This is a genomic window from Flavobacterium sp. M31R6 (assembly GCF_013284035.1).
Classification (GTDB): domain Bacteria; phylum Bacteroidota; class Bacteroidia; order Flavobacteriales; family Flavobacteriaceae; genus Flavobacterium.
The window spans coordinates 1,845,487-1,960,829 of sequence record NZ_CP054141.1; the positions used below are offsets into that span (position 1 = coordinate 1,845,487).

102 protein-coding genes and 2 pseudogenes (2 of these 104 only partly in view) are annotated in these 115,343 nt (G+C 34.0%); 43 read left to right on the forward strand and 61 right to left on the reverse strand.

The genetic code is table 11. The features are described 5' to 3' along the window. Positions 1-106 carry the final stretch of a membrane protein insertase YidC gene (gene yidC / locus HQN62_RS07520; RefSeq protein ID WP_173503889.1) on the forward strand. The gene continues 1,793 nt to the left of window position 1, outside the view, so only the last 106 of its 1,899 coding nucleotides appear in the window; the start codon falls outside the window, past its left edge; it ends in the stop codon at positions 104-106. 90 nt (positions 107-196) lie between these two features. On the opposite strand, the gene HQN62_RS07525 is transcribed toward yidC, so the two are convergent. Continuing rightward, a complete protein-coding gene (locus HQN62_RS07525) occupies positions 197-1,165 on the reverse strand; it encodes a fasciclin domain-containing protein (RefSeq protein WP_173503890.1) in 969 nt (322 codons plus the stop codon). A 695-nt stretch (positions 1,166-1,860) separates the two neighbouring features. Further along, the gene (locus tag HQN62_RS07530; RefSeq protein ID WP_173503891.1) at positions 1,861-2,841 is read right to left on the reverse strand and encodes a fasciclin domain-containing protein; all 981 of its coding nucleotides are present in this window, start codon (positions 2,839-2,841) and stop codon (positions 1,861-1,863) included. 415 nt (positions 2,842-3,256) lie between these two features. Between HQN62_RS07530 and HQN62_RS07535 the strand changes: the two genes are divergently transcribed. From HQN62_RS07535 to HQN62_RS07555, 5 genes and pseudogenes are all read left to right on the forward strand, one after another. Continuing rightward, positions 3,257-3,973 (forward strand): toxin-antitoxin system YwqK family antitoxin, encoded by a 717-nt coding sequence (locus HQN62_RS07535; protein WP_173503892.1) that lies wholly within the window; start codon positions 3,257-3,259, stop codon positions 3,971-3,973. A gap of 144 nt (positions 3,974-4,117) precedes the next feature. Further along, on the forward strand, positions 4,118-5,305 hold the full coding sequence (gene mnmA, locus HQN62_RS07540; RefSeq protein WP_254454497.1) for a tRNA 2-thiouridine(34) synthase MnmA: 1,188 nt from the start codon (positions 4,118-4,120) through the stop codon (positions 5,303-5,305). A gap of 315 nt (positions 5,306-5,620) precedes the next feature. Next, positions 5,621-7,234 (forward strand): S8 family serine peptidase, encoded by a 1,614-nt coding sequence (locus HQN62_RS07545; RefSeq protein ID WP_173503894.1) that lies wholly within the window; start codon positions 5,621-5,623, stop codon positions 7,232-7,234. A gap of 13 nt (positions 7,235-7,247) precedes the next feature. Then, positions 7,248-8,191 (forward strand): annotated as a pseudogene (locus HQN62_RS07550) (NAD(P)H-dependent flavin oxidoreductase). A 36-nt stretch (positions 8,192-8,227) separates the two neighbouring features. After that, positions 8,228-8,641, forward strand: coding sequence for a hypothetical protein (locus HQN62_RS07555; RefSeq protein ID WP_173503895.1), 414 nt, complete (start codon positions 8,228-8,230; stop codon positions 8,639-8,641). 13 nt (positions 8,642-8,654) lie between these two features. Here HQN62_RS07555 and HQN62_RS07560 read toward each other — a convergent pair whose 3' ends face one another. Continuing rightward, entirely contained in the window at positions 8,655-9,434 is a 780-nt protein-coding gene (locus HQN62_RS07560) for a class I SAM-dependent methyltransferase (protein ID WP_173503896.1), read from the reverse strand. 379 nt (positions 9,435-9,813) lie between these two features. Between HQN62_RS07560 and pafA the strand changes: the two genes are divergently transcribed. Together pafA and HQN62_RS07570 are read left to right on the forward strand one after the other, a co-directional pair. Beyond that, positions 9,814-11,430, forward strand: coding sequence for an alkaline phosphatase PafA (gene pafA, locus HQN62_RS07565; RefSeq protein WP_173503897.1), 1,617 nt, complete (start codon positions 9,814-9,816; stop codon positions 11,428-11,430). Between the two features lie 142 nt (positions 11,431-11,572). Then, a complete protein-coding gene (locus HQN62_RS07570) occupies positions 11,573-12,541 on the forward strand; it encodes a c-type cytochrome (RefSeq protein ID WP_173503898.1) in 969 nt (322 codons plus the stop codon). Positions 12,542-12,602: 61 nt separating this feature from the next. Here HQN62_RS07570 and lysA read toward each other — a convergent pair whose 3' ends face one another. From lysA to gltB, 3 genes are all read right to left on the reverse strand, one after another. After that, the gene (gene lysA, locus HQN62_RS07575; protein WP_116795746.1) at positions 12,603-13,826 is read right to left on the reverse strand and encodes a diaminopimelate decarboxylase; all 1,224 of its coding nucleotides are present in this window, start codon (positions 13,824-13,826) and stop codon (positions 12,603-12,605) included. A gap of 325 nt (positions 13,827-14,151) precedes the next feature. Beyond that, positions 14,152-15,606, reverse strand: coding sequence for a glutamate synthase subunit beta (locus HQN62_RS07580; protein WP_173503899.1), 1,455 nt, complete (start codon positions 15,604-15,606; stop codon positions 14,152-14,154). 2 nt (positions 15,607-15,608) lie between these two features. Next, positions 15,609-20,126: a glutamate synthase large subunit gene (gltB, locus tag HQN62_RS07585; protein WP_173503900.1), complete on the reverse strand. Its 4,518-nt coding sequence runs from the start codon at positions 20,124-20,126 to the stop codon at positions 15,609-15,611. A 406-nt stretch (positions 20,127-20,532) separates the two neighbouring features. Here gltB and sucC point away from each other — a divergent pair, with 406 nt between their 5' ends. Both sucC and HQN62_RS07595 read left to right on the forward strand, forming a co-directional pair. Then, positions 20,533-21,726, forward strand: a complete 1,194-nt coding sequence (sucC, locus tag HQN62_RS07590) for an ADP-forming succinate--CoA ligase subunit beta (RefSeq protein WP_111409314.1) — start codon at positions 20,533-20,535, stop codon at positions 21,724-21,726. A 209-nt stretch (positions 21,727-21,935) separates the two neighbouring features. Then, positions 21,936-23,501 (forward strand): protein adenylyltransferase SelO, encoded by a 1,566-nt coding sequence (locus HQN62_RS07595; protein WP_173503901.1) that lies wholly within the window; start codon positions 21,936-21,938, stop codon positions 23,499-23,501. 13 nt (positions 23,502-23,514) lie between these two features. Here HQN62_RS07595 and HQN62_RS07600 read toward each other — a convergent pair whose 3' ends face one another. The 3 genes from HQN62_RS07600 to HQN62_RS07610 form a co-directional block, all read right to left on the reverse strand. Beyond that, positions 23,515-25,905 (reverse strand): mechanosensitive ion channel family protein, encoded by a 2,391-nt coding sequence (locus tag HQN62_RS07600; protein ID WP_173503902.1) that lies wholly within the window; start codon positions 25,903-25,905, stop codon positions 23,515-23,517. 444 nt (positions 25,906-26,349) lie between these two features. Then, positions 26,350-27,006: an NAD(P)H-binding protein gene (locus tag HQN62_RS07605; protein WP_173503903.1), complete on the reverse strand. Its 657-nt coding sequence runs from the start codon at positions 27,004-27,006 to the stop codon at positions 26,350-26,352. Between the two features lie 6 nt (positions 27,007-27,012). Next, positions 27,013-27,477 carry a DUF1456 family protein gene (locus HQN62_RS07610; protein WP_116795740.1) on the reverse strand — a complete coding sequence of 155 codons (465 nt, stop codon included), beginning with the start codon at positions 27,475-27,477 and terminating at the stop codon, positions 27,013-27,015. Positions 27,478-27,675: 198 nt separating this feature from the next. Between HQN62_RS07610 and HQN62_RS07615 the strand changes: the two genes are divergently transcribed. Then, a complete protein-coding gene (locus tag HQN62_RS07615; RefSeq protein WP_173503904.1) occupies positions 27,676-29,187 on the forward strand; it encodes a redoxin domain-containing protein in 1,512 nt (503 codons plus the stop codon). Positions 29,188-29,277: 90 nt separating this feature from the next. On the opposite strand, the gene HQN62_RS07620 is transcribed toward HQN62_RS07615, so the two are convergent. Next, entirely contained in the window at positions 29,278-30,084 is an 807-nt protein-coding gene (locus HQN62_RS07620; protein WP_371811640.1) for an alpha/beta hydrolase, read from the reverse strand. A 58-nt stretch (positions 30,085-30,142) separates the two neighbouring features. On the opposite strand from HQN62_RS07620, the gene HQN62_RS07625 reads away from it, so the two are divergent. Further along, complete coding sequence (locus HQN62_RS07625) at positions 30,143-30,544, forward strand: TerB family tellurite resistance protein (RefSeq protein ID WP_173503905.1); 402 nt, start codon at positions 30,143-30,145, stop codon at positions 30,542-30,544. Here HQN62_RS07625 and uvrB read toward each other — a convergent pair. The 14 genes from uvrB to HQN62_RS07695 all read right to left on the reverse strand — a co-directional run bounded on the left by uvrB (position 30,541) and on the right by HQN62_RS07695 (position 45,602). Then, the gene (uvrB, locus tag HQN62_RS07630; protein WP_116795736.1) at positions 30,541-32,532 is read right to left on the reverse strand and encodes an excinuclease ABC subunit UvrB; all 1,992 of its coding nucleotides are present in this window, start codon (positions 32,530-32,532) and stop codon (positions 30,541-30,543) included. The two genes, HQN62_RS07625 and uvrB, sit on opposite strands and share 4 nt — an antisense overlap. Continuing rightward, a complete protein-coding gene (locus HQN62_RS19100; RefSeq protein ID WP_173503906.1) occupies positions 32,529-32,834 on the reverse strand; it encodes a type II toxin-antitoxin system RelE/ParE family toxin in 306 nt (101 codons plus the stop codon). Before HQN62_RS19100 ends, uvrB begins: the two co-directional genes overlap by 4 nt. Continuing rightward, entirely contained in the window at positions 32,816-33,079 is a 264-nt protein-coding gene (locus HQN62_RS07640; RefSeq protein WP_173503907.1) for a hypothetical protein, read from the reverse strand. The genes HQN62_RS19100 and HQN62_RS07640 overlap by 19 nt, the downstream gene beginning before the upstream one ends. 155 nt (positions 33,080-33,234) lie before the next feature. Continuing rightward, positions 33,235-34,173, reverse strand: coding sequence for an alpha/beta fold hydrolase (locus HQN62_RS07645; RefSeq protein ID WP_173503908.1), 939 nt, complete (start codon positions 34,171-34,173; stop codon positions 33,235-33,237). Between the two features lie 112 nt (positions 34,174-34,285). Beyond that, positions 34,286-35,233: a 23S rRNA (adenine(1618)-N(6))-methyltransferase RlmF gene (gene rlmF / locus HQN62_RS07650; protein ID WP_116795732.1), complete on the reverse strand. Its 948-nt coding sequence runs from the start codon at positions 35,231-35,233 to the stop codon at positions 34,286-34,288. A 224-nt stretch (positions 35,234-35,457) separates the two neighbouring features. After that, complete coding sequence (locus HQN62_RS07655; protein WP_116795730.1) at positions 35,458-36,120, reverse strand: thiamine diphosphokinase; 663 nt, start codon at positions 36,118-36,120, stop codon at positions 35,458-35,460. Positions 36,121-36,311: 191 nt separating this feature from the next. Then, positions 36,312-37,133, reverse strand: coding sequence for a DUF4249 domain-containing protein (locus HQN62_RS07660; protein ID WP_173503909.1), 822 nt, complete (start codon positions 37,131-37,133; stop codon positions 36,312-36,314). Positions 37,134-37,171: 38 nt separating this feature from the next. After that, complete coding sequence (locus HQN62_RS07665) at positions 37,172-39,580, reverse strand: TonB-dependent receptor (RefSeq protein ID WP_173503910.1); 2,409 nt, start codon at positions 39,578-39,580, stop codon at positions 37,172-37,174. 523 nt (positions 39,581-40,103) lie between these two features. After that, positions 40,104-42,326 carry an NADP-dependent isocitrate dehydrogenase gene (locus tag HQN62_RS07670; protein ID WP_173503911.1) on the reverse strand — a complete coding sequence of 741 codons (2,223 nt, stop codon included), beginning with the start codon at positions 42,324-42,326 and terminating at the stop codon, positions 40,104-40,106. A gap of 288 nt (positions 42,327-42,614) precedes the next feature. Further along, positions 42,615-42,965, reverse strand: coding sequence for a 50S ribosomal protein L19 (gene rplS, locus HQN62_RS07675; RefSeq protein WP_077370497.1), 351 nt, complete (start codon positions 42,963-42,965; stop codon positions 42,615-42,617). A gap of 194 nt (positions 42,966-43,159) precedes the next feature. Beyond that, complete coding sequence (locus HQN62_RS07680) at positions 43,160-43,531, reverse strand: hypothetical protein (RefSeq protein ID WP_173503912.1); 372 nt, start codon at positions 43,529-43,531, stop codon at positions 43,160-43,162. Between the two features lie 89 nt (positions 43,532-43,620). Then, entirely contained in the window at positions 43,621-44,298 is a 678-nt protein-coding gene (trmD, locus tag HQN62_RS07685; protein ID WP_115809876.1) for a tRNA (guanosine(37)-N1)-methyltransferase TrmD, read from the reverse strand. A gap of 183 nt (positions 44,299-44,481) precedes the next feature. Beyond that, positions 44,482-45,129 carry a DNA/RNA non-specific endonuclease gene (locus tag HQN62_RS07690; RefSeq protein WP_116795725.1) on the reverse strand — a complete coding sequence of 216 codons (648 nt, stop codon included), beginning with the start codon at positions 45,127-45,129 and terminating at the stop codon, positions 44,482-44,484. Positions 45,130-45,158: 29 nt separating this feature from the next. Next, positions 45,159-45,602 carry a DUF1569 domain-containing protein gene (locus tag HQN62_RS07695; protein ID WP_173503913.1) on the reverse strand — a complete coding sequence of 148 codons (444 nt, stop codon included), beginning with the start codon at positions 45,600-45,602 and terminating at the stop codon, positions 45,159-45,161. Positions 45,603-45,927: 325 nt separating this feature from the next. Here HQN62_RS07695 and HQN62_RS07700 point away from each other — a divergent pair, with 325 nt between their 5' ends. From HQN62_RS07700 to HQN62_RS07720, 5 genes are all read left to right on the forward strand, one after another. After that, positions 45,928-46,491, forward strand: coding sequence for a DUF4256 domain-containing protein (locus HQN62_RS07700; RefSeq protein ID WP_217362509.1), 564 nt, complete (start codon positions 45,928-45,930; stop codon positions 46,489-46,491). 72 nt (positions 46,492-46,563) lie between these two features. Further along, positions 46,564-47,100: a GNAT family N-acetyltransferase gene (locus tag HQN62_RS07705; RefSeq protein ID WP_173503915.1), complete on the forward strand. Its 537-nt coding sequence runs from the start codon at positions 46,564-46,566 to the stop codon at positions 47,098-47,100. Beyond that, positions 47,100-47,648, forward strand: coding sequence for a hypothetical protein (locus HQN62_RS07710; protein WP_173503916.1), 549 nt, complete (start codon positions 47,100-47,102; stop codon positions 47,646-47,648). The genes HQN62_RS07705 and HQN62_RS07710 overlap by 1 nt, the downstream gene beginning before the upstream one ends. 140 nt (positions 47,649-47,788) lie before the next feature. Then, positions 47,789-48,721 (forward strand): peptidylprolyl isomerase, encoded by a 933-nt coding sequence (locus HQN62_RS07715; RefSeq protein WP_173503917.1) that lies wholly within the window; start codon positions 47,789-47,791, stop codon positions 48,719-48,721. Positions 48,722-48,850: 129 nt separating this feature from the next. Beyond that, on the forward strand, positions 48,851-49,186 hold the full coding sequence (locus tag HQN62_RS07720; protein WP_173503918.1) for a tRNA-binding protein: 336 nt from the start codon (positions 48,851-48,853) through the stop codon (positions 49,184-49,186). A 35-nt stretch (positions 49,187-49,221) separates the two neighbouring features. Here HQN62_RS07720 and HQN62_RS07725 read toward each other — a convergent pair whose 3' ends face one another. From HQN62_RS07725 to HQN62_RS19025, 8 genes are all read right to left on the reverse strand, one after another. Then, on the reverse strand, positions 49,222-49,800 hold the full coding sequence (locus HQN62_RS07725) for a YceI family protein (protein WP_243412035.1): 579 nt from the start codon (positions 49,798-49,800) through the stop codon (positions 49,222-49,224). Positions 49,801-49,841: 41 nt separating this feature from the next. Further along, positions 49,842-50,366: a dihydrofolate reductase family protein gene (locus HQN62_RS07730; RefSeq protein WP_173503919.1), complete on the reverse strand. Its 525-nt coding sequence runs from the start codon at positions 50,364-50,366 to the stop codon at positions 49,842-49,844. Positions 50,367-50,501: 135 nt separating this feature from the next. Beyond that, positions 50,502-50,915 carry a cupin domain-containing protein gene (locus HQN62_RS07735; RefSeq protein ID WP_173503920.1) on the reverse strand — a complete coding sequence of 138 codons (414 nt, stop codon included), beginning with the start codon at positions 50,913-50,915 and terminating at the stop codon, positions 50,502-50,504. Positions 50,916-51,215: 300 nt separating this feature from the next. Continuing rightward, the gene (locus tag HQN62_RS07740) at positions 51,216-52,034 is read right to left on the reverse strand and encodes a sulfurtransferase (protein ID WP_173503921.1); all 819 of its coding nucleotides are present in this window, start codon (positions 52,032-52,034) and stop codon (positions 51,216-51,218) included. A 3-nt stretch (positions 52,035-52,037) separates the two neighbouring features. After that, complete coding sequence (locus HQN62_RS07745; RefSeq protein WP_173503922.1) at positions 52,038-52,586, reverse strand: RBBP9/YdeN family alpha/beta hydrolase; 549 nt, start codon at positions 52,584-52,586, stop codon at positions 52,038-52,040. Between the two features lies 1 nt (position 52,587). After that, on the reverse strand, positions 52,588-53,412 hold the full coding sequence (locus tag HQN62_RS07750) for an alpha/beta hydrolase (RefSeq protein WP_173503923.1): 825 nt from the start codon (positions 53,410-53,412) through the stop codon (positions 52,588-52,590). A 250-nt stretch (positions 53,413-53,662) separates the two neighbouring features. Continuing rightward, entirely contained in the window at positions 53,663-54,925 is a 1,263-nt protein-coding gene (gene capB / locus HQN62_RS07755; RefSeq protein ID WP_111409279.1) for a cysteate-C-fatty acyltransferase, read from the reverse strand. A gap of 149 nt (positions 54,926-55,074) precedes the next feature. After that, positions 55,075-55,200: a hypothetical protein gene (locus tag HQN62_RS19025; RefSeq protein ID WP_256413213.1), complete on the reverse strand. Its 126-nt coding sequence runs from the start codon at positions 55,198-55,200 to the stop codon at positions 55,075-55,077. Positions 55,201-55,365: 165 nt separating this feature from the next. On the opposite strand from HQN62_RS19025, the gene HQN62_RS07760 reads away from it, so the two are divergent. The 7 genes from HQN62_RS07760 (at position 55,366) to HQN62_RS07790 (ending at position 62,293) form a co-directional block, all read left to right on the forward strand. Further along, entirely contained in the window at positions 55,366-56,172 is an 807-nt protein-coding gene (locus HQN62_RS07760) for an NYN domain-containing protein (protein WP_173503924.1), read from the forward strand. Between the two features lie 363 nt (positions 56,173-56,535). Further along, the gene (locus tag HQN62_RS07765) at positions 56,536-57,117 is read left to right on the forward strand and encodes a non-canonical purine NTP diphosphatase (RefSeq protein WP_173503925.1); all 582 of its coding nucleotides are present in this window, start codon (positions 56,536-56,538) and stop codon (positions 57,115-57,117) included. Between the two features lie 291 nt (positions 57,118-57,408). Then, complete coding sequence (locus HQN62_RS07770) at positions 57,409-58,359, forward strand: transporter (protein WP_173503926.1); 951 nt, start codon at positions 57,409-57,411, stop codon at positions 58,357-58,359. A gap of 196 nt (positions 58,360-58,555) precedes the next feature. Continuing rightward, positions 58,556-59,023, forward strand: coding sequence for a hypothetical protein (locus HQN62_RS07775; RefSeq protein WP_173503927.1), 468 nt, complete (start codon positions 58,556-58,558; stop codon positions 59,021-59,023). A gap of 304 nt (positions 59,024-59,327) precedes the next feature. Beyond that, positions 59,328-60,533 carry a C10 family peptidase gene (locus tag HQN62_RS07780; protein WP_173503928.1) on the forward strand — a complete coding sequence of 402 codons (1,206 nt, stop codon included), beginning with the start codon at positions 59,328-59,330 and terminating at the stop codon, positions 60,531-60,533. 12 nt (positions 60,534-60,545) lie between these two features. After that, positions 60,546-61,025 carry a hypothetical protein gene (locus HQN62_RS07785; protein ID WP_173503929.1) on the forward strand — a complete coding sequence of 160 codons (480 nt, stop codon included), beginning with the start codon at positions 60,546-60,548 and terminating at the stop codon, positions 61,023-61,025. Between the two features lie 149 nt (positions 61,026-61,174). Next, positions 61,175-62,293 carry a GTP cyclohydrolase gene (locus HQN62_RS07790; protein ID WP_173503930.1) on the forward strand — a complete coding sequence of 373 codons (1,119 nt, stop codon included), beginning with the start codon at positions 61,175-61,177 and terminating at the stop codon, positions 62,291-62,293. Between the two features lie 350 nt (positions 62,294-62,643). On the opposite strand, the gene HQN62_RS07795 is transcribed toward HQN62_RS07790, so the two are convergent. Further along, positions 62,644-63,024 carry a PUR family DNA/RNA-binding protein gene (locus HQN62_RS07795; protein WP_116795709.1) on the reverse strand — a complete coding sequence of 127 codons (381 nt, stop codon included), beginning with the start codon at positions 63,022-63,024 and terminating at the stop codon, positions 62,644-62,646. Positions 63,025-63,091: 67 nt separating this feature from the next. Next, on the reverse strand, positions 63,092-64,852 hold the full coding sequence (locus HQN62_RS07800; protein ID WP_116795708.1) for an ABC transporter ATP-binding protein: 1,761 nt from the start codon (positions 64,850-64,852) through the stop codon (positions 63,092-63,094). Positions 64,853-65,053: 201 nt separating this feature from the next. Between HQN62_RS07800 and HQN62_RS07805 the strand changes: the two genes are divergently transcribed. The 3 genes from HQN62_RS07805 (at position 65,054) to yajC (ending at position 67,630) form a co-directional block, all read left to right on the forward strand. Continuing rightward, positions 65,054-66,160: a Glu/Leu/Phe/Val family dehydrogenase gene (locus HQN62_RS07805; protein WP_173503931.1), complete on the forward strand. Its 1,107-nt coding sequence runs from the start codon at positions 65,054-65,056 to the stop codon at positions 66,158-66,160. Positions 66,161-66,381: 221 nt separating this feature from the next. Beyond that, entirely contained in the window at positions 66,382-67,293 is a 912-nt protein-coding gene (gene nusB, locus HQN62_RS07810) for a transcription antitermination factor NusB (RefSeq protein ID WP_173503932.1), read from the forward strand. 61 nt (positions 67,294-67,354) lie between these two features. Beyond that, positions 67,355-67,630: a preprotein translocase subunit YajC gene (yajC, locus tag HQN62_RS07815; RefSeq protein ID WP_116795706.1), complete on the forward strand. Its 276-nt coding sequence runs from the start codon at positions 67,355-67,357 to the stop codon at positions 67,628-67,630. A 79-nt stretch (positions 67,631-67,709) separates the two neighbouring features. On the opposite strand, the gene HQN62_RS07820 is transcribed toward yajC, so the two are convergent. Further along, positions 67,710-67,886, reverse strand: coding sequence for a hypothetical protein (locus HQN62_RS07820; RefSeq protein ID WP_165818086.1), 177 nt, complete (start codon positions 67,884-67,886; stop codon positions 67,710-67,712). A 91-nt stretch (positions 67,887-67,977) separates the two neighbouring features. Here HQN62_RS07820 and HQN62_RS07825 point away from each other — a divergent pair, with 91 nt between their 5' ends. Then, positions 67,978-68,298, forward strand: a complete 321-nt coding sequence (locus HQN62_RS07825) for a hypothetical protein (protein ID WP_173503933.1) — start codon at positions 67,978-67,980, stop codon at positions 68,296-68,298. Positions 68,299-68,529: 231 nt separating this feature from the next. Here the strand turns inward: HQN62_RS07825 and HQN62_RS07830 are convergent, their stop codons facing one another. The 4 genes from HQN62_RS07830 to HQN62_RS07845 all read right to left on the reverse strand — a co-directional run bounded on the left by HQN62_RS07830 (position 68,530) and on the right by HQN62_RS07845 (position 73,450). Beyond that, positions 68,530-69,093 (reverse strand): YdeI/OmpD-associated family protein, encoded by a 564-nt coding sequence (locus tag HQN62_RS07830; RefSeq protein WP_173503934.1) that lies wholly within the window; start codon positions 69,091-69,093, stop codon positions 68,530-68,532. 15 nt (positions 69,094-69,108) lie between these two features. Further along, entirely contained in the window at positions 69,109-70,383 is a 1,275-nt protein-coding gene (pepT, locus tag HQN62_RS07835) for a peptidase T (protein ID WP_173503935.1), read from the reverse strand. 160 nt (positions 70,384-70,543) lie between these two features. Further along, positions 70,544-71,149: a hypothetical protein gene (locus tag HQN62_RS07840; protein ID WP_173503936.1), complete on the reverse strand. Its 606-nt coding sequence runs from the start codon at positions 71,147-71,149 to the stop codon at positions 70,544-70,546. A gap of 387 nt (positions 71,150-71,536) precedes the next feature. After that, the gene (locus HQN62_RS07845; RefSeq protein WP_173503937.1) at positions 71,537-73,450 is read right to left on the reverse strand and encodes an SPFH domain-containing protein; all 1,914 of its coding nucleotides are present in this window, start codon (positions 73,448-73,450) and stop codon (positions 71,537-71,539) included. Between the two features lie 192 nt (positions 73,451-73,642). Here HQN62_RS07845 and HQN62_RS07850 point away from each other — a divergent pair, with 192 nt between their 5' ends. Then, a complete protein-coding gene (locus HQN62_RS07850; protein ID WP_173503938.1) occupies positions 73,643-74,605 on the forward strand; it encodes an ion channel in 963 nt (320 codons plus the stop codon). Here the strand turns inward: HQN62_RS07850 and HQN62_RS07855 are convergent. Next, positions 74,595-75,287 carry an SIR2 family NAD-dependent protein deacylase gene (locus tag HQN62_RS07855; RefSeq protein WP_173503939.1) on the reverse strand — a complete coding sequence of 231 codons (693 nt, stop codon included), beginning with the start codon at positions 75,285-75,287 and terminating at the stop codon, positions 74,595-74,597. The genes HQN62_RS07850 and HQN62_RS07855 overlap by 11 nt on opposite strands. Before the next feature lie 62 nt (positions 75,288-75,349). Between HQN62_RS07855 and HQN62_RS07860 the strand changes: the two genes are divergently transcribed. Beyond that, positions 75,350-76,015: a TrmH family RNA methyltransferase gene (locus HQN62_RS07860; protein WP_173503940.1), complete on the forward strand. Its 666-nt coding sequence runs from the start codon at positions 75,350-75,352 to the stop codon at positions 76,013-76,015. A gap of 271 nt (positions 76,016-76,286) precedes the next feature. Here HQN62_RS07860 and HQN62_RS07865 read toward each other — a convergent pair whose 3' ends face one another. Both HQN62_RS07865 and HQN62_RS07870 read right to left on the reverse strand, forming a co-directional pair. Then, a complete protein-coding gene (locus HQN62_RS07865) occupies positions 76,287-77,054 on the reverse strand; it encodes a carboxypeptidase-like regulatory domain-containing protein (RefSeq protein ID WP_116795695.1) in 768 nt (255 codons plus the stop codon). 203 nt (positions 77,055-77,257) lie between these two features. After that, positions 77,258-79,189: a DEAD/DEAH box helicase gene (locus HQN62_RS07870; protein ID WP_173503941.1), complete on the reverse strand. Its 1,932-nt coding sequence runs from the start codon at positions 79,187-79,189 to the stop codon at positions 77,258-77,260. A gap of 374 nt (positions 79,190-79,563) precedes the next feature. Between HQN62_RS07870 and HQN62_RS07875 the strand changes: the two genes are divergently transcribed. The 6 genes from HQN62_RS07875 to HQN62_RS07900 all read left to right on the forward strand — a co-directional run bounded on the left by HQN62_RS07875 (position 79,564) and on the right by HQN62_RS07900 (position 87,724). Further along, positions 79,564-79,845 (forward strand): DUF4834 family protein, encoded by a 282-nt coding sequence (locus tag HQN62_RS07875; protein ID WP_116795693.1) that lies wholly within the window; start codon positions 79,564-79,566, stop codon positions 79,843-79,845. A gap of 201 nt (positions 79,846-80,046) precedes the next feature. Further along, a complete protein-coding gene (locus tag HQN62_RS07880; protein WP_173503942.1) occupies positions 80,047-82,461 on the forward strand; it encodes a YfhO family protein in 2,415 nt (804 codons plus the stop codon). A 58-nt stretch (positions 82,462-82,519) separates the two neighbouring features. Further along, a complete protein-coding gene (locus tag HQN62_RS07885) occupies positions 82,520-83,818 on the forward strand; it encodes a glycosyltransferase family 4 protein (RefSeq protein WP_254454498.1) in 1,299 nt (432 codons plus the stop codon). Between the two features lie 48 nt (positions 83,819-83,866). After that, positions 83,867-85,336: an oligosaccharide flippase family protein gene (locus tag HQN62_RS07890; RefSeq protein ID WP_116795690.1), complete on the forward strand. Its 1,470-nt coding sequence runs from the start codon at positions 83,867-83,869 to the stop codon at positions 85,334-85,336. Positions 85,337-85,472: 136 nt separating this feature from the next. Further along, positions 85,473-87,158, forward strand: coding sequence for a mechanosensitive ion channel family protein (locus HQN62_RS07895; RefSeq protein ID WP_254454499.1), 1,686 nt, complete (start codon positions 85,473-85,475; stop codon positions 87,156-87,158). A gap of 269 nt (positions 87,159-87,427) precedes the next feature. After that, entirely contained in the window at positions 87,428-87,724 is a 297-nt protein-coding gene (locus tag HQN62_RS07900) for a hypothetical protein (RefSeq protein WP_116795689.1), read from the forward strand. 262 nt (positions 87,725-87,986) lie between these two features. On the opposite strand, the gene uvrA is transcribed toward HQN62_RS07900, so the two are convergent. Beyond that, entirely contained in the window at positions 87,987-90,782 is a 2,796-nt protein-coding gene (gene uvrA, locus HQN62_RS07905; protein WP_173503944.1) for an excinuclease ABC subunit UvrA, read from the reverse strand. Between the two features lie 554 nt (positions 90,783-91,336). Here uvrA and HQN62_RS07910 point away from each other — a divergent pair. After that, entirely contained in the window at positions 91,337-91,921 is a 585-nt protein-coding gene (locus HQN62_RS07910; RefSeq protein WP_116795687.1) for an RNA polymerase sigma factor, read from the forward strand. 52 nt (positions 91,922-91,973) lie between these two features. Continuing rightward, positions 91,974-92,117, forward strand: a complete 144-nt coding sequence (locus tag HQN62_RS07915) for a hypothetical protein (RefSeq protein WP_165818085.1) — start codon at positions 91,974-91,976, stop codon at positions 92,115-92,117. Positions 92,118-92,225: 108 nt separating this feature from the next. Here the strand turns inward: HQN62_RS07915 and HQN62_RS07920 are convergent, their stop codons facing one another. Next, positions 92,226-92,876 (reverse strand): endonuclease III domain-containing protein, encoded by a 651-nt coding sequence (locus HQN62_RS07920; protein WP_116798348.1) that lies wholly within the window; start codon positions 92,874-92,876, stop codon positions 92,226-92,228. A gap of 151 nt (positions 92,877-93,027) precedes the next feature. Between HQN62_RS07920 and bcp the strand changes: the two genes are divergently transcribed. Beyond that, entirely contained in the window at positions 93,028-93,480 is a 453-nt protein-coding gene (bcp, locus tag HQN62_RS07925; protein ID WP_173503945.1) for a thioredoxin-dependent thiol peroxidase, read from the forward strand. Between the two features lie 282 nt (positions 93,481-93,762). Here the strand turns inward: bcp and HQN62_RS07930 are convergent, their stop codons facing one another. Further along, positions 93,763-95,223 (reverse strand): TonB-dependent receptor, encoded by a 1,461-nt coding sequence (locus HQN62_RS07930; protein WP_173503946.1) that lies wholly within the window; start codon positions 95,221-95,223, stop codon positions 93,763-93,765. 99 nt (positions 95,224-95,322) lie between these two features. Between HQN62_RS07930 and HQN62_RS07935 the strand changes: the two genes are divergently transcribed. Both HQN62_RS07935 and HQN62_RS07940 read left to right on the forward strand, forming a co-directional pair. Further along, positions 95,323-96,087: an MBL fold metallo-hydrolase gene (locus HQN62_RS07935; protein WP_173503947.1), complete on the forward strand. Its 765-nt coding sequence runs from the start codon at positions 95,323-95,325 to the stop codon at positions 96,085-96,087. 12 nt (positions 96,088-96,099) lie between these two features. Next, positions 96,100-96,600, forward strand: coding sequence for a hypothetical protein (locus HQN62_RS07940; RefSeq protein WP_173503948.1), 501 nt, complete (start codon positions 96,100-96,102; stop codon positions 96,598-96,600). A gap of 72 nt (positions 96,601-96,672) precedes the next feature. Here the strand turns inward: HQN62_RS07940 and HQN62_RS07945 are convergent, their stop codons facing one another. The 4 genes from HQN62_RS07945 to HQN62_RS07960 form a co-directional block, all read right to left on the reverse strand. Beyond that, entirely contained in the window at positions 96,673-97,320 is a 648-nt protein-coding gene (locus HQN62_RS07945; protein ID WP_173503949.1) for an alpha/beta hydrolase, read from the reverse strand. 62 nt (positions 97,321-97,382) lie between these two features. Then, positions 97,383-97,712, reverse strand: a complete 330-nt coding sequence (locus tag HQN62_RS07950; RefSeq protein ID WP_116795682.1) for a hypothetical protein — start codon at positions 97,710-97,712, stop codon at positions 97,383-97,385. A gap of 9 nt (positions 97,713-97,721) precedes the next feature. Next, the gene (locus tag HQN62_RS07955; protein WP_173503950.1) at positions 97,722-98,975 is read right to left on the reverse strand and encodes a dihydroorotase; all 1,254 of its coding nucleotides are present in this window, start codon (positions 98,973-98,975) and stop codon (positions 97,722-97,724) included. 31 nt (positions 98,976-99,006) lie between these two features. Next, entirely contained in the window at positions 99,007-100,935 is a 1,929-nt protein-coding gene (locus tag HQN62_RS07960) for a vWA domain-containing protein (RefSeq protein WP_173503951.1), read from the reverse strand. 180 nt (positions 100,936-101,115) lie between these two features. On the opposite strand from HQN62_RS07960, the gene HQN62_RS07965 reads away from it, so the two are divergent. Further along, positions 101,116-102,225 carry a lactonase family protein gene (locus HQN62_RS07965; RefSeq protein ID WP_173503952.1) on the forward strand — a complete coding sequence of 370 codons (1,110 nt, stop codon included), beginning with the start codon at positions 101,116-101,118 and terminating at the stop codon, positions 102,223-102,225. 120 nt (positions 102,226-102,345) lie between these two features. On the opposite strand, the gene HQN62_RS07970 is transcribed toward HQN62_RS07965, so the two are convergent. From HQN62_RS07970 to HQN62_RS08010, 10 genes and pseudogenes are all read right to left on the reverse strand, one after another. Further along, on the reverse strand, positions 102,346-103,695 hold the full coding sequence (locus HQN62_RS07970) for a DEAD/DEAH box helicase (RefSeq protein ID WP_116795678.1): 1,350 nt from the start codon (positions 103,693-103,695) through the stop codon (positions 102,346-102,348). 192 nt (positions 103,696-103,887) lie between these two features. Beyond that, entirely contained in the window at positions 103,888-104,310 is a 423-nt protein-coding gene (locus HQN62_RS07975; RefSeq protein WP_116795677.1) for a response regulator transcription factor, read from the reverse strand. A gap of 477 nt (positions 104,311-104,787) precedes the next feature. Next, complete coding sequence (locus HQN62_RS07980; protein WP_254454500.1) at positions 104,788-106,950, reverse strand: DUF4838 domain-containing protein; 2,163 nt, start codon at positions 106,948-106,950, stop codon at positions 104,788-104,790. A 70-nt stretch (positions 106,951-107,020) separates the two neighbouring features. Beyond that, on the reverse strand, positions 107,021-108,292 hold the full coding sequence (locus HQN62_RS07985; RefSeq protein WP_173503953.1) for a YaiO family outer membrane beta-barrel protein: 1,272 nt from the start codon (positions 108,290-108,292) through the stop codon (positions 107,021-107,023). Positions 108,293-108,319: 27 nt separating this feature from the next. Beyond that, a complete protein-coding gene (locus tag HQN62_RS07990) occupies positions 108,320-109,747 on the reverse strand; it encodes a glycosyltransferase family 2 protein (protein WP_116795675.1) in 1,428 nt (475 codons plus the stop codon). Then, a complete protein-coding gene (locus HQN62_RS07995; protein WP_173503954.1) occupies positions 109,747-110,808 on the reverse strand; it encodes a HEAT repeat domain-containing protein in 1,062 nt (353 codons plus the stop codon). Before HQN62_RS07995 ends, HQN62_RS07990 begins: the two co-directional genes overlap by 1 nt. 260 nt (positions 110,809-111,068) lie before the next feature. Next, positions 111,069-111,833 carry a TIGR02757 family protein gene (locus HQN62_RS08000; protein WP_173503955.1) on the reverse strand — a complete coding sequence of 255 codons (765 nt, stop codon included), beginning with the start codon at positions 111,831-111,833 and terminating at the stop codon, positions 111,069-111,071. 4 nt (positions 111,834-111,837) lie between these two features. After that, on the reverse strand, positions 111,838-112,263 hold the full coding sequence (locus HQN62_RS08005; protein WP_173503956.1) for a hypothetical protein: 426 nt from the start codon (positions 112,261-112,263) through the stop codon (positions 111,838-111,840). A gap of 45 nt (positions 112,264-112,308) precedes the next feature. Continuing rightward, positions 112,309-113,535 (reverse strand): annotated as a pseudogene (locus HQN62_RS19170) (DUF8201 family protein); the annotation flags it as partial. Between the two features lies 1 nt (position 113,536). After that, positions 113,537-114,229, reverse strand: coding sequence for an ABC transporter ATP-binding protein (locus tag HQN62_RS08010; protein WP_173503957.1), 693 nt, complete (start codon positions 114,227-114,229; stop codon positions 113,537-113,539). Positions 114,230-114,359: 130 nt separating this feature from the next. On the opposite strand from HQN62_RS08010, the gene HQN62_RS08015 reads away from it, so the two are divergent. Continuing rightward, a complete protein-coding gene (locus HQN62_RS08015) occupies positions 114,360-114,671 on the forward strand; it encodes a hypothetical protein (RefSeq protein ID WP_173503958.1) in 312 nt (103 codons plus the stop codon). A 12-nt stretch (positions 114,672-114,683) separates the two neighbouring features. On the opposite strand, the gene HQN62_RS08020 is transcribed toward HQN62_RS08015, so the two are convergent. After that, the gene (locus HQN62_RS08020) at positions 114,684-115,211 is read right to left on the reverse strand and encodes an NADPH-dependent FMN reductase (protein ID WP_173503959.1); all 528 of its coding nucleotides are present in this window, start codon (positions 115,209-115,211) and stop codon (positions 114,684-114,686) included. Positions 115,212-115,225: 14 nt separating this feature from the next. Beyond that, positions 115,226-115,343, reverse strand: the end of a protein-coding gene (locus HQN62_RS08025; RefSeq protein WP_173503960.1) for a YihY/virulence factor BrkB family protein. 800 nt of this gene lie beyond the right edge of the window; the window shows 118 of its 918 coding nt (coding positions 801-918); the start codon falls outside the window, past its right edge; its stop codon occupies positions 115,226-115,228.

Genomic DNA, 115,343 nt, shown 5'->3' on the forward strand with positions numbered 1-115,343 from the left:
AATTCAAGAGAACAAATTGAAAGAGCCTAAGAAACCAGGTAAATTTCAACAAAAACTGCAAGAAGCGATGGAACAAGCCGAAGCTCAAAAAGCAAAAAAGAAATAAATATAAATTGAATATAAGTAAAAAAGCTCCTGTTTACCAGGAGCTTTTTTGTTTTAACAAAGTAGATTAACAACCAATTAATTATATTTATTAAAACGTGGGTAGTAGAACTTTGTCTAATACGTGTATGATTCCATTGGAACATTGAACATCGACTGCAATGATATTGCAATTTCTTCCGCTAACATCCAATAATCGGGTAGGAGTAAATTTTACGGTAACATTTTGACCGGAAAAAGTAGTTACGACTTGATCATTTGTCAATTGTTTTGATTCTACATTGGCACCAGCAACTACATGATATTTTAATGTTTTTTCTAGTACATTGGCTGGAATAGCAGATAATCCAGAATAACCGGTTTCTGTTAAGAAAGCTCCAAATGCATCATTTGTTGGAGCGAAAACCGTGAAAGGTGAACTTGCTGTTCCAGATAATATTCCTGCAAATCCTGAGGCTGGATTATAGGTTAATGCAGCTACTAATGTGGTAAAGTTTGGATTGGCAATCGCATGATCTACAATCGTAGGAAGACCTATTACAGCGTCTACAACATGTATTACTCCATTTGTCGCCATAATATCTGCTGTGACGACTTTGGCAACTCCATTCAATTTTACTCCAGATGAAGTGTTGACAAACATACTTAATGTGTTAGTTGTTGATGCTCCACCTTTGGCGAGAGTTTTTATGTAACCCGTTGTTAAATCAGTAGATTTTACTTTGCCACTTACTACGTGATTTAGTAGTATTTGAGTTAACGCAGCTGTTGGTACATCTTTGATGGTAGCGTAAGGTGTGGTTTTGAGAAAAGCGGTAAACGCGGCATTTGTAGGTGCAAATACGGTATAAGGTCCAGCTCCTTTTAAGGTTGTTGCTAAATCGGCTTTTGTTAATGCTTCAACTAAAATTGAGAAATCTGGATTACTTGAAGCAATTCCTGTAATCGTATTATCTGCAACTGGTGTTGGAGTGGTGTTGTCATCATTGTTGCATGAGATACCAATGATTAATAAGAGAACCAAAGCTATTTCCTTTTTGAATTTTAATAAATTTTTCATCTTGTTGTGGTTTTATGTTTAATAATTAGTTTAAATTCTTAAACAAAACTAGTGATTTAAATAATTAGTTGTTTGATAAAAATTAAAAAAAATTAAACAAAACCAAAAATTTATGATTTTTTTTAAAAGTGTTTAATCGCTTATAAGTACTTGTAAATCAATTATATGTAATGTTTTAGAGGGTTGGTTTATTTGTTTGCTATTGATTTAGGCGTGATATAGTTAAACATTATAAAAAAAAATTTTTTAATGTATTGGAATTTTGGGTTGGCTGCTTTTTAGGATCAAATTTTTAGACAATAAAATCCAATTGATGATTTTGTTGTAAGTTTCGATTTCATTGAATTGGCTAAATCAGAGACTTAAAGTACTAGATAATTGTTTTTAGGTAAAAGATTCTTAGCTTTTTTATTGTTCATAAATGAGATTATGTATTTGTAAATTATTTATCGAAATCACTTTAAATTTCTAATTTATGCATCCATTAGTATTTGGTTTTAGTTCAGTAATGATTATGTCTAAAATTTGATTGTAAAGGCCAAATGATGTTATGTTAGTATTTTTAAACCCTATTCGTGTATCAATGAAGGCTAATAAAGTAACCTGTGAATAGTTAGACAAAAAAATAACGGAAAATCTTATTTTGATATAAGTTTTCCGTTATAAAAAGTAATTATGGAAAATAATTTGATTTTTTAAAAAGTAGGTAAGAGTACTTTGTCTAGTACATGGATAACTCCATTAGTGCATTGCACGTCTACTGCTATAATATTACAATTTCTGCTATTTACATCAACAAGTCTTGTTGGAGTGAATTTTACAGTTACATTCTGTCCCGAAAACATACCTATAACTTGGTTGTCACTTAATTGGGAAGATAAAACATTGGCTCCCGTAAATACGTGATATTTTAATGTTTTTTCTAAAACGTTTGCAGGTATTGCTGAAAGGCCTGAAAACCCTGTCTCACCTAAGAATGCTACAAAAGCATCATTTGTTGGCGCAAACACTGTAAATGGAGAACTAGCGGTACCGGATAAAATTCCTGCGAAACCAGATGATGGATTATAGGTTAATGCGGCAACCAGAATCGAGAAGTTGGGATTTGCAAGTGCGTGATCTACAATAGTTGGTAAAGGAATTACTGCGTCAACAATATGCATAACACCATTTGCCGCCAATATATCTGCTTTTATAACTTTTGAAACTCCATTCAATTGTACCCCGTTTGAAGTATTAACAAACATACTTAGAGTATTATTGGACGATGCGCCTCCTTTTGCTAGTGTTTTAACATAACCTGTTGTTAAGTCGGTTGATTTTAGTTTGCCTTTAACAATGTGATTCGATAATATTTGTATTAATACATCTCTAGGTACTTCAAATATGCTTTTATAGGGTGTCGTTTTCAAAAATGCTGTGAAAGCTGCGTTGGTTGGTGCAAAAACAGTATAGTAGGTACCTTTGGCTGTCAATGTTGATGTTAAGTCAGCTTTTGATAATGCCTCTGAAAAAATAGAGTAGTCTGGATTCGAAACTGCAATTTCTGCAATAGAAGTGTTTGTTTGTGCGATTGGTGTGCTTTCCATTTCATTGTCATCTTTTGTACAAGAAATAAAACTTACTAGTACTAGAGCTAGTAATCCCAATGGTCTGAGTTTTAATAAATTTTTCATAATAGTTGTTTTTGATTCTTTAACCAAAATTAAATATTATTTTCAATGGTTGTTTATTTAAATTAATGAAATATTAAACAAAAAAATAAACTTTATTATTTTGTTTTATTTTGTTTATACTTGAAAATCAGTAAGTTGTGTTTTTATTATCTATTGTTAGTGCTTGTTTTTAGTGTTATGTAGCTTGATCTTTTGTTTTTAATAATTCAACTCTTTTTGCTAGTTTACTTAAACAAAAAACCGAGATAGTTAGTCTTTTTTTTCCTATTTTTTCTATTTTGTAAGTTATAATTACGGTAATTTTTAGTGACTTTTGAATTGAAATATTTATGTACTTTTATATCATATTAAACCTATGTATTATTAGTTTACTATTTTAAATACATTTGTTTTGTTCTAACCAAATTGTAATGCTATGTTCTATATTTTTAGGTTTTTAATTTTTTTCTTGTGTTTTCAAAGTGTTTTTTCACAAACAGATTCCAATCCATTAGATGAGAATGGAAAAAAGCACGGTGTTTGGAAAGGATTTTATGAAGAATCTGGGAGACAGCGTTATGAAGGGACTTTTGAACATGGCAAGGAAGTTGGTGTTTTTAATTTTTTTGACGATACAAAAGCAAAATCAATTATTGCGACAAGAACTTTTAATGCTAAGGACAACTCTTGTTATACCGTTTTTTATGACCAGAATAAAAATGTTGTGAGTGAAGGTAAAGAGATAAATAAACTGCGAGAAGGTCAATGGAAATATTATCATAAGGCTTCAAAAACAATTATGACTTTGGAGAATTATAAAAATGGAAAACTCGATGGAGTCCGAACAGTATACTATCCAAGCGGTAAAATTGTGGATGAAACCATTTATAAAAACGGATTAAAAGAAGGTGTTTATAAAAAATATTCTGAGAAAGGAATTGTTTTGGAAAATAGTTTTTTCAAAAATGGCGAATATGAAGGTGAGGCTGTCTATAAAGACCCGAATGATCTTGTTATTGCAAAAGGAAAGTTCAAAAATGGCAAGAAAGTTGGGAAGTGGCAGTTTTTTATCAATGGGAAATTGGAAAGTGAGGAGAATATGGATAAGCCTAAAAAGCCACAACTAAAAAAAGATAAAGTAAAAATAGATTAAGAGTTTAGGAATCTTTAGTCTATTTCTTGAGATATTATTTTGGGTTATTGTTGCATTGTTTTCATCAATCCTGATGTTGCTATAAGTAGGTTTATTATTTGTACTTTTGCGAAAGATTAAAATGTAAACAATCAATTTTTGACAATGAAACGTGTAGTTGTAGGTCTTTCTGGTGGTGTAGATTCAAGTGTAGCGGCATATTTGTTGCAACAGCAAGGATATGAGGTAATAGGTCTTTTTATGAAGAATTGGCACGATGATTCAGTGACAATTTCAAATGAATGTCCTTGGTTGGAAGACAGTAACGATGCCTTATTGGTTGCCGAAAAATTAGGTATTCCTTTTCAGACAGTTGATTTAAGCGAACAATACCAAGAAAAAATCGTTGATTATATGTTCAGCGAATATGAAAAAGGGAGAACTCCAAACCCTGACGTACTTTGTAACCGCGAAATAAAATTTGACGTTTTTATGAAAATCGCTTTGAGTCTTGGTGCCGATTATGTGGCTACAGGGCATTATTGCCGAAAAGGTGAAATCGAAGTGAATGGTAAAAAAGTATACCAACTCCTTGCCGGTGTTGATAACAATAAAGACCAATCTTATTTTTTATGCCAATTATCCCAAGAACAATTGTCTAAAGCATTGTTTCCAATTGGTGAATTAACAAAACCCGAAGTACGTGAAATAGCTGCTCAAATGGAATTGGTAACAGCCGAAAAGAAAGATTCCCAGGGACTTTGCTTTATTGGAAAAGTACGTTTGCCTGAATTTTTGCAGCAAAAACTACAGCCAAAAGAAGGTACAATTATCCAAATTGATAAAAACGATTCTGTGTATTCTTATGAAATGCAGAATGAATTATCTGTTGAAGAGCAATTGCTTTTTGCTTCCAGAAAAATACCTTATACGCCAAAAATGGGTAAGATAATGGGGAAACATCAAGGAGCTCATTATTTTACGGTTGGTCAAAGAAAAGGTTTGAATGTTGGTGGGACAACAGATCCTTTGTTTGTCATTGCCACAGATGTAGAGACTAATACAATTTATACTGGTTTGTCGAGTATGCATCCGGGATTATTCAAAAAAGCTTTGTTTATTGAAAAATCCGAAGTGCATTGGATTCGTGAAGATTTGGCTTTGGCCAATGGTGAATCGATGGAAGTTATGGCGCGTATTCGATATAGACAGCCTTTGCAAAAAGCCACTTTGCATCAATTTGAAAATGGTATGTATGTTTCTTTTGAAGAACCACAATCAGCTATTACAGAGGGGCAATTTGCTGCTTGGTATTTAGGGGATGAGTTAGTTGGTTCTGGGGTTATTTCGTAATGATTGAAGAAAAGGTGGTTTTTGAAACATATAAGACATATAAGTTGAATTGAAGCCAACATGTGGTTAACATCATAAAAATTTTGAAACAGATAAGAAATATAAGTTTAGGAAATTGAAGTGAAACTGAAACTAATACCAAACCAATAATATTAGCCATAGATTAAAAAAATTTACACAGATTTCTTTAATAACTAGGAATAAAATCTTGGTGAATCTGTGTAATCAGTGGCAAAAAAAGCTTGGTACTCTTTGCAGACAGTCATAAAACTTAAATGTACTTATATGACTTATATGGTTAAATATTGCTAAAACATGAAAAAAATATTGTTTATTATTTTGTTCTTTTCCTGTTTTGTGGGATTTTCCCAAGAAGATGCTTGGGTATATTTTAATGTCAAAAATAATTCTCAAAGTTATTATGACAATCCTTTGTTGATGTTTTCGCAAAGAGCCATAGATCGAAGAACTAAGCAAAATATTCTTTTGGATTCAAAAGATATTCCTATTAATCCCGCTTTTATTAGTCAAATAAAAGGGGTTTCGGGAATTACGGTTATGGCAAAATCCAAGTGGCTAAATGCTTTGCATATTCGTGGAACTCAAACAGCAATTAATTCCTTGAAATCTTTCTCATTTGTTGATAAAATCGATTTTGCCAATAAATCACTCAATACGACTGGAAAAAAAGCTACTTCTAACAAAATGAAAGCCGTTAATAAAGTATTGGCAACACAAATCGATTTTGCATATGGTAGTTCTGCAAATCAAATTCAAATGCTTCACGGAGATGTATTGCATCAGCAGAATTATACAGGTTCAGGAAAAATAATAGCGGTTATGGACGCTGGTTTTCCTGGAGTTAATACAGCGCAACCATTCCAAAGACTGCGAGACAACAATCAAATATTGGGAGGTTATGATTTTGTGAATAAAGATTCCAATTTTTATAAAGGAGATTCGCATGGTGCGATGGTTCTTTCTTCTATGGGAGGATATAAAGATAATGCTCTTATAGGAACTGCTCCAGACGCTTCTTATTATTTGTTTAGAACAGAAGATGCTGCAACCGAAAATCCTGTTGAAGAATCCTATTGGGTGGAGGCGGCAGAGAAAGCGGATAGTTTGGGAGTGGATGTTATCAATACCTCATTGGGCTATTTTGAATTTGACAATACAGCCTACAATCATACGTATAATGATATGGACGGAAAAACGGCTTTTATGACTCGCGGTGCCGAAATTGCTTTTTCTCGTGGAATGGTAGTGGTGGTTTCCGCTGGGAATGAGGGAGCTACTGCAAATCCTCATATAGCAGTCCCTGCAGATGGTATTTTTGTACTTACTGTGGGAGCAGTAAATGCAACCAAAACGGTAACCAGTTTTAGTTCCATCGGTCCTTCATTTGACGGAAGAGTAAAACCAGATATTATGGCGCAAGGTCAAGCAGTCGTTTTATCTGATTCTTCAGGGAATATTGTAACAGCAAACGGAACTTCTTTTTCGAGTCCAATTACGGCAGGAATGGTGGCTTGTTTGTGGCAAGCGTTTCCAAATAAAACTAATAAAGAAATCAAAGATTTAATTGTGAAATCAGCCGATAGGTGTACTGCTCCGAATAATCAATATGGGTATGGAATTCCAGATTTTAGCTTGGCTTTGTCCAATGGATTGGGAATTAATGATTTTTCTATAAAAAATGTTTTTCTGTATCCCAATCCAACAACTGATGTAACTACTGTTTCGTTTTTGAGTAATTTTGATTCAGGAGTATTTCGTATTTATTCTATGCTAGGACAAAAAATAACAGAGCAGAAAATTTCAAAAACTTCACCAACTATTTCCCTAAAAGCATTGCAAGCTGGAATCTATATTTATGAAATAGATTGTAATGGCAATGTGACTACCGGAAAACTAATCAAACAATAAGCAACGTTTATATATGAACAAAATTACAAGCCTTTTCAATATTAAATATCCTATTATTCAGGCAGGAATGATTTGGAACAGTGGTTATAAATTAGCTAGCGCCGTTAGTAATGCAGGAGGATTGGGCTTGATTGGTGCCGGTTCTATGTATCCAGAAATATTAAGAGAGCATATCCAAAAATGTAAAAAAGCAACAGATAAACCATTTGGGGTCAATGTTCCTATGTTGTATCCAAATATTGACGAAATAATGAAAATTATTGTCGATGAAGGAGTAAAAATCGTTTTTACATCGGCTGGAAATCCTAAAACCTGGACTCCTTTTTTGAAAGAAAATGGAATAACGGTTGTGCATGTAGTGAGTAGTTCTGTTTTTGCTTTGAAGGCTCAAGATGCGGGAGTTGATGCTGTTGTAGCCGAAGGATTTGAGGCTGGGGGACACAATGGACGTGAAGAAACGACGACCTTTACTTTGATACCGATGGTAAAAGATAAAATTTCTATTCCGCTAATTGCTGCGGGGGGATAGCTACAGGTCGTGGAATGCTTGCCGCAATGGTTCTTGGGGCAGATGGAGTGCAAGTGGGGAGTAGATTTGCCGCTTCGTTGGAGTCTTCTTCACATCAAAATTTTAAGCAAACTATTATTGATCTCCAAGAAGGAGGCACTCAATTGACACTGAAAGAACTTGCACCTGTTCGTTTGATTAAAAATAAATTTTATAAAGACGTACAGGAGTTGTATGAAAAATGTCCGACTAAAGAAGAACTGGCTACTCTACTAGGAAGGGCTAGAGCCAAAAGAGGAATGTTTGAAGGGGATTTGATTGAAGGGGAATTGGAAATTGGTCAAATAGCGGGACTAATCAAAGAAATATTGCCGGCAAAAGATATAGTAAATGAGATGATTGCCGAATTTAAACAAGCAAAGCTGGAAGTAGTTTCATTTGGTTTTTAAAATTGTTATATTTGTTTTCATACAAATTTTAAGATAATGAGTAAGTTAAAAATAGGGTCTCTATTATTGTTTCTTTTTTTTGGATTGAATCATGGATTTAGTCAAACCTATAAATTCAAAACAACGGGTTTAAGTGTTTCAGTGAAAGAGGGGAAAGGCAAATTTGGTGATTGGAGCGAATTAAAACCAGTAAGTATATTGGTAAATTTGGATACCAACAAAAATAGAATTGTGATTTATTCGGAAGTAATTCAGTTGTTTGAAATTATCGAATCTCTTCCTGTTGAAGAAAGTACAACTGATCTTGTTTATCCATTTGTTTGTAAAGATAACAATGGAGAAGATTGTACTCTTTCCTTTATTACCCGAAAAAAACAAGATAACAGGAAACAACTGTACGTCAAATATGAAGATAGGGTATTCGCTTATAATATTGTCAATTTTGAATAAAAAAAAGAGTTGATTACTCTTTTTTAATCCTGATTTGCATCGCATAATCATAAGGATCAAGAGGCGTAAAAACTATATTTTCGGGTTTTACAAAAGACAAATAATTTTTAATTTTTTCTTTTGTAAATCTTTGTGACCAAAATTGCTCTTTGGTGGCAGTAAAGCTATCGCTGGCATTTGTGATTATTTTCATTCCCATTTTTTGATAAGATTGCTCCTGTTTTTTTCGGGTGTTGCCATTGTCAATGTAGCAGGCACCAAGAATTATTTCTCCATTTGGTTGTAGTAAAGAATAGGCATTTGAAAAAATAGTTGTAAATTTTTCATTCTTTGATAAATCCAATCTTTTATAGGAATCATTATACTCATTGAAAGGGAAATTATCGGGATAAAAATTGCCTGGAGTAAACCAAGTACAAATGATTAAATCATATTTTTTCTGAAGCTGATTTAAATTGACAGCATCGAGTAGATGTACTTTTAGTTTGTCTTCAATGTGCAGTTCTTCGGCTGTTGCTTGGGCAAGTTTTATACAGGCTTCGGCATTATCGGTACCTTCGTAGTTTTCTATCATCTGCCACATTTCGGGAATGGCACTTAGGTGACGTGCTATTCTGGCACTTCCTATTCCAATGTCCAAAAGGGTAAGCGGACTTCCTTTTTTTGAATATGTTTCGGAGATGACTTTTTTGAGTTCCGTAAATTCGGCCCATTGGGCTTGTAAGAGATCTTCGGATAAATAAGTTTCATCAAATGATTTTTGAACGGTATTTTCGTTGTCGTACATGTTCATAGTCAGTGGTTTTGTACTCAAATTTAATATTTATTTTTTGTTTTTAGCTTATGAAAATGAAAGTTCTTAATTTCTCAAAAAGGTCTTGATTGCAGTGCGTGAGGGATTACTTCACTATACATTTATTTTCATAGGAGTTCAGTGAATTTTATTTGAAGCTAGCTACCGAAGTAGCGCGGATAGCTCTACGGCATTAGGGAAAGAGGCCGAATACTCGTAAAGTTGAGTTGGCATCTTTCCTTAATGGGGTCATGCCCAGATTGTTTTGATGATTTACTAATTTTTGGTTATCAATGGGTTAATTTATTGTATTAGTTATTTTGTTTTAGACTTTTTTTACAAGATAAAGTGTATTTTTGTGTACTATTAAAAATTTATTATGAGAAAAATTGTTTTGTTTTTAGTATGTGTTTTTTCTATTAGTAGTCAAGCACAACAACGCCCTAAATTGGTTGTTGGAATCGTTGTAGATCAAATGAAAATGGAGTATTTATATCGTTTTTCGGATGATTTTTCAACTAATGGTTTTAAAAGACTGATGGATAAAGGGTTTACTTTTTATAATATGAATTATAATTATGTGCCTACGTTTACTGCTCCTGGACATGCTTCTATCTACACAGGTACAACACCTGCTGTGCATGGAATAATAGGAAATGATTGGTACATTCGTTCTGCTGGAAAAAACATGTATTGTACGGATGATGCCAGTGTTAAAACGCTAGTGGAAGGTACTGAAAAAGAAGGGGCGATGTCTCCCAAAAACCTATTGAGCACTACAATTACTGATGAATTGCGTATGGCAACCAACTTTAATGGGAAAGTGATCGGTTTGAGTATTAAGGATCGTGGCGCTATTTTGCCAGCGGGTCATTTTGCGAATTGGGCATTTTGGTGTACTAAGTCGGGAGCGTTTATTTCAAGTAGTTTTTATGGGGATAAAATGCCAGATTGGGTTACTCAATTCAACAGTGAAAAGAATTATATGAAATATATCGATAAAGGATGGAGTTTGTTGAAGCCGATTGATACTTACAACGAAAGTTTGCCTGATAACAATCCATATGAAGGAAGATTAGATAAATCTTTACCACCTGTGTTTCCGTATGATTTAAATAAAATTTACAAAGAAACCGGAATGGAAGTTTTGAAAACGACTCCATTTGGGAATGATTTTTTGGCTGAATTAGCTATGAGAGCTATTGATAAAGAGGAATTGGGGAAAGATAATATTACCGATTTCTTGGCAGTAAGTTTTTCTTCAACCGATTATGTTGGACATACTTTTGGGCCAAGATCTATGGAGATTCAAGACACTTATTTACGTTTGGATCTTACCATTGCTGCATTTTTGGATTACTTGGATAAAACAGTCGGTAAGGATAATTACTTAGTTTTCTTGACTGCGGATCATGCTGTTGCCGAAAATCCGATTTATTTGAAAGATCATAAATACAATGTGACCAACATTCCTTCCAAAGATATTTTTGCTTCGTTGAGTAAATTTTCTACCGATACTTTTGGGGTTAATTTAGTGTTGAATTATTCCAACTTTAATGTTTACTTAGATAGAGACGTTATAAAACAAAAAGGATTGGAATTGGCAAGAGTGAAACAAAGTTTCAAAGACTTTTTAATGACGCAAGTGTATGTGAAAAGAGTGTATACTCAAGAAGATATTTTAGCAGGTTCTGCTCAAGATTATTATTTAAGTTTTATTTTTAAAGGATATGACCCAAAACAAAGTGGTGATCTTGTTATTCTTGAAGGTGCAGGGTATTTGGAAAGTATAGAAACTGGCACTACACATGGAACTCCTAATAGTTATGATACTAATGTGCCTTTACTTTTTTACGGATGGCATGTTCCGCAAGGAGAGTCAAATAAAAAAGAATACATAACAGAAATAGCTCCTACGCTTTCTAAAATGTTAAAGATTACTACCCCAAATGGTTCAGAATCTCAAGTTTTAGAAGAATTGTTTGTTAAAAAATAATTACTTTTTTGAAATTTTTTATAATCCCATTCGTTTATGCGGATGGGATTTTTATTTTTATTACTTTTTTTCTTATTTTTGAAAGGATGGTCTAGGATGAAACTGTTAAATTTGAATTGTTTTGTCTAAATAAATCTAAATTATGAAGAAAATTATCAAAGGAACCTTGCTATTAGTTGTCATTGTGGTTGTGACAATTTTATTATATGTAAAAGTGGCTTTGCCTAATGTTGGGAAAATCGAATATCTCAGTGTCAAACCAACGGCAAGCCGATTGGAACGAGGAAAGTATCTTGCAACCCATGTTTGCGTTTGTATTGATTGTCATTCCACTCGTAATTGGAATGAATTTTCGGGACCATTGGTAGATGGGACTTTAGGTAAAGGAGGAGAAGTTTTTGATCAGAGGTTTGGTTTTCCTGGTAGTTTTTATGCAAAAAACATTACGCCTTCTGGTATTGGTGATTGGACAGATGGAGAAGTTTTGAGAGCAATTGCTAGTGGTGTTTCAAAAAATGGTGAAGCTTTGTTTCCAATAATGCCACATCCTCATTTTGGAAAAATGGATAAAGGTGATTTGGAATCCATCATTGTATATTTAAGAACTTTGAAACCTATCAAAAATATAGTTCCTGAATCTGAACCTGATTTTCCTATGAGTTTTATAATTAATACAATTCCGGATGAGCCCCATTTTTCCACTAAACCAAATGAAAGTGATGCTGTTGCTTACGGAGGTTACTTGTTTAATGCCGCTTCTTGTTCGGAATGCCATTCGAAACAAGAAAAAGGAAAACCAATTGAAGGCATGGAATTGGCGGGTGGTTTTGAGTTTCCAATGGTGACTGGAGGTATTGCACGTTCGGCCAATATTACTCAAGATAAAGAGACCGGAATTGGTAAATGGACAGAGGCTGATTTTGTTAAACGCTTTAAATCTTATACAGACAGTAGTTATGTTCCTAATAAAATTTCAAAAGGATTTTTTAATACAGTTATGCCTTGGACAATGTATGGCGGAATGAAAGAACAAGATTTAAAAGCAATTTACGCCTATTTAAAAACGATAAAACCGATACACAATAGCGTTGAGAAGTTCACAAATCCTTAGTGGTATATATAAAAAAAAGAAATCCCGTCTTGTTTTTTAGAACTAGACGGGATTTTTTATATTAAACTGTTGCGGCTGCACCTACAGGCAACGGAATTTGATTTTGAAGTAAGTCTTCAAATTTTTCGTGAGCTCGGATTAAGTATCCTTGTCCATTCATCCATAAAACCTCTGCTGGTTTGTATCTTGAATTGTAATTAGAAGACATTGAAAAGCAATAAGCTCCAGCATTGCGGAAAGCTAAAATATCTCCTTCTTTAATTTCAGAAATTCTTCTGTTGGTTGCAAACGTATCTGTTTCACAAATGTATCCTACAACCGAGTAAAAACGCTCTTTTCCTTTCGGATTTGATATGTTTTCTATGAAATGTTGTGAACCATAAAGCATTGGTCGAATCAAGTGATTGAAGCCACTGTCTATACCAGCAAATACTGTAGAAGTTGTTTGTTTTACCACGTTTACTTTAGCCAAAAAGAATCCAGCTTCACTTACTAAAAATTTACCTGGTTCAAAAATCAAAGTCAAATCTTTGCCATATTCAGTACAAAAAGCATTGAATCTTTTTGATAATTTTTTACCTAATTCGTCAATGTCAGTAGCAATATCATCTTTTTTGTAAGGAACTTTAAATCCACTTCCGAAATCTAAAAATTCTAGATTTTTGAAGTTTTTGGCGGCGTCAAATAAAATTTCGGCAGCGTATAAAAACACTTCAATATCCAATATGTCTGAACCGGTATGCATGTGTATACCTACGATGTTCATATTTGTATTCTCAACAATACGAACCAAATGTGGCAATTGATGTACAGAAATACCAAATTTGCTGTCGATATGTCCTACCGAAATATTAGCATTTCCACCTGCCATTACATGTGGATTGATACGAATACAAACTGGAACATGTGGATGTTTTGCTCCAAATTGCTCCAATATAGATAAGTTATCAATGTTGATTTGAACTCCCAATGCATGTACTTCTTCAATTTCTTCAAGAGAAACACCATTTGGGGTGTAAAATATTTTTTCCGGTGCATAACCAGCATGTAATCCTAACTGTACTTCTTGAATAGAAACAGTGTCCAATCCAGATCCCATATCTCTCAATAATTGGAGAATAGCGACATTAGACAATGCTTTCATTGCATAATTGATGCGTAAATTGGAAACCTTAGAAAAAGCCTTCGTTAATCGATTATACTGGGATTGTATTTTTTCGGCATCATACACATAAAGTGGACTTCCAAATTGTTCTGCTAAGTGTAGTAAATCGTTTGCTTGCATCTTGATATTGCTTATTATTTTTGACAAATTTATTATTCTTTGGTATTACGACCAAACAATTTGCGGTTATTTAACAAATTATAACAAATTGTTTAAATTACAACAATTAGTTCGTGTTTGTGAATTTTTTTAACTTTATTCTAAAATTCTAAATTTATTCCGGAAGTTTATTAATTGTGTTTTTGTATTGATAAAACAGTATTTAGTTAACGTTTGTTTTGTTGAATAATTAAATTTTTAACGAAGTTTGAATTCTGATGCGTTTTAAAAAATAAATCCCTTGACAAAAATGATATCAAGGGATTTTTAATTTTTAGTTCAAATATTATAAAGCAGGTAAATCGCCATTACCTTTTGTTGGTAAATTGGTGAAGCCCATTAAGTATAAATCAACTTCTCTAGCTGCTTCACGACCTTCAGAGATGGCCCATACAATTAAAGACTGGCCTCTTCTCATATCACCAGCTGTAAAAATATGTGGAACATTAGTTCGATAGTTGGTTGCTTTATAGTTAGTTCTAATATCGACTTCTATACCTAATTGCTCCGCTAATGTTTTTTCTGGACCTGTAAATCCAAGGGCTAACAAAGCTAAATCGCAAGGCCAAATTTTCTCAGAACCTTCTTTCTCTATTAATTCAGGTCTTTGACCAGGAACCATTTTCCAAGCCACTTCAACGGTCTTCAATCCAACTAATTCTCCTTTTTCGTTAGCAAGGAATTCTTTAGTATTAATCAACCAGTTTCTGTTGCAACCCTCTTCATGGGAAGAAGATGTTTTTAATTGCAACGGCCAAAATGGCCATGGTGTAGTTTCGCTTCTTCCTACTGGAGGTTTCGGCATGATTTCAAAATTAGTGACCGATTTTGCACCATGTCTGTTTGATGTTCCAACACAATCTGATCCTGTGTCTCCACCACCAATTACGATTACATCTTTTCCAGTTGCCAATACTTGATCTTCAATTTTTTCGCCGTACAATACTTTGGTTTGTTGAGTCAAGAAATCCATAGCTTGAACAACACCTTTGCTATCGGCACCTTTAGTAGGTAATCCTCTTCTTTCGGTTGCTCCACCGCATAATACGATAGAATCAAAAGCTTCTAATTCTGCTACGCTAAAGTTTACTCCTACGTTTACATTGGTTTTAAAAGTAATTCCTTCAGCTTCCAATACTTTTACACGTCTATCTATAATTCCTTTTTCCAATTTGAAATTTGGAATTCCGTAACGTAATAAACCACCTATTGCATTGTCTCTTTCAAAAACGGTAACCGTATGACCTGCACGGTTCAATTGTTGTGCTGCTGCCAATCCAGCTGGGCCAGATCCAACGACTGCAACAGTTTTTCCTGTTCTTTTTTCTGGTGTTTGTGGTTTGATCCAACCTTCGGCAAAACCTCTTTCAATTATATTTTTTTCAATATTTTCGATTGCAACCGGTTCTTGGATAATTCCTAGTACACATGATTTTTCACATGGAGCAGGGCATAAACGACCTGTGAATTCAGGGAAGTTATTTGTAGATTGTAGAATCTGCAATGCACTTTCCCATTCTTCTTGGTGCACCATGTCATTAAAATCAGGAATTAAATTTCCTAATGGACAGGAGCTGTGACAAAAAGGGATTCCGCAATCCATACATCTGGAACCTTGCTCTTTGATTTTTTCTTTTGATAATGGAATTGTAAATTCATTATAATTTGTAACTCTTTCTAGAACAGCAACGTTACTTTCGTCGGTTCTATTATATTCTTTAAATCCACCTATTTTCCCCATGACTATTGTGCTATTAATTCTTCAATTTGCTTTTCTTCTGCCAGTCTTTGTAATGCTTTTTTGTAATCTGTTGGCATCACTTTAATGAAATGTTTGCTTTCGTTTTCCCAATCCGCTAAAAGGCGTTTTGCTAAAGGGCTATTGGTATACATCGAATGATTTTTGATTAGGCGTCTTAATTTAGCTAAATCTTCTTCTTCTAATGTTTCTAAGGCAACCATTTCCATATTGCACAATCCATCTTCAAATTTCTTTTTGGCATCATATACATAAGCAACACCACCGCTCATACCAGCTGCGAAGTTTCTACCTGTTTTACCAAGAACAACTACTGTTCCTCCAGTCATGTATTCACAACCGTGGTCTCCAATTCCTTCTACAACAGCTGTTGCTCCAGAATTTCTAACAGCAAAACGTTCTCCGGCCATACCATTAATGTAGGCTTCTCCAGTAATCGCACCATAAAGAGCTACATTACCAATGATAATGTTGTCTTCTGGACTAAAAGTGGCAGTAGGAGGGACTTTAATAATTAATTTTCCTCCAGAAAGTCCTTTTCCTAAATAGTCATTACAGTTTCCGTGAATTTTGAATGACAATCCATTAGTTGCAAATGCTCCAAAACTTTGTCCGGCAGAACCTGTAAAGTCAACAAGAATTGTATCTTCCGGTAATCCTTGAGCACCATATATTTTTGAAATCTCATTACTTAAAATGGCTCCAACAGAACGGTCTGTATTTTTGATGTCAAAAGTAACTCTTGTTCTTTCTTTTCTGTAAATAGAAGGAATAGCAGCTTTAATGATATCAAAATCAAGTACGTTTTCTAATGCGTGGTCTTGAGTAGTAGTATTATGGTTTGGAACTGTTTTTGCTTTCTCTGGTTTATAAAGAATGGTAGATAAATCCAATCCATTAGCTTTATAATGTTTAATTGCTTTATTAACATTCAACTTTTGAGATTGTCCAACCATTTCTTTCAATGTTCTAAAACCAAGTTGAGCCATGATTTCTCTTAACTCTTCGGCAATAAAATACATAAAGTTAATAACGTGTTCTGGTGTTCCTTTGAAATTTTTTCTCAATTCTGGATCTTGTGTTGCAATACCTACAGGGCAAGTATTCAAGTGACAAGCTCTCATCATGATACAACCAGAAGCTACAAGAGGCGCAGTCGCAAATCCAAATTCTTCAGCTCCAAGTAAGGCAGCAATAGCTACGTCACGTCCTGTTTTCAATTGACCATCACATTCTAAAACCACACGACTTCTTAAGTCATTCAAGATTAAAGTTTGTTGTGCTTCGGCTAGACCAAGTTCCCATGGAATACCTGTGTGTTGTAATGATGTTAATGGTGCAGCACCAGTTCCTCCATCATATCCAGAAATTAAGATAACATCGGCTTTTGCTTTGGCAACACCCGCAGCAATTGTTCCAACTCCAACTTCAGCAACCAACTTAACGTTTACTCTAGCTTCTCTGTTGGCATTTTTTAAATCAAATATCAATTGAGATAAATCTTCAATAGAATAAATGTCGTGATGAGGGGGAGGAGAAATAAGACCTACATAAGGAGTAGAATTTCTTGTTTCGGCAATCCAAGGCACAACTTTTTCACCTGGTAATTGTCCACCTTCTCCAGGTTTTGCTCCTTGAGCCATTTTAATTTGAATCTCTTGAGCATTTGTCAAATAATTGATCGAAACTCCAAATCTTCCAGAAGCAACTTGTTTGATGGCGCTGTTTTTAGAGTCTCCATTCATTTCTTTTTGGAAACGTTTTGCATTTTCTCCACCTTCACCTGAATTACTTTTTCCACCAATTCTGTTCATGGCAATCGCTAGATTCTCATGCGCTTCTTGGCTAATGGATCCATAAGACATAGCACCTGTTTTGAATTTTTTTACAATTTCAGTCCATGGTTCTACTTCGTCAATAGAAATAGGATCAAGATTGTTGAATTCAAATAAACCTCTGATGGTCATCAAGTTTTCGCTTTGATCGTTGACCATTTTGGAGTATTCTTTATAACTTTCTGGGCTATTCAATCGAACGGCTTGTTGTAATTTTGAAATGGTAGTTGGATTGAACATGTGTTTTTCACCGTTTCTTCTCCATCTGTAAATACCTCCAATTTCTAATGGTAACAGATTTGCAATTTCTGCTTTTGGAAATGCATTTTGGTATCTTTTCTTAACTTCTCTTTCAATTTCCATTAGTCCAATACCTTCAATTCTAGAAGGAGTGTAAGGGAAATACTTTGAAGTGAATGTTTTGTTTAAACCTAAAATTTCAAAAATCTGAGCAGCTCTATAAGAATGTAAAGTAGAGATACCAATTTTATTCATAATTTTTAAAATCCCCTTTGCAATTGCTTTATTATAGTTTGTAATTGCATAATCTGCTTTTACCCCAGTAATAAATCCTTGGTTTACTTGGTCATGAAGAATTTCATTTACCATATAAGGATTGATGGCACTGGCACCGTATCCGAATAATAAAGCAAAATGATGTGGTTCACGTGGTTCAGCAGATTCGATTATAATACCAAATTTAGAACGAACTTTTAGTATGTTCAAAGAGTGGTGAATATAAGATGTAGCCAATAACATTGGGATTGGAGCCAATTCTTTGCTTACGCCTCTATCTGAAAGGATAACAATATTACATCCTTCAGAAACCGCTTTGAAAGTTGCTTGTACACATTTTTCTAAAGCACGCTCCATACCATTTACCCCTTTTTCTATTTTGTATAAAGTAGAAATGGTAACCGATTTGAAATCGACATGATCAATGCTTCTTATTTTATCTAAATCCTCATTAGAGATAACAGGGTTCTGAATTTTAATTTTTTTACAGTGAATGTCGGTAATGTCAAAGATGTTATAATCTCCACCAATTGCCAAACTAGTATCAGTGATTATTTCTTCACGAATACCATCCAAAGGAGGGTTGGTTACTTGTGCGAATAATTGTTTGAAATAGTTATATAATAATTGTGGTTGATCTGATAATACTGCAAGAGGGGTGTCATTACCCATAGAACTCAATGCTTCATTACCTTGACCACCCATTGGATTAATGATCGTTTTTAAATCTTCAATTGTATAGCCAAAAAGACGTTGTCTTGTTTCAAAATCTATTTTTTCAGTTGGAATTGGATTGTTCGTATAAGGGATTTTAGCCAATTGTAATAAATTCTTATCCAACCATTCTCTATAAGGACGCTTTGTTACAACTGAATGTTTGATTTCTTCGTCTTCAATAATACGGCCTTCATTCATGTCAACAAGGAACATTTTTCCTGGCTCCAATCTTCCGTGTTGTACTACGTCTTCTGGTTTGATGTCAAGTACACCAATTTCTGATGACATGATCACAAATCCGCTTTTGGTTAATGTATAACGAGAAGGGCGCAATCCATTTCTGTCTAATAATGCTCCAATAACATTTCCATCTGTAAATGGTATAGACGCAGGACCATCCCATGGCTCCATGATACAAGCATTATATTCGTAGAATGCTTTCTTTTCATCAGACATGGTTTTGTGTTTTTCCCAAGCTTCAGGAACAACCATCATCATAACTTCCGGTAAAGAACGTCCAGTCATTAATAATAACTCAACAACCATATCCATAGAAGCTGAATCTGATTTTCCTTCTAAAATGATTGGGAATAATTTTTTTAGATCTTCTCCAAAAACATCACTTTTCATCAATTCTTCACGAGCACGCATTCTGCTTACGTTTCCTCTCAAAGTATTGATTTCACCATTGTGACACATGTATCTAAATGGTTGTGCCAAATCCCAAGAAGGGAAAGTGTTTGTAGAAAAACGTTGGTGAACCAAAGCCAATCGGGTCACTAAATCGTCATCTAATAAATCAGTATAGTATCTGCTAATGTCTTCGGGCATCAATAGACCTTTATATATAATAGTAGTTGTAGAACAGCTTGAAAAGTAAAACATATGACTTTCCGAAGTTCTTGAATTACGAATTGTATGTTCAGCAATTTTTCTGGCCAAGAATAATTTGGCGTTGAATTGTTGTTCTGTGATATCTAGACCGTTTTTACCAACAAATACTTGTTTAACGGTTGGTTCTTTTTCTGCGGCAATTTGCCCTAAATTAGAAACATCAACAGGAACATCTCTCCATCCTAAAATAGATAGATTTTGATCTTTTATAGCGTCTTCAAAAGTGGTTTTACAAAATGCCACTTGGTTTGTACTTTTAGGCATAAAAACCATTCCTACAGCATACTCTCTAACTTCTGGGATTTCAAAATCACAAACTTTCTTAAAGAATGCGTGTGGGATATCAAATAAGATTCCAGCACCATCTCCAGTTCTTCCATCAGAGCTTACAGCTCCACGATGTTCTAACTTTATAAGGATATCTAGCGCTTTATGAATAATATCATTAGACTTAATTCCGTTCAAATTACATATAAATCCTGCGCCACAGTTGTCGTGTTCAAATTCGGGTAAATAAAGGCCTTGTTCTTTAACTCTCATGCTTGATATTTTTTTTTACAAAATTAAAGATTTCATAACATATAACTAATGAATACAGTGTTTAGGTTCTATTTTTGCTATAAAATTAAAAAAGGTATGAATATTTGATAATAATGCTGATTTTTCCTTTCGGAATTGACATATCTTCAAAAAATATTTTTATAAATTTTAAAAATGCTTGATTTTTGTAATAAATATAGGATTATACTTTTTGAGGATAATTATTTTAACAAAAATGCTGAGAATATTTAAATTTTTTATACTATAACGATTGAGATAAAAGATTCGCTATTTTTTACTTTTATATGTTATTATAATTAAAAAAAATTTCAATTAAATTAAATTTTGCTATTTTTGTGCCACTTTTATTCTGAAATAGATTCAGAATCCAGACAAATTCTATATTATGAACATACACGAATATCAAGGAAAAGAAATTTTAGCTAGCTATGGAGTTCGCATTCAACGCGGAATTGTAGCCAATAGTCCTGTAGAAGCTGTAGCTGCTGCAAAACAATTAACTACCGAAACTGGTACAAGTTGGTATGTTGTGAAAGCCCAAATACACGCAGGTGGTCGTGGAAAAGGTGGTGGAGTAAAGCTTGCCAAAGGAATTGACAAAGTAGAAGGAATTGCAGAAGAAATAATCGGAATGCAATTAATCACACCTCAGACTTCTGCTGAAGGAAAAAAAGTGCACAAAGTTTTGATTGCTGAGGATGTTTATTATCCAGGTGAAAGTGAAACTTCTGAGTTTTATGTTTCTGTTCTTTTGAATAGAGCTACAGGACGTAATATGATCATGTATTCTACTGAAGGTGGAATGGATATTGAAGAAGTGGCAGAACATACTCCACACTTAATTTTTACTGAAGAAATTGATCCAGCTGTTGGATTGCAAGGTTTTCAAGCAAGAAGAATTGCTTTTAACTTAGGTCTTTCTGGAAATGCTTTCAAGGAAATGGTTAAATTCATCGATTCATTATACAATGCTTACATTGGTTCTGATGCTTCTATGTTTGAAATCAACCCAGTCTTGAAAACTTCGGATGATAAAATTTTAGCTGTAGATGCTAAAGTAAATATCGATGATAATGCTTTATACAGACAAAAGAAATATGCTGATATGCGTGACGTTCGTGAGGAAAATCCAATCGAGGTTGAAGCAAAAGAAGTAGGATTGAACTACGTAGATCTTGACGGGACTGTAGGATGTATGGTTAATGGTGCAGGTCTTGCAATGGCAACTATGGATTTAATTAAGTACGCTGGTTTTGAACCTGCAAACTTCCTTGATGTAGGTGGAACTGCTGATGCAAAACGTGTTGAAACTGCTTTCCGTATTATCTTAAAAGATGTAAACGTAAAAGCAATTTTGATTAATATTTTTGGTGGAATCGTTCGTTGTGACCGTGTGGCACAAGGAGTTGTTGATGCTTACAAAAATATGGGTGATGCAATAAAAGTGCCAATCATTGTTCGTTTACAAGGTACAAATGCTGCTATAGCAAAAGAATTAATTGATAATTCTGGAATGCCAATTTTATCTGCTGTTGAATTCCAAGAAGCAGCTGATCAAGTTAAAGCGGCGCTTTCTTAATATAAGATTCTGTAGAGATGCACTGTAGTGCATTTCAAAGTATAATGAAATCCTGAGCGAAAGCTCGGGATTTTTTGTTTCTTCATTCTTATAAGCAAAACGATTTTGGTTATAAAATAAAATTATCATTACCGAATAATTAAGTGTAAATTATCGAATATCTTTACAATACTAGTTGTAATTATGCTAGTTTATATATCTGTTACCAAATGAAACTTCATATACAAAATAATTTTACTTCAGAATTGCCTGCTGATTCGACTGAAATCAATATTCCGAGACAAGTAGAACAAGCTTGTTTTTCTTATGTAGAACCAAAAAAGCCTTCAAATCCGTCTTTGATTCATGCTTCAGTTGAGGTGGCCAATTCTTTAGGATTGTCTCAGGAAGATATTCATTCAGATGATTTTCTAAATACTTTTTCGGGGAAAACCGTTTATCCAGAAACCAAACCGTATGCTTTAGCTTATGCTGGACATCAGTTCGGAAATTGGGCTGGACAGTTGGGAGATGGCCGTGCGATTAATCTAACCGAAATACTGCATAATGATAAATTGTACACCTTGCAATTAAAAGGAGCAGGCCCTACGCCATATTCCCGTACAGCCGATGGTTTTGCAGTATTGCGTTCTTCTATTAGAGAGCATTTGTGTGCCGAAGCCATGCATTATCTCGGTGTTTCCACAACTCGCTCGCTTTCGCTTATGCTTTCCGGCGATCAGGTTTTAAGAGATGTTTTATATAATGGAAATCCTGCTTATGAGAAAGGAGCCATAGTTTGTAGAGTGGCGCCTTCGTTTATACGTTTTGGAAATTTTGAATTGTTTGCTTCGAGGAAAGATCATACTACACTTCAATTATTAGCAGATTATACCATTAAACATCATTTTCCGAATATTAAAAGTCAAGGTGTCGAAAAATACCTAGCCTTTTTTCAAGCGGTGTCCCAAACTACGCTAGAAATGATTGTTCATTGGCAACGAGTAGGTTTTGTTCACGGCGTTATGAATACCGATAATATGTCGATTCACGGTATTACGATTGACTATGGTCCTTATGGATGGCTGGAAGATTATAATCCCAATTGGACTCCCAATACAACCGACAATCAGCACAAAAGATACCGATTTGGCAATCAACCTGATATTGCTTTGTGGAATTTATACCAATTAGCTAATGCTTTGTATCCCTTAATTAATGATGCCAAACCGCTTGAAGCTATTTTGAATGGCTTTGGTAGTGGTTATCAAAAAGAGTATTTGAATATGATGCGTAATAAGCTTGGTCTCAAAATAAGCAAGGACGAGGATGCCGTTTTAATTGAAAGTTTGACGGAGCTTCTTCAGTTAATTGAAACCGATATGACTATCTTTTTTAGAAATCTTGGTAGTGTTCAAAAAGAGGATTCGACCGAAATTGCTTTGGATAAAATCAAAGAAGCTTTTTATAGTGAAAAAGATCTTAATGAATCTATTCTGAATAAATGGCATATATGGCTCGAACATTATAGTAATAGAATAAATCAAGAAACACTAACCGATGATGAAAGAAAGCTCTTTATGAATTTGGTAAATCCCAAATATGTATTGCGAAATTATATGGCGCAGTTGAGTATTGATGAGGCCGATAAAGGAGATTATTCTTTACTGAATGAATTGTTTGAATTGCTTAAAAAACCTTATGATGAACAGCCAGAAAATCAAAAATGGTTTGCCAAAAGACCCGATTGGGCCAGAGATAAAGTAGGTTGCTCAATGTTAAGCTGCAGTTCTTAAATGTTTTTTTGTGTTAAATCTCAGGTTCTGAATCGGGCTCGGGTTCAATTTCTTTATTTATAATGTGAATATCCTGTTGTGAAAATGGTATGACAATATTGTTTTCTTTTAATGTTTTGTCAATAGCAATTATCATTTCACTCCTTGTTTCATTATCAAAATCAAAGTGGCTAATCCAGTATTTCAGAACTAAGTCAATCGAACTGTCACCAAATCTGGTAAACCAAATTGCAGGCATCGGTTTCATAAGTACATTTTCGTTTTTTTCAAGGATTTCAAAAAGTAATTTTTTGGTCAATTCTAAGTCGGTTCCGTAGGCTACACCAAATCGAATTTCTGATCTGCGACTACTGCTTCCAAGAGTCCAATTGGTTAAATTTTGATTTAATAATTCTCCGTTTGGAATGATTACATCGGCTCCGTCAAATGTTGTGACCACGCTACTTCTAATGCCGATTGATTTCATTTTTCCGGATTGTGTGCCAACTTCTATAATGTCGTCCAAACTCACTGGTTTTTCAAAAGCAATGATTAATCCACTTATTAGATTGTTCACGAGGCTTTGCATACCAAAACCAATACCAACTCCCAATGCACTAATGATTAAGGTTATTTTGTCCAAAGGAATTCCAGCAGATGCAAAAGCAAGTAAAACGCCTAAAGTCACAATGGTTATTCGGGATAGAAATAACCAGCTTCCAAAATTTTTGGTTTTGTTTTTATTTTTGATGATTTGATTGTCTGATGCCAAAAAAGAAACTACTCTTGCAAGGAAACTGGACAATAGAATCACAACAATGAATGTTAGAATATTTTCAAATGTGAACGTGATGTTTCCAATGCTTCTAGGCTCGGATATGGTATTTCTGAAAGGATCAACGAAATTTTGGAAGGTATACGTGTTTCTTATCATCAACAAAAACCAGCAGAGAAAGAGAATTAGATAAAAACCAAGGGTAAATTGATGGGGAATACCGTTTAGAGTTTTCTTCGGTTCATCTTCATCATCAGCTTCCAGAATTTTGGATATCAAATTAATTTCTTTGACTATAATAAAGGTGCTGTAGAGAGAAAACACCACTATAATAGTATAAACTGCTTTTGTCATTAAAAATTTACCTAAATTATAATGGCCGTTTAGCAAATAATAGAAGGAAAAGAATTGAAAGATGGTTGCTATAATGATATACCAGAAATAAACTTTTCTTTGAATTTGTGCCCTGTTCTTGAATGCATAAACACCTATTCCGATTCCTAAACAATTAATCGCCAAAATTAAAAAGGACTCACCAACAAAGTGAATTAAAATTATAATGTCAAAAAAGGCAACCAAATTCAATAGAAAAATTGCTACCCAAATTTTCCAAATAAAAGTATTAATCGATTTCCACATCATTATAGTCAATGCAATGGTCGATATTGTCCAAGCTATAATTGAAAAAATAAGCGGTGGCATAGGAAGAACGAATTGGTACAAATTCAGGACAGCCAAAAGGGCGGTTGCAATAGGGCTGTTTAGAATATATATATTAAATAACATATTTTTTTCATATCCCAAATCAAGGAATTTTCTCTTTTGCAATTTAAAATATACTGCTGTGCCGATTATTAGAATCAGCATCATTAGAATCGAATTTTTATTGTTTATCAAATAAAAATATAGTACCAAATAGTTGGTTTTTAATGAAAAGGTCAGAGGGTCTTCAATCATTAACTTTTTAATGTCAAGGCGTTCAAAAACAGGAACTTTTTTTGTGAATAATTGATCCACTTCTAATTTCCGGAGTCTGTCATTTTCAATTATGTCGGACTCAATTTTAAATTTTAATTGGTCACCCATAATCTCCAATGTTTGGATACTATCTACTGCATTTTTTAACCTTTCAGAGATTAGATTGATGTCGGTGTTCATCTTTAGAGATTGCAGACGGTAAATTTCCCTAGCAACGGAATCGATTGGGACATAATATAGATTTTTTTCAGCTACCAAGGAATCAATTTTTTCTTGTGTTCTGCTTAACTGCTGATTTTCAACGCTTATTTTTTTTAAGCGATTGCTGGTACGTTTCAATAATTCGTCAAGTAAGATGGAAGTTGAGCTAAGATTTCTGTCAGTCATTACTCTGAATTTTTTTCCAACAATTCCCTTAACGGCAAATTCTTCCCATTCTTTCAATTGATGGATTTCTGCAGTAATGTCCTTATAAGCATATCCTCTTGTTAATAGAAATTTTGCATTTTGGACTTCTAATTCAATTAAATTGAAGATTCTATTTTGTTTTTGGACTTTTTGATAGTTTATGTATTTCTCCTGTCTCGCTTTCTTCTCATTTTCTGCTTTGCTTTCAAGCATAAGCTGGTTTATTCTATTTTTGATTCCAATTTCTTTAACAATGGAATCCATTTCCTTTTTTGGGGTTTGGGCAGCAGTAGAAAGGAAGGAAATTAGAGCAAAAAAAACGAAAATAGATTTCCAACTATTGCCGTTATTTTTTTTGGTAGCGTTTATATGTTGAAAGGTAAAATTTAACATGGGCTATAGTATGTTTTTTTTTTGCATTAATTTTTTAAGAAATTAGTGTTTTAGAAACGTATTTGTAGGAATTTAAAAAAAGGGCACAATATTTATTCATCTTTTGAATCAACAGAATTACTAAAATAGTATTGCCAATACTTGTTCTTCTTACTGTTTAAATTGAAGATTAATAGATGGTTGTATGTCAAATTTAACAAAAAAATATTAATTTTTTGACAGCTGTCCCTAAAAAATAGTTTGTTATGTTGAGAGTGAATTTTTATAAATCTTAGGCATAAAAAAACCTGAACTTTCATTCAGGTTTCTATTTTATCATTTTCCTATCTCTTGAATCGAGTCCGATTCATAAATTATAAATCCTTTGTTGTCTTGTTGAGCTATTGCAAAAAGAGCCTTGGCAACTTTGGCACTTTCTATAGGTTTGTATTTTTTCATATTTCCAACAAACATAAAAGAGAATGCTTTCATGAAAAAAGTGCCTACTTTTTCACCTAATCTGAATTCTGTTCGATTGCCTAAAAGGAGTGAGGGTCTTAGAATGCTTACTTTTTCAAGTGTTGAAAATTTAAGAAAATTCTCAATTTCACCTTTCGTTTTCAAATAAAAATTAGATGAAGTTGCGTCTGCTCCAAGTGAAGATATAATCAGAAACTGGTTTATTTTTTTTTCTGCAGCAATTTTTGCGAACTGCATTGGATACTCATAATCGACTTTTCGAAAAGCTTCTTTGCTTCCAGCTTTGTTTATGGTTGTTCCAATGGTGCAAAAGAAATCATCACCTTCAATCAAATCGTGATAATTTTCGGGTTTGTCAAAATCAATAATGTGTTGCTTTAATTTAGGGTGTTGAATACCTGTATCTCTTTTTACGAAAGTGATAATCTTTGAATATTGATCACTTTCCAAAAGAAGTTGTAGTAATTGTGAACCGATAAGTCCAGTGCTACCTATTATTAAAGCTGTTTTCAAAATGGATTACGATTTTTTGTTTTTTCCAAAGTTATATTTAACTTTCTCTACAACTGGTGTTTTTGAATTCCCTTTTGGGTATTGTTTTTTTGCAGGTTTTTTTGCCGTACTAGATTTTCCAGGAGCTTGATCACCTCTTGCTCTTTCTTCATCTTTTGCTTTTGGTTTAAATTCAGCTCTTTTTGAATCACTTTCTTTTGCTGGAATTTGAGCTTTGTGTTTGGCCAAAACATCATTCGGGTTTTTAGGATTTTCTTTGGTTCCTCTCAAGTGAATTACCAATCCGTTTAGGAAATTACGTAAAACCTGATCTCCGCATTCCATGTAATTTTCGTGTTTTTCATCACGGAAAAAAGCACCCAATTCTGATTTTGTAATTCTAAAATCTACCAATTCCAAAATTTCCACTATTTGATCATCGCGTAACATCAAGGCTACTCGAAGTTTTTTGAATATATCGTTATTTGTCATTTTTTAACTATTTAAAACGCAAAGGTAAGCATTTACAAAATGAATTTCTTGATATTGTTTTCTTGACTGTAAAAACACTTTGTCAATTATTTGAAATTAGATTTAAATTCAATTATTTTTGGGATATAATAATTTGAATTATTTTCTAAAATTGTTTAACTATCTATTATAATAGTGTATCAAAGATTATTGTGAATTATGAAGAAAATTTTAATGAGTTTCGTTCTCTTTTTTGGTTTACTGTTTGCTCAAGCCCAGTCAGGTCATGAAATCAAGATTAATTTGCAGCATTGTAAAGATACCGTTGCTTATCTAGCCTTTTACCAATTTGATAAGTTGTACATTTCGGATACCTGCAAAAAAGTGGTGAACGGGAATATTGTTTTCAAAGGGAAGAATAATTTAGACAAAGGTGTTTATTTTTTACTCAGTCAGGAAAAAGGAAATTATTTTGATTTCATTATAGACGAACAAACCCAAAAACAACAAATCAATTCAGATAAAACCGATTTACTCGATAATTTAAAGGCCGTTAATTCCAAGCAAAATGAAAATTTCTTTAACTACATTCGTTTTGTGACAACCAAAAATAAAGAATTTGAGAGTTATAAAAAATCAGTGAAAGAACAGAGAAAATCTGATTCTACAGTACTTCTAACCAAGGAATTCAAAGTCTTGAATGAGGCTATTCTGGAAAATGATTTGAACACTATTGCTCAAAACAAGGGAAACTATCTTTCCGAAATAATCAATTTAAAGACTGAAAAAGTAGCCAAGGACATTCCTAAAGCCACTAACGGAAGACCAGATAGTATTTTTGCCTATAACTATTATAAAAAACATTTTTGGGATGGCGTAAATTTCCAAGACGATGCCATGTTACGCAACCCATTTTTTGCCAATAAAATCAAGCAATATTTTAATTCGGTTGTGGTACAACATCCCGATTCGATTTGTGTGGAGATTGATCGTATGATGCTCAAAACGAAACAAGGCACCAAAATGAATATGCTTTTATTGGCCTATTTTACTTCAACATATGAAATTCCAAAAATTATGGGAATGGACAAGGTGTTTGTTTATATGGTAGATAATTATTTTAAAACGGGTAAAGCCAAGGGGGTTTATGATGACAGTGTGATTAAACTTATCATAAACAGAGGCAATATTTTAGCACCATTACAACTAGGAAAGGCAGCGCCAGAGCTCTATATGATAGACATTCCGGGTCATGATAAAATTGCAAAAATGGGTTTTGATACCGCTAAAACAAGTGAGGAAATCACCAAAATCTATTATGATAATAAAACCGAAATTGAACAATCCTATGTGACTTTGTCGAGTATAAAAGCCGATTATTTGATACTTCTTTTTTGGGATGTGGACTGTGGGCATTGCCAAAAGGAAGTGCCGAAAATTCTCGAAATGTACCACGATATGCTGAAAGAAAAGAAAGATGTCAAAGTTTTCGGGGTTTATACCCAAAATGAATTCGATAAATACAAAAAATACATTATTGACAACAAAATAGATTGGATTAATGTCTATGACGGCGTCCATATCAATAATCTAAAGGATAAATACGATGTTGTGACAACGCCCGTGATTTATATTCTGGATAAAAATAAAGTCATCAAAGCTAAAGGAATTGGTTCTGAAGCCATAAAAAGCATTATTACTCAAATGGAAAAAGAATATTCTAAAAAATAAAGATTTAAGATTTTTGATTAAAGATTTAAGATTTTTGATGTGTGTTTCTAAAAGCAAAAATCTTAAATCGTTAATCTGCAATCATAAATATCAATACCCTAACCAAAGTAAAGCATCTGTAAAACCATCTCTCCATAACTTCTCATTGTGATGTCCTCCTTTTACAATTACTTTTTTGTTTAAATGCAGACAGTAGCAACGGTTTGTATTTAACAGAGTTTCCATATGATTCAGGTCGGTTACCATACTGTCATCATCCCCTTCAGAATCACCGCATAGAAAGTAGATTTTAGCCTTAATTTTTTTACTGTTTGTCATATAATCATTTATATCCTTTCGGTTAATCCAAAAAGCTGGAGAAAAGACACCCGCTTTTCCAAAAACTTTAGGGTATTTTATAACGGCATAAAATGAAGTCAAACCACCCAGAGAACTTCCCATAATAGTAGTGTTTTTGGCATTGGCTTTAGTTCGGTATTTTTTGTCAATTTCAGGCTTTAGGGTGTTAACAATAAATTCGAGATATTTATCTGCATTTCCGCCACCGTATTTTTCGTTTTTATAGGGAGTCAGTTCTTCTAATCGTTTTTCACCACCGTTTTCAATTCCTACCACAATTACTTGTGCACTCAAGCTGTCTAGTTTTTCGTCCACATTCCATTCTCCTGCAAAAGAAGTCTTGGCATCAAATAAATTCTGGGCGTCATGCATGTAAATGACGGGATATTTTTTGGTCGAAGTTTCGTAATTTTTGGGTAAGTACAACCAAATTTTTCTGCTTGTTTTTAGTTGAGGAGCTTCCATGGTAAAAGTGGAAACCTGTTTGGAAGCAGTATTCTCCTGGGCAGATGTTTTACTAAGAAATAAAAATAGCGGAATTAGGTAAATTAACTTCAAGGTGATTTTATTTTAAGATTTAAAAAAAAAGAATATTTTAGCTAAAATAAATAATTAGATGAACACACACGTAGAAAAGATCAATTTGTTGTCTGAAATGATTGCATTTTCAGTTGTTGATGGCCGATTACATGAGCGCGAATATCAATTTGTTTGGATTGTTGCCCAAGAATTAGGAATCAGTAGAAAAGAGTTCAAAGATTTATTTAATCAAGAATTACCAACTGGTGTTATAAAATCAGAATTTGAAAGGATTCAGCAATTTTATCGTTTGGCATTATTGATGCATGTTGATGGTGTTTTGCATCAAAAAGAAGAAGAAGCTATTCGTCAAATTGCCATCAATATGGGATTAAATCCAAGTGCTACCAATCGTATTCTAAAATTAATGAAAGCATCTCCCAATACTATGATTCCTCCAGAAGTATTATTGGATCATTTTCAGGAACAACATAATTAATGATTTTTTGCTTGTAAAGCTTTAATCTCATCACGCAGTTTCGCAGCTTGCATAAAGTCCAAATCTTTTGCTGATTTTTCCATTGCTTTTCGTTTTTCGCGAATGAGTTTTTCCAAATCAGGTTTGGACATATAGGCAGTTTCTGGTTCGGCGGCAACATTCATAATGTGCCCCAATTCATACTCCACCAATTTGTTGTTGGTAAAGGCGCTTTCGATTTTTTTATTTAAAGCTTGAGGAACTACATTATTCTCTAAGTTAAAATTAATTTGCTTTGTTCTTCTGTAATTTGTTTCATCAATCGTTTTTTGCATACTATTGGTGATTTTATCAGCATACATTATGGCTTTTCCGTTTAAGTTTCTTGCGGCACGACCTATGGTTTGTGTTAGTGAGCGATGGCTTCTTAAGAATCCTTCCTTGTCTGCATCGAGTATGGCTACTAATGATACCTCGGGTAAATCCAATCCTTCTCTTAGTAAATTCACTCCAATTAAAACATCAAATAATCCTTTTCGTAAATCCTGCATGATTTCGATGCGTTCCAGTGTGTCTACATCGGAGTGAATGTAGCGACAACGAATGGATACTTTAGTCAGGTATTTGGCTAGTTCTTCCGCCATTCTTTTGGTTAAAGTTGTCACCAAAACTCTTTCGTCCAATTCGCAACGGAGTTGAATTTCTTCGATCAAATCATCAATTTGGTTCAAGCTAGGACGAATTTCTATTATTGGATCCAATAAACCTGTTGGGCGTATCACTTGTTCAACATATACACCATCACATTTTTGCAATTCATAGTCGGCAGGAGTGGCAGAAACATAGATGACTTGGTTTTGCATTGCCTCAAATTCGTCAAATTTTAATGGACGATTGTCCATTGCGGCCGGCAGTCGGAATCCATACTCCACTAAATTTTCTTTTCGACTTCTGTCTCCTCCATACATCGCTTGTACTTGTGAAATGGTTACGTGGCTTTCATCAACGACCATCAAAAAATCTTTTGGAAAATAGTCCAATAAACAGAAAGGTCTCGATCCTGCTTCTCTTCCGTCCAAATAGCGTGAATAGTTTTCGATACCAGAACAATAGCCCAATTCCCGAATCATTTCGAGATCAAAATTGGTGCGTTCTTCGAGCCTTTTGGCTTCAAGATGTTTGCCTATTTCCTTGAAATAATCAACTTGTTTGACCAAATCCTGTTGTATCTCCCAAATCGCATTTTGCAACACATCAGGAGAGGTTACAAACATATTGGCGGGATATATAGTGAGTTTTTCGTATCGTTCAATGACTTTGGACGTTTTGACATCGAAGCTTTCTATTTCTTCTATTTCGTCTCCAAAAAAGTGAATTCTAAATGCATCATCCGCATAACTTGGATATACTTCAACCGTATCGCCTTTTATGCGAAAATTTCCGGGAGTAAAATCGGCTTCGGTTCTGGAATACAGACTTTGAACCAAACTTTTCAATAATTTGGTTCGGGAAATCATTTGATTTTTCTCTACAGCAATAACGTTCTTTTGAAATTCAACGGGATTTCCGATACCGTAGATACAAGAAACGGAAGCAATGACTATTATGTCTCTTCGACCAGAAAGAAGGGAAGAGGTGGTGCTTAATCGCATTTTTTCCAGTTCTTCATTGATGGACAAATCTTTCTCGATGAAAACGCCGGTGACTGGCATAAAAGCTTCGGGTTGGTAATAATCGTAATAGGATACGAAATATTCCACGGCATTATTGGGGAAAAACTGTTTGAACTCCGAATATAATTGTGCAGCTAAGGTTTTGTTGTGTGCCAAAACTAAAGTGGGACGTTGTATTTCCTGTATAACATTGGCCACCGTAAATGTTTTTCCGGAACCGGTAACCCCAAGCAAAGTTTGGAATTGTTCACCATCCAGCAAGCCTTGAGTTAATTTTTCAATGGCCTGTGGTTGATCCCCTTTGGGTTGGTATTCGGATATGACTTGGAAATTCATTTGTTTAATATTTTCAATCGTTTAGGATCTTGTCTCGTATCCCAAACGGATAGAATTATAATGTGAGTTTTATTTATTTCATAGAAAACATAATAGTTTTCAATTAATAAACCGCGAACATTTATGAAATCGGTTTTTTTGCCAATATTTGGTTGTTGGAGAAGTATTTTTAATCCGGTTTGAATTAGTGTGTTTAATTTTAAGGAATAGAATTTACTTTTATTTCTAAAATTAAAATATTCAAAAATTGCTTTTAATTGAAGTTTCGCAGATGATGTCCAAACTATTCTTCTCGCAACCATCTTTCCATTTCTTCATTTACGGAATCATTATCAAAATAATTTCCTTCTAAATATTCCTTTTGAGAATTTTGGATTTCCTTTTTTTGTTGTTCAGTAAGAATTATTATTTTTTGAGAACCTTGATTATAGCTTTCAATGCTTTTCGATTTACTGTCCAATATTGTATTTATTGCTGACAAAAAAACTTCATCATCAATTTCGGAAATTTTAGAAATCAATATATTTTTTAATTCAATTGTGCTCATAAGAAATGAATTTATACAAATTTAATCAAAAGAGTGTTAGGAATAGTAGAACTTCTAATTTTTCTATTGAGTTTTATCGTTGAATTCTAGCTGGCTTATGATTTTTATGAATTCATTATGTAAGCCAAGAGGAGGGGAATAATTTGAATTTTGGTTTACTTTAAAAAATCAACAATAATTTCATTTACGTCTTTAGATTGATCCATGCTCAAAAAATGACCTGCATTTTTAATAATTTCTGTTTTGTCGTTACTTAAAAATTCGTTGGCACGCAACAGACTTTTCTCTGAATTGATGACATCATGATCTCCAATAAGTACTAAAACAGGTATTGTTATCATTTTTAATTCCTCATCAGAAAAGGGTTGCATCTGTAAAATACTGGCATTGGATTTGGAATATTTGTTAGCCAAATAAAATTGTTTTTTATAGACAGGATTAATTTTATCTGGGTAGTAAGAAAATGCACTTAATGTTTTTTTGAGTTTCTTTTTGTTTGGAAAAAATTTTAAAAATAGTGCTGATGATGCTTTTCCCTTTTGATCAACATTATTAAAAGTCTGGGCTGGACTTATCAATACGAGTTTGTCAATTTTGCTATTTTTTTGGATTGTCAATAAAGTGGCAATCCAACCTCCTCGTGAGGCTCCTATTATATCGAAATTTTTGAATTTATAATAGTTAAAAATTTGAGTGTACCAATTTACGATTTCATCAGTGGAGAGTGAATTTCCTTTAAATTCAGATTTTCCAGCTTCCAATAAGAAATCAACGGCGTATACGCGATGGTTTTTTGATAGTGCTGCGCTGTTGGGGAACCACATAGTAGAACTAGCATCCATACCATGAAGCAAAAGCAATGGTTTGGCATCTTTTGGGCCACTAATAATGATATGAGCCTTGCCAAAACTGGTTGCTACGTATTCTTCTTTATAAGGAACTTTCCAAAGTTGTAATGACTTATTGTAAGAGTTAATGTATTGTGTTTTTTCTTTTTTTCTTTTAAAAACGTATTCGTCAATTTTCTTCTCCTTGGATACGCTACAGCTTATAAGTAGAACAAATACAATGATTTTGGATACTAATTTATACATAGCGATTAAGTTGAATTTTTTTAAATGTAGTGAAAGCAAATCGTTTTTTAGCTTTTCTTACTGCTTTAAATAGTGATTCAAACTTAAAAGTGAAAATCAGTTTTTACAAATATTAAAATTTCCAAGCTTTTTGTTGTGCTTCACTCATAAAAGTCCATGCAACGATTCGGCTTGTTTTTTGACCTTGGGCCATTTCTATTGTTTTATGAATAGCCGCGACATTGTTTAAGGTTTTGTATATTGTATTCAAATTGGATTGTTTTGATACTAATGTAGTAAACCAAAGACATTGCATAGGATATTTGGCGCTTTCATAAATCATTTGCTTGATAAAGCCTAATTCACCGCCTTCACACCACAATTCAGCATTTTGTCCGCCAAAATTAAGTATTGGTTTTGCGGCTTTTGGAGCATTTGGAGTAAGATTGTTAACTTTTCGAAGACTGCTTTTTGTTGCTTCTTCGGATGAAGAATGAAAAGGAGGATTGCAGATGGTAAACGTGAATCGATCCTCGGGAGCTATAATGTTTTTGAAAATAAAACGAGAATTTATCTGTAATTGCAGACTTATTGCTTCTGCCAATTTTGGATTGTGTTCGATGATTTTTTTACAATTTTGAATTGCATTTTCATCGATATCAGTTCCTACAAATGACCAGCCATAAATAGCATTTCCTAATATTGGATAAATACAATTGGCTCCAATACCAATGTCGAGACCCATAATGGTTTCTCCCTGTGGAATTACGCCATTATTTGTTGTAGCCAATAAATCTGCGAGGTAATGAATATAGTCGGCTCTACCTGGAATTGGCGGGCATAAAAAATCAGCTGGGATATCCCAGTTTTGAATATCGTAATTGGTGATTAATAAAGCCTTATTAAGCGCTTTTACCGCATCGGGATTACTAAAGTCAATCGTTTCTATGTTGTGTTCATTAACGAAAACAAAATCTCCCAATTCGGGGTGATTTAGTGTTAATAGTTCAAAGTTATATCCAAATCGGTGAAGATTTTTTGGATGTAAAGTTGTCTTTTCGGTATTCTTTGTAGATTTCATTTCCTAAATTTCGCTGCAAAGATAGTCAATCCTTTCTTGTAATTGATAAAACACCTATTTGCAGCTGTTTTTGTTTGTTATTATTACAATAATCAAGCCAAAGTATTTGATATGTAGTTGGTTGTATTTTTTGTGCTGTGATAAATAGATTGTTTTTTGTACTGTTTTTTTTAAAATGAGTACAAATTTGAATAGTTTTTACTGTATTGAAAACTAGAATTTTACTAATCGATGCATTCCATTAATAGCAAATCGCCATCGTTGTGGTTGATGGTTACAATTCCGTCATGGGCAACTTCGTTGCTGCTTCCTGTTCTGTACCCCATAGTCAAGGTGTCATTTTCTAAAGGATACACTAAATTTTTAGAATATATTCCGTTGACAATTCCAATGGGAATTAATGAAATAGGCGTTCCTGCAGTGTACCATTTTTCAAATTTATTGGGAAGCAAAAATATTTTGGAGTGATCGTCCAGAATGACGATTTTAATTAAATTTCGATAGCGAACTATATTCGTGAGATTGGTAATCGTGTGGTCAGCTCTTTTTCCTGTGGCCCAAACTACATTTACGGCAGGAATTTTTCTTTCGATTAAATAATCCAATGCTTTTTCTAGATCAGTTTTGTTTTGATCTGGTGTATGAACAATTTCCAATGGATATTGTGAAGTTTGATATTTTTCAGGATCAAAACCACGGTCAAAATCACCCAGCAGTACATCAATTTTAATGTCCAATTGCATGACGCGTTCTATGGCCGAGTCCAACACAATTACTAATGGAGACCATTCGAGTAATTGTCCCAGTAATTCTGGATGACATGCTGCTCCGTTTGCAATTATTAAAGCGGGTTCTTGGTCGTCGCGAACGATATGATGTGAAGACATTTTAGATTTTAGATTTTAGAATGCAGATTTTAGATTTTAGATTTTTTGAATTGTAGAAAAACTAAATGTCCAAAAGCAGTTTATTTTCTTTTTATAGTAATAGTTCAGTTTCTATTTTTTTTGTAAATGTATGAAAAACAAAAATTAGTTAATTATTAATCTAAAATCTGAATTCTAAAATCATCAATTCCTTATTGAATTGTGTATTCTTTCGAATCGCTTTCGCTTACCGAAAAATAACCTAAAGGATAATTGTCGGGATTGGTGGTGTTGACTACGTTACCTCTGACCGTGGATGGAGGAGACTGAAACGGACCGCCACCGTTTTGTCCCGCTAGGCTGATAATAATACTCATGTAGTTGTAATAACTTTTAGAAATTCCCAAATGGGTAACGTTGACTTTTTCACCCACTTTTAAAGAGTCATTTTGGGAGATACTAAAAAATTCATTTCCGTTAAAAAAGGTGTCATCGTCCGTATAGAGATTTGTTGTTTTTTGATTTTTATAATTATAGCGGTATAAATAGAAATTGATTTCGTCGGCAGGGTCATTAAAATAGGCTTTGACCTCAATGTCTTTTCCGCTAAATCCACCATTATTATTTTGTGTAAACTTTGTAATCGCCGCCACTGGGTACATTTTTTCGGTGGCAGTATATGTTTCTCCATTTGTTTTAATGGTTAAGGTATAGGTTTCATTTAGTTGAGGTTCAAAATTAGAACAAACATACATTCCTGTTTTTGGGTTTTCAATAAAATTAAAAATCTTATTGGAACTATTTGTCACAGTCACAACTGCCCCGGAGACCACAGGAATTACGTTCTCGAAATAACCTGTTGTCGTGGTTAGTTTTATGTATTGGACGCTTCCTTCTGTCCCTTTTTGCCAATTGATTGCCGCTTCAACAGCCAATCTAGGAGCCGCAGTATCTACATCTACTTTTATAACATCTTCACAGCCTGTGCATACAATGGCGACGATTATTATTAGGGTTGCGATTAATTTTTTCATCGGTTCTATGTTTTAGTTCTCGTCTAATGAGAATATTTTTAAAATTTGAAATTATAACTTACAGCTGGCACGATACCAAAAATGGATGTTTTCACGGCTTCGTTTGCACCTGTGTCCAGATTTTCCCTAAAGGCAATTGAAGCAGCATTTTTTCTATTGTAAACGTTGTAAATGCTGAAAACCCATTCGCTTCTCCAATTTTTATTGTAATTTGGTTTTGGAGTTAATGTGGCCGAAATATCCAAATGATTAAAAGACGGTAATCGTTCCTTATTTCGCAATCCGTAAATTGGGATGGTCATTCCCAGATATTGGTACTGTCCGTTTGGATAAGTGGTAGGCTGTCCCGTTTGATAAATAAAGTTGGCGCCGAAAGCCCATTTTGGATTTAGATAATAAGAACCGGTAACGGCTAGATTGTTGACTTTATCATAAGCCGTATTGTACCATTGACCATTATTTATTCCAGTTTCTTCGGGCGTTCGTCCGGGCGTTTGTTGTTCGGATTTGGAAAGGGTATAGGATATCCAACCCGTTAGTTTTCCTTCGTTCTTTTTTAGCATCAGTTCGAGACCATAAGAGCGTAATTGTCCGTTCAATAAAACTTGCTCAATTGCTTTATTGGCAATTAAGTTGGCTCCATCAATATAATCCAATCTGTTTTGTACTTCTTTATAAAAACCACTAACTTCGGTGGAATAGGCTCCTTCTTTGAATTTTTTAAAATAACCCAAGGCTACTTGATCGGCAATTTGAGGTTTGATATAGGTGCCGCTCGGAGTCCATACATCCAACGGAGTAGGTGAGGATGTATTCGAAATTAACTGTAAGTACTGAACCATTCGGTTGTAACTCGCTTGAAAAGACTGGTTTTCATTGAGCTGATAATTGACGCTTAATCGAGGTTCCAAATAGTCGAAGCTTCTAATTACTTCGTTTTTGCTGTACTGTTTTGTACCAATAGGAGTTGCTTTTTCATAGATTTGAAATTGTGAATTGAACAATACAGGATTGTTATTCTCATATAAATTCACCGTTGAAGAGCCTACATTGTAAAATAAACTGTAACGTAATCCATAATTGATATCAATTCGTTCGGTTATTTTTTGCTCAGCATTGATATAAATTGCAGGTTCATATGCATATTTTTTTTCGAGTTGGTCAGGATTAATTCCCGAGTCAGGACTTGAAGGTTTTATGGTTCCTGGATTGAATTCGTAATAGATACCATTTACCCCGAAATTCAATTTTAATTTGTCTGAAACATAACTTCTGAAATCGTATTTAATGTTGAAGTTCTTAATACCCGATCTCCATTCGAAACCAACAAAATCAAGATCCAAACCATAGTAATAATCACTAAAAATAGCAGATAGGTTTGAGAAAAGTTTTTCAGAAAACAAATGATTCCAACGGGTATTGAAAGTGGTATTTCCGTATATATTCGTAAAACTTTTATTTATTGCAAATACATCTCGACCAAAATAGCCCGACATGTATAAGTTATTATTTGGAGTTAATTTATAGCTTAGTTTTGCATTCAAATCATAAAAATAGGCAGCGTTGTCTTTTTGATCTTCGGATAGTTTTAGAAATAAATGTGCATAGGAAGCTCGGCCGGCGATAAGAAAAGAGCCTTTATTTTTTACTATGGGTCCCTCGGCCAAAAGGCGGCTGGTTATCAACCCAATTCCACCACTCATGTGGAAATCGTTACTGTTTCCGTCTTTTTGATATATGTCCAAAACCGAAGATGCCCTTCCTCCATAACGGGCTGGAATTCCTCCTTTGTACAGTTTGATATCCTTTACGGCATCTGGATTAAAAATAGAAAAGAATCCAAAAACGTGTGAAGAGTTAAAAATACTGGCTTCATCCATCAAAATTAAATTTTGGTCGGCGCCCCCTCCGCGAACATTGAATCCAGAAGCAGCTTCACCAGCATTGGTAACACCGGGAAGCAATAAAATAGATTTGATAATATCGACTTCACCCAGTACTACCGGCATTTTTTTAATTGTTGCCACCGAAAGTTTGTTTACACCCATTTCGGGTTTTCGGTTTTCGGTTTGGCTATCGTTGCTATTGATAATGACTTCTTTCAGAACATTTTCACTACCCGTCAATTTGAAATTCATTTTGGTATTTTTATCCAAATTGACTGTCTCCTCGGTAGTCTGAAACCCTATTGATGTGATTTGAATTTTATAGACACCTTTTGGCAATGTGATGGAATAAAAGCCGTACTCATTTGTAATAACTCCAGTTTTTAATTCAGGAATCGAAACGTTGACCCCAATTAATGTTTCATTACTATTGCTGTCCGAGATGGTTCCGCTAAGTGTGAACTTCTGTTTATTCGATTCGTTATTGCTCGTATCCTGCGAAAAAGTGTAAAAAGAAGTGAGCAGTAAAAGGAATAAGTAAATAATTTTCTTTGAAATCATTGTTTTGGTTTTGAATTACAAATGTCATTAAATCGGAGGTCAATTCGTACATAACATATGTTAATGTATCGTTAATAACGCTTGTTTGTTTTGATTTTGTATTGTTCGAAATAAAAATTATATGGAGCGAATGAATAGGCTTTATCAGGAAACAAAGTTCCTGCTGCCCGCTAAATTCCATCTCGTAGAAAAAAGGAGATGGGATACCGCTTGCATCAGGGCTTATATTTCTAACTGCGTCAAAGATGTGAGCCTCGATTGCTTCACTATGGTTTTATTTTTATAGGAGTTTAGTCAACTTTTTTTGAAGTGGAAATCCTTATAAGTCGGGGTTCGGCTTTCGGCATCGCGTGCTGGACTGTATTTCCAAAAATGCCGAATCTTTCTGCTTCAAAAAATAATTGAATACAGGGTTTTAAATTCAGTGCTGATCCTTTCAATCATTGTTATCGGTCGTCTATCTCCACAAAAAAAGACAACCGTTTCTGGTTGTCTTTTGAGTATAAAATGATAGCTTTTTGAATTAAGCCAGTTTGGCTAAAATAGCATTGAAAGTTTCACTTGGACGCATTGCTTTGTCTGTCAAGGCTGGATTTGGTTGGTAATAACCACCAATATTTTGGGCTTTACCTTGAGAACCAATTAATTCGGCATTGATTTTAGATTCATTTGCAAAAAACTCAGCAGCGATAGGAGTGAATATTGCTTTCAATTCGGCGTCTTTGTCTTGAGCTGCCAAAGCTTCTGCCCAATACATTGCCAAATAGAAATGAGACCCACGGTTGTCAATTCCTCCTAATTTACGTGAAGGGGATTTGTCCGTTGCCAAGAATTTTTCGGTTGCTGTATCAAGTGTTTCAGCTAAGATAATTGCTTTTGGATTGCGTAAAGTTTGTCCCAAGTGCTCTAATGAAGCTCCTAAAGCCAAAAATTCTCCTAGTGAATCCCAACGCAAGTATCCTTCTTGGATGAATTGCTCAACGTGTTTTGGTGCCGATCCTCCTGCGCCAGTTTCAAATAAACCACCACCATTCATTAACGGAACGATAGAAAGCATTTTTGCTGAAGTTCCAACTTCCAGAATTGGGAATAAATCGGTTAAGTAATCACGCAATACGTTTCCGGTTACCGAGATAGTATCCAATCCTTTGATGATGCGCTCCAAAGTAAAGTTGGTAGCTTCAATAGGATTTAAGATTCTGATGTCTAAACCAGTTGTGTCGTAATCTTTTAAATATTTTTCTACTTTAATGATTAATTCTCTGTCGTGTGCTCTGTTGTTATCCAGCCAGAAAACAGCAGGAGTATTAGACAAACGAGCTCTGTTTACTGCTAGTTTTACCCAGTCTTGAATAGGAGCATCTTTCGCCTGACACATTCTGAAAATGTCGTTTGCTTCTACGCTTTGTTCCATCAAAACAGTTCCGTTTGTATCGATAACGCGAACAACTCCGTCTGCTTTCAATTGGAATGTTTTATCGTGAGAACCATATTCTTCGGCTTGTTGTGCCATCAATCCAACGTTAGGAACACTTCCCATCGTAGTTGGTACAAAAGCACCGTGCTTTTTACAGAAATCGATAGTAGCTGTATAAACACCAGCGTAACATCTGTCTGGGATTATTGCAACGGTATCTTGTTGTTTTCCGTCTTTATTGTACATCTGTCCGGAAGTACGGATCATAGCTGGCATTGAAGCGTCTACAATTACATCCGAAGGAACGTGAAGATTGGTAATTCCTTTATCAGAATTCACCATGGCCAAAGCTGGTCCGTTTTCGATAGCTTGAGTAATTGCAGCTTCTACTTCGGCTTGCATTGGATTCCCTGCAATTTTCGCATACACATCTCCTAGACCATTGCTGGTATTGATGTTTAATTCTGAAAATAAAGCAGCGTATTTTTGGAATACATCTGCAAAATATACTTCAACAATTGCACCAAATATAATTGGATCAGAAACTTTCATCATTGTTGCTTTCAAGTGAACTGAAAGCAAAATGTTTTGTTCTTTGGCTTCTTTTATTGTTTTAGATACAAAAGATTTCAAAGCATTCAAATGCATAACAGAACTATCAATAATTTCCCCTGATTTCAAAGGAGTACTTGCTTTAAGAACTGTAGCAGTACCATCTTTGGCAACAAATTCGATTTTTACATCAGTGGCATCTGTCAAAGTCAATGACTTTTCACTTCCGTAAAAGTCACCGCTTTCCATTGAGGCTACGTGAGTTTTTGAATCGGCAGACCAAGCACCCATAGAGTGTGGATTTGCTTTTGCGTAGTTTTTAACCGCTTTTGGAGCTCTACGATCTGAATTTCCTTCACGTAAAACTGGATTTACAGCGGATCCTAAAATTTTAGAATATTTTGCTTTGATCGCTTTTTCTTCTTCAGTTTGTGGGTCTTCTGGGAAATCCGGCAAAGCATAACCGTGTGATTGTAATTCGGCAATAGCAGCTTTCAATTGTGGAATTGACGCTGATACATTCGGTAGTTTTATGATGTTTGCTTCTGGAGTAGTCGCTAATTGACCTAATTCCAATAAAGCGTTTTTTGTTTTTTGATCTTCTTTTAAAAATTCCGAAAAATTCGAGATGATTCTTCCGGCAAGTGAAATGTCTCTAGTCTCTATTTCGATATCCGAAGTAGCAGTAAATGCCTGGACAATTGGTAGAAAAGAATAGGTTGCCAATAAAGGAGCCTCATCTGTAAGTGTGTAAAAAATTTTAGCTTTTGTTGTCATTTTTTTTATTTTTTTTAATCTAAATCACAATTTATTTAAGGCCTTTTGTAGAATTACATCGTTTGAGTTAAGGCGGGCAAAGATAAGAAATGCAGTTGTAATAGTGGTTTTATTTGTATATAAAAAAATAAATTTAAATATATATTCTGTGATATTTTTAATTTGATATTTTAAGTACCATTTGATTCTTAAATTGTGATTTTTAATGCCATAAAATTATCAAAAAAAAAGTCCCAATCTCGATTTTCATCGGTTGGGACTTTTTTATCATTAAAGAAATAGCGTAAACTATCTTCTTTTGTCTCTAATCTTAGCTTTTTTACCAGTAAGTTGTCTGAAGTAGAAAATTCTAGCTCTACGTACAGCACCTTTCTTGTTGATTTCAATTTTTTGCAAAGCTGGCAAGTTTACTGGGAAGATACGCTCAACTCCAATTGCTCCTGACATTTTACGAATTGTAAAAGTTTCTGTGTTAGCAGAACCTCTTCTTTGAATTACAACACCTTTAAAAAACTGTGTTCTTGTTTTTTCACCCTCTTTAATTTCGTAGTAAACTGTGATTGTGTCTCCAGCTCCGAATACAGGGAAATCTTTTCTTGTTACGAATTCGTCTTGAACGAATTTCATCAAATCTGCCATGATAATTTGTTTAATTATGGTTTAAATAGAGCAACATTCGCGGTTTTCGCCAGAGGTTGGTCTAATGAGGGTGCAAATGTAAAAAATAATTATGAATTGTGAATTATAAATTTTTAAATTATTTAATTGCTAGTTTATTTGAAAAAAGCCGTTATTATTAAGAGCTATTTTGTGAATTGTATTGCTAGAATAAATTAAGGAACCATTTTTGCTTGTTTTACTTTTTTTATGATTTCCGCAATTTTCTCGTCTGTTCTTGCTTTAATATCACTGTATTTGTTTATGCCCAACGATGAAGTCAACGTTTTGTCTCTTTTGTCAAATAATTTATCAATTTCTTTATCACGATTTTCTTTTGATAATTTTTTTTCGTCCAGACCAAATAATTCCAATACTAATGTGCTGTTCGCATTTCCGAAATAGGTTTTTTCATCTTCACTTAGTGCGATACCATAAGTTTTGTTGAGTTCATTCAATAAGGATGTTCTATTTATTCCTTGCGCAAAGGAAACAGCTGAAATGAAAAAAGTAATAATTAAAATTACTTTGAAGATTATTTTTTTCATGATTTATACTTTTAAAGGTTACTAAGAAGTGAACTAATTCTTGTTTAAAGTATAAATATATGAAAATTAATTATCTAATGATTTGAAAATTAATCGTTTAACAAGTCTGGTCTCCTGTTTTTCGTGTGTTCATAGGCCGTGTCTTCTCTCCATTTATCAATTTTGGCGAAATGGCCGCTTAATAAAACATCAGGAACTTTCCAGCCTTTGTAGTCGGCAGGACGAGTATAGATGGGACCCGAAAGTAAACCATCCTGGAAACTATCGGTCAATGCCGAGGTTTCGTCACTCAATACTCCTGGAATCAATCGGATTAAGGCATCAGATAAAACCAAAGCACCCAATTCTCCTCCTGATAAAACATAATCACCTATTGAAATTTCCTTGGTGATAAAATGATCGCGCACGCGTTGATCGACACCTTTATAATGTCCACACAAAATGATGATGTTTTCATACATCGACATCGTGTTGGCCATTTTTTGGTTTAGCGTTTCGCCATCGGGAGACATATAAATGATTTCGTCGTAGGTTCTTTCACTTTTCAGGTGGGTGATACAGGCATCTATGGGTTGAACAGTCATAACCATTCCAGCTCCACCACCAAAAGGATAATCGTCAACGCTTTTTTGTTTGTTGGTCGTATAATCTCTTAAATTATGAAAATGAACCTCCACCAATCCTTTGTCAATGGCGCGTTTCATAATCGAAGCTTCAAATGGACTTCTTAATAATTCAGGTAATACGGTTATAATGTCAATTCTCATGTTGCTTTTTTAGGAACGGCAAAGGTACAAATAAATTAGCAAGACCCATTTGTTACTTCAATTCAAAACAAATGGAATTTGGAGAACTTTTTTAAGCCATATAAGTAATATAAGGCCTTATAAGAAAACTTAAATGAACTTATATTACTTATATGGTTATTTTTTTTCTCAGAATATTGTGGTTTAGCTAAAACTCCATTCCTTATAACTCAACTCTTTTTCTATTTTCTCTTCAATTTTTTCAGATAGTTTTTGGTTGAAATCAATTCCAGTAATTTGTTCAATTGCATCAATGGTTGTTGCAAAAGTATAAAGCGGAGCATCCGATTTTTCATTGGGAACCAAAAACGGAATCATTACCAAAGCATCGTCCTGTACCCGAACCACGATTTTGAAAAAATAATCGGGAACCGAGACTTCTTCGTCGCCAATAGTAACTAAATTATCATGCAAAATACTTCCCGTCACTATAAAAAGAGCCGTGTATTTATCAGCCCAATACCGAATTTTTTGTTCCAGTCGGTTCCAGACTCCGGCGTTAAAAGCTCTGTTTTGAGGTGACACATTCGAGGTGTAAAAAGTTTCATTGTAGGCTTCACTGGAAAATTTCATATCAGCGGCTGGGACAAGGTGGCCTTTGTCGTAACCGGTATCTTTATAATTTTTCCAATGTGCAGAATCGGTGTCTACCAACGGATCTTGTTTGAAATAAGGTCTTTCAAAATGATGCTCTTGTTGGGACTCCGCAGTCAAATAATAGGCTGCCCACTCCGCTTGTTCGTGTTCTTCGGAATATGATAAAAAGAAATGCTTATGTCTGATGATACTCATAAACGAATGTTTTTTTTAATGGTTTTGGGCTAAACTCCAAACTGCCTCAAATGATGATCGGTATGTCTCCACATCAATTTATCCCAATCCTCATAAGTCATTTTGCCCCAAAAAGGATGATCCATAAGCTTGATCACTTGAGTGCCTTTCGTAAATTGGCTAAAATTTTCTGCAAATTCTTTTCTGCTGGATTCAAAATCATAGGAACTTTCAAATTTTAGCTCTTTAGCCGTAGGACTGTTTTTTCCAAAGTCACTATTAAAGGCTTTGTTTTTTATTAATCTGCCTAAAATACGCAACAGGAAATACTTCTTTAGGGCTTTTGTGCCAAACGCAACCTGAATCGCAGCGTTGCAATGCTTGCACATTTGGTCCACTGTCATCTTGCCCCACAGCGCTTTACTGTCAGGCGTAAGAGAATTGATTCTGGCAATTATAGCCTCATTATCGGCTTTGTCATATATCGAACCCATATTTTTTTGGTTTAAAGTCATAAACAAATATAATCCTTTGCAGCCAAATATACTATCAAAACAGTATTACCAAAAAGAATAAAGAGAGTAATTATTAGGAGCAATTTCCAGCTATCCACTTGTATCCACGCAAAAAAAAGCGTGGGATACCGCTTCTATCTGGGCTAGGCTTTAGTGGAATTAAGTATTTCAGAAAATCATTTTCATTTCATAACAAAACGGCTCTAAACACAATTCTTGTTTTAGAAATTGTGTAAGGAAAATTTTGATATATTTACTAGATTTGAGTTAATCTATTAGGAGTAAAAAATAACACATTATGACAATGGAAAATAAAAAAGAGTTGTCACCCGAACAACATTTAACATTACTCGGAATATTAAAAAATCGTTTTGAGAAAAATAGAAACCGCCACATAGGTCTTGATTGGGACAATGTACAAGCTAAGCTGGAAACCAGTCCCGAGAAACTATGGTCGCTCAATGAAATGGAAAGAACTGGCGGTGAACCGGATGTTGTTGGCCATGACGAAAAGACAAATGAATACATTTTTTATGATTGTGTAGCAGAAAGTCCAAAAGGGCGAAGAAGTCTTTGTTACGACCGTGAAGCACTGGATTCTCGAAAAGAATTCAAACCGGAAAATAGTGCTATTGATTTTGCCGCAGCCATGGGCATCGAAATTTTGACGGAAGCAGAATATCGAGAATTACAACAACTTGGGAATTTTGATACCAAAACATCGAGCTGGGTGCTAACGCCTTCGGATATTAGAAAACTGGGTGGTGCCATTTTTGCTGATTTCCGCTATAACACGGTGTTTATCTATCACAACGGAGCTTCTTCTTACTACGCAGTTAGAGGATTTCGCGGGTCATTAAGGGTTTAAATATTAAATAGACAGTTTTGGAAAACGAATTTAATTTGGTTCACAAATCATTATTATAGAAAAGAAAAACATATGACAATTACAATTGATAATATTCTCAAACTAGAATTAATTACTGAAAACCATGTGCAGCCTATTTTTGAAATGGTTGATGCTAATAGAGCACATTTAAGACCTTGGTTGCCTTTTGTAGATAGAATGCAAACCGTTGAATTCGCGGATAATTTTGTAAAAGGAACCATGCAACGTAACAATGATGGAAACGAATTTGCTTTTGTCATTATAGAAAATGAAAATGTTATTGGCCGAATTGGTGTTTATAAAATTGATAACCAAAACAAAATCGGAGAAATTGGTTATTGGATTATTGAAGGGTTACAGGGAAAAGGGATTGTCACAAAATCTTGTAAAGCCATTATCGATTTTTGCTTTTCGGATTTACAGCTGAACAGAATCGAAATCAAATGCGGAACCGAAAATTTCAAAAGCAAGACTATTCCAGAGAAATTAAACTTTACCAAAGAAGGCGTCATTCGACAAGGCGAATTGCTTTATGATACATTTATTGATTTGAATTTGTATTCTCTTTTAAAAGCGGATAGAAAATAATGAAAAGGATAATAATAATCTCAGCCACATTTTTGTCATTAAATGTTTTTGGACAGGATAGGTTTCAATCTGAAAAGGAACCATTACTTAAAGTTGTTTACCTAAATGAAAATTCTGTCGAAGAAAAGCCTGCTTGTTTTTTAAATGGAAAACACATTGACGAAAGTGTTCTTAATACTTTGCGACCAGAGGAAGTTGAAACTATAAAGGTTGAAAAGGAGGATGTTGAAATTGATAAAGTTAAATATTTTGGAAAAATTATTATTCAGACAAAAGAGAGTTACGAACCAATCTTTCTTTCATTAAATCAATTGAAGTCAAAATATACAAACTGTAAAGAAGGAGTAACTATTTTTGAAATTGACAATGAAGTAATCAAAGCAGATTATGATAAATATTTAGTTGATACCAATTTTATATTGAAAATCACGGTAGATAAACTTGATAACTCTATTGAAAAGTTAAACTTAAATGTTGTAAAAATTTACACTAAATCGGAGGGGAATATTAAAAATGACAGGCAAATAAAAATTCGAGGTTCTGAATAAGATCTACAAATAAATAATCATTAGTTTCATATTGGGAACAACACATTGTTTTAAAATGTATTTACTTTGATTCAAATCTCCAAATTTTCTGATTCTATAAATTTATTCGTAAATTTGCACCTCAATAAAAAAAAAACACAATGGAAAACGGAATATACGCTAAATTCAACACCGCTAAAGGGGCGATTTTGGTAAAATTAACACACGATTTGACACCAGGAACTGTTGGTAACTTTGTTGCTCTTGCCGAAGGGAACATGGAAAATAAAATAAAACCTCAAGGACAAAAATTCTATGACGGTTTAAAATTTCATAGAGTAATTCCTGATTTTATGATTCAAGGAGGTTGTCCTCTAGGAACAGGAACAGGAGATCCAGGGTACAAGTTTGATGATGAATTCCATCCAGACTTGCGTCACGATGCCCCAGGAGTATTGTCTATGGCAAATTCAGGGCCAGGTTCTAATGGTTCTCAGTTTTTTATCACACATGTTGCTACACCTTGGTTAGATAACAAACATACTGTTTTTGGTAATGTTGTAGAAGGACAAGATATTGTAGACGCTATTGCTCAAGGAGATTCTTTAGATTCAGTTGAAATTATCCGAGTAGGTGAAGAAGCTGAAAAATGGAATGCTATTGAAGCTTTTGTTGGTTTAAAAGGAGCTCGTTTGAAAAAATTAGCGGCTATAAAAGCAGAATCAGAAGCAAAAATGGAAACATTAGCTGCTGGTTTTGAAAAAACAGAAAGCGGTTTGCGTTACCAATTCATTCAAAGAGGTTCTGGTAAAAAAGCAGAAAGCGGAAAAACAGTTGCTGTTCACTATGAAGGTTCATTAGAAAATGGCAAAGTTTTTGATTCATCGTACCCAAGAAAAAAACCAATTGAATTCAGATTGGGTCAAGGTCAGGTCATTGAAGGTTGGGACGAAGGTATTGCTTTGTTACAAGTAGGAGATAAAGCTCGTTTTGTGATTCCATCTGATTTAGGATATGGACCAGCAGGAGCAGGTGGTGTTATTCCACCAAATGCGACTTTGATTTTTGACGTTGAATTAATGGACGTTAAATAGTATTTAGAAAACAGTAATCAGTGATTATTGCGATAAATAGGAAATCCCAAAACATTTGTTTTGGGATTTTTTTTGTTCTTAACTTAGAACCTTAGTATCTTAGTGACTTAGCAACTTAAAAAACAAACTATGGATTTAACGTGGTCAGAATTTGAAAGAGTAGAAATACGAGTGGGAACAATACTAGAAGTCAATGATTTTCCAGAAGCCAGAAAACCTGCATTCCAACTCACAATTGATTTTGGAAGTGTCATTGGTATTCGAAAAACATCGGCTCAAATTACCAAAAGATATACCAAAGAAGTTCTGACAGGAAGGCAAATCGTAGCTGTAGTCAATTTTCCCAAAAAGCAAATTGGGAAGTTTATGAGCGAATGTTTGGTGCTGGGAGCAGTAGGTGAGGAAGGTGATGTGATTTTATTGGCCCCCGATTTCAAAATAGAAAACGGATTGCGGATAGGTTAGTATTACGAACTGTTGTTAGGGTTTTGCATTTTGTATTATTTTTTCAGTAATTCAATATTGGCATCTATCTTTACTTCATCGCTAATCAAGAAACCACCAGTTTCTATTGCGGCATTCCATACTAATCCAAAATCTCTACGGTTTATTTTTCCTTTCAATTTTAAACCTGCTTTTGTATTTCCCCAAGGATCGATATTGCTACCTCCATATTTTATTTCCAAAATGGTTGGTTTTGTAACTTCTTTGATGGTTAGTTTACCGATTATTTCAAAAGTTGTATCACCTATTCTTTTGAATTTAGTAGAGTGGAAAGTGATTTTTGGAAATTTTTCGGCATCGAAGAAATCAGGGCTTTTTAAGTGAGCATCTCTTTTTTGATCATTGGTATTAATGGAGTCAACATTTGCAGTAAAAGAAAAGACCGCATTTTCAAAATCTTCTTCTGCTTCAGCTGTTCCATTTATTTCATTAAATCTCCCTGTTAGAGTAACAATTTCAAGATGTTTAATTTTGAAATACACTTCTGAATGTGAGGGATCTATTTCCCATTTCATATTTTCCATGATGCTTGTTTTTGTATTTTGTTCTTCTTTAAAGGTAATTTGAGGTGTCATTTTATTGAGATTTAAATGTTATTGTAATTTGTAATTTATTTTTAGTTCTTTTCGTAATGGCTCATTACAAGCCCATTCGAAAAGATATTTGTATGCAAGTGTTTAAACGTAGTATCTTGGTCAAGCTGTCCAAATAGTGGAATACCATCACCAATAAGAACAGGAACTCTAGTGATTATTAGTGCATCAAGTAAATTTTCTTTTAGAAAGCTTTGTATCACTTTTCCTCCGTCAACATAGGCATTGGAATAACCTTCGTCGGAAAGATAATGCAGTAACTCTTTTGGCTTCATCGAGAGGATGCTAACTTTTTCTTTTAGGTTATTTGGTATTTCTTTGATTTGTGTACTTAAAACAAAAACTTTTTGTTGATACGGCCAAGAAGGAAAAGTGATCACTTTTTCAAAAGTGCCTCTTCCAATTATTATTACATCAATGTGGCTAATAAATTTGGTGTAGCTTTTATTGATTTCTTGGTTGTCAAATGGGATTAACCAATCGATTTCTCCATTCTTTCTTGCAATAAAGCCATCCAAGCTTGTTCCTATATATGCTGTTGTTCTCATCTATTATTGTCGAAAAAAGCCTCTTAAATTTTGCAAATTGACACAATTAAAAGTCATATGGTTAGGATTTTTACTTGCGTCAATTTGTTGTTATTAGTTCATGTTGTTCTCTTTGATTTGACAATAGGAAAATAGTTAATCATTACCCTTATTTTTCTTTTCTTTTGAAGCGTCATAAGGATGTTCCTTCAGTTCTACCAATAGAAATTTTATTGTTGTCGAACCACCATTTTCAGTTACATGTGGACGTTCTGGAGCGCTTACGCCTGACATTCCAGGTTTGAGATCAAATGATTCATTTTTACCGTCTTTGTAGTGAACTATTAATTTTCCGTCTGTAAGTGCATAAAAGAAATGAGCAGGGTGGGTGTGCATATCGCTCTTTTCTCCTGGTTGAAGTATGACTTCAGTTGCTCGTAGGAAAGTCGTGTCCGCCAAAACATGATTCATTTTTGGGTTTAAATTTTTCCATTCCTGTGCGTTGGCACCAAATGATAATAGAAAGAGTATAAATATTCTTCCGAATGCAATGAATAAATTTCTTTTCATGATTATCTTTTTTTAATTTTTTGAGAATTAAAACAACATAAAAACATCATGTAAAGTTAGTGATTTAAACTCATTTTTAATTGATTTTTATCATGTAATAGTCTGTATTTTAGTGTTTTAATTGTTTTTTATTTCAAAAGAAAGAAAAATTTTATGTTAGGAATTTTACTGTGGTATATATGAAAGAATTGAGGTTTAGGTTTTAAAGATGTCTAATTTTAAAATTGAAAGGAATTAAATAAAAAGGATAGTTTTATATGTAATAAAACTATCCTTTTTATGAAAATTATTGTTTGTTTTTTACTTCTCAATAGGTAAATCACTTGAACCCCATTCTGTCCAAGAACCATCATAAACGGCTTTTGGGTTGTCCGAAATCAATTCGGTTGCTAGTAAAACAATACAAGCAGTAATTCCGGAACCACAAGTAAAAAATAACGGCTGGTCATTCAGTTTTAGGATTTCTTTTAATTCTTCTGTCGATTTGAACTTTCCGTCTTGCTGCAGTTCGGTAAAAGGAATATTTATGGAACAAGGAATATGTCCGCTTCTTAATCCGGCTCTCGGTTCTTCGTGGGTGGCATGGAATCGGTCTGCAGATCTGGCATCCATGAGAACAGCTTCTTTGGTTGTGATATTTTCAACAATCTGTTCTTTATTTTTGATTAATTCGGGCTGAAATTTTGCCTCAAAATTCCCTTTCGGGTAAGTTGTTTGTTGTTGCTTTTCAGTTGGGAAACCTTCTCTGATCCATTCTGGAAGTCCGCCATCCAACACAAAAACATTCGAATGTCCCATCGCTTTGAACATCCACCAAGCTCTAGGACTGGAATAAATTCCCAAAGTGTCATAAACGACAATTGTGCTATTTGAATTAATACCTAATTTTTGAGATTCAGCAGTGAATTTTTCTTCCGACGGAAAAGTGTTGGGTAACGGATTGCTAGTGTCGCTAAAATTATTTTTGATATCAAATAAACGGGCATCTTTTATTTGTAAATCTGGATTTTGATTCTCAAGATTAGATTGATTTTGATCCAATCTTGCCTCGAGTATAATTAGATTTGAATCGTTTATATGTTCTTGAAGCCAGGCTGCTGAAACTATAGGATTTGTCATTTTTTAGCGCTTAATTTTTGATATTAATTTTTGTAAATAATTTTGTCCATCTTCCCAATATTCCAGATTAGAGTCGGAGTTGATGTGTCCTAGTTGTCCCACGTTTATAAAATCACTCCCCCAATATGAGGCTAATTCCTTGGTTCTTTCCAGTGACATATAGGTGTCGTTTTCCGTTCCTACTACCAAGGTTGAAAAAGGAACTGCTTGGGTTGGAATAGGTGAAAAGTGTCTCAGGAAATCAGGGGTATGCTTGGGCGAATCTACATCAGCGGGGGCAACAAGCATAGCACCAACGATGTTTGGATTGTTATTTTTGGAAATCCAATGCATAACTAGGGAAACCGCCAGACTGTGAGCCACCAAAATGGTTGGTTCATCTATTTGCTGAATGGTTTTGGAAAGTCTTTCAAGCCATTCGTTGAGTTGAGGTTCGTCCCAATTGTCTTGAATGACTTTGGTCGAATTGGTGAATTTTTGCAGCCAAAAGCTTTGCCAGTGTTTTTCGCCAGAATCACCAAGTCCTGGAATAATTAATAAGTGCGGGGTCATTTTATTTCTTTTTTAAAGCTGTAATTCTTTGAATTTCTTTGACAACCAACGGAAAAGCGGGTTCGGTCATGTTATGTCCAAAACCTTGTAATTCATACAAAGTCGTTTGTTTGTGACCCGCAATTTTCATCATTCGCATCATATAGGCGTTTTCTTCATAACGCCCCAACATTTCTTTTTCTCTATCACCCGTAATTAGCAATAAAGATGGTGCATCGGCGCGAACGTGATACAAGGGTGCAAACTCATCAACTATGGGTTGGGTGTCTGGAATGCCTCTTTCTTTTCGGATTTCAAAATGAGTTATGGTTTGAGCGCTCAACGGAATCAATCCTGCGATGGAGTTGGCTTCTATTCCATCAGCTTTCAGCCATTTTTTGTCCAATCCCACCATTAGTGATAAGTACGCGCCAGCTGAATGTCCTGAAACTATAATTAACGAATCATCTCCGCCATAAGTGGCAATATTCTTGAATGTCCAAGCTACGGCTGCTGCTGCATCTTCAATGCATTTTTGTGCTTTTACTTTTGGAGATAGTCTATAATTTACCGAAACCACACAAAATCCTTTGTCTTTAAGCCCTTCTGGAAGTTCTTTGCTACCTGAGGTTAAGCCGCCACCGTGAAACCAAATTACAGTTGCAAATCCTTTGGTGCTTTTAGGATAATAGATGTCGATAACACAACGTTCTTTTATATAAGGGTCCGTGTTGGCTATGGCTTCGCTATAATATGGGATGTTTGTGACTGTGGTATATTCTGTTTTTTGGGCAGAAAGTAATGTTAGGGAAAGTAGTAGAATCAGGGAAATAAAGAATCTTTTCATTTTCGTTTTTTATTTTGAAAGCATAAAAATACAGAATTTTTAGACGTTGACTGCACTGGTTCTTATGAAAATATAAAGATGTAGAATAGCCCTGATAGAAGCGGTATCCTTTTTCTTTTTTCTTTAAAAAGAAAAAGATATAGCGAATAGCAGGACTGAATAGGATAGATGCGAAAAATGTCTGCTCCAAAAAAAAATCCATCAGCCTTTCGACCGATGGATTTTTTATATTTAAATGAACTGCTAAAAATTAAGCATCCAAATCTACTGTAGTTCTGCTGGCGATTTCTTTGTAAGTTCCGTTTACTAATTTCTCACGGATTGCTTCAAAAGCAGTAAGTGTTTCAGCAATATCTTCCAATGTGTGAGAAGCAGTAGGAATAACGCGCAATAAAATCATTCCTTTTGGTATAACTGGATAAATTACGATTGATAAGAAAATACCGTAATTTTCTCTTAAGTCATTTACCATCACCATCGCTTCCGGTACACTTCCTTCTAGATAAACTGGGGTAACGCAAGTGTTTGTGTCACCAATATTAAATCCTTTGCTTCTCAAACCGTTTTGCAAAGTATTTACGTTTTCCCATAATTTGTTTTTCAAACCTGGGTTGTCACGCAACAATTGCAAACGTTTCAAAGAACCAATAGTTTGGATCATTGGCAATGCTTTGGCAAACATTTGAGAACGTAAGTTGTATTTTAAATAATCGATAATATCTTTATCTGCAGCCACAAAAGCACCAATGTTTGCCATTGATTTTGCAAACGTAGAGAAGTAAACATCAATTCCGTCTTGGCAATTTTGCTCTTCACCAGCTCCGGCACCTGTTTCTCCAAGTGTACCAAAACCGTGCGCATCATCTACAAGTAAACGGAAATTGTATTTTTCTTTCATGGCTACAATCTCTTTCAACTTTCCTTGTTGCCCGCGCATTCCAAAAACACCTTCGGTAATAAATAATATACCACCACCAGTTGTTTCGGCTAATTTTGTAGCACGATCCAAGTTTTTCTCCATACTTTCGATGTCGTTGTGCTTGTACGTAAAACGTTTTCCGCTGTGTAAACGAACACCGTCAATAATACAGGCATGCGCATCTACATCATACACGATCACATCATTTCTAGTCACCAAAGCATCAATGATAGACACCATTCCTTGGTAACCAAAATTCAGCAAATAAGCTGATTCTTTCATTACGAAAGCAGCCAATTCATTCTCTAATTGTTCGTGATATTTAGTGTGACCGCTCATCATACGCGCACCCATTGGGGCAGCGGCACCATATTCGATAGCTGCATCCGCATCTGCTTTACGCACTTCTGGATGGTTTGCAAGCCCTAAATAGTCATTCAAACTCCAGTTCAAAACCTCTTTTCCTTGAAATTTCATTCTCGGTCCTAAGTCTCCTTCTAATTTTGGGAATACAAAATAACCTTCTGCTTGCGATGCCCATTTTCCTAATGGACCTTTATTGTTTTGAATTCTTTCGAATAAATCTTTTACCATAATATATAATATGTACTACTATTAATTTTAAGAAGTCGCAAAAATAATTATTTATAATGTATTAGCACCTTGAAAGTATATTTATTTTTCTAAAACCAATCCATTATAAATAGTAATATCGTCATCCTGAGCCAAGTCGGATGGAGGAGCTATATCCTGCTGTCCATTGCAAGCTCTCCGTCATAAACCATTTTTTCCATTGGGCTGGCAGGAGCTTCCGTTGGTCGCTCTGTCAGCCCAGGAAAAAATAGGTTTATTCCATCGAGGCTTTCCATTTCCATCAGGGCTAATGCGGTAATCAAGAACTTTTTTCAATAAAAAACGTATATTTGAATCAGGTTCGACAACAATGGCAATGAAAATTTCAATTGCAAAATAAAAATTAAAATCAATAATTCAACAATCTGGAATCTAATAATCTACAATCTAAAATAGAAAAGATGTCTCAAAATGCAAAAGAACTAAAACTCGCCGTACTTATTGATGCCGACAATGTTCCCTACAGCAATGTAAAAGGAATGATGGAGGAAATCGCCAAATACGGTACTCCAACTACCAAACGCATTTATGCCGATTGGACCAAACCAAATGCCAACGGCTGGAAATCGGTCTTGTTGGAACACGCCATTACGCCCATTCAGCAATATAGTTACACTGTTGGGAAAAATTCTTCTGATTCGGCTTTGATTATAGATGCGATGGATTTGCTGTATTCTGATAAAGTGGATGGTTTTTGTATTGTTTCCAGTGACAGCGATTTTACCAGACTCGCTATTCGATTGCGAGAATCGGGAATGAAAGTTATTGGTATGGGCGAGAAAAAAACACCGAATCCATTTATTGTTTCCTGCGACCGATTCATTTTCATTGAGGTCTTGGAAGGAGCCATCAAAAAGAAAAAACCAAAAACAGCTGCAACAGTTCCTTCCGCAGATCTTAAAGATGCTAAAGACACCAAAGACACCAAGAAAATTCCCGAAAAAGAAACTGCCATAAAAATTGATAATAAAACCATAGAATTGATAGAAGACACAATCGATGCCATTGGAGATGATGACGGTTGGGCTTTCTTGGGCGATGTGGGAAATCTCATTGTGAAGAAAAAGCCAGAGTTTGACCCTAGAAGCTACGGTTTTTCTAAATTGACTCCCATGCTCAAATCCCTAACCGATATTCTGGAAATAGACGAAAGAGATTCGGATAAAAAAGGAATCAAACATGTTTACGTTAGATTGCGTTATACTTAAAAAAAAAACACAAAAAAAGGAGGGCTTTTCATTGCCCTCCCAACTTTGTAAGTTCTGATTTATCATTATCTAACTTATACTTAAATTCGGTATAGCTGACTATTGAGATACTTTTTCTAATATTGAATATTTGTGATATTATATGCTCAAGTAATTAATCAGAACCACGTTCAAATGTACGATAGTTTTACATTTAATGTATTGAAAAATAGAGTTTTAACTATTTTTTTAACATACTGTTTTTTGCCAATAAAATAATTGTTTGTTCATTTTAAGAATTAGAATGTTATTACTAAATCTGTTGTTTCTTTGAGTGCAGTAAACTGATATATTTGTATTCTTAATAATATTAAATACCAACAAATGAAAATCGTTTTTGCTACCAACAATGCCAATAAAATTCACGAAATACAAAGTATGCTTCCTGAAAGTATTCAAATTATTAGCCTAGAAAGTATAGGTTGTCACGAAGATATTCCAGAAACTGCCGATACAATAGAAGAGAATGCCATCATGAAAGCGAATTATGTAACCGAAAAATACGGTTATGATTGCTTTGCTGATGACACTGGACTTGAAGTTGATTCTTTGAATGGAGAACCCGGCGTTTATTCGGCACGTTATGCTGGAGAGCAACGTTCTTCAGAAGATAATATGGATAAATTGCTTTTGAATTTAGAAAATTCAACGAATAGGGATGCCCAATTTAAAACCGTAATAACCTTAAATCTAAAAGGGAAGCAGTATCTTTTTACAGGAATTGCTCGTGGTGAAATCACTTTAGAAAAAAATGGGAATCAGGGCTTTGGTTACGACCCAATTTTTAGACCTGAAGGATATCAAGAAACGTTTGCCCAGCTTTCATTGGAAACCAAAAACGCCATAAGTCACAGAGGAAAAGCCACTCGAGAGCTTATTGCATTTTTAAATCAGAATCCAGTGTAAAAAGTGTTTTGTTAAACAAATTATTAAACATATAAGTCATATAAGTTTTTTAGTTGAAACAAAATTAAGTTAGTAAAATCAATAGTTCATTCAAGCAAAGAATTTAGCTGGCTAAAAATATTTTTAACTTATATGTTCTTTTTAATCACTAATTTATTTTTTTAAAAACTTATATGGTAAAATTAAATGCTAGTTATTTTAGATCATAGAGAAATTTTTAACCAAATGATAGTTACAATAAAATATAGTACATTTGAAATGCGTTATAGCTTTTCACTCAAATAATTCAGTATGTTCAAAATCAAAACCATAATTTTTGCTTCCCTTTTTTTAATACCAACAGTTCATTACGGGCAACACACAGATGAAATTAACTCGAACAGACCTGGCGAATCCATGTCGGCTTTTGCTGTAGGCAAAACAGTTCTTCAAGTAGAAACAGGTGTGTTTGGTATTAAAGAAAGTCATAGTTTGTTGAATTATGACGCCAATGGTTTTGGTCTTGATTTGGAAGTGAGATATGGTGCATTTCTGGAGAATTTAGAGTTCATTGCAGACGTTCAATATGTGTATGAAACATTTAATTATCCGATGCAGGTTGATGACAGAGCCGATTTTAAGCAATCTGTTTTGGGAGCCAAATATTTGATTTATGATCCGAATAAGGGATATAAAAAAGAAGTTAATTTGTACAGCTGGAAAGCGAATCACAAATTCAACTGGCATCAAGTAATTCCTGCTGTTGCGGTTTTTGCCGGAGCCAATTTTACAGGAGCGGATAATCCTTTTTATTTTTCCCCAGAATCGGCAATCTCTCCAAAAGTAGCTATCATTTTGCAAAATCATTTAGGTGATGGTTCTTGGGTTTTTGTAACCAATATCATTTCCAATTACATGACGACAGATTATCCTAGTTTGAGTTACATTTTAACTTTGACGAAAGGAATTAATAAAAATTGGTCCGCTTTTGTTGAAAACCAAGGTATAAAAAGCGATTTTTATAGTGATGCCATCGTTCGAGGTGGAGCTGCTTATTTGATTAATAGAAACATGCAGGTTGATGCTTCGATAAGTACTAATTTTAAGGATACGCCTTCAGTTCTTTATGGAGGTGTTGGAATATCATGGCGTTATGATGGTCGATACAAGGAAGTTCATCTTTTAACAAAAGAAGAAGAAGCTGCTGAAAAAATGGCCAAAAAAACCAAAACCCAAAAAGGGTTTAAAAAAACGAAGAAGTAATATATCGATACCCTATAAATAAAAACGGTTAGCATATACGAGGTCAAAAACAATAAGTACTCTTATAAAATTAATTATTGAAATCTTGAATAGGTAGAAAATTTTCTTACATTTGATCTTGCATAAAAAAAGTGTACTAATTTATTTCCAGCTACTTACTATCATGAAAAAACTTTTCATAGCCCTATTAACAATTATGTGCTTATCATGTAGTGAGAACATTATCGATAAACCAATAACTGGTTTTAACCTTTTGGCCAATATTGATATATATCTTAAAAATAATTCTGGCGAAAATATTTTAGGCTCTGATAAATATCCAGAAAATAGTATTCGCGTAAGATATCTCGTAGGAGGAAAAGACCTTGGTTATGGTTATAATACCCCTGGTGCAATTTTAGACAACCCTGGAGGTTTTTTTCTTGGAATACTCTCTGCAAATGAAACAGGAAAAGGTATGCGTGTCTTTTTAAATTCTGATTCTTCCGAAGAATATCCAATTACCTATATTCATTGGAATTCTACCGAAACTGACACTATCAAAACAAAATACAGAAGAACGAGTAATTCAATAGTACTAGAAAAACTTTGGTTAAATGATGTCTTAGTTTGGCGAGTTGAAGTCGAAGGACAAACGGGCAGTACTATTACAATAGTCAAATAAAAAAGTATTTTTTTAAAACTCTAAAAGCCCATTAATTTGGGCTTTTTTGTGCAATAGAGGTAATATTCGTGATATATCTTAAACCTAAATGTTTTTCTGATAATTGGCACACAAGAAGACAAGACCAATAATAAAAACAATCATTACTCTTATAAATTTAATTACTAAAAACGTGTATAACTAAAAAAAAATCTTACATTTGTTTTTTATAAACGACTGTTATTTAATTTATTACTAACTTTTGATGATTAGAATCGAAAAATGACCAAACCAAACCAAACCAAACCTTAATTTTTATGGAATTTTGACCAAGTCACTATTCTTATTTTTCTTAAGTTTTATTTTACTAATTTCTTGCGACAAACAAGAGGATGAGAGTGTACTCCAGCCCAATTCAAGTACTGTAAATCAAAAGATTGTAAATGAAATAGCCCAGTCTTTTTTCAAAAAAGAAAATACAACTGCTAAAGGAGTAAATAATAACAAAACTATTGAGAATATCATTATACATAAAACTGCCAAAAATGAAAATGCATTTTATGTAATTAACTACAAAGAAGGCGGATTTCTCATTATATCTGCTGACAACAGGATAAGCCCAATTTTAGCCTTTTCTGATACTGGAAGTTTTTCTTCGATTCCAACAGAAATCATTCCTCCGGTACAATACTGGATGAAAGGAGAAAAAGAACAAGTGCAAAATGTCATTGACCATCAACTTACTCAAAGCAAAGAAGTAAAGCAGGAATGGAAAGTATTAGCAGATAATAACTCTTTAGTAAAATCTACAAGCTCGACGAGCAGAATAGAACCAGATCCTATTAATTATTGCCCAGATGCTACTGTTCAAAAAGGGCCTTTTCTAACCACTATTTGGGGACAAGGTAATGGGTATAACAATTTATTAGATACTAATTGTAGTTACACTGATTATTTCGGATACAAAGCCCCTACTGGTTGTGTAGCAACTGCAATAGCACAGGTGATGCGTTATTTTCACAAAGCCAATACCTACAATTGGGCAAATATGCCAAATTATGGAAGATACGCTAACGGCACCTCTGACACGCAACAATTAATGAAGGATATAGGTTTTTGGGTAAAAATGAGATATTATTGTGATACATCATGGGCTTATTCTGAAGATATAGTGCCAACACTTATTTATCACTTTGGATATTCTAATGCAAACTTTGCTGATTTCAATCTGAATACCGTTGTGCAAAATTTAAATTCCAACAAACCTGTCATTTTATCAGGAGGAACAAATTCTGGAGGAAGTTACACGAATGGTCACGCTTGGGTTTGCGATGGATATACACAATCTACTTTTTATTCCAGAGATGATTATGGCAATTGTACAGGGCAAGCAGTTACTTATTCCCCTCTTTTACACATGAACTGGGGTTGGGATAATGACTATAACGCTTATTACAGTGTTTCACACTTCAATACAGGTACAAGTAGTTACAATTACAAAAACACAATGGTATATAATATAACCCCTTAAAATTTTATTGACATGAAAAAATTATTTATAATTTTGGTAATAATTATGTGTATTTCGTGTAGCGATAATGACACAACCCCAAAACAAGGAACTGTTATTGGAGCTTCCATGGATGTTTTATTAAAAAATAGAGAAGGGATTAATATTTTTGACACTGATAAATATCCAGAAAATAGCATTAGCATAAGATACTTAATAGGAGGAAAAGAGTTTGGTTATGGTTATGATACTCCTGGTGCTGTTTTAGACAACCCTAAAGGTTTTTTTATTGTAAATTTTGCTGAAATAGGTAAAGGAATGAGTGTGTTTTTAAATCATGATTCTTCAGAAGAATACCCTATAACCTACATTTATTGGAACGCTACAGACGTTGATACGATTAAGACGCAATATAGAAGAACCGAAAATTCTATAATTCTAGAAAAAGCTTGGTTGTTTAAAAATGGTGATTGGGAAGTAACAGCACCCCCATACATAACAATAGTAAAATAAATTTCCTTAATATATTTTAAAAAGCCCATTAATTTGGGCTTTTTTTATGCAACTTTTTTTTATTGTGCCAAAGTTGGTTATATTCGTAGCGTTTCTATTATTTAACAAACAATCGCTTAAACAGCTATAAACAGACACATTTCATCTAAATGATTACCATTCAAGAAGCAAAGACCAAAAACGAGTTAATCGAATTCATAAAATTTCCTTTTTCTTTATACAAAGACAACCCGTATTGGGTTCCGCCCATAATTGCCGATGAACTGGAAACATTTGATAAAACCAAAAATCCAGCTTTTAACAGTGCTGAAGCTAATTTTTATGTTGCTCTCAAAGACAATCAAATAGTTGGAAGAATTGCAACAATTATCAATTGGGATGAGGTTAATCATCAAGAGAAAAAGAAAGTTCGTTTTGGCTGGTTTGACGTTATTGACGATATTGAAGTGACTAAGGCTCTGCTTGAAAAAGTATATGAATTAGGTCAAAAAAATAATCTGGAATATGTAGAAGGTCCAATGGGATTCTCAAATCTGGACAAAGTAGGTGTTTTAACCGAAGGCTTTGACGAATTGGGGACGATGATTACTTGGTACAATCATCCATATTATGCAACCCATTTTGAAAAATTAGGTTACGTAACTGAAAAAGAATATGTTGAAAATAAATTCCCTTTTGCGAACGCCAAACCAGAGTTTTTTGAAAAAATAAATGAGTTGGTCAAAAAAAGATACCAGCTGAAACCAATCAACTTCAAATCGACCAAAGCCGTAATGCCATATGTGGATAAAATGTTTGATTTGTTTAATGAATCCTATGCTAGTTTGTCTTCGTTTGTAGCGATATCGGATGTTCAAAAAGAATATTTCAAGAAAAAATACATCAGCTTCATCAATCCTGAATACATAAAATATGTTGAGGACAAAGATGGAAACCTTGTGGCTTTTGCAATTGTAATGCCTAGCTTTTCTAAAGCATTACAAAAAGCCAATGGTAAATTATTCCCTTTTGGATTTCTTCATTTATTAAACGCAAGACGTAATAGTAAGGATGTTGTTTTTTACCTAATCGGAGTACATCCAGAATATCAGAATAAAGGAGTAACTGCTGTGATTTTTAGCGAATACCACAAAACCTTTACCGAAAAGGGAATTGAAAATTGCTTTAGAACACCCGAATTATCAGATAATATAGCCATTCAATTGATTTGGAAAAATTTTAATCCTGTGGTGCATTGCCGTAGAAAAACGTTTAGGAAATCACTTTAGATCAGATTCAATATTGATAAAAAGTACTATTTAATTTAAACATATAAGTCATATAAGTTTTTTTTAAAGTTAGTACTCAATAGTACTGATCAAAAGGGAATATAAGTTAAAAATGTACTTCCAAGGTCTATAGTAATTTGCTTAAATTAACTTTAATTTTTATTTGACTTTATTCAAAATGAAGGCTTAGATGACTTATATGTTTTAATAATGTATTTGCTATAAAGATGTTATTCTTAGAATTAAGTAAAAATGGTTAAAAAAGCACAAACCATTTTTGACTATTAAGCCCAAAAAAAGTCCAAGAATCAGGTGATTTTTGGACTTTTTATTAATGAGCTTTTCTTTAATTAAATATCGTCAAATTCGATATCCGTAAAACTAGATGTATTTGGAATAATGTCTTCGTTTGTTTTATCTAAAGCATATTCTTTTTTGAAATCTTTTTGGTGTCTTTCCGAGATTACCTCTTCGCCTTTGTGGTTCAAAACGTAAGAAGTCATATCTTCTAGAATTTCTGAAAAAGCGGTAAAATCTTCTTTGTACAAATAGATTTTATGTTTTTTGAAATGAAAAGAACCATCTTCTTCCGTGAATTTTTTGCTTTCGGTAATCGTAATGTAATAATCGTCAGCTTTAGTAGCTCTTACATCAAAGAAATAGGTTCTTCTGCCAGCTCTTAAAACTTTTGAAAATATTTCTTCTTTTTCTAACATATCATTTTCTCTCATAATCTTATCGTCATTTTTTTATTTAATAGCAATCAAAAATCATAAAAATATATGTATTATACAACAATTAAAGCAATTCTTTTTCCGAAAGTTGTTTTAAATAAAGTGCTGCATAATACCCGTCTTGGTTTATTAATTGATTATGAGTGCCTTGTTCAATTATGTTTCCATCTTCAAGAATGATAATTTTATCCGCATTTTTTGCAGAAGAAACCCTATGACTTACTATTATGGTAGTTTTGTTCTTGCATATTTGATATAGATTGTTCAAAATAGCCTCTTCGGTTTCAGTATCAACAGCAGAAAGACAATCGTCAAAAAGTAAAATTTCGGGATTTTTTATAATCGCTCTTGCAATAGAAACGCGTTGTTTTTGCCCACCTGAAAGCGTAATTCCTCTTTCTCCCAATATCGTGTCGTATCCTTTGTTGAAACCGATAATATTGTCATGAACGACAGCGCTTTTAGCCACTGCTTCAACTTCTTGATCGGTCGCATTTTCTTTTCCAAACTTGATATTATTCTTGATGGTATCTGAAAATAAAAAGGCATCTTGGGGAACTACTCCGATGCTGCTTCGTAAATCAAACAAGTTGAGTTGACTAATCTCATGATTGTCTATCAAAATTTGGCCACTGGTTACATCATATAATCGGGATAATAAAGCCAAAACGGTTGATTTTCCGGAGCCTGTTTTCCCTAAAATTGCAAGAGTTTCTCCCTTATGAACTGTGAAGGATACATTCTGAAGTGCTTTTATTTGAGTGTCATTATAAGTGAAACTCACATTGTCAAACGTAATGCTACCCTCTATTTTTGATCTATGAATATTTGTATTTTGAATTTCTGGTTCTATTTTCAAAAATTCATTCAATCTTTTTTGTGATGCTTCGGCTTCTTGAACCATCGAGGATACCCATCCCAAGGAAGCTACAGGCCAAGTTAGCATGTTGACGTATAAAATAAATTCCGCAATGGTACCAATGCTTTTGATGGTTCCGTGAATGTACATTAAACCTCCAAAATAAATTACAATCAAGTTACTGACACCAATTAAGGCAATCATTAAAGGCCCAAAAAGGGATTGTACTTTGGCTAAACTTAAACTTTTGCTTTTGCTTTCATTGGCCAAATCGTTAATGTTGGATTGATGCTGGTCTTCTAATGAATAGGCTTTTATAACTCGTATTCCCGAAAAAACTTCCTGTGTGTAACTGGAAACTTTAGATAAATATTGTTGGAATGTTGTCGATCTTTTGTTGATTTCAGAACTTAATTTGAAGATGCAATAAGATAATATGGGCAAAGGTAATATGGTATATAAAGTCAATCTTGGCGACACATTGTACATATATCCAATTACGATAGCAAAACGGATAAATGTGTTTATGGTATACATAACAGCAGGGCCAACATACATTCTTACTTTGGAAACATCTTCGCTTATGCGATTCATTAAATCACCTGTTCGGTTTTGCTTGTAAAAATTTTGGGAGAGATTTTCGTATTGACGAAAAACTTCATTTTTTAAGTCGAATTCAATGTGGCGGGACATTACAATCAAAGTTTGTCGCATCAGGAAAGTTAGGAAACCTGCGATAATTGTCGTTGCAATAATTAATAGAATATTCGAAATTAATTCTTGGCTTATAACGCTGGTGTCTACAGATTTAGTTTTAGCGAAAGCTTCAATTTCATTAAATGACTTACTAATTAGTTTTGGCGTAAATAAAGAAAATATTTGTGCGATTATGGTGATAATAATACCTAGTGAAAAGCTGTATTTGTACTTAATGAAATATTTGTTTAAATATCGTAATTCTTTCATGTTATAAGAGATTCGCTATTGAATTGTTTTTGTTTTTTATTTAATGTCTGAATTTTAACAATTGAGTTAAAAAATAATTTGTTCTAAATTATTGACATATATTTATTTTTAGATAAATTTAATATTGTATATTTATTTTTTATGTATGTTTGACTTATCTTTTTGATAAATTCGTAATTTTTAACTAAAATAAATAGTACTATGAATGCTACTGTTACCACTGGGAAAGAACTTCAAAAAATGGATCCAGTTTTTGGACAATTGTCTTTTAATGATCACGAGCAAATCGTTTTTTGTAACGACAAAGATACAGGATTAAAAGCAATTATTGGTATTCATAATTCGGTTATGGGGCCTGCATTAGGAGGAACTCGTATGTTTAATTATGCCAATGAATGGGAAGCTTTGAATGATGTTTTGCGTCTGTCTAGAGGGATGACTTACAAAGCGGCTATCACAGGATTGAATATTGGTGGTGGAAAAGCAGTTATTATGGGTGATGCCAAAACTCAGAAAACTCCAGAATTGATGCGTAAATTTGGAGAATTTGTACATTCTCTAAGCGGAAGATATATTACAGCTGAAGATGTAGGAATGGAAACTTCAGACATGGATTTGGTAAGAGATGTAACTCCTTACGTTACCGGAATTTCTGAAGAAAGAGGTGGAGCAGGTAATCCTTCTCCAGTTACTGCTTTTGGAGTTTACATGGGAATGAAAGCGGCTGCAAAACAACAATTTGGTTCTGAAAAATTAGAAGGTAAAAAAATATTGGTTCAAGGAATTGGACACGTAGGGGAAACTTTGGTTGAGTATTTGACTAAAGAAGGAGCTCAAGTTATTATTGCCGATATCAATGAAGAAAAATTGTATGAAGTAGCAACAAAATATGGTGCTCAAATATTTACAGGAGACGATTTGTATAGCGCAGATGTTGATATTTATGCACCTTGTGCGATGGGAGCAACAATTAATGATGCTACCGTAAATATAATCAAAGCAAAAGTAATTGCTGGTGCTGCCAATAATCAATTGGCGAATGAAAATACACACGGCTTAATTTTGCAGGAAAGAGGTATTCTTTATGCTCCTGATTTCTTGATCAATGCTGGTGGAATTATCAATGTTTACGCTGAGTTGGCTCATTATGACAAAGCTGAGATTATGCGTAAAACCGAAAACATCTACAATACTACATTGGAAATTTTTGATTACGCTGTTGCAAAAGGAATAACGACTCATCAAGCCGCTTTGACTATTGCACAAAACCGTATCGATTTAAGAAAGATAGAAAACAGTAAAAAATAGTTTACAGTTTACAATTTATAGTCCCAGTTTGATATCCTGTTTTGGGTTGAGAACTGGGACTTTAATTTTGTGGTCAATTGAAAACTGGGACTTTGACTGAAAACTATATCAAATAAAGCAGCTATAAATTTTCATTTGAGCGATGAAATTCTTATTTTTGCAAACTAATTTTAAAAAGTTCTTACAAGGTGGTAAATAGAAGACACATCCGCGTTAAAGTCATGCAATCGATTTATGCAATGCATCAAAATGGTTCTGATAATCTAGAAAAAGAAGAGAAATTCCTTTTTCATAGTATTGACGCAATTCAAGATTTATACCTTATCATGCTTTCTTCACTGATAGAAATATGTAAAAAGGAAACTGTTTTTTTACATCTATCGAGCCAAAAACATTTGGCTACAAAAGAAGAACGTAATCCAAATGAGAAATTCATCAAAAACAGTATTTTTCAAATTCTTGCCGAAAACAATTCCCTTAGTATAGCTCTGGAAAATCGTTCGATTAACAATTGGACTTTAAATGATGATTATATTATTCTTCTTTTGAATGCCATAAAAGAAAGTGATTTGTATGCCAAATACATGAGCAACGAGGTAAACACTTTTGAGGAAGACAAAGATTTTATCGTTGATATATTCACGGATGTAATTGTTCCAAACGAAAAATTATATGAATATCTGGAAGATGATAAATTGACTTGGATTGATGATATTCCTTTGGTAAATACTCATATTATCAAACAACTAAAGGCAATAAAACAAGGCGAGGATGATAATTTCAGGGTTCCAAAGTTATACAAGGACAATGAGGACAAGGCTTATGTAAAAGATTTGTTTAGAAAAACAGTTTTAAACGAAACGGAACTGGCCAAAGAATATGTTGATAAAACGCCTAACTGGGATAGTGAACGTATCGCCGAAATAGATACTATTATCCTTAAAATGGCTATATGTGAGTTCTTGAAATTCCCTTCTATCCCGGTGAAAGTAACTTTGAATGAGTATCTGGAATTGGCCAAAGAATATTCAACTCCAAAGAGTAGTATTTTTATAAACGGAATATTGGATAATTTGGTAAAAGAGCTTGAAGCAAACAAAAGAATTGTGAAAATCGGAAGAGGTTTGATGTAATAGTTAAATTCTAAATTTTACAATAAAATAAAAACAATTAACAAAAACTAAATTTTAAATTATGGGACAATTACAACAGTTTTTACCATTTCTATTAATGTTTGTGGTTATTTATTTCTTTATGATCAGACCGCAACAAAAACGTGCTAAAAACGAAAAAGAATTTGAAAGAGACCTAAAAGTAGGAGATAAGATAATTACCAAAAGCGGTATCCACGGAAAGATTGCAGAACTTACCGATTCTACTGTAATTCTTGAAACAATGGCAGGAAAATTGAAAATGGAGCGTTCTTCAATTTCTTTGGAATTGACTGCGACTTTGAACAAAAAAGCATAGTCAAGAAACTATAAAATTTAAAATCCCAAATTCCGATTTTTTAATTGGAATTTGGGACTTTTTTATTTGTAAACGGGTATTATTTTTTTTTGTTCTTTTTGGCTTTTTTAGCTTTAGCTTTTTTCTCTTTTATTTTAGTTTTTTGCTTAGCTTTTTTTGCTTTCTCTTTTTTTGCTTTCTTAGCTTTTTTCGCTTTTTTCTTTGCTTTTTCTTTAGCCTTGGCTTTTTTTGCTTTCTCTTTTTCTTTTTCCTTCATTTTTGATTTTTTTTTCTTTTTCTTTTTTTCTTCCTCTTGAGGTATTACAGCTGTTTTTACTGTTGTAGTCTTTACAGTAGCAGGGACTTTAATGTCACTTTTTACAATTCCAGTTGCAGGGGCGGTAACTTTGGCTTTGCTGGATCTTGTTGTGGTTCGTGTAGCAGTTGATTTTACAACTTTTGGTTTTGTTGTTGCACTTGCAACTGTTGACTTAGGTACAACTGTTTTTGCAGTTGCAGGCTTTGTGGTTGTAGCTCTGGGAACTGTTGATCTTGTTGCTCTCGGCTTTGCAACGACAGGTTTACTAATTTCTGGTTTTTCCTCTTTTGACGTATCGGGACTAACTGCTTTTTCTGGAATTACTTTTTCGTCTTTTTTTTCTATCATAATGGTGTGTATTAGTATGTGATTTTTTTTTAGACATTGAAAAACAGATGGGCTATTCTCTTAAATCTTCAATGTTATTGAATTGTTACTTTTGTATTAACAAATATAATGAATAATTGAATGTGCTAATGTTAAGTTTTTACTGATTTTTAAATAGTTAGAGGTGAAAAATTTATAGCTTTAAATAAAAAAATCCCAAATTCCTTTGCGATCGGAATTTGAGATTTTTATTAGAATTTTAATTTTTTCTGAGCTACCTGTATTTATCATTCAAACCAATATTGTCTAAAATCATTGGTTTTATCTTTTCGATTCTCGAAAGTCTGGTTTCTTCGCGTTTTGCCGTTTCGATATATTCAATAAATTCCTTTTGCTTAGAAGGACTGAATTTCAGGAAAGCTTCTTTCAAATCACTATCACAATCCAGTTCATTTTGCAATAGGGTTGGAATTATAACTTCGGCTTTTGTTTTTTCAGGTTTAATTATTTTGCCCTGTTTCTCATTTTCGATAGCTTCCTGAATGTAGGCTAGAATTTCCTTTTCATTGATTTCCTCCTTGGATGTAAAACGCCATTGTCTCAATGATTTGGTAACTCCTTCATTGGCATTGATCAAATGTTTCTTTTCATCTTTTAGAAATACACCGTTGAAAAACCAAAGCGTAAAGAATTTTTTGAATCCTCCGACCCCAATTACGTTTTTATTGTTGTAAACAAAGACGCAACCACCCCATTTGTTGGTTTCAACCAATTCGGTTTTGGCTATAATTGTTTTTAAAAGCTCTAATTCACTTTCCCATTGATCGTTTTGAGTCATAGAAAAAGAAAGGTTTTAACGTTTTTTGGATACGGTTTCTTTTTTTAAATAGTCGCCTTTGGCGGTCAATTCGGCAATTCTTACAATTACGTTTACTGCCTTTTGCATGCTTTCTACTGGAACATATTCGTATTTTCCGTGAAAATTATGACCACCTGCAAAGATATTTGGACAAGGCAATCCTTTATAGGACAATTGGCATCCGTCAGTTCCTCCTCTAATAGGTTTTATAAGCGGTTTTATACCAAGTTCTCTCATCGCTTTTTCGGCAATAAAGACAATATGTTTGACAGGAAGGACCTTTTCTTTCATATTGTAATATTGATCTTTAATTTCTGCAATTACGATGTCTTCTCTAAATTGTTTGGCAAATCTCCTGTTGAATTTTTTAGTGATTTTGGTAATTAAGTCTTTGCGTTTTTCAAATTTAAATTTGTTATGATCACGAATAATTAATTCCAATACCGTTTCTTCAATGCTTCCCGATAAATGGTGCACATGGAAAAAACCTTCATAGCCTTTAGTTTCCTGAGGAGTTTCGCCTTTCGGCAGTTCGTTGATAAATTCATTGGCAATAAGCATGGAATTGATCATTTTTCCTTTGGCATAGCCAGGGTGAACACTTTTTCCTTTGAAAATAATTTTTGCTCCCGCAGCATTGAAATTTTCATATTCCAATTCACCTACTTGGCTTCCGTCCATCGTATAGGCCCATTCTGCTCCAAATTTTTGAACATCAAAATGATGAGCACCGCGGCCTATTTCTTCATCGGGTGTAAATGCAATTCTGATTTTTCCGTGTTTAATTTCAGGATTATTAATCAGGAATTCCATAGCGGTTACAATTTCGGTAATTCCAGCTTTGTCATCGGCACCGAGAAGCGTTGTTCCGTCTGTGGTGATTAGTGTTTGCCCTTTATATTGTAACAAATCTTTGAAATAGAAAGGGGAGAGGATGATATTTTGTTCAGCATTCAACACAATGTCTTTACCGTCATAATTGGGAACAATTTGTGGTTTTACATTGGCGCCAGTGAAATCAGGGGTAGTATCAAAATGCGAAATGAATCCAATTGTAGGAACTTCATGATCTACATTGCTAGGTAGTGTTGCCATGATGTAGGCTTTGTCATCAATGGTGACATCTTGTAGTCCGATGGTCTTTAATTCTTCAACCAATTTATTGGCTAAATCCCATTGTTTGGCTGTACTGGGTGTGGTGCTTGAACTTGCGTCTGACTCGGTGTCTATAGTTACATAACTTACAAAGCGATCAATAATATTTTGCATGGTATTTGTTTTTGAACAAAGATAAACATTTTTAAAAAAGTGATTGTTGGTTTTGAATGGTCTTGTTGTGATGTGCTTAAATAAAAAAAATCCGTTGCAAAACGGATTTTCATTTAAAATTGGTTATAAGTTAGGTTTGGTTTGGTTTGAGGGGTTAGTTTTATTTTGATGCTTTTTCTGCTGCTATTTTCGCATCGGCGGCTGCTTTTTTTGCAGCTTCAGCTTCAGCTTTTGCCATTTGTTCTTCCAATAGGGTTGATTTTTGCAATGCTAATTTTGCAGACTCTGCTAATTTTTGATCAGCTTCTTCTTTTTCTTTTTTCAGCTTTTCAACATCTTTATATAGCTTTTCTTGAGCTTCTTTAGCTTTTTCTGCTTCTTTTTGGTAGGCAGCTATTTTTTCATTTGATAATTTTTCTGCTTCCTTGGCTGCTTTTGCATCCGCTTCGGCTTTTGCTTTAGCGGCAATCGCTTCTTCTTTGGCTGCTTTTGCATCCGCTTCGGCTTTTGCTTTAGCTTCGATAGCTGCTATTTTTGCTGCTTCTTTGGCCTCAGCCGTAGATTTTTTATCAGCTTCAGCTTTGGCTTTTGCGGCAATCGCTTCTTCTTTGGCTGCGGCTATTTTTGCTTCTTCGGCTGCTTTTTTATCTGCTTCAGCTTTTGCTTTAGCTGCTTTTTCTGCAGCTACTTTGGCCTCGGCTGCTGCTTTTTTTTCTGCTTCAACTTTTGCTAAATATGCTTTTTCCTGATCTTTTAAATCTTGCATTTGTTTTTTAAAATCAATTGGGGCTGCTTCTGTTTTAGCAGTAATTGTAGCGGAACTTTCTGTACCTACAGCTTCATTTTTGGATTCTTGTGCAAAAAAACTTTGGGAAAATGTTAGAAGAACAATGATCAATGGTAATTTTAAATTCATGATTTTGTGGTGTTTGGTTAAATTTTGGATTAGTTTAGGAAAGACAAATATAACTTTTTTTTCATTTTTTTAACTTTTTAGGTAAAAAATATTTTTATTTTTTGTTAAAAGGTGTTTTTATTAATTTCGAGTGTCTTATTTAGAAAATTTAAAAATGATTGCTAATAAAACAAGTGCTTTTTAAACAAAAAAAATCTGCCAGTTACGGCAGATTTTTTTAAGAATTGGAATTTTGATTTATTCCCCTTTTCTAGTGTTTTCTTTACTTTTATCAGTATCCATCATTTCCATCAGCTTTAGGCCTAATAATCCACTCATGGATCCGTCGGTACCATTGCTTCCAGAAATAAGTACATCTGGAATGACTTTGATTTTACCTTTACCAATCTCTTCCGTGATTTTGTATTTTGTAAAGTTATCACCACCCATTGCAGAAACTTGTAGCTGATATGCTTCGGCTGTAGATTTACCAATAGCCATAATTTTTTCGGCTTCGGCAAGACCTGTTTTAGAGATTCTTTCGGCTTCGGCACTGGCAGTAAGTTTGGTAGCTTCGGCTTGAGCGCCTGCTCTTGCTTTTGTGGCTTCGGCTTCTGCATTGGCTCGCATTTTAGTGGCCTCAGCTTCAGCATTTACGTTAAGTTTCAAACTTGTGGCATCTCCTTCGGCTTTTTTAACGGTGGCATCTGCGGTACGTTGCGCAATTTCAACACTTTGGGAAGCTTTTACAATTTCTTTTTGCATATCGGCAATAGCAGTTTCCTTTTCCATTCCTTGGCGTTGTTCCTGCGCCATTTTTTGAGTCTGGTAGGTTTTTTGCTCTTCTTCGGCAATTTTTCTATCAGTCAATGTTTTCATCAATGATTCTGGAGGAACAATATCTCCAATTAAGGTGTCAACAGCATTAACATTGTATTCGTCTAAAACTACTTTGATGTGGTTTTTAGCCGATTCTTGGCGCTCTTTTCTGGTAGAAAGGAATGAAATCACATCACTTTCCTGAGCTGAGTTTCTGAAATAATTTCCAATGGTAGGTTCCAATACTTGAGAAACCAAGTTATTCATGCTTCCAAAACGAGCAATAACTTTTGGTGCTTCGTTCGCCGGTACGTGAATGATTTGCGATACATCAAGGTTAAAGGGAAAACCATCTTTGGAGCGAACCGTAATGGTAGAAAGATTTTGATCTAAGTTGTGAGATTCACTTCTAGCATCAGCCCAGTTCAATACCAAGTTTGTGGTTGGTACTGGTTCTAATTTGGTTGTATATTTGTTAAGAGCATATTTCCCAGGTCCAAAAGGTTCCATCCAAACACCGCGTTGTCCTTTTGAAACGATATTTCCGTGTTTGAAAGTGTCGCCAGTAACATCTTGTCCATCTTCACCAATATAAGAGATTACAACGCCAACATATCCAATAGGGACATCGGTCATAGGGGTTTGTTCAATTTGAACAGCCCATGAGTTGATATAATAGGAACCGGCAAGCATAACTTGTGGTTGCAAACCTCTATTTCCTCCATTTTTTAAGAATTGATCAAAATCCTGAAAGTTATTGTGGCCATCTACAAATTTACCAGCTATTTGTCCAATAGGGATTGGCTCTCCATCCATGGCTGTAACAATTCCGACCATGTTTTCCGAAATGACCACTTGGGGAGAAATGACTACTTCAAATAAATGAGTGTTGATACGATAAGATCCTGTAGTGACAAAGGCAGATTGTCTTCCTTTTTGCCCGCCATTGTCAAGAAACATTGTAGCGTCTTGGAAATTATCAGAGTTTACTTTTTGGGCAAGAATGCGCCCTGTTGGAATTTCGGCACCATCTTTACTCAATAGCAAACCGATATTTCCTTCTGGGATAATAGTGAACGAGGCCATGTCTATCGAAAATTGCCATGGCCACATCGCCCAATACAATCCTGGAGCAAGTGTTTTGGCTTGATAACCCGCTTCTCCTTTGGTTGCGATAATTCTGCCGTCAGGCAATGATTTATCAGCGCCAAAAAGCACGAATTTTTTGGTGACTAAGCCGATTTTGTTTTCTGGAACGATAACCATTCCGAAGAAAACACGTAAAACAAATTTGTAAAAAAGAAAGGATAATACAATTAAGAATATCCACCAGTAGGTAAGAAAAAATGACATATCGGTTAAGGTTTAGATTACAAACATAATTTATTTTTCTTGTAATCTGATTCTTGTTTGAAATTATTTTCCAACTTTTTGAGCATTAAATTTTGAATGCATTTCTTTAGTTTTTTATAGAAATCAGATATGAATTATATTATTGTTAAGTAGAATTTATTGTCTAATTTGCAGTTAATAAGGAATAGATATATGGCATTATTTAATCGATTGAATTTGAAAGCAAAATCTCTAGTCAATACGGGGTTTGGCTCCAGCGCATCCAGTTATGGAGGTCGTTTTATTAATAAGGATGGCTCTGCAAATGCAGTTAAAAAAGGTGTTGGATTTTTGGACAGAATCAGTTGGTACCATACCATGCTGGATATGTCTTCCTGGAAATTTCTTTCGATTCTTTTGTTGTTCTATATTACAATCAATTTTGTATTTGCGTTGCTGTATTTTGGAATCGGAATTGAGCATCTCAACGGGATTCAAACGAACGATGATGTGTGGGTGCAATTTGGGCAGGCTTATTTTTTTAGTGCACAAACGTTTACCACAGTTGGGTATGGACATATCAGTCCAACCGGATTTTACACGAGTGCCTTATCTTCTGCCGAAGCTTTGATGGGATTGTTGAGTTTTGCTATTGCCACAGGTTTGTTTTTTGGAAGATTTAGTAAACCTTCCATTTTTCTGAAATTTTCCCACCATGCTATTATTGCACCTTTTAATGAAGGAAAAGCATTGATGTTTAGGCTCGCTCCTTATAAAAATACCAATTATATTGATGCAGAAGTTAATTTGACACTTGGAATGCGAATCGAGGAGAATGGAGTGATGACGAATAAATTTTACACTTTGGATTTGGAATATCAAAAAATAAATTCGCTGGCACTGAGCTGGACATTGGTTCACCCAATAACCAGTGAAAGCCCTTTATATGGATTGAGAGCTTCGGATTATGAATCTATTTCGGGTGAAATTATAGTGATTATCAAAACATTTGATGATATGTTCAGCACAACGGTGGCGACTCGGACTTCTTATACTTTTGATGAAGTCATTTATGGAGCCAAATTTAAGGCGATGTATTCCCAAAGTGAAAATCATCAAAGTACTGTCTTGGACTTAGGTTTGTTAAGTGACTTTGATATAGTAGTTATAGATTAGTTTGTAGTTTTTCTTGTAAAATACGCACTCCTTCCGAAGCGATATTCGGAATTACTTCAAGGGAGTTTCTAAGATTAGGAATTTTTATGGGTTTTGGATCGATATAATAAATTGGAGTTTTTTTTGGAGTAAAATTAATTAAGCCTGCTGCTGGATAAACCTGTAATGAGGTGCCAATTACTGCAAAGTAATCGGCTTGTTCTGTTATTGTGATGGCTTCTTCTAAAGCAGGAACTTGTTCACCAAACCAAACAATATGGGGACGAAGTTGATTTCCCTGTTGGTCAACATCTCCAAAATTTAAATCGTCATGCCAATCTAAGATGTAGTTTTCGTTTCTGGAACTTCGAACTTTTAATAATTGCCCATGCAAATGGATGATGTTTGTACTTCCGGCACGTTCGTGTAAATCATCCACATTTTGGGTGATGATGTAAACGTCAAAATCATTTTCCAATTCGGCCAAAATATGATGGCCTAAATTGGGCTGTACTTCTTTTAATTGTTGACGTCTTTGGTTATAAAAATCAAGTACCAATGCTGGGTTTTTGTGCCAGCCTTGGGGAGTGGCAACATCCATTACATTATGACCTTCCCATAATCCATCACTATCGCGAAATGTTTTGATACCGCTTTCGGCGCTAATTCCGGCTCCGGTAAGAACCACTAATTTCTTTTTCATCTGTAAAACATTAGATCATAAAACTACTCTTTTTTAGTATTTTTACCAAAAAAATACGTGCAATGATTGATTTGGATTACCTTAATTTTCTTGAAAATATTATAACAGACAACAGGAAAGAAAAATTTTTGAAAGTTTTGAAAGACAGAACAAAACATTTTACAATTGCTGTCGAAGATGTTTTTCAAATGCATAATGCGAGTGCAGTAATGCGCAGTTGTGAGGTTTTTGGTATTCAGGAATTACATGTTATTGAAGAACGTTATGGTAAACGAATCGATAAGGAAATCGCGATGGGTGCCCAAAAATGGGTGGATATTTCTACTTATGACAGTGTTACGAATTGTATCGACACTTTGAAAGATAAAGGATATCAAATCATTGCTACTACACCGCACGAAAATGATTGTTTACTGGAGGATTTTGATATTTCCAAACGCAGTGCGTTGTTTTTTGGTACCGAAAGAGATGGATTGTCGGAAGAGATTCTTCAGAAAGCGGATGGTTTCCTTAAAATTCCGATGGTGGGGTTTACAGAGAGTTTGAACATTTCAGTTTCGGCGGCGATTATTATTCAGAATCTGACTAATCGTTTACGTAATTCCGATGTTGTTTGGGAATTGACTGAAGAAGAGATTTTGGAGAAGAGATTGGATTGGGCCAAGAAGTCAATTAAAGATATCAAGAGGATTCAAGCGAGGTATTTTGAGGAGAATCCCCAGAAATAAATTTCAATAGCAATAGGAAATTTCAATTTCAAAATTTAGAAGACTGTTGTTATTTATAAATATTTCTTATTCTTTTATTGCTATTGCCATTGAAATTGTCATTAAAATTGAAATGTTTTGCGTGAGGGATAGCAGTAAGCTACCGAAGTAGCACGGATAGCCCGACAGCATAAAGGGAAGGGACCAAATCACCGTTTTGCGATGAGTTGGTCCCTTTCCTTTATGGTGGCACGCCCAAATATTATTTAATCATAAATTTGCGTATTGCTAATTATTTTTTCTTCAAGATTTTGTACTGTTCGTAGCAACCGCTTATGGCATCCATGATTTGAAGGTCATTTGCGGATTTGATAAAAGCTTCGGAGTAACTGCAACGGGTTAATATATCAGCAATTTCATCTTGAGAAACACCCAGTAATAATGAAATGGTTTCTCTGTCGTATCTTGTTTCCATAAGGTTTCTTACGGTGTCATCCTTTCGCATCTCTCTAAGTTTTTTGAGCTGCTGTGGCTTTTTGCCAAAGAAATTGTAAAGCATATCTGCGGGGTTGAATATGGAACCCAATACTTTTCCGAATGCCTCGGGTGCGTATTGTCCTGCTTCGTAACCTTGACCTAAGCCAGAGATACTATAGCGATAATCTTCTTTTATTGGGATTAATTTGGAATCAATTTCAAGATAACCAGTTAGGTAATATGGGCTTATCACAACTTCGTGTAGCGGAATTGCTTTTTGGGTAAGTTGGATGGTAGTTTTTTTGTTTTTGACCCAGTCATTGGTAACGCGGACACGTAATGATTCGTAACCAAGAAGAGTTATGTGAAGGGTGTCACTTTGGGTAACAGCCAATTCAAAATAACCTTTGTTGTCTGTAGTGGTTCCTGTAACCTGATTGATGTTGATGATGTTTACACCAGCTAATGGGGTACCGGTGTTGTCGCTGATAATGGTACCAGAGATTTTTGTGGGGGCTTCAGTGATTTGGGCAACTGAACTTATGGAGGTAACTAAAAATAAAAAAAGTACAAAATATTTCATAAACTGGTTTAAAAGTTTAAAAGTAGTAAAACGGTATTAAATATTTTGTTGTTCCATTATAATTATAAGAAAATTAACAAAGTGACAATATTGTTGAGCTAAATCAGTCTGTTTTGGTTGATGAGTTTTTGCCTACTGATGATGTATTATAAAAAAAAATCTCCCGAATGTTCGGGAGATTTATATTTGAATTGCTAATTGTATTAGTCTCTTCTTGGTCTTCTTGGTCTTGAAGAATCACCAAAGCTTTCAGAACGTCTTGGTGCTCTTTCTGATGAACCTTCTCTCGAAGCTCTGTCAGATGAAAAACCACCTTCTCTTCTTGGAGCAGCTGAACTTCTTTCAGATCTGAAACCACCTTCTTTAGGAGCAGAACCTCTGTCGCTTCTAAATCCGCCTGACCCTTCTCTTCTTGGAGCAAAACTTCCTTCTCTTCTTGGGGCAGAACTTCTTCCGGCACCAAATCCGCCACCAGAACTTCTTCCGTTGTGGTCGCGTCTTCCACCGCCGTCATTTTTAGAGATTTCAACATTGATACGACGTCCTTCTAATTGTACGTTGTTCAATATTTCCATTACTTTATCTGTGTGCTCTGGATCTGTGTTGAAGAAAGAGAAACCTTCTTTTACATCTACTTTGAATACATCGTCACGACCTAAGTCTAATGTTTCTTTCAAGTAGTCTTTTAATGACATCCAATCGAAATTGTCTCTAGAACCGATGTTTACAAAGTATCTTGTAGCACCACCGTTGTTGTTTTCTCTCGGAGCTCCGTCTCTATCGTCACGCTCACGTCTTTCTGAACCTGAAGATTGATTAGAGATATCTCTGTTTTTCTTGTAGTAATTGATAAAACGATTAAATTCTACCGATACCATTTTCTTGATTAATTCTTCTTTTGATAAATCTTCAAGTACATTATTGATAGCAGGAAGATAGTTGTCAATTTCGTGATCAACTTCAGTGTCCTTAATCTTAGTTGCTAAGTGTAATAATTGGATTTCGCAGATTTCAATTCCAGAAGGGATTGTTTTTTCTTCGAATTTTTGTTTGATGATTCTTTCGATAGAAGAAATTTTACGCAATTCGCTTTTTGTAACGATTACGATAGAAGTTCCTAATTTACCAGCACGACCAGTACGGCCTGAACGGTGATTGTAAGTTTCGATTTCGTCAGGAAGTTGGTAATTTACTACGTGAGTAATATTATCAACGTCAATTCCACGTGCTGCAACGTCAGTAGCCACAAGCATTTGGATTTGTCTTCCTCTAAAAGATTTCATTACACCATCACGTTGCGCTTGAGATAAATCTCCGTGCAATGCAGCAGCGCTGTATCCGTCTTCGATTAATTTCTCTGCAACCGCTTGTGTGTCACGTTTAGTTCTACAGAAAACTACAGAAAAAATGTCTGGATTAGCATCAGCTAAACGTTTCAAAGCTTCGTAACGGTCACGAGCATTTACTAAGTAAAATTCGTGTGATACGGTAGCTGAACCAGAGTTTTTAGTACCTACTGTAATTTCAATAGGGTCAGTCATGAATTGTTTTCCAATTCTGGCCACTTCAGCAGGCATAGTTGCAGAAAACAACCATGTGCTTTTTTCGTCAGGCGTAGTAGAAAGGATGTTTACGATATCTTCGTAGAAACCCATGTTCAACATTTCGTCTGCTTCGTCAAGAATACAATAGTTAATTTGAGAGATGTTTACCAATCCTCTGTTAATCATATCTTGCATTCTACCCGGAGTCGCTACTATAATTTGTGCGCCTCTTTTAATGTCTCTCGCTTGTTCTGTAATGCTAGCCCCACCGTAAACTGCTACCACATTAATACCTTTTTCGTATTTAGAGTAGTTTTTAAGTTCGTTGGTAATCTGCAAACACAATTCACGTGTTGGAGATAAAATCAATGCTTGCGTATTTCTGTTGTCGGCATCAATTTTCTGAATAACTGGAAAACCAAATGCTGCCGTTTTCCCTGTCCCTGTCTGAGCCAACGCAACTAAATCTGTGTCTTTTTCCAATAATAGGGGAATCGCTTTCTCCTGTACTTCGGTCGGATTCTCAAATCCTAGATCTAAAATCGCCTTCAGTAACGATTCACTCAATCCTAATTGTTCAAATTTATTCATATGTATTTTTAAAATAGGGTGCAAAATTACTGTTTATAATCCATAAAAACTAATGCTATTTTAAGAATTAGGTTTTTATTAGCTTTTGATAATCAGATTATTATACTTTTTAAATTACTTTTTGGATTTTAAAATAGATTTTTCACTGTGAAATTATGTCACGATTCAATAGTTTTTGTTAAAAAAAGAACTTAAAAACTGTTTTTAAGTTGTATAGAATTTAAAAGCAAAATAAATTTTGGACGTTGGAAATGTTTTTTCCTCGTTTTTTGAAGAGTTTCCTCGTTTTTTTATCATTTATTTAAGAATGATATTTTCAAATTGCTCCGAAGTTTCAATATTGATTTATTAATTTTGCCAAAAATTATTTGATTATGCAAACAGCCTCTTTTTCGGGTTTTATAGAAATGGTATTCTATATGATAGCTTTCTATTATATTTTTAAATTTTTGGCCAAGTTATTTTTACCTATAGTAGTAAAAAAGGTAGTGGAAAAAGCTGGACAAAATTTTCAAGAACAGCAACAGCGCGCCCAACAAACAACTTGGAAGAAAACAACCAATAATGATGAAATTATAATCGATACTGCCAATAGTAAAAATCCTCGTGAAACTAAAAAAGTTGGGGATTATGTCGATTATGAAGAGATTGATTAGTGATTTTTGATTTTCGATTAACGATTTTTGATTTTAGATGTGTTGAACCTCCTAAAGAATGCATTTAGTTATTATTGAGTAATCTAAAATCATTGATCATTTATCCTTAATATTGTTAATCTAAAATCTCTCTCGAAAATTCGAAACTAAAATCAGAAATCAAAAATCGTTAGTCCTCAATCTAAAATCTATTTCTATATAATGAAGCAACTTCAAAAGTTCTTTCCGCACGCATTAGCCATACTTGGTTTTGTTATCGTTTCTACACTTTATTTCTTCCCTGTTTTGCAGGGAAAACAAATTTTTCAATCGGATATTGCTCAATACACGGGGATGGCCAAAGAACAAAACGATTTTAGGGCCACACATCATGAAGAACCATATTGGACAAATTCTGCATTCGGAGGAATGCCGACTTATCAATTAGGAGCCAAATATCCTCATGATTATGTTGGTGCTATCGATGACGTATTGCGTTTTTTACCAAGACCCGCGGATTATCTATTCTTATATTTTCTTAGTTTTTACGTTTTGATGTTGGTACTAAAAGCAGATCCGCTTAAAGCCTTTTTTGGTGCCTTGGCTTTTGGTTTTTCCACGTATTTGATTATTATTCTCGGCGTGGGGCACAATGCCAAAGCACATGCAATTGCGTATATGCCAATGGTTGTGGCCGGTTTTGTAATGGTTTTTCAACGGAAATATATTTTGGGAGGGTTGCTTACGATGTTTGCTGTGGCATTGGAAATTAATGCCAATCACTTTCAAATGACCTATTATTTATTGATATTGTTGTTGATTCTTTCAGGGTATTTTATTTATGAGGGAATCAAATCTAAAGAATATAAGTCTTTATTATATTCACTAGGAACACTTATTGGTGCGGGGATTATTGCTATTGGTGCCAATGCAACTAATTTATTGGCAACCGTTGAGTATGCAAACTTTAGTATTCGCGGAAAAAGTGATTTAAGCTTCAATCCAGATGGTTCTAAAAGTACTTCTGATGGTGCAATGACTCGTGATTATATTACGGAATATAGCTATGGTATTGCCGAAAGTTTTAATTTAATCGCCCCTCGATTGTTTGGAGGTTCCAATAATGAAAAAGTAGGTACAGACAGTAGTATGTTTGAGTTTATGATTTCACAAGGAGTGCCAGAAGGACAGGCTACCGATTTTGTAACCGCTATGCCAACCTACTGGGGCGATCAGCCAATTGTATCTGCTCCGGCGTATATAGGTGCAGTGGTTTTCTTTTTGGGAATCTTGGCTTTGTTTATTGATGAACGAAAAATTAAATATGTATTCCTTGGCGGAGCTTTTTTTACCTTAATTCTTTCTTGGGGGAAAAACTTTCCGGCATTGACGGATTTTTGTATCGACCATATTCCTATGTATAATAAGTTTAGAGCGGTATCGTCTATTCAGGTCATTTTGGAATTGTGTTTTCCTGTTTTGGCTATTATGGGCTTGCAATCTTTTTTTAAAGTGGAAAAAGAAAAGCAATTAAAACCATTATTACAATCGGGAGCTATTTGTTTAGGACTTATTATAGTTTTGTTTTTGTGCAAAAGTTTATTCAGCTTTACGGGAGCCAGCGATAGTTATTTAATAGAAAGTTACGGGCCAAGTTTTGTAGATGCTCTTAAAGCAGATCGTAAATCATTATATAGTGCCGACTTATTGCGTTCTGGATTTTTCATTCTGATAGCTGCAGGTACGTTATGGTTGTTTGTAAAAAATAGAATTGCCGCAAAAACTGCCATTATTTTGGTTGGTTTATTTATGGTATCCGACTTATTTTTTGTCGATAAAAATTATGTATCCAACAAAGATTTTATAAATGCCAGAGAAGTTGAAGTTCCTTTTCAGGAAACACCAACAGATACCGAAATCTTAAAAGACCCAACAAATTACCGTGTATTTGATATCCAGGGATTGATGCAGGGAAGAACATCTTATTTTCACAAAGCAATTGGTGGATATAGTGCTGTAAGACCTAAAAGAATGCAACAATTGTTTGATTATCAAATTGCCAAAAATAATTTGGAAATACTCAATATGTTGAATGTTAAATATGTAATTCAAACAGATAAAGAAGGTAAGGAACATCCAATTATCAACCCAGACGCCAATGGAAATGCCTGGTTTGTGAATCAAGTAAATTTGGTTAAGAATTCAGATGAGGAGATGAAAGCTTTGGATAAATTCAATTCGAAAGAAGTAGCTGTTATTAATGAAAATGAATTTTCGAATATCAAAAATAAGGCTTTCGCCAAAGACAGTTCGGCGACCATAATTTTGGATTCGTACTTGCCAAATGATTTAAAATATACTTCAAATAATGCCAAAGAAGGTTTAGCCGTTTTTTCTGAGATGTATTATGAAAAAGGTTGGAAAGCTTTTATCGATGGCAAAGAGACATCAATCATGAGAGCTGATTATACTTTGAGAGCGATAGTGGTTCCAGGAGGAAAACATACTATAGAATTTAAATTTGAACCCCAAGTGGTGAAAACAGGAAGTGCAATAACACTTGTTAGTTGTATTGGAATGTTATTTCTTTTGGTTGGTGGATTGTACTTTGAGAAAAAGAAAAATAGTGAAGTGTAGAGAAGTATTGTAGATATGCATTGCTATGTATATCTGCTATAATCAACAAAAGAAAAAATTGAAACCAGAATTAAAAAAAATCCTCATTATAACATATTATTGGCCACCAGCAGGAGGGCCTGGTGTTCAGCGTTGGCTTAAGTTTGTAAAATATTTGCCTGATTTTGATATTCAGCCAATTGTTTATATTCCTGAGAATCCAACTTATCCAATAGTTGATACTAATTTAGAAAAAGAAGTTTCGGAGAAAGCGATAATTTTAAAGCACAAAATTTTCGAACCATATCAATTGGCAGCTGTTTTTTCTAAGAATAAAACCAAAAAAATTAGTTCGGGTATTATTCCAAATCAGAAGAAGCAAACTTTTCTTGATAAAACGTTATTGTGGATACGAGGAAACTTGTTTATTCCAGATGCACGGGTTTTTTGGGTAAATCCATCGGTTACTTATTTGGAAAAATACATTGCGGAAAATAATATAGATACCATAATTACTTCCGGACCTCCACATAGTTTGCATTTGATAGGTTTGGTTTTAAAACAGAAATTGAAAGTTACTTGGTTTGCTGATTTTCGTGATCCTTGGACAACTATTGGATATCATAAATCATTGCGATTATCCACTAGAGCTGAAAGAAGACACAAAGCACTTGAATATAGAGTTTTGAATACAGCTGATACCATTATTGTTACCAGTAAAACCACCAAAACCGAATTTGAAGCAATAACCAATAAACCAATTGCAGTTATTACCAATGGTTATGATACAGAGTCGATAACAAAAAGTGTTTTGGATTCAAAATTTAGTCTTGCTCATATCGGTTCTTTTCTTTCGGAAAGAAATCCAGCCATATTATGGGAATCTTTGGCTGAGTTATTACAGGAAATCCCAGATTTTAAGTCTCATTTGGAACTAAAATTAATCGGGGCTGTCAGTCAGGAAGTATTGGATACCATTTCGCAGTTTAATTTGGATTCATATCTGAATAGTCTTGGGTATGTTTCCCATTCTGAAGCAGTGGCCCATCAAAGAAATTCTCAGGTTTTATTACTTATCGAAATAAATTCAGAAGAAACGAAAAGTATTATTCCTGGCAAACTATTTGAATATATGGTTTCCAATAGACCAATTATTGCTATTGGTCCAAAAGATTCTGATTTTGCCGAGATAATAACAGGAACAAATACAGGAGTGTTTTTTGAGTATACTGAAAAGGAAAAATTAAAAAACACGATTGTCTCTTATTATAACCAGTTTTTGGAGGGGAAATTACAATCTTATGGTGTAGGTTTGCAAAAATATTCCAGAAAGAATTTGACCAAAGATTTGGTACAATTAATTAATTCAAAGATTTAAGGTTTTCCAACTTTAAACTTTTAAACCTTAAACTTTAAATTCCAATTAATGGGCATAGTATTAAATCAGTCATTAAAAAATACCATAATTACTTATATTGGTTTTGGAATTGGAGCCATTAATACGTTGTATTTATATCCAATTTTTTTGGGTGCAACTTATTATGCTTTGACTAATTATATTCTTTCGGCTGCCAACGTGATTATGCCTTTGTTTGCAATCGGTATGCAAAATACACTGGTGAAATTTTATGCACAATACCAGACAGAGAAGGAACGTTCCCAGTTTTTGTCTTTCACGGTTTTATTTCCGTTGCTGATGTGTATTCCATTGGCTATTATAGGTTTATTTTTCTTTGATGATATCTTAGCTTTCGTTTCAAAGAAAAATCCAGTTGTTAAAACATTTATTTTGCTGATTCCATTCACTGGTTTGTGTATGGCTTATTTCGAGATATTTTATGCATGGGCAAGAGTTCATATGCATTCTGTTTTTGGTAATTTCATAAAGGAAGTGGGCTTGCGTTTGTTTTCATTGATTACTTTAATAGGTGTGTATTATCATTGGATAACTGTAGTGCAGTTTGTTTATGTTACTGCGGGTATATATTTAGTAGCATTGATTGTTACCATGTTTTATGCTTTTTACATAAAAAGACCTGTTTTTCAATTTGTTATTCCGGAAAATGTAAAAGATATTTTGGTTTACACTTTTTATATTATTTTGTCGGGTAGTGTTGCCAATTTATTATTGGATGGAGACAAAATAATGTTAAACCAATATATGAAGATTGAAAACATCGCTTACTATTCGGTTGCTACATATATAGCTTTGGTTATTTCTGTTCCAAGTCGTGCCATGCATCAGATTGTCTATCCGATTACCGCAAAATTGATGCACGAAAATAAACATGATGAATTGAATGCATTGTATAAAAAAACGTCTATCAACTTGCAGATTGTAGGTGGCTTTGTAATGCTTTGTATTTTTGTTAATATCAATCAGTTATATGAATTAGTGCCAAAAGATTACAGTGGCGGAATTACGGTTGTGTTCATGATTGGTTTGTCTAAATATTTTGATTTGATACTGGGGAATAATAACGCGATTATTTTTAATTCAAAGTATTATCGAGCCGTATTGTTTTTGGGTGTTGGATTGGTGGTTTTGACAGTCGTATTAAACATGATTTTTATTCCATTGTTTGGAATTATAGGTTCCGCATTTGCAACTTTATTATCCATTACTTGTTATAGTTTGGCCAAATTGCTTTTTGTTGTAAAACGAATGCATTTGTATCCGTTTACTAAACAAACATTGCATTCTATTGGAATAACGTTTGTGGTGTTTTTATTATTTTATTTTTGGAAGTTTCCAATAAATCCAATTATTGCCATTGGATTAAAATCCATTTTAGTAACTATCGTCTATGTATTTATCAATTATAAGTTTGTTGTTTCGCCAGAAATAAATCAAACTTTGGATAAAGTTCTTTTAAAAATCAGGAGGGAGAAATAGTTTTAATTGGAGATTTAGTACATAAGTTTCTCTGTTTGATATATTTAAAATTTTGTCGCTTAGTTTTTTTTATATTTGTAAGTATAGTTTCTAATGTTAGATACTTTTTTATGAATTAATGGAAAACTTTTAGACGATGATGAATATTAAAACTACACTACTGTATTTATTTCTTGGGTCTTCAATATTGTTGTTTTCCCAAACTCAAAAGAGCAGTAATTCAAACTTAGATGAAAGCAAAACGGGAAGTGTTATACTTCATCAAAATCTTCCCAGTTTAAAAGGTTATCCTATAGCTCCTTTTAGAGACACCTTATTTTTTGTCTATAATAGAATAGGATCTTTTAATGCCGAGAATCGAGCTAATGCCATTACCAGTAGAATAGTATTACTTTACAAAGATCCTTTTTTTAAGAAAGATTCATTACGGCTAAGTAAATCTGATTTCGGTGTCGATATTGTCTATAACAGTGATTTTGTTGTAATGTCGGTTACGGATCTTGACGGAAAAACAATAGGGACCAGTAATTTTGCCTTGGCTCAAAGAAATCTTGCTATTATACAAAAGACCGTGCTTTTTCAAAAAGAGAATAATGCGGTGGAGAGTTTGTTAAAGCGTATTGGGCTTGTATTATTGCTTATTGGGCTGGTAATTGTAATCGTATTTGCCATCAATAAACTATTTAGATGGCTTCGACTTTTTCTTATTAAAAGACAGGATAAGTATTTTTCGGGATTAAAAATAAAGGGGTCTTATGTTTTTTCACCACAAAGACATTTAGAATTCGTTTTAAGGATTGTGACGATGGCTAGAATAGTCGTTTTGATTTTTACATTTTATATTTCTTTACCAGCTATTTTTAGTGTTTTTCCCGAAACAAAAGCCTACGCAAGCACTCTTTTGAAATGGGTTTTTTCGCCAGCCAAAGCTGCGCTGATGGGGTTTCTTGATTTCTTACCAAATTTAATTTCCATACTTGTAATAGTAACATTGTTCCGTTATCTTTTGAAAGCTATTAAGTTTTTTGTCGATGAGATTCAGAAAGGTCAAATTAAAATTGAAGGCTTTTACAGTGATTGGGCAAAACCTACTTTTAACATCATAAAGGTCTTGATTTATGCTTTTATGATAGTCATTATTTTTCCATATTTGCCAGGGTCCAATTCACCTATATTTCAAGGGGTTTCTGTATTTGTTGGTATTTTGTTTTCATTGGGGTCTTCCAATGCAATTGCCAATATGGTAGCGGGATTGGTAATTACGTATATGCGCCCTTTTAAAATAGGTGATTTTATAAAAATAGGCGATGTAAGTGGTACGGTTGTTGAAAAAACGGCTTTGGTAACCCGCGTTCGTACATCAAAACACGAAGATATTACAATTCCCAATGCCACTGTTTTGTCAAGTTCCTCCATTAATTATTCGGCGAATATAGGTGAGAATGGCAATGGATTATTAATTCACACGAAAGTTACTATTGGTTATGACAGCTCATGGAAAGATGTTCATAAAGCGCTTATTGAGGCTGCTTTGAGAACCGATTTACTCGAAAAGGTTCCAGCTCCATTTGTGTTGCAAACCAGTTTAGATGATTTTTATGTTGAGTATGAAATAAACGCCTACACCAAACACCCCAATGAACAGCCTTTGGTTTATTCAAATTTGCACCAAAACATACAGGATTGTTTTAATGAGGCAGGTCTCGAAATAATGTCCCCACATTACAATTCGCATCGCGATGGAAACAGAACAACTATTCCAGATAATTATTTGGATAATGGATATAAGCCTTCTTCATTTAATATAAAAGTTAATAAGTAGTTTTTTTATTACAAATTTGTTAATTTAATACTATTTATTAAAAATATTTTGTACGTAAAATAATGTTTATTTTTTGTTAGGATTAAGTTCAACGAGTATTTTTGCAGTTTTATAAATAATTAGTTTTTAACTACTTGGATTTTAGTTGTTTATAAATTTGTTTTTTCAATATCACCAAAAGTGGGTATTGTATGCTTCTTATATGTAACCTAAATTTGCAATATTCACAAATATTTGGATAAATACTTGTTTAAATTAATACGCAGAAGATGAAAAATCATTTTGTTAATCAAGATAAATTAAATCTCTTTACGAAAATTATTTCTGATAAGATTCAAAATGGATTTGTAGTTGTAGAGCGTAATGACAAATTGCCTTTTACCATTTTATATAAAGAAGGAAAAAAAATAAATCATGGCCTCAATTTTTTGGTTTGCTGTATGACGTTTGGGATGTGGTCTTTGCCTTGGTTGTATTTAACACAAGTTACTTCCAAGGACAAGAAAGTGTTGATTGCAATTGATGAGGAAGGTAAGATTTTTGAAGAAAAATGTTATTTAGGTTAGTCCTTTTTTGTGTTATAATCGCTAATAGATTGCCACAGATTGATTGGGACGTACTTCGTTTTTGAAGATTATAGGATTGGATTAGTGAAAAATCTTTAAATCTGTGGCAATATATTAAGTTGCTTTTAGATTTAGGGTTGATTGAAAATAACGAGCAATTCTTCTGGAATAAATATATAAAGGGATAATGCATAAAAAGTCACCACAAATTATTAATTGTGTGTGGCTTTTTTGTATGACAGTATGAGTAGTTAGCTACCCATTATAGTTTTTCTTTTAAATATTTTGCTGTAATTGATTTTTTGTTTTTTACTATTTCTTCGGGAGTACCTACAGCGAGTAATAAGCCTCCGTTTTCGCCTCCTTCAGGACCTAAGTCAATAACCCAATCAGCACATTTTATTAAGTCAAGATTGTGCTCTATTACAAGTATAGAATGCCCTTTTTCGATTAGAGCATCAAAGGAAGCCATTAACTTTTTAATGTCATGAAAATGTAATCCTGTTGTAGGTTCATCAAAAACAAACAGTGCTTTTTCCTTGATAGTTCCTTTAACTAAAAAAGAAGCGAGTTTTATACGTTGTGCTTCTCCCCCAGAAAGTGTGGATGAGGATTGTCCTAATTGAACATATCCTAAACCTACATCTTGCAAAGGTTGCAGTTTTTGGGTGATTTTTGTTTGTTTGTTTTTTTCAAAGAAATTAATGGAATCATCAATGGTCATCGTCAAGATGTCATGAATGTTTTTGCCATCATAAGTGACTTCTAAAACTTCCTTTTTGAAACGTTTTCCGTTGCAGGTTTCACATGGTAATTGCACATCAGCCATGAAAACCATTTCGACATTTATTGATCCTTCGCCTTTGCAGGTTTCACATCTTCCACCATCGACATTAAAAGAGAAATGCTTGGCTTGATAGCCTCTTACTTTGGAAAGTTTTTCTTTGGCATACAATTCCCTAATATCGTCATAGGCTTTGATGTAGGTTACCGGATTGGAACGAGAACTTCGGCCAATCGGATTTTGATCAACGTATTCAATATGTTTTATCTGTGAAAAAGAGCCTGAAAGCTCGCTAAACTGCCCCGCTTTTTCTCCTGCATTATCCAGTTTTTTCTGCATGGCAGGAAAAAGAATTTTTTTGACAAGCGTGCTTTTTCCACTACCCGAAACTCCAGTAATTACTGTTAGGACATCAAGTGGAAAAATAACATCTATATTCTGTAAATTGTTTTCTCTCGCTCCTTTTATTTCGATAAAATTTTTAAAAGGTCTTCGCTTTTTGGGAACTGTAATTTCAAGATCTCCGTTCAAATATTTTGCGGTTAAAGAGCTTGATTTAAGTATTTCGTCATAAGTGCCTTGGGCAACCAGATTTCCTCCTAAAGTTCCTGCTTCTGGACCTATATCGATAATCATGTCCGCGGCTTTCATGATGTCTTCATCATGCTCCACGACGATTACGGTATTGCCAAGGTTGCGTAATGACAATAAAACTTTAATCAGGCGTTCCGTGTCTTTTGGGTGTAAGCCAATACTTGGCTCATCCAGGATGTACATGGAACCCACAAGGCTACTGCCTAATGAAGTCGCTAAATTAATACGTTGGGATTCTCCTCCAGAAAGTGTTGATGAATTTCGGTTTAAAGTCAAATAATTTAAACCTACTTCAGTTAAAAATGATAATCGATTATTGATTTCGATTAATAATCGTTTGGCAATTTGTTTTTCATATTCATCCAAATCAATATTTTTGAAAAAATCAACCAAGTGTTTGATTGGTAAATCCACTAAATCAGATACAGTTTTTCCATTGATTTTTACATACGAAGCTTCGATTCTCAAACGTTTCCCTTTACAAACATGACATTTGGTTTTACCTCTGTAACGGGAAAGCATTACTCTGTTTTGAATTTTATAATTTTTCTCTTCTAGTTCTTTAAAGAAACTATTTAGCCCTTGAAAATATTTGTTTCCTGTCCAAATCAAATCTTTTTGTTCTTCTGTTAGTTGGAAGTAAGGTTTGTGAATAGGAAAATCAAATTTATAGGCATTGTTTACCAATTCGTCTCGGAACCAGCCCATGCTTTCACCTCGCCAAGGAAATATGGCGTTTTCAAAAATAGAAAGTGAAGTGTTTGGAACGACCAATTCAGCATCAATTCCTATGATATTTCCGTAGCCTTCACAAACGGGGCAAGCTCCATATGGATTGTTGAAACTGAATAAATGCACATTGGGTTCCAGAAAAGTAATACCATCTAATTCGAAATTATTGGAAAAAGTAAATTTTTTATCTGAATTTAATTCCTGCAAATAGCAAATTCCTTTTCCTTCATAAAAGGCTGTTTGAACGGCATCTGATAATCGATTATAAAACTCTTCTTCATCTTTGACCACGATTCTGTCAATTATGAGTAAAATGTCTTTATGGTCTAAAGTATGTTGTTCTGCCGGGGTGAAATCATCCAAGCGGACCATTTCATTATTTACCAAAATCCTAGCAAATCCTTGTTGCAATAAGACTTTTAGTTTGTCTTCCAATTGTCTTCCTTCTTCAAGATGAATAGGCGCGAGGAGTAGCCATTTGCTGTCCAGTTCAAAGTTTTTTACTTCCGTAACTACATCAGTAACTGTGTTTTTTTTGACTTCTTGCCCTGAAATAGGGGAATAGGTTCTTCCAATTCGAGCAAATAATAATTTAATGTAATCGTATATTTCAGTTGAAGTTCCTACGGTTGAACGCGCATTGGTGGTGTTTACTTTTTGCTCAATGGCGATGGCAGGTGCAATTCCTTTGATGTATTCCACTTTTGGTTTGTCCAATCGGCCCAAGAATTGTCTGGCATATGATGATAAACTTTCCACATAACGGCGTTGTCCTTCGGCATACAAAGTATCGAAAGCCAAACTGGATTTTCCAGAACCTGAAAGCCCAGTAATAACAACAAGTTTGTTTCTGGGAATGGCAACATCTACATTTTTTAAATTATGTACTTGTGCACCTTTTATGATGATGTTTTTTTTGGGGTCGAGTTTGGAAATATCAATTGACATACTAAAAATGAATTTTCACAAAAGTACTCAATTTTGATGTGAGAATGCTCAAAGAATTATAATCAAAAATTGGTTTTTTGTAGATGAAAATTTAGTTTATACTTTCCAGTCAAATGTTGATGACAAAGAATCTTCGCAAGAATTTATTGTTGATTATAGTAAAGTTTATCAGTAAAAGATAAAGCAGGAGTTAAAGTTTTTATGTTTTAGCATAAATAAAGTATTCCATCCTGCAAGTTCTTTGGGGGCTTGTAGGTATAATCTTCCGCTCCTTTTAGATTGGTAGAATATTTTTTATATTCTATGTTTTTCGAATATGCCGTGTATAACGATGTATTGCAGAGGTTTATTGTTTTGATATCAGGTTATAATTGCCTTGTATGAATTGATTTAAAATGGAAAAAATAACATTTATTGATTTTTTTCTTGCTACTTTTGATAATTATTTGTTAAATTTGACAAATAATTAACCTAAATAACCTCCTTAAGCCTATAGTATAGAACTACTTTTTAGAAGATTCCCCAAAAACTAACTAATCTAAAAAGGAATTGCTATGGCAAATTTACAAAAATCAGATGCTTTACTAGTAAAGGATTATATGGCTGGCGACGAAAGTGCCTTGGCTATATTAATCAAAAGACATGAATCTAAAATTTATGGATTTATCTATTCTAAAGTAGCCGATAGAGAGGTTTCAAATGACATCTTTCAAGATACTTTCATCAAAGTTATTAAAACTTTGAAAACACAGTCTTATAACGAAGAAGGTAAGTTCTTACCTTGGATAATGAGAATTGCACACAATTTAATAATTGATTTTTATAGAAAATCAAAAAAAATGCCGCTCTTCAGAGAAACTGAAGATTTTTCAATTTTTTCTATAATGTCTGATGATTCCCTTACGGTTGAAAACCAAATTATTGCCGATCAAGTTGAAGTTGATATTCGTAGATTAGTCGAAGAGCTCCCTCTGGATCAAAAAGAAGTTTTGATGATGCGCATGTATCAAGATATGAGTTTTAAAGAAATTTCTGAAACTACTGGAGTGAGTATCAATACTGCCTTGGGTAGAATGCGATATGCCATAATGAATTTGAGAAAAATTATAGATAAACATCAAATTGTTTTGACAAATTGACAATAAATAGATAATTCTCCCGTTGTTATATAAAATAAAATTTATACTTCATATGGAAAAGAATTACTCTAAAGCATTAAAAATTTCTAAAAAAATGAAACCGGATAAAGAGGTGGTATCTTTATTATTAAATTACTCTAAAGCATTAAAAATAGTGAAAATAGAGGGTAAGGTTTTTGAAATTATAGCCAATTAATCGACTTATTGATAAGAAGATAATTCAAGTTTCACAATGCTGGCTTGAATAACAAATTTCACTAATTTCTTTTTATGAGATTAGTGAAATTTATTATTTATGACCTTTTTACTTTTTGGTAAATTCGCTCAAAACTGATTTTCGTCCAATCGTTTTGGTGATAATATCTTTCTCTAAATTCCAGCCTCTAGCAGGCGAATACTCACGTCCGTACCAAATAATTTGAAGGTGAAGATCATTCCATAATTCTTCCGGGAAAATGCGTTTGGCATCTTTTTCAGTTTGAACTACATTTTTTCCATTTGTCAAATTCCATCGGTACATCAATCTGTGGATATGTGTATCAACTGGAAAAGCAGGTACTCCAAAGGCCTGAGACATTACCACACTGGCGGTTTTATGCCCTACAGCTGGCAATTCTTCCAGATATTCAAAACTTTGCGGTACTTGTCCATTGTGTTTCTCAATCAAAATTTGAGACAAACCATGAATTCCTTTTGATTTCATCGGTGATAAACCGCAAGGACGAATAATTTCCTTAATTTCTTCCACCGACATTTTAACCATATCATAGGGATTGTCAGCTTTTGCAAAAAGTAAAGGTGTAATTTGATTCACGCGCACATCCGTACATTGGGCGGAAAGTAAAACCGCAATCAGCAAAGTATATGGGTCTTTATGGTCTAGAGGAATTGGAATAGTAGGATATAGTTCATTTAACGTATTTATAACAAATGTTACGCGTTCCTGTTTGGTCATTTTTTGAGTTGCTGAGTTATTAAGAATCTAAGTTTCTAAGACTCTTTTTGAATGTAAAAATAGTATTATTTAGTTTTTGAATAGATTTATGGATGCTATTTTTTTCAAAACTTAGTATCTTAGCCTCTTAGTAACTTAACGTCTATATAGAATGACTACATTAAAAAAAGGAGATCAAGCACCCCAATTTTCAGGAGTAGACCAAGATGGCAAATCACATCAATTAGCTGATTATGCAGGTAAAAAATTAGTGGTTTTCTTTTATCCAAAAGCTTCCACACCGGGTTGCACTACTGAGGCTTGTGATTTAAGAGATAATTACGAGCGTTTTCAAGCCAATAATTATGCGCTTTTGGGTGTAAGTGCGGATAGTGCCAAAGCGCAAGCCAAATTCAGGGATAAATACGATTTTCCTTTTCCGTTATTGGCTGATGAGGATAAGTCTGTTATTAATGCCTTTGGGGTTTGGGGCTCTAAAAAGTTTATGGGAAGAGAATATGATGGTATCCACAGAACCACCTTTGTAATTGATGAAAACGGAATCATTGACGAAGTAATTTCGGAAGTGAAAACCAAAGCTCATGCTGATCAGATATTGGGGTAATAGTAATTTTTTTAAATATCAAAAGTTGTCGTTTTGTCAAAATTTCTTGTGACTGCGTGAGTGATGGGAGCAAGTTACCTTGTAACGCGGACAGCAGGACAGCAGTAGGGAAAGGGGGCGAATGAGCGATTCTATGAGTTGCCTCCTTTTCCTAATGGTGGCACGCCCAAATTATACATTAAGGGAATTAAAATTCCCTTTGAACCCAAAAAAATCCAAGAAAAACAATCAGTCTTTCTTGGATTTTTTAATAAAGTTATTTCTCTTTTGAATAATAAAATCTTAATTACTGGCTTCTAAAAGCGAATTGGGATGATATCCGAAAAGACGTTTTTCTTTAATAATTTCAGGTACTCCCGTAGGTAACATTTCTTCCCAGCCTGGTTTTCCTGCACCGATCATTTTCAATACTTCACGAGAAAATACTTCTAATATCTCAGGATTGTAACCTTCGATGTCAACCACTTTCCCATTGAATTTGAAAAATTTGTATAATTCTTTCATTCTAGGATGAACTTTTAGGTTTTTGGAAGTTATGATTTCGCCTTCTTCACCTAACATAGGATATAGAAATACTTTCATATCGCGATAGAATAATTTTCCAAAGGCTTCCAGTATTCCTCCGCTCAAATGACGGTAATATTTCTCGTCAAAAATATCCACTAAGTTGTTGACTCCCATTGCAAGCCCCATTCTGGCTTTAGTATAATTAGAAAAATATTCGACAACTTTATAATATTCCTGGAAATTGGATATCATTACGGTTTGTCCCAAAGAGCAAAGTAATTCGGCACGATCCATAAAGTCTCTTTCATCAATTTCACCATCAGAACGTAAATTTGACAATGTAATTTCGAAAATCACCAAGGTGTTTTCTTTCTCAACTTTGTTTTCTTCCAAAAACATTTTTAAAGACTCTTTGTACATATCCATATTTACCTTGGTAACCGGACGGAAACTTCCTCTAAAAGCGAGAATGTTTTTCTTGTACAGTATAGCGGCCGGCAAAACGTTTATGCCTTCAGGATTGAACATTACCGCATCGGTCATGCCATTTTTTACTAATTGTAAACTCATTAATCGATTGTCCACGTCAGCAAAACGGGGACCTGAGAAATTGATGGTGTCAATCTCCAGTTGGTCTTTGTCCAAGTGATCGTATAAGTATCTTAGTAATTTTTTAGGGTCATTGTATTTATAGAAGGCACCATAAATTAGATTTACTCCCAATACACCTAATGTTTCTTGCTGTAATCTGGAATCGGTTTCTTTGAAACGGATGTGGATGATAATTTCGTTGTAGTCTTCGGTTGGCTCCAGTTGGTATCGAATTCCTACCCAACCATGGCCTTTAAATTGTTTTGCAAAATCTATTGTAGCAACTGTATTAGCATAACTGAAAAACATTTTGTTGGGATGTTTGGTTCTGCTCAATCTTTCTTCAATCAATTCACTTTCAAAAGTAAGCATTTTTTTAAGTCTGCTTTCGGTTACATAACGACCGTCTTCCTCAACCCCATAAACCGCATCACTAAAGTCTTTATCGTAAGCTGACATTGCTTTTGCGATTGTTCCTGATGATCCACCTGATCTAAAAAAATGTCTTACTGTTTCTTGACCAGCTCCAATTTCAGCAAAAGTTCCGTATATGTTTTCATTCAAATTGATACGAAGTGCTTTATCCTTTAAAGAAGGAATTTGCTCAATAACTTTGTCTCCTTTTAGTTTTATTTTGGCTTCCATTTTTTTTTGTTTAATTTGGGCAATTATGTTACAAAGTTAACTAATTCGGCTTCTAATGAAAGAGAAATTAATCCTATTTTTGTAAAAAAAACAACGCAATTGAAGGTATATTTTTTAGGTACAGGTACGTCTCAAGGAATTCCAATTATTGGAAGTGATCATGAAGTTTGTAAAAGCACTGATTTTAAGGACAAAAGGCTCCGGGTTTCGGCGTGGATCTCGTGGGAAGGCCATTCGTACGTTATCGATTGCGGCCCCGATTTTAGGCAACAAATGTTGGTGTCCAATTGCAGAAAGATAGACGGTATCTTATTTACGCATGAGCATGCTGATCATACAGCTGGTTTGGATGATATCCGCCCCTTCAATTTTAAGCAGGGAGAGATTCCTATTTATGCCCATAAACGGGTGCTCGTTAATATCGAGAAACGATTTGATTACATATTTGAAACAGTAAATAAATATCCTGGATCTCCCTCTGTAAAAAGAATTGAAATATTTAATAATGTTCCTTTTCCTATTGGTAACAAGCTGGCAATTCCAATAACTGTAATGCATGGTAATCTTCAGGTTTTTGGGTTTAGAGTAGATGATTTTGCCTATTTAACTGATGTGAAAACTATCGAAGAAGCAGAAATAGATAAATTGAGAGGTCTCAAAGTCTTGGTGGTAAATGCTTTGCGAGAGGAACCCCATAATACACATTTTAATTTGCAGGAAGCCCTCGATTTTATAGCTTTGCTGAAACCCGAAAAAGCATATCTTACACACATCAGTCACATGCTCGGTTTTCATGAAGTCGTTCAAAAAAAATTGCCGGATAATGTTTTCTTGGCTTATGATAATTTAGAAATTACTATTTAATTCTGTTTACTGATGAAAAAATCATTACTCCTTTACGCTTTAATTTTGTCTTTAGTTTTTAATATTTATACCTATATGTATTTAAGCAAGGAGGTAACTTTTGAGCAGGAAAAATATAAAAAAACCACAACCAAGTTAAAAGATAGTTTACAGTCTGTTACCAATAAATTGTCTGATGCCAATTATTTTTCATTGGAAAAGAATGAAAATGCCCAAAATTATTTTGAATCGGCCAAGTCGGATAAAATCAGAAATTTTGAGACCTTAATTCCTTACGTGACGGGACAGCTATTGGATTTGAATGCCAATCCAAAAGGGAATCCTTATACGGGACAAGTACAATTGGGAGGCACTAAGTTTTCGATTAATAAAGTAAAAGTGTTGAACCACCGTTGGATAATTGCTGATTACAGCGATGGAGAATATTGGGGTGAAGTATTGTTGAAGTATTTTATCAACGAGGACGAAAGCGTTTCTTTTGAAGTAAATCAGTCTTTTTTATACCAAAAGTAAAAAGTTAGTATGCGTGGTCAGTTTTTTAGTGTTCAGTTGGTAACTGATTACTAAAAAACTGATGACTGAATGCTAATTCTCAACTAGCCAATTCTTGAAATCATAAAAGTTTTGTGGGGCAACTCCATGGCCTACAGGATATTCTTTGTAGGTGATTGCCACGCCTAATTTCTCTAAAAGTGCAGGTGTTTTTCTAGCCCAATCAACGGGAATTACTTGATCTACTGTTCCGTGGGATGCAAATATTTTTAGTTTGCTTAAGTCGTTTTTTAAGTAATCTTCGGAAACAATTTCTAAATTGACATAACCGCTCATCGCTACCACCTTGTTCACTTTTTCCGGATACGAAAGTGCCACTGCATAGCTCAAAATGGAACCCTGGCTGAAACCAATTAGATTTACATCATTGGTATCAATAGGATAATTCGCAACCAATTCATCAATAAAATTGGCAATTATATCTCTTGAAGTACGGGCTTGATCGTTATCTGAAAATTTATTTTGGTCAGCATCAAAATTAATGGCATACCAAGCATAACTTCCATATTGAAGATCATAGGGAGCACGTGCCGAGATAATGTAATATTCATCCGGTAATTCTGGTGCAAATGAAAATAAATCTGCTTCGTTGCTACCATAACCGTGAAGTAATAATAATAATGGATTTTTGTCGAGAATCACTTTCGGTTCTCTTATTTTATATTCTAAGGATAGATTCATAAATCAGTTATCAGTTGTTGGTTTCAATCTAAAATCGTTAATCAGCAATCTAAAATCTTAAATCAAGAAATGCTTTTAAGCCATTTCTGAAAGAACTCTCCAAGTAATGGAACTGGTTTTGTTTCGCCTTTTATGGCACTGAAAATACCATAAGTCCACAAAACAGAAACGAAAATCCACATAGGTGCAGAAATCATCAGACTGTCAAAATTGCTAATTATTAACCCTAAAGAAATAAAAGTAAGGGTAAGTCCTAGTCCTTGTCGAATATGGAAAGAAGCAAATTCGTTTTTGTCTTCACCACTATTCATTGACATGGCTATAAATACGCCAATTCCTAAAATATAACTGGTAATGGCTGCTGTTTTTCCAGCTTCAATATTGTTGTTCATGCTATTTGGTTATCCTAAGATTAATTTTCCTTGGTTCAGAATCCCATAGGCTTTACCTTTTAGAGTGGTGCCTAGAAATGCTGAATTCTTGGATTTTGAAAGTATGTTTTCTTTTGTGAATATGCTTATGCCTTCCGGATTGAATAAAGTGATATTGGCTATTTCACCTTCACTGATGCTGTTGTTTGGAATACTGAAAATCGCTTTTCCAGAGGTGAATTTTTCGATTATCGTTTCTAATGGAAGTACAGTCATCAAAGCGCCAAAAGCACTTTCTAAACCAATAGTTCCGTTTTTGGCCATATCAAACTCCATTTTTTTGTGTTCGATGTCGACTGGATTGTGATCGGATGTGATTATATCGATAGTTCCGTCTAAAACTCCATTAATTAAAGCTTGTCTGTCGTTTTCAGTTTTCAATGGTGGAGTTACTTTATATCTTGTGTCAAATCCTTCCAGTTTTTCATCGGTCAATACCAAATGGTGAACGGCTACGCTACAAGTAACGTTTAGTCCTTTTGCTTTAGCATCTTTAATTAATTGTACTGATTTTGCTGAGGAAATGGTTGGGACATGCATTTTGCCCCCTGTGTATTCCAATAAAAATAAATTTCTTACAATTTGTAGTTCTTCAGCTAAGTCTGGAATGCCTTTCAGTCCCAATCGAGTAGAAACAACTCCTTCATTGGCAACCCCGTTTCCTTTTATTTTGTCGTCCTGTGCAAAAGCGATAACCAATCCATCAAAATCCTGTACATATTGTAATGCTATTTTTAGCAAATTGGCGTTTTCCAAGCTTTTTGTGTAATCTCCAAAAGCAACCGCACCCGAATTTTTCATATCATACAATTCGGCCATGTCTTTACCTTCGCTTTCTTTGGTTAAAGCTCCAATTGGAAAGAGTTGCGTAGCAAAACCATTGGCTTTGTTTTTTACGAAATTCACTTGAGCTTGATTGTCTATAACAGGGAAGGAGTTTGGTTGTAAAGCGATAGCTGTAAAACCGCTTTTGGCTGCAACATCCAGTCCGTTTGCGATAGTTTCTCTGTCTTCAAAACCTGGTTCTCCCAAGGAAACGCTGCTGTCAAACCATCCTTGTGAAAGGTGAAGATTGTCAAGCTTTAGTTCTTCGGAATTATCGGTATTTGGAAGTGCCGTTCCTATTTTTTTTATAAAACCATCTACAATTAAAAGATCTACAATCTCATTGTGAAAGGGACTTTTCGAATCGATAATTTTGGCGCCTCGGATGATTATTTTCATGTTGTTTTTATAATTTTTAGAAACTGGATTGTTATTTCACAAATTTGATAATTGCCATTTCCAATGCTAGGAAGAGTAGTGCAAAGATAATAAACCATTTCCAAATTTGATTGTCGCTTCGGTTGGTTTGTAGCTTGTCAAAAATGGTTGAAATGGAATCACTTGTTTTATAATCGGATAATATGCTTTCGTTGACTTGATCCAAATTGCTTTCGGTTCTTGGGTAATTAAAGCTGATGTTTTCTATTGCTTTTTTAGAATCATATATCGTGTAATTGCCTGCTTTTTCTGGGTAATCATTAAAAAAAAGTTGTACTTTATTATTCAGAAGTTGTTGTACTGGGATAAATTGTTCTTCCGAATTTTTTACGGTCAGAATTTCATCTTTGGATAAAAGTACTGAAACAATATAAGAACTGTTATTACCAATAGTGTTGGCATTTATACCATTATTTAGCTTACTTAAAGCCATTTTGTAAAATACAGGAACAATCAAAGGCGATTGTTGGAAATTGGAATTCAGAATATTTATCGGTGCCGAAAAAACATAAACCGATGAAACGGCATTTCGAAGTCCTATCAAAAAAGGCGATTGATCCTCAAAATTTAAAACCGCAGGACTTGTGGTAGAAATAGCGAAATCTTTTTTGGTTTTTGGATATTGAAAATTATTGGTTTTGTTTTCAAAGACGCCAGCAAACAACGGATGGCTGAAGTTGATTTTGGTAATCAGCTTTTCATTTGATTCCAATGATTGGAATTGAGTGGCGCCAAACTGATTCAATAACGCATTTAAATTGGGAATTGAACCTGTTTCAGACGGAATTATAATCAGATTTCCGCCTTTATTCACAAACGCTTTTAAAGTGGTTTGCAAGGCTTGTGGAATTTCGTCCAGCTCATTCAAAACAATGGCATCTTGCTTGTCTATACTGTTGTAATCCAAAGTACTTAACGTAAAAGAACTGTAATTGAATTCGTCATCAGTGTAAATTCGACTCAAGAAATTGTTTTTTTCGGGTGCTCCAATACTGATGATGTTTGTCTTTTTGATTTTTGAAATGCTAAAAAACAATCTATTGTCGTATGCCAAATAATTGTCTTCTATGGAAACATAACCATGAAAAGTTTGTTTTGGAATAGTGAAATTTATGGTTTCTTTTTTGTTCTTGAAATTGATGATAGTTTTTGCAATCAGTTTGTTTTGATTGTACAAAGCAACGGGAACGGGTTTGAAATCGGAACTGTAATTTGTCGTGTTGATGCTTAATTCATAAAAATCATCCAGAGTTTGACGAATAAAAACACTGTCGATGGCCACATTATTTTTTTGCTCCGCTTTTGGAATAATAAAATACGGAATGTTTTCGGTGTCAATATTTTTTAATTGATTTTGATTTAGGCCCACCGCATCAGTTATGACGACAATGTCTTTCTTGAAAGCCGATTTATGCGCTTTTATTTTAGCTATAATATTATCCAATTGAAAAGGAGTCGCACTGTATTTCAAGTTTTGCAATTCACCTCGAATGGTTTTAATATCGGTATTCCAGTAATTATCAGTATTGGTCAACAAAGAAAAATTGGCATTTTCCGGAGTTTCTTCAAGCAGTTCCTGAATGGCACGTTTAAGTAATTCCCCTTTTTTTCCTTTGGCTTGCATACTGAAGGAATTATCCAAGACTATATACATTTCATTGCTGGCATTTTTGCTGTCTTTGGATTCAAAAAAAGGTTGGGCAAAGGCAAGAATAATGCAGGTGAGTAAAAGGATTCTGCAGGTTAAAAGCAACCATTTTTTTATTTTGGAACTTTTTCGGGTTTGAATCGAAAGTGCTTTTAGAAACCGGACATTAGTGAAATATTCTTTTTTGAAACGTCTTAATTGAAATAAATGTACCAAAATTGGAACAATCAGCAGAAATAGAAAGTATAGAATTTCGGGTTGTTTAAAGTGCATTCTAAGTTTTTGTTTGCTTCACAGGGTTTTATGACAATGAAGTTCGTAAGATTTTGTGTTTCAAAAATACAAATTTGTTGACAGTTTCTCATGATGTTGTTATTATTTTTCAAAATAGGAAGCAAATAGGGTAATTCTGAAAGAAAATAAGTATTTTAGCTATTCTGAAAACTATAAAATATGAAAAAAGTTTACCTATTTCTTTTATTAATTTTTTCTTTAGGCCCAATGTTGGCTCAAAAAAACAAAGTCAATCTTCTTGTAGGCACCTATACCAATCCATGTTATAGCAGAGGTATTTATGTGTATGAATTTGATACAAATAATGCTCAAATAAGATTAAAAAAATCATCAGACAGTATCGTTAATCCAAGTTATTTATCGCTTTCCAAGGATGAAAAATTTATTTATGCCGTAAATGAAAATGGAGCAGCTAGTACCGTAAGTTCTTTTGCATTTGATGCAGTAAGCGGGAAACCTAGTTCAATAAATACAGTAAGTTCCAAAGGAGCTGACCCTTGTTATCTTATCAACGATGATAAAAATGTGATAGTTGCGAATTATTCAGGTGGGAATATTTCTGTTTTTGGTAAAAACGAGGACGGTAGTTTGACAGAAGCGAAACAAGTTGTCCAACATTATGGTAAAGGTGTGAATGCCGAAAGACAAGAAAAGCCACATGTTCACATGGTTTATTTTTCGCCGGATAAAAAATATGTTTTAAGTAATGATTTAGGAACCGATAAAATCTATATATACAATTATAACCCAACTGCGACTGCTGATATTTTAAGTTTAAAAGACAGTGTTTCGGTAAAAGCGGGAAGTGGACCAAGACATTTGACATTTAGCAAAAAAGGAAAATATGTTTACTTATTGCAAGAATTGGATGGTTCATTGACAACTTTTAGTTATGCAGACGGAAAATTAACGCAAATCGGTGAAACCACCATTTTGGCCAATGATTATAAAGGTACTTTTAGCTCAGCTGATATTCATGTTTCTCCAAATGGAAAATTCCTGTATGCTTCAAATAGAGGTGACGCCAATACAATTTCGATTTTTAAAATTTCTGGAAAAGGAAAATTAAAATCAAAAGGGCAAGTAAGCACTTTAGGCAAAGGCCCGAGAAATTTTGCGATTGATCCAACAGGCAAGTTTCTTTTGGTAGCGCATCAATATACAAATGATATAGTGATTTTTAAAATAAACAAAAGAAAAGGAACGCTGACAGATACAAAGAAAAGATTTGATTTGTGTTCCCCTGTTTGTTTGGTGTTTGCAAAGTAACAAAAATGTTTAGTATTCGGTTTTTTATTTTTCGGTAACTTCTATTTTTATAAAAACAAATGGTTCATAGTTTTAGCTATGGACCATTTGTTTAGAAGACTAATAACTTAATTCTGCCTACTATTTTTTGTCTTTTCTCTTTTTATCTCTTGTTTTCAACATGTTTCTATTTACTGAACCATGCGTTTTTTTCTTGGTTACACCAGGTCCTCCCAAATTGACTTTTTTATTCTTTTTACTTTTCTCTTGAAAAGCGCCATCGCCTTCCAGTTTTTGTTTTTTCATCAAAAACTTAATAGGTTGCCTGTCTTTTTCAGGTTCGATTAATTTGGATGAAACTTCAACTTCTTCTGGGAAAGTTTCAACCGCTAATTCGGTATTCATCAAAATTTCAATGGCCACTTTTGACTCTTCTTCACGAGGAGTAATTAGACTTATAGCAGTTCCAGTAGCATCGGCACGACCCGTTCTACCAATACGGTGCATGTACAATTCTGGTAATTCGGGCATTTCAAAGTTGATTACATGGGTAATATTCGAAATATCCAAACCTCTCGCCATAATATCGGTAGTGATTAATCCTCGAAGATTTCCTTCTTGAAATTCAGCCATCGTGCTCAAACGGTAATTTTGAGATTTATTGGAGTGGATTACACCAAATTGCCCTTCAAAATCTTCCTCAATACGTTGATGAACCATATCGGAAATCTTTTTGTTATTCACAAAAACCAAAACACGACTCATGTCTTCATTGGTTTCTAATAAGTGTTTTAAAAGATTTATTTTTGTATTGAAATTTGGAACTTGATATGTAATTTGTGTAATGTTTTCAAGCGGTGTTCCAGATGCTGAAAGCGTAACCTCTTCTGGATAATCAAAATAATCATTCAAAATTGCATCTACTTCATCGGTCATTGTCGCCGAGAATAATATGTTTTGACGTTTTTTTGGCATCATAGCCAAAATAGCCGTCAACTGGGTGCGGAAACCTAAATTCAACATTTCGTCAAACTCATCAATAACCAATTTTTGCATTTCTTCAAAACGAATAACGTTATCCAACGTTAAATCCATAATTCGCCCTGGAGTTCCCACAAGTATATCACATCCTTGATAAACCAATGTTTTTTGAGTATTGATATTTACCCCACCAAAAATTCCAATAGTACGAACCGACATGTATTTGGTCAATTTTTCGACTTCTTCTACCACCTGAACTACTAGTTCACGAGTTGGAACAAGGATTACTATTTTTGGAGTATGACCTGGAGTAAATTTGTATAATTTTAATAAAGGCAATAAATAGGCAAATGTTTTACCAGTACCTGTTTGCGCAATTCCCATCATATCACGGCCAGACATTATCACAGAAAAAGTTTTTTCCTGAATAGGAGTTGGGGATGTAAAACCTAAATCGGCTATTGCTTTTTGTACTGATTTAGGGAGATTGAATTGTTCGAAAGTACTCATTATTGTTTTAATTTTGTGCAAAGATAGGTTTTTTGAAACTAAGGAAAGAAAGGTGAGGCTAACTTTGGCTTTATTTACGGAATGGACAGATGCATTTTGAATAGGTGTAAATGGCTATAATGATAAAACCTCTAAAAATTACTTGGGGAAATAATAATCAGAGGTTTAGGAAAACAACCAAAACAAATGGTTTTAAGCACTAATGCTCACTTCCACTTCTTTTGGTTTTATGCTGTAATTCTTTTTTGCAAATAAACGTTTTACTCGAAGCAATAATTCATTTGGATTAAAAGGCTTAGATACAAAATCATCAGCTCCTAAATTAAAAGCCTCAATGACTGTCCCTTCTTCTTCACCCAATGATGAAACCACAATAACAGGAATGTTTTCAAAGGTTTCCTTAGAATATCCTATTATTTCAAGTCCAGAACGAAAAGGAAGCATAATATCAGTAATAATCAAGTCAGGTATAAGTACAGGAATTTTTTCTATAGCACTCAAACCATCTTTACATGATGTTACTTGGTATCCTTCTTTTTTAAGAATGAACTCGAGGATTTTTATCATCAATACATCATCCTCTGCAATCAATATTTTTAAATCTGAATTGTTCATGTTTTTATCTTTTAATCATTCCCTTAGGAGTTTATAGATTTTAAAAATCCATAAAATGCAAATAAATCTGTTGAAATGCATTTGTTCTGTATTTACAACAACTATGCCAAACATTTATTTGCTGTTTTTAAACCTCTTAAAGTTTTGATAAAGAGTCTTAAATTGTTCCCAATTTTATTTATCTAGTAATGATTGAGTTAGGATAAAGAAGTCGCCCAATGATTGAAGAAGCATCATTGAAAATATATAAGTGTTTGTAAACTAAGAAGAATTATAGAATGTTAATTTGGAGCAGAATGATTAGGCTTTTTTGTTAATATCGTCCCGCTTTCCGTTACAATCTCCCGAAAAAAACGGGAGGATTTTCACTTCATATGAGCGAAGCGAACTGGCGAAGCAATCGGGGCTAAGGTTTAGTATTTGGTCTTTTTGCCATCAGCTGAAAAAGAAAAAAGTATGATAGAATTTAGGGTGGCATTATTTATTATACAACTCAATTTCATCAATCATTACCATTGGCTTTTTGTTTTTTCGCTTTCTCCAAATGGGTAATTCTTTTAGATTTTCGACTTCAATTTTTAGAACATCGTATCGGTTAAAGTTATCCGACTTAAATTCCCAAGGTTTTATGGTAACTTCTAAACTTTCTGATAATTCCTCGCTTTCCTGCTGGGTGATAAGTTGCCATTTGTTCTTTTTGAGCCCGTAGATACTGATTTTTTTGGGTGTAAAAATCCAATGTCTTTGATCATTCAAGGAATTGATTCGGATGGTATTGAAATTTAACTTTCGGGTAGTAATTTCAATTTCGGGATTAGTGCCGTACCAGCCAATCCAGTTAATAGCAGGATTTTTGTATCCGCGAACACCGTCAACCAATCCATAAGTTCCTTTGCCTTTGTTTTCATCGGCTGGAGAAGTCAAAAAACGGACTTCATATTTCTCTCCCAAATGGTTGCAGGTGTTTTTCTCTATAGCCAGCCATTCTTGATAGTATTGATCGGGAGTTAGACCACCTTCACTTAGTTCATAAATTCCAAAGTCATTACAGTTTTTTGAAAAGTTCAGTACTCGTTCTCTGAGTTGTTTTCCTTGGTCTTCTTTGTTTTTGTCCGTAAACATTCCGTGCTTGTCTTTGCCATAAAATTTGGCTTGTTCAAAATACACATATTCTAAGGACATCCTCAATTTTAAAACACGCTTTGCTATTATTGGATTATCAACTGAAACCTTTTCTGCTTGACTTATAATTTGATCGTATTGATCCATGGCTTCAGGAGTAAGAAAGGTATTTCTGTTTTGGATAGGATCTGAATAAATGTCTAGATAGCGGTCTGTTTTTTCTTGATATTGAGTTAGTAGATCGATGTATTTTTTAACAAATGGAGCCGCGTTTCCATAAAAACCATTCAGGAAATCATTGGTAACTGCTTCAACATCGGTTTGGGTATCCCAAATTATTTTAGCCAAAAGATATTGTCTTAATTCGTATAAATCCCCAGGAACATCGGCATAACCTTGTACAAAAAGGCCCTTGACCTGATTCTGTTCGAAGAGTTTGTAGTTCTTCGAAAAGGTTTGAAAATTAGGAAAAGGCGAAAGATAGTTGGTGAATTCGACCGTATAGTCCCATAAATAAAAGTGTTGTGCGGTTGTGCTCCAATTTTTGAGGATATCCAAAAAGGCAGCATTGTTTGGTACTTCTGAAATTGCCTTTCCGCGATTCAGTTCTATTGGACAAAAAAGTGTGTAAATATTGGGTTCGATTTTTAGATTTACAGGAGCGCGATAGGTGTGGAGGTAAGCTAATGTGGTGATTTGGGTTTTAGGAAATTGGGATGCAATTTTATTCAGAAAATAATAAAACGAGCCTTGCGGGCCTCCATATTTTTCATTCAGAGTTTTGCATCTGGTACATTCACAATAAACGACATCGTCATTTTGGCTAACCGAAAAAAAGCTTGCATTGGGATTTTGAGCAATTATTTCACTCATTTTTTTGGTGACAATTTCGACCACAGTATCATTGGACATGCACAATGACTCACTGTTGCGTTCTCCTTCGTAGTACGCAAAAAATTCGGGATTGGTTTTGAAATACGTTTTTGCACTAAGTAATTTATAAAAGGAATGTCCCCAAATTCCAAAATCATCAATGTGCCAGTCCAGTTTGTGCCATTCCCTGAAAGCTTCATCATAACAATCGGGATAAAATAAGGCGCGGTATTCAAATGACGGTTTGTAGATTTGATTTGAATTTTTAGGAAAGGAGACTTGTTTTAGCTTAGGAATGAAATTATCGTTTGCTGTGTATTTTCTAAATCCCCAAATTTCCAATAAAGTATAAACGGCGTATCTTAAGGTTTTTTCATTTGAACCAATCAAATAAATATTTTTTTCGTCGCTTTTGATGACAAAAGAATTTTCTTGAGTCGCGTTTTTATTGGAAGCAATTTCGAGAATTATTTTTGAGTTGCCATTACTTTTTGTTTTGTCAACTTGTATAAGAATTGGATTTTCAAAGGCTTGGTCTAAATAAGTTTTTAAAAGCGTTGCGGGATTTTTTGTAGCATCACTTGTGGAAAGTATAAAAACTTCCTGTCCTTTTGTATTTGTTAAATTAAGTGAGTTTTGGGCCATAATTTTACAGTTTGCTACTAACAAAATAAAAATGATGGCTATTATTTTAACTTGTTGGCACATCATTTTTTTAAAATTGATATTGAAACATCAAAGCAATCTCGGTTTCGATTTGTTTCAAGCCGGGTGTGTATTCCTGATTGTTTGCAGATAATTGTAATCCTGTTACGTAATGCTCACCAAACAATCGATAATAACCGCCTCCAATTCTAAAAGAATCAAGAGATAAACGTTCTTCTATTTGTCCAAGGGTAGTTCGCTCATCTGGTGAAGTTCCGTAACCTGCAATTATTGTAAGGTAATCAAATCGGGTATTGAAATAATAGCGACTCGTTAGGGTAAAAGCTGGGTAAACGGTGCTGTTTTCAAATTGAAAGTAGGACCTTAGATTGAGCCAATAGGAACCCAAATATTTTCCAACTCCAACAACTGCAGTGGCAAAATTGGTGTCTTCGGTATCAATGTAGCGAACGCCTAAATCACCTTCCCATCCTTTATTGAAATTATGAAAAAAGGAATATCCGAGCCTTAATTTGGGAAATACAGGATCGCTGCTATAACCTGCTCCAATGTAGGAGTAGCTATTTTTGCTTGTAAAAAGATAACTTTCGGCTTCATACTGAATACCATTGACTACACTTTGTCCATCTGCGTATCGATTGGAATAATTGACTCTGGCAATGGCCGATCCCCAATTTCGTTGCCTAATGTATTGCAAACTTCCATAATGCCAAGGGCCATAACCGGAGCGGTCAAAGGTGGTATAGTTGTAATTGACTCCAATTCGATCCGATTTCAATCGGCTATCAGCAATGAAATAATGCAGTTTGAAATCGGAATCTTTTGGATACATAGCCTCCATTTCTTTTAAATAGGCTTCGCTTTTTTCTTTTTCTCCCTGCAATTCATAGATGGCGAGTTTTTTGTATCTAAAATCTTTTTTTCCTGGGTGTGCAGCAATGGCTTTATTGACAACTATCTCCGCATCCGAATAGTTTTTTTCTTCGATATCCATATTGATTAGGTAAGTGAAGGCATCTTCATAAACAGGATTTTTGTCGATGACATAATTATAATAATATTGAGCACTGTCTTTTGCATTTGTCAATTGATAAATTCTGCCCGTCAGTAAATAAAAATCCAGATAATCGGGAGCCAGTTTTATTCCCAAGTGGGTTTTCTTCAATGCCGACTCATAGTTTTTGTCTTTGTTTACTTCTTTTATGGCAACATTCAAAAGACTGTCAACATCTATTTTTTGTGCCCAAACGACATTATTTTTCGCCATTCCCAATACAAGAAAAAGAATAAAGAGGATTTTGATGTAGTTTTTATGTTTCATACCTTTTAAAAATTTACAATATGCAATCTAATTTTGTTTTGGAGTGGTATTAAATCCCTGCCTTTGCATATTTCCCCAACTTTGTTCTTTCTGTCTAAAAAAATGATAATACCCTTTTAACGACGCATACACGTTTACGGGGTGGTAACAAAAAGGTTCAATAATAGCCATTAATATTAAAACAATAATTTCCTTAGTATTGGCATAGTTTTTATAAATAACATCGTCCAATAGAATAGAAATAAAGGTTATGATAAGATAGAATAAATATACTATCAACGACAGGTAGAGGAAATTTACATAATTTACATCCAAAAGAAAAAAGCCAAGAATCAGAACAATGATGCCAGTTAGTTCTAGAATCGGAATCAAAAATTCAAAGAAAAAGAAATAAGGGAATATTAAAAATCCTGTTTTTTCATATTTCGGATTGAAAAAAATATTTTTGTGTAAATATAAAGTCTGGATCAATCCTCTTGCCCAACGTACGCGTTGACGAATCAAGACTTCTCTTGTAGCTGGAACTTCTGTCCAGCATAAAGATTCAGGAATGTATTGAATTGAAAAAGGTAATTTGTTGTCATACATATATTTTCTCATTCGAGTAATAAGTTCCATATCTTCTCCCAATGATTTGTGCCAATAACCTCCGGCCGCAACAGCAATTTCTTTGTCAAACATACCCAGTCCTCCAGAAACCAACAACAAACCATTGATCTGACTCCAGGCCATTCTGCCAAAAAGAAAGGCGCGAACATATTCCAGTTCTTGAAATCTAGGATACCATCCTTTGGGGAAATGGATTTTGACCAAAAAGCCATCTTTTACTTCGCAAGAATTAGAAATTCGAATACCAGCACCTGTTGCAATGACTCTTTTTTTACTTTCGATGAAGGGTTTTGCTAATTTTATGATGGTATCATTCTTTAGAATACAATCCACATCGGTGCATAAAAACAATGGATATTTGGTTGAATTTATTCCTGCATTTGAGGCATCTGCTTTACTTTTTCCATTTTCTTTATCCACCACCAATAGTTTTGAATAAAGTGAATTTGTGGATTTGTAATGACCTCTTACACGACTTGTTTTAATTTTTTCCTGATAATAAAAATCGACTTTGATTAATTCGAACTCATCAATTAGTTTTTGGAGAGTATCATCGGAACTGCCATCATTTACCAATACGACTTCATATTTTGGATAAGTAAGTGAGAGTAACGATTTAACATTGTAGACAACAGTCGCCCCTTCGTTGAATGCTGGTGCTACTACAGAGACACCTGGGATGTAATTGGATTTGATGATTACATTATTTGGAATGTAATATTTCGTGTTTAGGTGTTTTTTAATCGCATAATAGGATAGCATTGCTAATATGGTATAACAAATGATATAGGTAAAAGAAAATACTCCTATGAAATATGCATATATGTTTAATATATTATCTAGCATTATAAATAAGGTGTTTTAACATGTTTGACTACTTTTTGTACATCTTCATTATCCAAAAAATGTTGTTCAAAATAATGTGAGTTTATTTTGTTGAGACAATAAACGGCATCAAGTTTAATATCCTCGTCGGTTTTATTTTCTAATAATTGAGCAATAAAATGCTCAGAATTGGTTGCTCCTATTCCGGAAAGCGTATCGAAGATTTCTAATTTATTTAGAGTGTCTTCGTGTTTAAATTGTTCAATCAATATCGGTTCTGCCTGGTGGATATATAAAAATTTCACAGCTATAATTGCTTCATGTCGAACCGATTTGTCGTTGTGTTTTAGTAATTTTAGAATGGTTTCATTGTCATTGGTATAGTTGTAAAATACCATCAATTTTATTCCCAATTTGATAATTGAAAGATTATCTGATTTAATCCATTGACTTAAGTTGGAAGGAATTTTTGTTTTTTTCTGATGTAAAATATCCATAATATTGATTTCTTCAGCAATAGTAATTTGGTGTGAGAAATCAACTAAAGTCTCTAATTTGTTTGGTTTTAGTGAGATTAAGGACAAAAAAGCACTGGATTTGACACTTCTGTTTTTATGATTTAAGAATGGAGTAATGAGCGGAGCTCCTTTTTTATATTCTAAAGATTCCAGTTGGTACATCCCTAGACACTTTAAATAAAAGCGATTGCTTTTTAGAAGTTTTTTGGTGTATTCGAATAATTCAAATTGTTCATATAGAAAATGGAAAGTATTGGTGACTTCACCTTTTAGATTCAATTTCAAGAAAATAATCTCATTAAGAATTAATTTTTTGCACCATTTTTTTTCAAATGGAATTCCTTTTTTGAATTGCTCAATTTCGGTTTTAAAAAGAGTTTCATCAAAAGGCGAGAAAATCATGTTGGTTAGGAAACTGTCTATTTTACTTTTTGCGTCTTCAAATTTTGGTCTGAACAAATCGTATCTGAATCTATTGATTATCAGAAAAGCTATTAATAAGATAAGTCCACAAGTCAATATGGGAAGAGCGATGAGGACAAAATAATAAATTAATACATCCATTAATAAGAGGTGCGTTTTGAAAAGGGTTACAAAAAACTAAGCCAATGTTGGGTTGTATTTTTTTTATTAAAAAAAAATCTACATAAAGATAATGATTATTTCAAATATTTTGAATAAAATAATGGAAAACAGTTTGTTATGAAGTGAAAGGGAGTCGGTTTATATGATTATAAAAAACAACTTTTTTAGAAGTTAAACAGATTGAAAATTGTAATTTGGATTTCAAGTAAAAAGAGTAAGTAATTTTTTTTAGTATTTGTCTAAAATCCTTCAAAAACGCCCAATCCAAATAAAGCAAAATCATATTTTACGGGATCTATTGGGTCTAGTTCCCTAAGATTTATATCCAATTCGGTTAGAGCTCTTCCATCATTTTGTTTTCGCGTAAGTAAGCCTAATTTACGGGCTACATTTCCGGAGTGTATATCTAGCGGACAAGAAAGAAGGGAAGGGGAGATGCTTTTCCAAATCCCTAAATCGACACCTTTGTTGTCTTGGCGACACATCCATCTCAAATACATATTTATTCTCTTGGCCGCAGATCCTTTCAATGGGTCAGAAATGTGTTTTTGTGTCCTGTTAAGATGTGGGATTTCAAAAAAAAGCTGTTTGAATTTATGAGTGCTATTTTGCAAATCGTTTCCTTCTATATTTTGGCTAAAGATTGTTTCTAATCCACCATGATTTTGATAAATATGCTGTAATCCTTTAATAAAGCCGATAAAATCTTGTCCGTTGAAAGTACGATGCACGAAATTTTCCAATCGTTCTAAGTCGGTTTCCTGGTGCGACATTACAAAATCATAAGGCGCATTACCCATCACATCCATCATTTTGTGTGCATTCTTGATAATCATTTTTCGATTTCCCCAAGATATAGTGGAGCTCAAGAATCCTGCAATTTCGATATCTTCCTTTTGGGTAAATAGATGCGGAATTTGTACAGGATCACTTTCGATGAAATCCTGATTATTGTATAATAGTACTTTTTCGTCCAGAAAAGATTTAAGTTCAGTTTTATTCATTTTGTTATTCTTTCGAAGTGCTTTTGGAGTAAAAACCATCTTTCAAATCGGTAGTCCGCATTTGAGGTTTTACTTTATAATAGTAATTGAAATATTGGATTTGATTTTTATTCACACAAGGAAGTTTCCCGTCTCCTGAACTCCAAAAAAAATCATTTTCGACAGGAGAATAAAAATTGAGATTACCGTTTTGAAGATATTCAAAAGTAGTACTGGATTTTGTGTTTTTATATGGGAAAATAATATTTTTTGTAGAAAAATTACTGGTTGACAGGGCGAATTTATTTTTAGTAAAAAAATATAAATTAATTGGCATTAACAAAACAAAGCCAGTAATGAAAATTGAAAAGTAAAGAGATAAAAGGACGATTCTTTTTTGTTTCAGGAATAGAGCCGTCAAGAAAAAGGAAAAAAACAATAAAAAATTCATAAAGAACCGATATTGTGGGGAAGTACAAAATAGAAATGTGAAATGTAGGCACATTATAAAGTAAAGGGCCCATATTTCTTTCCTATGGAAATATTTGTATATAAATATCGGACTGGTAAGAATGAGTATTATGCTTAATTTATTGAATAAGCCATGCAATTTAGGTAAAGTTAACCATCTTAAAAATAAATCATAAACGGTCATTTTAGCGTATTGCTCATGTGTCAAAAAATACCCATAGAGTCTAGTTTCTTCATAATACAATTTTGCTACTGTTTCAGGTATTCTATAGTCAGTTTCTAAGAAATGGAAATTGATTACCGGGAAAAATGGAAAACCACTAATGATAGTGTTCTTAATTACAAAAAGGACTAATATAATAATTGATATTAGGACTGATTTAAAAAGTTCAGGTAATAATTTTTTGAAATTTTTCGCCAAAAAAAGAATAGGAATGAAAATTAATGAAAAGGAAGTTGTTTTGATGAACAAGGAAAAAAGAATCAAAATCACTATCAGGTTAAAATTTTCGACATCCAATTTTTTAAAATTTTGTAGAAAATAAAAGAAGATGATTAATGAAAAAATATATATCGGAATATCTGGGGAAGGTGAACTTATAAATTGGAAGAAAAATACGTTTGCCAATGGAAGTAATCCTATTATCAAATAATTTTCATCCTTGTTTTTGAAATAATCATTCAGTTTTGTAATTGCGAATATATTTCCGAGTAAAAGACAAAAACCACTGATGTCATTGAATTTATCATATAAAAATGAAAAACTATATGCACTCTGAAGAATGTGCCAACCACTTGTTTGGGCTAAAAAAAAATGTAAGTTGGCCAAACCTTTTACAAAACCATATTCATTAATCCATTTTATTGTCTGAATATAATATGATTCGTTATCTAAAATATAAGGAATGGAAGCGCATTGGGCCAAAATTAAAATAGTAATAGTGCTAAGTACTATTTTTAAAGGAGTTGTCAGCGAACTTAATTCTTCTAAAAATAATTTATAAAGAAGCCTAATTTCTTTTTGAAATTTAAAAAAAACAGCAAGGTTAATTAAAAGGAGAACTATATGAAACTCAAAGTTTACTCTTCCAAAAATTGCCCAAATACTAGTAAAAATGGTGGTGGTAAAAAGTCCTAAAATAGTATGGATAACAAAATTTTGATTCTTTAATCGTAGGATTCTGTCAGTTACAAAACCGAGATTGATTGTCGAAAAAAATATATAAATCCAACTTAAAAGAATCAATATCATTTTACAGCATTATTTGTCCATCGGTCATTACTAATTTTCTGTCGGCCATATTGGCTAATTCTTCATTATGGGTTACAATCACAAAAGTTTGTCCAAATTCATCTCGTAGTTGAAAAAATAATTGATGCAAATTTTCAGCGGAATGCGTGTCCAGATTTCCTGAAGGCTCATCGGCAAAAATAACATCAGGCCTGTTGATTAGTGCTCGTGCTACAGCAACACGTTGTTGTTCGCCTCCAGATAATTCGTTTGGTTTGTGGTCTATTCTGTGCGATAAACCTAAATATTCCAACAATTTTTTGGCTTCTTTTTCTGTTTCTGTTTTTGATCTATTGGCAATAAAAGCTGGGATACAAACATTTTCCAATGCCGTAAATTCCGGCAGTAATTGATGGAATTGAAATATAAATCCCAAATTCGAATTTCTGAATTTGGACAACGATTTGTCGTTCATTTTCAAAATATCTTCATTGTTTATGAAAAGTGAAGTATCGTTTTCTGGTGTTTGATTTCCGGATTCCTTTTTTGTTGGACTGGGTTTATCCAATGTTCCAAGAATTTGCAATAGTGTTGTTTTTCCCGCACCCGAAGCACCAACAATAGAAACAATTTCGCCTTTTTTAATATGTAAATCCACTCCTTTTAATACTTCAAGTTGATCGTAATATTTATGTATGTTTTTTGCGTGTATCATTTCAAACTGTTTTTACAAAGAAACAAAGTATTTGGTAATTAACCCTCTGATTAAAGCGTTTTTTCTACAGTATAAATTCTGGAAAATAACGACTAGATTCGTATATTTATATCAATTTAATCTCAAAAAAATGGAAAGTAAAAATGTTGTTGCCGTAAAAAACAACCTAAAAAGTAAAAAATTAGTTTTAGGGGTTCTATTTGATGCGATTGGTATGCTGTCTTTTACCATTCCAGGCATAGGCGAATTTGGCGACGTTGTTTGGGCTCCTCTTGCCGGCTTTTTGATGACCAGAATGTATGAAGGTCGAGTGGGTAAGGTTGCTGGTGTTTTAACTTTTGTTGAAGAAATATTACCATTCACAGATGTTGTCCCTTCTTTTACTCTGACATGGATATATACCTATTGGATAAAAAGTAATAATAATGAGGCAAAGAGTTAGTCTATATTTATTTCAAATTTGAAAATCTCTAACAATTTCTTTCAATTGATTATCAAATTCTGGATTTGAAATAACATTTGTCTCAACATCAAAATTAGCCTCGAAACTTGGTAATGAGAATACAGCTTTTATATTGGCATTGAAACGGGGAAAATTATTTTTAGCTATCTCCAGAACGCTTGCACCTCCTCTAGCGCCCGGCGAAGTGGCCATCAATAACATTGGTTTTTCCTGAAATATTTTTCCGTTTATCCTCGAACACCAATCCACGGTATTTTTGAAAGCAGCGCTGTAATTTCCATTATTTTCGGCAAGTGAAACTACCAACAAATCAGCTGCTGCTATTTTTTCCAAAAAGGCTTTAGCCAAAGGATGTTGCCCGATTGCAACTTCCTTATCAACGCTGAATAACGGCATTTCATAATCGTTTAAATCCAAAATTTCAACTTGGGCATTTTCAAACAACCCCGCTGCATAAGTGGCTAATTTTTTGTTGATGGATTTTTTGCTTGGACTTCCTGCAAAGGCTATGATTTTCATAATAAATTAGTTTTTTAGGATTTCTCAATTTCCAAAATTTCTTTTTTAATTTCTACTGAATATTCATTTGGAGAAATTTTTCCGCCATATGTTTTTGCGTACACCTTGGTGAATTCTGCTCCAAAGTAAAGA

Excerpts from the sequence above, each read along its gene's own strand:
- HQN62_RS07775 (WP_173503927.1), top strand. The coding sequence starts at position 58,556 with ATGTGCTTATCATGTAGTGAGAACATTATCGATAAACCAATAACTGGT.
- HQN62_RS07740 (WP_173503921.1), bottom strand. The coding sequence starts at position 52,034 with ATGACAAATCCTATAGTTTCAGCAGCCTGGCTTCAAGAACATATAAAC.
- uvrB (WP_116795736.1), bottom strand. The coding sequence starts at position 32,532 with ATGAATTTCCAAGTCATATCCGAATACCAACCCAAAGGGGATCAACCA.
- HQN62_RS07530 (WP_173503891.1), bottom strand. The coding sequence starts at position 2,841 with ATGAAAAATTTATTAAAACTCAGACCATTGGGATTACTAGCTCTAGTA.
- HQN62_RS07665 (WP_173503910.1), bottom strand. The coding sequence starts at position 39,580 with ATGATTTCAAAGAAAATTATTTACTTATTCCTTTTACTGCTCACTTCT.
- pepT (WP_173503935.1), bottom strand. The coding sequence starts at position 70,383 with ATGCAAAATATTATTGATCGCTTTGTAAGTTATGTAACTATAGACACC.
- HQN62_RS07555 (WP_173503895.1), top strand. The coding sequence starts at position 8,228 with ATGAGTAAGTTAAAAATAGGGTCTCTATTATTGTTTCTTTTTTTTGGA.
- HQN62_RS07960 (WP_173503951.1), bottom strand. The coding sequence starts at position 100,935 with ATGCACTTTAAACAACCCGAAATTCTATACTTTCTATTTCTGCTGATT.
- HQN62_RS07645 (WP_173503908.1), bottom strand. The coding sequence starts at position 34,173 with ATGTATAAATTAGTATCCAAAATCATTGTATTTGTTCTACTTATAAGC.
- mnmA (WP_254454497.1), top strand. The coding sequence starts at position 4,118 with ATGAAACGTGTAGTTGTAGGTCTTTCTGGTGGTGTAGATTCAAGTGTA.
- gltB (WP_173503900.1), bottom strand. The coding sequence starts at position 20,126 with ATGAGAGTTAAAGAACAAGGCCTTTATTTACCCGAATTTGAACACGAC.
- HQN62_RS07825 (WP_173503933.1), top strand. The coding sequence starts at position 67,978 with ATGTCACTTTTTACAATTCCAGTTGCAGGGGCGGTAACTTTGGCTTTG.
- HQN62_RS07580 (WP_173503899.1), bottom strand. The coding sequence starts at position 15,606 with ATGGGGAAAATAGGTGGATTTAAAGAATATAATAGAACCGACGAAAGT.
- HQN62_RS07945 (WP_173503949.1), bottom strand. The coding sequence starts at position 97,320 with ATGAATCTATCCTTAGAATATAAAATAAGAGAACCGAAAGTGATTCTC.
- nusB (WP_173503932.1), top strand. The coding sequence starts at position 66,382 with ATGCAATCGATTTATGCAATGCATCAAAATGGTTCTGATAATCTAGAA.
- HQN62_RS07570 (WP_173503898.1), top strand. The coding sequence starts at position 11,573 with ATGAAGAAAATTATCAAAGGAACCTTGCTATTAGTTGTCATTGTGGTT.
- HQN62_RS07795 (WP_116795709.1), bottom strand. The coding sequence starts at position 63,024 with ATGAGAGAAAATGATATGTTAGAAAAAGAAGAAATATTTTCAAAAGTT.
- HQN62_RS07695 (WP_173503913.1), bottom strand. The coding sequence starts at position 45,602 with ATGGGTTCGATATATGACAAAGCCGATAATGAGGCTATAATTGCCAGA.
- HQN62_RS07890 (WP_116795690.1), top strand. The coding sequence starts at position 83,867 with ATGGGCATAGTATTAAATCAGTCATTAAAAAATACCATAATTACTTAT.
- rplS (WP_077370497.1), bottom strand. The coding sequence starts at position 42,965 with ATGGCAGATTTGATGAAATTCGTTCAAGACGAATTCGTAACAAGAAAA.
- HQN62_RS07880 (WP_173503942.1), top strand. The coding sequence starts at position 80,047 with ATGAAGCAACTTCAAAAGTTCTTTCCGCACGCATTAGCCATACTTGGT.
- HQN62_RS07790 (WP_173503930.1), top strand. The coding sequence starts at position 61,175 with ATGATTACCATTCAAGAAGCAAAGACCAAAAACGAGTTAATCGAATTC.
- HQN62_RS19025 (WP_256413213.1), bottom strand. The coding sequence starts at position 55,200 with ATGGAAAGCCTCGATGGAATAAACCTATTTTTTCCTGGGCTGACAGAG.
- HQN62_RS07640 (WP_173503907.1), bottom strand. The coding sequence starts at position 33,079 with ATGAGCACAATTGAATTAAAAAATATATTGATTTCTAAAATTTCCGAA.
- HQN62_RS08020 (WP_173503959.1), bottom strand. The coding sequence starts at position 115,211 with ATGAAAATCATAGCCTTTGCAGGAAGTCCAAGCAAAAAATCCATCAAC.
- trmD (WP_115809876.1), bottom strand. The coding sequence starts at position 44,298 with ATGAGAATTGACATTATAACCGTATTACCTGAATTATTAAGAAGTCCA.
- HQN62_RS07800 (WP_116795708.1), bottom strand. The coding sequence starts at position 64,852 with ATGAAAGAATTACGATATTTAAACAAATATTTCATTAAGTACAAATAC.
- HQN62_RS08015 (WP_173503958.1), top strand. The coding sequence starts at position 114,360 with ATGGAAAGTAAAAATGTTGTTGCCGTAAAAAACAACCTAAAAAGTAAA.
- HQN62_RS07670 (WP_173503911.1), bottom strand. The coding sequence starts at position 42,326 with ATGACAACAAAAGCTAAAATTTTTTACACACTTACAGATGAGGCTCCT.
- HQN62_RS07985 (WP_173503953.1), bottom strand. The coding sequence starts at position 108,292 with ATGAAACATAAAAACTACATCAAAATCCTCTTTATTCTTTTTCTTGTA.
- HQN62_RS07870 (WP_173503941.1), bottom strand. The coding sequence starts at position 79,189 with ATGAATAAATTTGAACAATTAGGATTGAGTGAATCGTTACTGAAGGCG.
- HQN62_RS07915 (WP_165818085.1), top strand. The coding sequence starts at position 91,974 with ATGGAAAAGAATTACTCTAAAGCATTAAAAATTTCTAAAAAAATGAAA.
- HQN62_RS07920 (WP_116798348.1), bottom strand. The coding sequence starts at position 92,876 with ATGACCAAACAGGAACGCGTAACATTTGTTATAAATACGTTAAATGAA.
- HQN62_RS07525 (WP_173503890.1), bottom strand. The coding sequence starts at position 1,165 with ATGAAAAATTTATTAAAATTCAAAAAGGAAATAGCTTTGGTTCTCTTA.
- HQN62_RS08005 (WP_173503956.1), bottom strand. The coding sequence starts at position 112,263 with ATGAATTTTTTATTGTTTTTTTCCTTTTTCTTGACGGCTCTATTCCTG.
- HQN62_RS07765 (WP_173503925.1), top strand. The coding sequence starts at position 56,536 with ATGAAAATCGTTTTTGCTACCAACAATGCCAATAAAATTCACGAAATA.
- HQN62_RS07980 (WP_254454500.1), bottom strand. The coding sequence starts at position 106,950 with ATGGCCCAAAACTCACTTAATTTAACAAATACAAAAGGACAGGAAGTT.
- HQN62_RS07965 (WP_173503952.1), top strand. The coding sequence starts at position 101,116 with ATGAAAAAAGTTTACCTATTTCTTTTATTAATTTTTTCTTTAGGCCCA.
- HQN62_RS07820 (WP_165818086.1), bottom strand. The coding sequence starts at position 67,886 with ATGAAGGAAAAAGAAAAAGAGAAAGCAAAAAAAGCCAAGGCTAAAGAA.
- HQN62_RS07715 (WP_173503917.1), top strand. The coding sequence starts at position 47,789 with ATGGAAAACGGAATATACGCTAAATTCAACACCGCTAAAGGGGCGATT.
- HQN62_RS07625 (WP_173503905.1), top strand. The coding sequence starts at position 30,143 with ATGAACACACACGTAGAAAAGATCAATTTGTTGTCTGAAATGATTGCA.
- HQN62_RS07850 (WP_173503938.1), top strand. The coding sequence starts at position 73,643 with ATGGCATTATTTAATCGATTGAATTTGAAAGCAAAATCTCTAGTCAAT.
- HQN62_RS07865 (WP_116795695.1), bottom strand. The coding sequence starts at position 77,054 with ATGAAATATTTTGTACTTTTTTTATTTTTAGTTACCTCCATAAGTTCA.
- HQN62_RS07660 (WP_173503909.1), bottom strand. The coding sequence starts at position 37,133 with ATGAAAAAATTAATCGCAACCCTAATAATAATCGTCGCCATTGTATGC.
- HQN62_RS07955 (WP_173503950.1), bottom strand. The coding sequence starts at position 98,975 with ATGAAAATAATCATCCGAGGCGCCAAAATTATCGATTCGAAAAGTCCC.
- HQN62_RS07970 (WP_116795678.1), bottom strand. The coding sequence starts at position 103,695 with ATGAGTACTTTCGAACAATTCAATCTCCCTAAATCAGTACAAAAAGCA.
- bcp (WP_173503945.1), top strand. The coding sequence starts at position 93,028 with ATGACTACATTAAAAAAAGGAGATCAAGCACCCCAATTTTCAGGAGTA.
- rlmF (WP_116795732.1), bottom strand. The coding sequence starts at position 35,233 with ATGAAATCTACAAAGAATACCGAAAAGACAACTTTACATCCAAAAAAT.
- HQN62_RS07720 (WP_173503918.1), top strand. The coding sequence starts at position 48,851 with ATGGATTTAACGTGGTCAGAATTTGAAAGAGTAGAAATACGAGTGGGA.
- HQN62_RS07535 (WP_173503892.1), top strand. The coding sequence starts at position 3,257 with ATGTTCTATATTTTTAGGTTTTTAATTTTTTTCTTGTGTTTTCAAAGT.
- HQN62_RS07690 (WP_116795725.1), bottom strand. The coding sequence starts at position 45,129 with ATGAGTATCATCAGACATAAGCATTTCTTTTTATCATATTCCGAAGAA.
- HQN62_RS07710 (WP_173503916.1), top strand. The coding sequence starts at position 47,100 with ATGAAAAGGATAATAATAATCTCAGCCACATTTTTGTCATTAAATGTT.
- HQN62_RS07725 (WP_243412035.1), bottom strand. The coding sequence starts at position 49,800 with ATGACACCTCAAATTACCTTTAAAGAAGAACAAAATACAAAAACAAGC.
- capB (WP_111409279.1), bottom strand. The coding sequence starts at position 54,925 with ATGGTAAAAGATTTATTCGAAAGAATTCAAAACAATAAAGGTCCATTA.
- HQN62_RS07595 (WP_173503901.1), top strand. The coding sequence starts at position 21,936 with ATGAAACTTCATATACAAAATAATTTTACTTCAGAATTGCCTGCTGAT.
- HQN62_RS07745 (WP_173503922.1), bottom strand. The coding sequence starts at position 52,586 with ATGACCCCGCACTTATTAATTATTCCAGGACTTGGTGATTCTGGCGAA.
- yajC (WP_116795706.1), top strand. The coding sequence starts at position 67,355 with ATGGGACAATTACAACAGTTTTTACCATTTCTATTAATGTTTGTGGTT.
- HQN62_RS07680 (WP_173503912.1), bottom strand. The coding sequence starts at position 43,531 with ATGAAAAAAATAATCTTCAAAGTAATTTTAATTATTACTTTTTTCATT.
- HQN62_RS07860 (WP_173503940.1), top strand. The coding sequence starts at position 75,350 with ATGATTGATTTGGATTACCTTAATTTTCTTGAAAATATTATAACAGAC.
- HQN62_RS07805 (WP_173503931.1), top strand. The coding sequence starts at position 65,054 with ATGAATGCTACTGTTACCACTGGGAAAGAACTTCAAAAAATGGATCCA.
- HQN62_RS07840 (WP_173503936.1), bottom strand. The coding sequence starts at position 71,149 with ATGCAAGATTTAAAAGATCAGGAAAAAGCATATTTAGCAAAAGTTGAA.
- HQN62_RS07760 (WP_173503924.1), top strand. The coding sequence starts at position 55,366 with ATGTCTCAAAATGCAAAAGAACTAAAACTCGCCGTACTTATTGATGCC.
- HQN62_RS07975 (WP_116795677.1), bottom strand. The coding sequence starts at position 104,310 with ATGAACAATTCAGATTTAAAAATATTGATTGCAGAGGATGATGTATTG.
- HQN62_RS07995 (WP_173503954.1), bottom strand. The coding sequence starts at position 110,808 with ATGGATGTATTAATTTATTATTTTGTCCTCATCGCTCTTCCCATATTG.
- HQN62_RS07545 (WP_173503894.1), top strand. The coding sequence starts at position 5,621 with ATGAAAAAAATATTGTTTATTATTTTGTTCTTTTCCTGTTTTGTGGGA.
- HQN62_RS07940 (WP_173503948.1), top strand. The coding sequence starts at position 96,100 with ATGAAAAAATCATTACTCCTTTACGCTTTAATTTTGTCTTTAGTTTTT.
- HQN62_RS19100 (WP_173503906.1), bottom strand. The coding sequence starts at position 32,834 with ATGGTTGCGAGAAGAATAGTTTGGACATCATCTGCGAAACTTCAATTA.
- lysA (WP_116795746.1), bottom strand. The coding sequence starts at position 13,826 with ATGCAAGCAAACGATTTACTACACTTAGCAGAACAATTTGGAAGTCCA.
- uvrA (WP_173503944.1), bottom strand. The coding sequence starts at position 90,782 with ATGTCAATTGATATTTCCAAACTCGACCCCAAAAAAAACATCATCATA.
- HQN62_RS07705 (WP_173503915.1), top strand. The coding sequence starts at position 46,564 with ATGACAATTACAATTGATAATATTCTCAAACTAGAATTAATTACTGAA.
- HQN62_RS07770 (WP_173503926.1), top strand. The coding sequence starts at position 57,409 with ATGTTCAAAATCAAAACCATAATTTTTGCTTCCCTTTTTTTAATACCA.
- HQN62_RS07700 (WP_217362509.1), top strand. The coding sequence starts at position 45,928 with ATGGAAAATAAAAAAGAGTTGTCACCCGAACAACATTTAACATTACTC.
- HQN62_RS07875 (WP_116795693.1), top strand. The coding sequence starts at position 79,564 with ATGCAAACAGCCTCTTTTTCGGGTTTTATAGAAATGGTATTCTATATG.
- HQN62_RS07610 (WP_116795740.1), bottom strand. The coding sequence starts at position 27,477 with ATGACAAATAACGATATATTCAAAAAACTTCGAGTAGCCTTGATGTTA.
- HQN62_RS07750 (WP_173503923.1), bottom strand. The coding sequence starts at position 53,412 with ATGAAAAGATTCTTTATTTCCCTGATTCTACTACTTTCCCTAACATTA.
- HQN62_RS07785 (WP_173503929.1), top strand. The coding sequence starts at position 60,546 with ATGAAAAAATTATTTATAATTTTGGTAATAATTATGTGTATTTCGTGT.
- pafA (WP_173503897.1), top strand. The coding sequence starts at position 9,814 with ATGAGAAAAATTGTTTTGTTTTTAGTATGTGTTTTTTCTATTAGTAGT.
- HQN62_RS07655 (WP_116795730.1), bottom strand. The coding sequence starts at position 36,120 with ATGTCTTCACATCATATCGTTCGCGACGACCAAGAACCCGCTTTAATA.
- HQN62_RS08010 (WP_173503957.1), bottom strand. The coding sequence starts at position 114,229 with ATGATACACGCAAAAAACATACATAAATATTACGATCAACTTGAAGTA.
- HQN62_RS07990 (WP_116795675.1), bottom strand. The coding sequence starts at position 109,747 with ATGCTAGATAATATATTAAACATATATGCATATTTCATAGGAGTATTT.
- HQN62_RS07730 (WP_173503919.1), bottom strand. The coding sequence starts at position 50,366 with ATGAGAACAACAGCATATATAGGAACAAGCTTGGATGGCTTTATTGCA.
- HQN62_RS07845 (WP_173503937.1), bottom strand. The coding sequence starts at position 73,450 with ATGTCATTTTTTCTTACCTACTGGTGGATATTCTTAATTGTATTATCC.
- HQN62_RS07830 (WP_173503934.1), bottom strand. The coding sequence starts at position 69,093 with ATGACTCAAAACGATCAATGGGAAAGTGAATTAGAGCTTTTAAAAACA.
- HQN62_RS07930 (WP_173503946.1), bottom strand. The coding sequence starts at position 95,223 with ATGGAAGCCAAAATAAAACTAAAAGGAGACAAAGTTATTGAGCAAATT.
- HQN62_RS07560 (WP_173503896.1), bottom strand. The coding sequence starts at position 9,434 with ATGAACATGTACGACAACGAAAATACCGTTCAAAAATCATTTGATGAA.
- HQN62_RS08000 (WP_173503955.1), bottom strand. The coding sequence starts at position 111,833 with ATGAATAAAACTGAACTTAAATCTTTTCTGGACGAAAAAGTACTATTA.
- HQN62_RS07910 (WP_116795687.1), top strand. The coding sequence starts at position 91,337 with ATGGCAAATTTACAAAAATCAGATGCTTTACTAGTAAAGGATTATATG.
- HQN62_RS07735 (WP_173503920.1), bottom strand. The coding sequence starts at position 50,915 with ATGAAAAGAAATTTATTCATTGCATTCGGAAGAATATTTATACTCTTT.
- sucC (WP_111409314.1), top strand. The coding sequence starts at position 20,533 with ATGAACATACACGAATATCAAGGAAAAGAAATTTTAGCTAGCTATGGA.
- HQN62_RS07950 (WP_116795682.1), bottom strand. The coding sequence starts at position 97,712 with ATGAACAACAATATTGAAGCTGGAAAAACAGCAGCCATTACCAGTTAT.
- HQN62_RS07615 (WP_173503904.1), top strand. The coding sequence starts at position 27,676 with ATGAAGAAAATTTTAATGAGTTTCGTTCTCTTTTTTGGTTTACTGTTT.
- HQN62_RS07855 (WP_173503939.1), bottom strand. The coding sequence starts at position 75,287 with ATGAAAAAGAAATTAGTGGTTCTTACCGGAGCCGGAATTAGCGCCGAA.
- HQN62_RS07900 (WP_116795689.1), top strand. The coding sequence starts at position 87,428 with ATGAAAAATCATTTTGTTAATCAAGATAAATTAAATCTCTTTACGAAA.
- HQN62_RS07895 (WP_254454499.1), top strand. The coding sequence starts at position 85,473 with ATGATGAATATTAAAACTACACTACTGTATTTATTTCTTGGGTCTTCA.
- HQN62_RS07600 (WP_173503902.1), bottom strand. The coding sequence starts at position 25,905 with ATGGATTCCATTGTTAAAGAAATTGGAATCAAAAATAGAATAAACCAG.